The following is an 82210-nucleotide window of genomic DNA, read 5'->3' on the forward strand; positions in this document are numbered from 1 at the left end:
GGTGCTCTCGCTCCCCCCCCGGCGGGGCGGGGGGGGGGGGCGGCGGGGGTATACCCCCGCGGCCGGGGGGCCCCCCTCCGGGCGGGGGCGCCCCCCCCCCGGGGGGGGGGGGGGCCGCTACCCGCCGTGGTGCTCCTGCTGGTCACCGGCATCGGCGCGGTCACCGCGGTGACCGTGAAACTCGGCTGCGTGGCCGCCGCCCGTGACGCGGCGCTCGCCGCCGCCCGCGGTGACGAGGTGTCCGGCGGGGCGGGCGTCGACGTCGCCGGGGACACGGTCACGGCGACGGTGCGGCGCTCCCTCCGGGTGACCGTGCTGACCTGCACCGCGACCGCCGCCCGCGAACCGGGTGCGCCGTGAGCTCGCTGTATGCCCTCGGCGTGGGCCTGGTCTTCGTGGCCGCGGGCACCGTGGTCGCCGTGGACGGCGCGCACCTGGTCGCCCGGGAACAGGCGCGCACGGCCGCGGACCTGGGCGCCCTCGCGGGCGCGGCGGCGGCGATCGAAGGCGCCACGGCGGCATGCGAACGGGCCGGGCGGATCGCGGCCGCCAACGCGGCGACGGTCACCGCCTGCCGCCTCGACGGCCTTGACCTCACCCTCTCCGTGCAGGTGGTCACCGGGGCGGGCGCGGCCGAGGCCACCGCCGTGGCGGGCCCGGTCCGCGAGGTGACCTGACCAGGTGCGCTCCGGAGGCACCGGTGCGCCGGGCCCGATCCGCAAGTCAACGGTGACCCGGGCGCGCGGGCCTGGCACGGCCACCGCCGGCCGGTTACGGGGTCCGTGACGGGTCGTGCGGGTGGAGATCGCTGTTTGGGGACAGAAAGCGAGGTGTGACTGCAGATCATGACCGGAAATAGCGATCACGCGCAGCTCGACGACCTGGCCGCGCGCCAAGCCGGGCTGTTCACCAGGGATGACGCGAAGGCGTGCGGGTTTACCGACGACCAGGTTCGGCGGCGGCTGCGGCGGCGGGACTGGCAGGTGGTGCTCGGTCAGGTGATGACCCGGGCCGGGCGGACGGTCACGCCGTTGCTACGGGACCGGGCCGCGTTGCTGGCCGTGCCCGATGCGGTGCTGACCGGACCGTCCGCGGCCAGGCGCTATGGGCTGGACGTGCCTGGTCTGCGGACCAGTCTCATCATTGCGCCGGAACGACGGGTGCGGCTGCCCGGTGTATCGGTCCGTCGGGAACTGCTGGACCCGGCGGACCTGGTTCTGATCGAGGGAGTCCTGTTGACCGCACCGGAGCGCACCGTCGTCGACTGCGTCCGCGAGTTGAGCCCGGACCAGGCCGACCCGGTGATCGACCGGGCGCTGCAGCGTCGGCTGATCACATTCGACGGTTTCGTCGCCAGGGTGCAGGCGATGGTGGGGCAGCATGGGATACACCGTCTGGTCAGGGCGGTGTCGCGGCATGCGCATGGGGCGCGTTCGGTGGCGGAACGGCTGTTGGTGCAGGGACTGCGGCGGGCGCGGATCGAGGGCTGGCGGGCCAACGTGCTGGTTCATGACGCGGACGGGCTGATCGGGGAAGTCGACTTCGGATTCCTGGAGATCCAGCTGGCTGTGGAGGTCGACGGCCGCGCGTGGCACAGTGCCGGGGACCGGTTCCAGCACGACCGGGAACGGCAGAACCGGCTGGTCCGCGCCGGGTGGACGGTCCTGCGGTTCACCTGGCGTGATCTGGCAGAGGACCTGGACGGCGTTATCCGCCAGATCACGGCCGTCCGCCGCCGACTCGCCCGCCCCACCTCCCCGCTGCGGACCAGACCACGGTGAGAGATCGCTGTTTCCGGTCAGAACCTGCGGTTCAACCGCAGATCTTGACCGGAAACAGCGATCTTCCCCGAGAGCGGCGCAGCGACCCGGGCGGAAACGATTACGCCGAGGTGGGCGCGGGGAGGTGGGTGAGGATGATGTCAAGGACGGTGACGGCGCCGGGCTTGTCGAGCGGGTTGTTGCCGTTGCCGCACTTGGGGGACTGGACGCAGCTCGGGCAGCCGCGTTCGCAGGCGCACTCGGCGACCGCGGTCCGAGTCGCGCCGAGCCATTCAGCGGCCATGCCGTACGCCCGTTCGGCGAAACCCGCCCCGCCGGGGTGGCCGTCGTACACGAAGATGGTCGGCGCGTCGGTGTCGGCGTGCCGGGCCGTCGACAGTCCGCCGATGTCCCATCGGTCGCAGCTCGCGACCAGCGGCAGCAGGCCGATCGCGGCGTGCTCGGCGGCGTGCAGCGAGCCGGGCAGGTCCTCCAGCCCGGCGACCGCCGACTCCGCGAGGGTGGCCCAGACCGCGACGGTGCGCAGGGTACGGGTGGGCAGGTCGAGGGGCCAGGTGCCGAGCACCTCCCCGCTGTCCATCCGCCGCCGCTGGAACGACACGACCTGGCTGGTCACCTCGACCTCGCCGAGGAACAGCCGGACCGGCCCGGCGTCGACGTGCGAGCGGACCTCCAGCACGGTGAGGTCGATGGTGTCGCGGGCGTGCGTGGAGTACGGCGGGTTGTCGGCCTCGACCAGGGCCACCCCATCCGCGAGGTCGAGTTCGCGTACCACGTAGGTGCGGCCCTGATGGGTATAGACGGCCCCGGCATGCAGGTGGTGGTGGGCGGCTCCGGCGTCGGCGGTGCCGATGAGGCGGCCGGTGGCGGCTTCGATGACGGCGATCGGCGGCCCGCCGGTGCCGCGCAGGTCGATCTCGGGGCGCTGCGGGTGGGTCCAGTACCAGCCGGTGGGGCGGCGGCGCAGTGCGCCCGCGGCGACGAGTTCGTCGAGCAGGGCGGCGTCCGCGCCGAACAGCGGCAGGTCGGCCTCGGTGAGGGGCTGCTCGGCGGCGGCCGTGCACAGGTGCGGGGCGAGCACGTACGGGTTGGCGGGGTCGAACACGGTCGCCTCGACGGTCTTGCCGAACAGCGCCTGCGGGTGGTGCACCAGGTAGGTGTCCAGCGGGTCGTCCCGGGCGACGAGCACGCACAACCCGTCGCGCCCGGCCCGGCCCGCGCGGCCCGCGCGCTGCCAGACGGCGGCGCGGGTGCCGGGGTAGCCGGCCAGCAGCACCGCGTCCAGGCCGGTGACGTCGATGCCCAGTTCGAGGGCGTTGGTGGTGGCAAGCCCGGTGAGGGTGCCGTCGGTGAGCTGCTGCTCCAGGGTGCGCCGCTCCTCGCGCAGGTAGCCGCCCCGGTAGGCGGCGACCTGGCGGCCGAGTCCGGGCTGCGCCTCCTCCAGCGCGGCGCGCGCGTTGACGGCGACGACCTCGGCGCCGCGGCGCGACGGGACGAAGGCGAGGGTGCGTACGCCCTGGACGACCGCGTCGGCGAGCAGGTCGGCGGTCTCCCGCAGCGCGGAGCGGCGGACCGGGGCCGCGTCGCCGTTGCTGTCCGCGCCCGGCAGTTCCGGCGGCTCCCACAGGGCGAAGGTCATCGACCCGCGCGGGGCGGCGTCCTCGGTGACCGCCCGCACCGGCCGCCCGATCAGCTTGCTCGCACTACCCGCCGGATCACCCGACGTGGCGGAAGCCAGCAAAAACACCGGCCCCCTCCCACCCCCACCCTCGCGCGCAAGCCGAGGCGCCCCCGGGCGCCCGGCGTTAAGAAGGTGCCCTTCCTCTACGGAATCCGATGTGAAGGTGCCCTTCCTTTCGGTGAGGCGGCGCAGGCGGCGGAGGATGTGGGCGACGTGGGCGCCGAAGACGCCGCGGTAGCTGTGGGATTCGTCGACGATCACGTAGTGGAGGTTGCGCAGCACGCCGGACCAGCGCTGGTGGCCGGGGAGCAGGCTGTGGTGCAGCAGGTCGGGGTTGGTGAGGATGACGTTGGCATGCTGGCGGATCCAGTCGCGCTCCTCGCGCGGGGTGTCGCCGTCGCAGACCGCGGCCCGCAGGCCGGGCAGGTTCAGGCCGGTCAGCGCGCGGTGCTGGTCGGCGGCGAGGGCCTTGGTCGGCGCGAGATAGAGGACGCGGGCCCGGGGCCGGGTGAGCACGGCGGACAGGGCGGGCAGCTGGTAGGCCAGCGACTTGCCGGAGCCGGTGCCGGTCGAGATGACGACGTCGGCGCCGCCCCAGGCCAGCTCGGCGGCCTCGACCTGGTGCTCCCAGGGCGCGGTGATGCCGCCGTCACGTAGGGCGTCGAGCAGTGGCGCGGGGACCCAGGACGGCCACGCGGCGGCGCGCCCGGCCCGCGCGGGCAGCAGCTCGACGTGCGTGACCTGGTCACGTTTGAGCCAGTACGGCAGCAGGTCCACTCCAGCACTCTGCCACCGCGGGGCGGGCGTCGGCCAGCGGTCGTCGTCACCCCGTCCCGAGTGCGCGTTAAGGGCAAAGGGCGCGTAGCCCGGAAACCCGACCAGTGGTTAGATGCATGAGGATCGGATGCACGGAGTGATTCCGGGCAGTGACCGGACGTCGTAGAGGAGGTGCCGATGGAGCTGTCGCTGGCCACGCGTGTCGTCGCCGGGCATACCGTGCTCGAGGTCGGCGGCGAGGTGGACGTCTACACCGCTCCGAAACTCCGCGAACGCATCGCCGAGCTGCTCGACAGCGGGGTGACCGCGGTGGTGGTCGACCTCGCCCGGGTCGACTTCATGGATTCGACCGGCCTCGGCGTGCTGGTCGGCCAGCTGCGCAAGTCGCGAGCGGTGGGAGCCTCCTTCGGCGTGGTGTGCTCGCGGGAGTCGCTCCTCAAGATCTTCCGGATCACCGCGCTGGACCAGGTGCTGCCGCTGTACCCGTCCGTCGACGCGGCCACCGCGAGTTGACCCGCGCGGACATGGCGACCGTCCGGCTTGAATTCACCCCTGAACCCGCGCACGTGCGTACGGCGCGGCTCGTCGGCGTGGCCGTAGCCCGGCGTGCCGGGGTGCCCGACGACCAGCTCGACGAAGTGCGCCTGGCGATCGGCGAGGCGTGCGCGCGGGCGGTGGCCCGGCACCAGCGGGTCGGCCTGCGCGACGTGGTCGCGGTCGCGTTCAGCGACGGCGACCGTTATCTCGTGCAGGTGTGGGATCACGCCGGCGACGAGGAGCAGATCACCGACGAGGAGCAGCTCACCGTCGACGTGAGCGCCAGCCTGTTGCAGGCGATCGTGAAGGATCTGCAGGTCCGTCCGCTGGAGAGCGGGCCCGGCACCGAGGTGCAGATGGCGTGGCCGGTCCGGCGCGCCTCGCGTCTTGGGCGCTGATTCACTCATCTGCGGGCATAGAGTCGCTGAGCGTACCGCACAACCCGGGACGGGCGCAGCAACGAAGATCACCGCGACACAGCAGGTGGCGGGTGTGACCCGGACCACGTGTCCGGTTTACAGTTCACGGGTTGTTTCCAGGCCGTAACCGACGTCACTCGTGACCCTCGGCACGGCTGCCTCACAAGTAGATCGTGATCTTTGGGAGGACAAAGATGTCCGGGTCCATCCTCGCTGCCCCCGGCAGCGAGCTGACCCTTACCGGCGCAAACGTTTCGTACGTGGTCGTCGCGGCTGTGATCGCACTGGTGGCGCTGGGTTTCGCCGCCGTGCTGGTCAGGTCCGTGCTGGCAACCGGTAAGGGCACCGAAAAGATGCAGGAGATCGCCGGCGCCGTCCAGGAGGGCGCGTCGGCATACCTGTTCCGCCAGTTCAAGACGCTCGGCATCTTCGTGGTGCTCGCGGTCATCCTGCTCTTCCTGCTGCCGGTCCACGGCGACGGTGACAACGACACCGCGCTGAAGATCGGCCGTTCCGCGTTCTTCGTGGTGGGCGCGCTGTTCAGCGCCTTCATCGGCGGTGCCGGCATGGCGCTGGCGACCCGCGCCAACCTGCGGGTGGCCGCGGCGGCCCGCGAGGCCGACGGCGGCCGCGAGGCCGCCATGGCGATCGCCTTCCGCACCGGTGGTGTCGTCGGCTTCCTGACCGTCGGCCTCGGCCTGTTCGGCGCGGCGCTGGTGGTCTTCATCTACGGCGTCGACGCCGCGACCGTGCTGGAGGGCTTCGGCTTCGGCGCTGCCCTGCTCGCGATGTTCATGCGGGTCGGCGGCGGCATCTTCACCAAGGCCGCCGACGTCGGCGCGGACCTGGTCGGCAAGGTCGAGCAGGGCATCCCCGAGGACGACCCGCGCAACGCGGCGACCATCGCCGACAACGTGGGCGACAACGTCGGCGACTGCGCCGGCATGGCGGCCGACCTGTTCGAGTCGTACGCGGTGACCCTGGTCGCGGCGCTGATCCTGGGCCGGGCCGCGTTCGGCGTGGAGGGCCTCGTCTTCCCGCTGATCGTGTCCACCATCGGTGTGCTGATCGCGATCGTCGGCGTGTTCCTGACCCGCCTGCGCAAGTCCGACAAGAACGGCCTGCAGGCGATCAACCGCGCCTTCTACATCTCGGCCGCGCTGTCCGCGGTCGCGGTGGCCGGCGCCTCGCTGTACTACCTGCCGAAGACCTTCGGCGAGCTGGGCAAGCCGGAGATCAGCGGCAACCCGCAGACCGTCGCCATCGGCGCGGTCGTCATCGGTATCGTGCTGGCCGCCGCCATCCAGGCGCTGACCGGCTACTTCACCGAGACCGGCCGTCGCCCGGTGCAGGACATCGGCAAGTCGTCGGAGACCGGCCCGGCCACCGTGGTGCTCGCGGGCATCAGCGTCGGCCTGGAGTCGGCCGTCTACTCGGCGCTGCTCATCGGCGGCGCGGTGTACGGCGCGTTCCTGCTGGGCGGTGGCACGCTGGTCGTGTCGCTGTTCGCCATCGCGCTGGCCGGCTGCGGCCTGCTGACCACCGTCGGCGTCATCGTGGCCATGGACACCTTCGGTCCGATCTCCGACAACGCCCAGGGCATCGCGGAGATGTCCGGCGACATCGACGAGCAGGGTGCCCGCACCCTGACCGAGCTCGACGCGGTCGGCAACACCACCAAGGCGATCACCAAGGGCATCGCGATCGCGACGGCCGTGCTGGCCGCGACCGCGCTGTTCGGGTCGTACACCGACACCTTGGGCGTCTCCCTGGCCGAGGCCGGCGAGACCGCGGAGGGCTTCGTCAACGACATGCTCAACGTGGCGAACCCGGCCAACCTGGTCGGTCTGCTGATCGGTGTGTCGGTCGTCTTCCTGTTCTCGGGTCTGGCCATCAACGCGGTGTCGCGTTCGGCCGGCGCGGTGGTGCACGAGGTGCGCCGCCAGTTCCGCGAGCTGCCGGGCATCATGGACGGCACCCAGCGGCCCGAGTACGGCAAGGTCGTCGACATCTGCACCCGCGACGCCCAGCGTGAGCTGATGACCCCGGGCCTGCTCGCGGTCCTCGCCCCGATCGCCGTCGGCTTCGGCCTCGGCGCGGGCGCGCTGGCGGCGTACCTGGCCGGCGCCATCGGCGCGGGCACCCTGATGGCGGTGTTCCTGGCCAACTCCGGTGGCGCGTGGGACAACGCGAAGAAGATGGTCGAGGACGGCGCACACGGCGGCAAGGGCTCGTCGTCGCACGAGGCGACCATCATCGGCGACACGGTCGGCGACCCGTTCAAGGACACCGCCGGTCCGGCCATCAACCCGCTGCTCAAGGTCATGAACCTGGTGTCGCTGCTGATCGCCCCCGCCGTGGTGGCGCTCTGGTACGGCTCCACCGAGAACGCGACCGCGCGCAACCTGATCGCCCTCGGCGCGACCGCGGTGATCGTGGTGGCCGTGGTCATCAGCAAGCGGAAGCCGATCACCGTCGGCGGCGACGACCAGGGAAAAGCTGACGCTGCGCCTACGCAGCGCGAGAAGGTCAACGCCTGACGCACCGCACCACTGCGGCGCCCTCCCCACGGGGAGGGCGCCGCTCCTTTTTGCCCCGCTCCCACAACTCCCCGCAGCGGCGATCTTGCGTGAATGGCCCCGGCGGTGCCCCGTTTGCCCGTGTCGTGGGGTACATCCGTGCAAGATCGCCGCGGGCGGAGGGGTCGGCGCTAGGCTGCACATCATGCGTAGGCCCCGCGCTGGTTTCCTGCCGCTGCTCGTTGTGGTGGCGGCGGTCACGGGTGGGTGTGTGGCGGACGGGCCGCCGCCGCGGGTGTGGGCGGCGTCGGTCTGCTCGGCGCTCAATCCGTGGCGTGAGGAGATCGCGACGCTGACCACCCGGGCACAGCAGCAGACGCCCACCTCGACGACGCCCCAGCAGGCCAAGGAGAACCTGGTCCGCATGCTGGAGGGGGCACGTGACGCCAGTGAGAAGGCGCGCGGCCGCATCGCGGACGCGGGAGTGCCCGAGGTCGAGGGCGGGGATGCGATCGCCGACGGGGTGACCGGGTCGCTGGCGCAGGTGCGCGACGCCTACGGCCGGGCCGGCGAAGCGCTGCGCGCACTGTCCACGGACGACGCATCCGCCTTCTACCAGGGCGTCAGCGCGGTGATGACGAAACTGCAGCAGGAGTACGACGACAGCGCCCTGGACACCAGCGAGCTGCGCTCCACCGAGCTGCAACAGGCGTTCGGCGAGGTGCCGGAGTGTCTCTGAACCGCCAGCTGGCCATGTTCTCCGCCGAGTCGGCCCGCCCCTCGGCGTACGACCTCGCGGGGCTGCTCGTCGGGCCGGGCCAGGTGACCCGGATGGGCGGCACGGCGCGGGTGTCGGTGGTCGTCGACGCGGCCTGGCGGGTGCACGCGCTGGCGGCCGAGTTCACCGTACGAGGGCTGGAGACCAGCTGGGAGCCGGCCGCGATCGAGGGCCACTTCGGGGTGCGCACCGCGTACACCGGCATGCTCGCGCCGCTGGCGGAGGCGTGGCTGCGCGGGTCGGGCAAGCGCCCGCCGGCCGGGTTCGCGCTCGACGGGGCGCGGCTGCGGCTGTGGTTCGCGGCGGCGGGTTCGGTCGACCCGGAGGGCGATGGCGCGGTCCTGCGGCTGGGGGCCAGCGACGAACACTGCGCGGCACCGGCGCTGCGCGCGTTCACCGCGCTGGCCTGCATGGCCGAGCTGGGCCGGGGGCCGGTGCTGCGGATCAGCGGGCGGCGGCGGGTAGCCCGGCTCCGCGAGCTGGTCGGCGAGCGCCCGGCGACGGCCCCGCTGGGCGCGTGGCCCGGCGACCAGGTTGTCGCGGACGAGTCAGGCGACCAGGTGCATTCCGAGGAGCAGGCAGAACCGCGTCCGGTGCGGGTCGCGCGGGCTCCGCGCCTCCGGCCGGTGGTGGCCGGACAGTTGGACACCGGTCAGATCACGCCTACGCCGGCCGGGGTCGAGCCGGATCAGGCCGGGACGACGGGGCCGGTGCGCACCGGCAGCGACTTGACCGGGCCGTAGCGGGCCACCGGCGCGCCGGTGACGTGTGCCCAGTAGCGGTCGCCGTAGGACCAGTGCCACCACTCGGTCGGGTAGTTCACCATGCCGACCGAGGTCAGCGCGTCGCACAGGTAGCGCCGGTTGCGGGCGGCCTCGGCGGAGACGTTCTCGGAGTCGGTGTGGCAGGCCTCGCTGTCGGTGTCGTTGACCTGCGTGCCCATCCACAGCTCCACGCCGTCGGCGGTGCACAGCGTCAGGTCCACCGCGGCGCCGGCGACGTGCGGGGCGACCTCCGGCGGGGAGATGTACCGGCTGGCCCGGCGGTGATACCAGGCCTCGTCGTGGCCGGGCTGGATGACCCGCAGCCGCTGCTTGTGGGAGTCGAAGTACTCCTGCTGCAGGGCCAGCGGGCGGTAGCACTCGACGATCAGCAGCCGCATCCCGGCGGGCAGCAGCGTCTGGGCGGTGACCAGCCGGTCCACCACGCTCAGGCGGACGTGGGCGAAGGCTCCCTCGCCGTCGGCGAGCCGTGGGTCGAGCCTGAGCGCGCCGACCGTACGCAGGTCGATCAGGCACTCGTCGCACTCGGCCACCGGTGTCTCCACGACCGCCGTGTCCGACAGCAGCACCATCTCCGCCATGACAACCCTCCCCGCCCCCGGCCCGCCCCGGTATGCGCCCGAGGGGTCCCCCACCTGCCCGGTCGCGAAGTGAACGCCGGGACGGGTGGCTCGCCCCGTGCCGAGCCACCCGTATCTCCGACAGGAGAAAGACTCGCAGGCCGCGCTGGAACTTTTCTGTAATAGACCGGCGTCAGGCCGGTGGCCGCCTCAGCGGTCGCCGTCGAGCTCTCGGATCTCGCGCGCCCCGTGATCGTGGAAGGTGCGACGGGCCCGCGCGCGGGCGGTCTGCGCGGCGGCCGCGTCGCCGCGGGCCGCCAGCAGGCGGGACCGGTCCAGCTCCAGGCGGGCCTGCCAGACCGGGACGTCCATGGCCTGCCAGATGTCGTGGGCGGCGTCGAAGCAGGCCTCGGCCAGGTCGAGCCGGTGTTCGGCGAGGTGGAGCTGGCCCAGCACGCGCAGCGTCGCGCCCTGGCCCCAGCGGTCGCCCATGGTGTGGCTGACCGACAGCGCCCACTCCAGCCGGGGCAGCGCCTCGCCGTGGTGGCCCTGGCGCATCCGCGCCTTGGCCAGGGCGCGCACCGCGTACGCCTCCATCAGCTCGTCACCGAGGTCGTGGAAGATCGCGGCGGACTCGGCGCAGCGCCGCTCCGCCTGCGCCCACTCGTCCCGGGCCCGGTGGTAGAGCCCGAGCGTGCGCAGGGTGTGCCCCTCGCCGAGGCGGCTGCCGGCCCGCCGGTACGCGGCCAATGACTCGGTCAGGTCGGCCAGCGCCCGCTCGTAGTCGCCCAGCTCCAGCCGCACCGAGCCGGCGATGCGCCGGGAGTAGCCGATGCCGATGTCGTCGTGGGCGTCGTGCAGCAGCGTCGCGGCCTGGTCGAGGAAGTGCACGCCCTCGGCGAAGCGGCCCGGTTCACGGCACGCGATGCCCAGCCCGGCCAGCGCGGCCGCCTGCCCGGGGAGGTCGTTCAGCTCGCGGAACAGGCTCAGCGCGGCCCGGAACTGCCGCCGCGCCTCGGTGTAGTGGTCCTGGTCGTAGCGCAGCTGGCCCAGCTCGGTGAGGATCACCGCCTCGTCGTGCGGCTTGCCCGCGCGCCGGGCCGCGGTCAGCGCGGCCTCGATCACCCGGGTGCGGGCCGCGAACCGGTTCGCACCCATGAAGGCCGACGCGTTGCGGGCCGAGGCGAACTCGCAGACCAGGTCGTACAGGCCGAGCGCGAGCGCCCGCTCCACCCCGGAGGCCAGCGCGGACTGCTCCGCCTCGAACCAGTCCCAGGGGTCGGCGATGACCAGCGCGGTCAGCTCCTCCGATACGTCGTGCGGGCTGAACGGCCGCCGCCACCGGATCTCGGCGGGCGGCGAGTCGACGGCGGTGCGGTGTATCAGCGCCAGCCAGCCGCGCAGCGCCCGCGCCACCGCGTCGGCCAGGTCCTGGGCGGGCTCCTCCAGCGCGGCGCACTCGCGGGCGTACAGCCGGATCAGGTCGTGCAGGCGGTAGCGCAGTCCGCCCATGCGGTCCACCCCGACGAACTCGACCAGCTGCGCGTCGACCAGCTGCTCGACCAGCTCCTCGGCCTCGGCCAGGGAGGTCTCGACCAGCCAGGACACCACCCAGGGCGAGAAGTCGGGCACGCCGAACCAGCCCAGCCGGCGCAGCGTGGCGCGGCAGTCGGGGTCCAGCGCCCGGTAGCTGAGCTCGATGCTGCTGCGTACGCCGACGTCGCCGGCGGACAGGTGGTTGAGCCGGCGGCTCTCGTCGGCGAGCCGGTCGGCCAGCGGCTTGAGCGGCAGCGCCCGCCGGCCGGCCAGCCGGGCGCTGACGATGCGCAGCGCCAGCGGCAGGTTGCCGCAGTACTCGACGATCCGGCGGGCGGCGTCGAGGTCCTCGTCGACCCGCTCGTCCCCGGCGAGCCGCCGCAGCAGCAGCAGGGCCTCGTCGGGCTCCAGCACGCGCAGGTCCGTCAGCGTGGTGCCGGACAGCCCGGCCAGGCGGTCCCGGCTGGTGATGACGACGGCGTTGCCCGGGTGGCCCGGCAGCAGTGGCCGCACCTGCTGCTCCGAGGCGGCGTCGTCGAGCACCAGCAACATGCGGCGCTGTGCCAGCAGCGTGCGGTACAGGTCGGCCCGCTCGCCGAGGCCCTCCGGCAGTTGTGCCTGCTCGACGCCGAGCGCGCGCAGGAACCGGGACAGCACCTCGCCCGGCTCGGCCGGCACGTCGCTCATGCCGCGCAGCTCCGCGTAGAGCTGGCCGTCCGGGAAGTGCTCGGCCAGCCGGTGGGCCGCCGCGGTGGCCAGGGTGGACTTGCCGGTGCCACCCGGACCGGCAATGACCTGCACGGCCGGGGCGCCGCCGGTCGGCAGCAGGGCATGCGCCAGCGCCTCCAGTTCGGCGGCCCGGCCGGTGAAGTCGGCCGGCACCGGCGGCAACTGCGCGGGCACGGGGTGCACCGTGCCCGGTCCGGCCAGCTCCGGTGACTGGGCCGCGACCGCGAGCTGCTCGGTGCCGCCCCGCAGGATCGCGTGGTGCAGCGCGGTGAGTTCCGGGCCGGGCTCCACGCCCAGCTCGGCGATGAGCACGTCGCGGCCCTCGCGGTAGCAGGCCAGCGCTTCGGCCTGGCGGCCCAGCCGGTACAGCACGGTCATCAGTTGGCCGCGCAGCCGCTCGTTGGTCGGCCGGTGCCCGATCAGCACGGTCAGCTCGCCGACCAGGTCGCCCCACAGCCCGGCGGCGATCTCGGCGGCGATGCGCTCCTCGACGGCCGCGGCCCGCAGCTCGTCCAGCCGGGACGCCTGCACGGTCAGCTCCGTGGCGTCCAGGCCGGACAGCGCGGGGCCCTGCCAGAGCGCGTCGGCGCGGCGCAGCAGCGCGGCGGCTCCGGCGTGGTCGCCGGCCGCCGCCGCGGCACGTCCCTGCGCCAGCAATCCGGTGAAGACCTCGACGTCGAGCGTGTCCGGCTCGATCCGGATCACGTAGCCCGGGGCGGCGGTGGTGATGAGGTCGCCGGCACCGTGCCTGGCGAAGGTGCGGCGCAACGTGGAGACGTAGGTCTGGATCAGCGCGCGGGCGGTGTCGGGCGGGTCGTCGGCCCACAGGATGTCGACCAGCCGGCTGGCGGACACCACCCGGCCGTGCTCCAGGAGCAGTGCGGCGAGCAGGGCTTTCGGTTTCGCGCCGCCGAGCGGCACCGCCTCGTCTCCGGCGTCCGCCGAGACGGGTCCGAGCAGCCGGAACTCCACCTCGCACTCCTCCGCCGCGTTACTAGATCGATCCAGCGTACGGCCGGACGGTGGCAGAGGACCACAGCCCGACACGACATCGCAGGTCAGAGGCTAGCGCACCGCCGACATGGCCAATTTGTCCCGGTCCTCCCGCCGGAGCGCCGGGGGCACCGGCCCCACCTGCGGGTTGGCGGAGTTTCGCCATGGCGTAACCCCGCCAACGCCATCTATTCACTACGAAACAACGGGCCGGTAGACCGTTGTCATGTTCTCCCCCTCACAGCCTTCCCGCTTCCGGCGCAGGCGCTGGCAGCTGATCTCGGCGGCCACCGCGGCACCGCTGCTGGCGGCGGGTCTCGCCGTCCTGCAGGCGCCCGCGGTCGCCGCGCCGAGCAAACCCACCACCCCCGCCAAGCCGACGGCGACCCACAAGGTCACGCTGGTCACCGGCGACGTCGTCACGGTCACCACGATGGCCGACGGCAAGCAGATCGCCGATGTGGACCGGCCGGCCAACGCGCTCGGCGGCGTGCGCATGCAGCAGATCAAGGGCGACCTGTACGTCATCCCCGACGAGGCGGTGGCGCTGCTCGGCGCGAACAAGCTCGACCGGCGGCTGTTCAACGTCACCGACCTGATCGAGATGGGCTACGACGACGCGAAGTCGTCGGGCGTGCCGCTGATCGCCACGTACACCGCGGCGCAGACCCGCGCGGCCGGCGAGCCGAAGGCTCCCCGTGGCAGCAAGCTGACCCGCAAGCTCAACGGCATCCGGGGCGCGGCGCTCACCGCCGACAAGAAGCAGGCCCGCTCCTTCTGGAAGACCGTCGTGCCACAGGGCAGCACGACGGCTGGAAGGGGCAACGCGGTCCTCGGCGAGGGTGTGGCCAAGCTGTGGCTCGACGGCCGGGTCGAGGTCAACCTGAAGGAGAGCGTGCCGCTGATCGGCGCGCCCGAGGCCTGGGCCGCCGGATACACGGGCAAGGGTTCGAAGGTCGCGGTGCTCGACACCGGCGTCGACGTCAGCCACCCCGATCTGGCCGGAGTCATCGACGGCACGGCCAGCTTCGTGCCGGGCGAGTCGGCCACCGACGACGTCAACGGTCACGGCACCCACGTCGTCTCTACGATCGTCGGCACCGGCGCAGCCTCCAACGGTGAACTGAAGGGCGTCGCCCCGGACGCTGACATGATCGTCGGCAAGGTGCTCGGCGGCGTCGAGGGCTACGGCCAGGACTCCTGGATCATCGCGGGCATGGAGTGGGCCGTCCAGCAGGGCGCCGACGTCGTCAGCATGAGCCTCGGCGACACCTACCCGACCGACGGCAGCGACCCGATGTCGCAGGCGGTCGACGCGCTGTCCGCGCAGTACGGCGCGCTGTTCGTCATCGCCGCCGGCAACGCGGGCCCGGAGAGCATCTCCACCCCGGGCGCGGCCGCCTCGGCGCTGACCGTGGCCGCCACGGACAAGCAGGACCAGCTCGCGTACTTCTCCAGCACCGGCCCGCTGGCCTACTCCGGCGGCATGAAGCCGGACATCGCCGCGCCGGGCGTGGACATCACCGCGGCCCGCTCGCAGCAGATGACCGACGGTGGCGAGGGCCTCTACCGCACCATCAGCGGCACCTCGATGGCCACCCCGCACGTGGCGGGCGCGGCCGCGATCCTGGCCCAGCAGCACCCCGACTGGACCGGCGCGATGCTCAAGGAACACCTGATGAGCAGCGCGAAGGGCCTGGCCGAGGGGTACTCGCCGTACGAGGTCGGCACCGGCCGCCTCGACGTGGCCGCCGCCGTGAAGACCGGCGTCCGGAGCACCGGCTCGCTGTTCTTCGGCAACTACACCTGGCCGCACGAGGCGAGCGACGTCGCGGTCACCAAGGACCTGACCTTCACCAACACCGGCGCCACCGACGTCACGCTGAACCTGGCGCAGACCAACGCGGGCGGCCCGTTCACCCTGGGTGCGACCTCGGTGACGATCCCGGCGGGCGCGAAGGCGACCGTCCCGGTCACCGGCGACCCGCAGGCCGCCGCCGCGGGCCAGCGCCACGTCGGCTACGTGGTCGGCACCGACGCGAGCACCGGCCAGCCGGTGACCCGCACCTCGGTCGCCCTGATCAAGGAAGACGAGCGCTACGACCTCACCATCAAGCTGATCGGCCGGGACGGCAAGCCGGCCGCCGGCTACGTCGGCATCAACATGGCCGGTGACCAGTGGCCGTACTCGGCGTACATCGAGGGTTCGGTCACCCTGCGCATGCCGAAGGGCGTCTACACCATCGCGTCTTACCTCGACGTCGCCGGTGAGCGCTCGGACCGCAGCGGTCTGGCCGTGCTGGTCGACCCGGAGACGGTGCTCGGCGACGGGCCCGCCGAGGTGGTGCTGGACGCGAGCAAGGCGCGCCTGCTGCAGACCGAGGCGCCGCAGCGCACCGAGGACCGCCAGCGCAAGGTGGACTTCAACGTCCACTTCACCGGCCTGGACTCCTGGTTCGACGTGCGCGGCGCATACCAGGTCCCGCCGATGTACGACGACCTCTACGTGTCGCCGACCGAGCCGATGACCAAGGGCGAGTTCATCTTCACCTCGCGCTGGCGCAAGGGCGAGCCGATGTTCCGCCTGACCGCGTTCGGCGGGCTGTTCGACATCCCGGCCACCACGCAGGCCGGTTCGCTGCTCGGCACCGCCACCGACCACCTGAAGGCCGTGTACGCGGGCAAGGGCTCCGCGGCCGACTTCAAGAAGGTCAACGCCAAGGGCAAGATCGCCGTGGTGGAGCGCAGCGACGAGGTCACCGCGGACGAGCGCGTCGCCAACGCGATCGCCGACGGGGCCAAGGCCGTCGTCTTCATCAGCGACCGCCCCGGCACCTCGATGGAGTACGCGGGCGAGTCCACCGTTCCGGTCGCCTCCGTGCACCGGGACGCGGGGCAGTTGCTGATCAAGATGGCGAAGCTGGGCTGGATCACCTTCACCGCCAAGCGCGTGGAGTACACCCCGTTCGTCTACGACCTGGCCCGCGACTATCCCGGCCAGGTGCCGAACAAGCCGCTGGTCTACAAGCCGAGCCAGCGGGACCTCGCCAAGATCGACGCTCGCTGGTACAACGCCGCGACGCCGGGCGACGCCTCCGGCTACCGGTACGACCTGACGCTCAGCCCGTCGCTCGGCTTCCACGAGCGCGAGTGGCACCCGGGCACCCGCACCGAGTGGGTCACCCCGGGCCAGGTCTGGGTCGAGTCGCACGCGCAGCAGATCGCCACGGAGATGCCGTGGGAGATGGTGTCCGGCGTCAACACGTACGCCAAGGGCAGCACCACCCGCACCGACTGGTTCGCCCCGGCGGCCCGGCCCGGCTTCAGCGACTCGTTCGGCGTGTACAACTCCCGCGCGCAGAACTACCTGACCTGGAACGTGCAGCCGTGGAGCTCGGCCAGCGACACCATGCGGCTGGGCGGCTACCTGCCGTGGGGCGCGACGCCGACCCACCTGCAGGTGTTCCAGGGCGACACGCTGATCCACGACAACGCGTTCAGCGCGGACATGCAGTGGAAGGAGGTGCCGGCGGAGTACCTGCCGTACCGGGCCGTGCTCGACGCGGAGCGGTCCGCCGAGCAGTTCCGGCTGTCCACCCGTACGCACAGCGAGTGGACCTTCATGTCGGGCTTCGTCGACTCGGACTACTTCCAGCCGTTCTCGGTGCTGAACCTGGACTACCTGCTGGAGACCGACCTGCACGGTGACGTGAAGGCCGGCGCCTGGCAGCAGATCCGCCTGCACCCGGTGTCGATGGACCTGGGCACCGTGCCTGGCAAGATCAAGACGGTGACCCTGAACGTCTCCTACGACGACGGCAAGACCTGGCAGAAGGTCAACCTCGTCAAGGGCGCCGACGGCTACTGGACGGGCTCGTTCAAGGCGAACGGCAAGTCCGGCGGCTTCCTGTCGATCCGCGGCAGCGCGGCGACCGACGCCGGGTTCAGCGTGAAGCACGAAGTCATCCGGGCCTACGGCCTGCGATGAGCCCCAGTGTCGGGCCCCGGGGAGGCGACTCCCCGGGGCCCTTCCCGTCACCGGGGTCGCCAGCAGGGTCTATTCAAGATCTGCCGGTATGGCGCATACTCTCCCCGCCGCCGCTGACGGAAAGGGGCAGGTCGCCGATGCTGGGTGTGCTCGGGCTCGACCCTGAGGAGGAGTTCGTCTACCGAGCCCTGCTCGGCCGGCCCAGTGCCACCGCGATGCTGCTGGCCGACCTGCTGGACCGGCCCGAGCCCGTGGTCGATCAGGCGTTGTCGCGCCTGGTGGAGAACGGCCTGGCACTGCGCTCCGGCGGAGAGGCCTTCGTCGCCGCGCCGCCCGCGATGGCGCTGGGCGCGCTGATCACCGAGCGCCGTGACGGGCTGCGCATTGCCGAGCAGGCGCTGGTCACCCTCGCCGAGGAGCACCGGGCGGCGGTCGCCGGGCGCAGCATCAGCGAGCTGATCGAGGTGGTCTCCGGCGTCGACGCCATCCGGCACCGCTTCCAGCAGGTGCAGCAGGCGGCCCGTACGGAGATCCGCAACTTCGTCACCGCGCCCTACATCGCCGTGCCGCCGGGCTCCAACGCGCAGGAGGACGCCGCCGCGGCGCGCGGGGTGCGCTTCCGGGTCGTGCTGGAGCGCTCGGTGCTGGCCCAGCCCGGCATCATCGACGAGGTCGTCGACTCGCTGGAGCGCGGCGTGGAGCTGCGAGTGGCCGACGAGCTGCCGATGAAGCTGATCCTCGCCGACGGCGACCTCGCCCTGGTGCCGGTCACCGCCCCGCACGCGACGGTCCCGGGCGGCGAGCCGGGAGCCGTGCTGCTGCACCGCAGCGGGCTGCTCGCCGCGCTGGAAGCCCTGTTCGAGACGGTATGGCAGCGCGCCTACCCGCTGGAGCTGTCGAGCCTGGGGTCGGACGGGTTACCGTACGTCGAGCTGGACACCGACGGGCCCACCGAGCTGGACCGCCGGATCCTGTCGCTGCTGCTGTCGGGCCTGACGGACCAGGCGGTCGCGACGCAGCTCGACCTGTCGCTGCGCACCCTGCAGCGGCGGCTGCGCCACCTGATGGACCTGGCCGGCGTGGAGACCCGCATGCAGCTGGGTTGGCACGCCGCCCGACACGAATGGGCCTGAGTTGAAGCGACCGCTGCTGATCCTGCTCACCACGGCCCTGCTGGCGACGTCGGCGGCCGGCTGCGGCGACGACGACGACGCGATGGCGCTGCGGCCGGGCGAGGCGCTGACCGAGGACGCGAACCGGCTGGTCCGGCAGCTGATGGAGATCGACTTCAAGGACCGCACCGCACCGGACGGCGCCCCGGTGGCGTGCAGCGTGCGCTCGTTCGGCGCGGCCCCCGAGGGGGCGAGCAATGTCGGGCAGCTCACCACCATCTGGGCGAAGACGGTGTGCGGCGCGCCCGGCCCGGACGGGATGCTCGGCATGTCGATGGTGCCCGTCAAGATCACATTGGGCGGGCGGCCGGAGCTGTTCATGCCGCAGGACGGCTCGCAGCACGCGGCTGACCTGGAGAAACTCTTTCCCGATCTCGGGGTCGACCTGACCGGGGAGTGGTCGGAGTTCCCGGAGATGAGGGCCGAGCTGGAGGCGCGCGCGGCCGGACAGTGAGCGGGAGCACCTCGATCAGATGGTTGCCACCCGGGAATCCCCCTTGTCCGTATTGTGGCGGGGAGTATGGTGTCTGCGGTCACAGGAATGTGCCCGTACGTCGATGGGGTGCGCAACCCCTGGCGCACACTGAGCGTTACCTTGGACATCCGCGGACCGTGTCGCTCCCGCGACGCCCACCGTGACCGACCGCTGCGTAACCTCAGACCGAGCCACCTCAGACCGGCCGCCACCACCCGGCGGCGCCAGCCACCCGGACCACTGCGGAGAAGAAACGTGCCGACAGCTTCCAGGAACCGTCTAGTCATCGTCGAGTCTCCGGCGAAGGCGAAGACGATCTCGGGGTACCTCGGCCCGGGTTACGTCGTCGAGGCGAGCCTCGGGCACATCCGCGACCTGCCTGCCGGCGCCAAGCAGATGCCGGAGAAGTACAAGAAGGAGCCGTGGGCCTACCTCGGCGTCGACGTCGACAACGGCTTCGCCCCGGTATATATCGTCAACCCGGACCGCGCGAAGCACGTCACGCGCCTCAAGGCCCTGATGAAGGACGCCGACGAAGTCCTGCTGGCCACAGATGAGGACCGCGAGGGCGAGGCCATCGCCTGGCACCTGGTCGAGACGCTGAAGCCCAAGGTGCCGGTCAAGCGCATGGTGTTCCACGAGATCACCAAGCCGGCCATCCAGGCCGCCGTGGCCAACCCGCGCGACATCGACCGCGACCTGGTCGACGCGCAGGAGACCCGGCGCATCCTCGACCGCCTCTACGGCTACGACGTGTCCGCGGTGCTGTGGAAGAAGGTTCAGCGCGGCCTGTCCGCCGGCCGAGTGCAGTCGGTCGCGACCCGCATCGTGGTCGAGCGCGAGAAGCAGCGCATGGCCTTCCGCGCCGCCGACTACTGGGACATCACCGCCACCCTCGCCGTCGAGAAGGCGAGCGAGACCGGCCCGCGCACGTTCACCGCGACCCTGATCGCGCTGGATGGCGACCGCATCGCCACCGGCAAGGACTTCGAGCCGACCACCGGGAAGCTGCGCCCCGGCTCGGGCGTCGTGCAGCTCGACGGCGACGGCGCGCGCGGCCTGGCCGCCCGGCTCGACGACCGGCCGTTCACCGTCACCAAGGTCGAGGAGAAGCCGTACCGGCGCAAGCCGTACGCGCCGTTCATCACCTCGACCCTGCAGCAGGAGGCGGCCCGCAAGCTGCGCTTCTCGTCAGCGGCCACGATGCGCACCGCGCAGCGGCTGTACGAGAACGGCTACATCACCTATATGCGTACCGACTCGGTGAACCTCTCCGAGTCCGCCATCGCCGCCGCCCGCACCCAGATCGCCGAGCTGTACGGCTCCGGCGCGGTGCCGCCGCAGCCCCGCCGCTACTCCGGCAAGGTCAAGAACGCCCAGGAGGCGCACGAGGCGATCCGCCCCGCCGGTGACACCTTCCGTACCCCGGGCGCGGTCCGCAACGAGCTGTCCACCGAGGAGTACCGGCTCTACGAGCTGATCTGGCAGCGCACCATCGCCTCGCAGATGTCCGACGCGGTCGGCATGACGGTGAGCGTGCGCATCCGTGCCACGACGGCGCAGAACGAGGAGGCCGACTTCGCGGCCAGCGGCCGGACCATCACCGACCCCGGCTTCCTGCGGGCGTACGTGGAGTCGTCCGACGACGAGTCCGCCGAGGCCGACGACGCCGAGCGCAAGCTGCCGGTGCTGGTCAAGGACCAGAAGCTGACCGAGGAGGGCCTGGAGGCCGTCGGCCACACCACCCAGCCGCCCGCCCGCTACACCGAGGCCTCGCTGGTCAAGGCACTGGAAGAGCTGGGCATCGGCCGCCCGTCGACGTACTCGTCGATCATGCAGACGATCCAGGACCGCGGTTACGTGATCAAGCGGGGCCAGGCGCTGATCCCGACGTTCGTCGCGTTCGCCGTGATCGGGCTGCTGGAGCAGCACTATCCGCGGCTGGTCGACTACGGCTTCACCGCCGCGATGGAGGACCAGCTCGACCAGATCGCCGGCGGCGACGCCACCGCGCTGGAGTTCCTGACCTCCTTCTACTTCGGCTCGCCGACCGCGGCCGAGGGCAGCGTGGCACAGGCCGGTGGCCTGAAGAAGCTGGTCACCGAGCACCTCGGCGCGATCGACGCGCGCAGCATCAACTCGATCAAGCTGTTCACCGACGACCAGGGCCGTGACGTGGTGGTCCGGGTCGGCAAGTTCGGGCCGTACCTGCAGCGCGGCGCGCACGCCGGCAACGGCAAGGGCCCGGTCGCCGACGACGCCGACCCGGACGCCGAGACCGCGTCCGAGGGCGACCGCGTCTCGATCCCGGACGGCGTCGCGCCCGACGAGCTGACCCCGGAGAAGGTCGACGAGCTGTTCCTCGGCGGCGGCGGCGAGCGCAAGCTCGGCGAGCACCCGCAGACCGGCGAGCCGGTCGTGCTCAAGTCCGGCCGGTACGGCCCGTACGTGTCCAGCGGCGAGACCAACTCGTCCCTGCTCAAGACGCAGGCCCCGGACCAGTTGACGCTGGCCGACGCGCTGCGGCTGCTGTCGCTGCCCCGGCTGGTCGGCAAGGACCCCGAGGGCCAGGACATCTTCGCCAAGAACGGGCGGTACGGCCCGTACATCGAGCGTGAGGGCGACTCCCGGTCCCTGGAGAACGAGGAGCAGCTCTTCACGGTCACTCTGGAGCAGGCGCTGGCGCTGCTGGCCGCCCCGAAGCAGCGGGGCCGCCGCGCGGCGCAGCCCCCGCTGCGGGAGATGGGCGTCGACCCGCTCACCGACAAGCCGCTGGTCATCAAGGACGGCCGGTTCGGGCCGTACGTGACCGACGGGGAGTCCAACGCGTCGCTGCGGCGCGGGCAGACCCCGGAGAGCCTGACGATCGAGCAGGCCAGCGAGATGCTGTCGGAGAAGCGGGCCAAGGGTCCGGCTCCGAAGAAAACTCCGGCGAAGAAGGCGCCCGCGAAGAAGGCGACCGCGGCCAAGGCGACGAAGGCCACAAAGGCTGGAGCTGCGAAGAAGGCCACCACGGCCAAGGCCGCGACCGCCAAGAAGGCCGCCACGGGGGCCGCCAAGAGCGTGCCAAAGAAGGCTGCCGCGAAGAAGACAGCAAGCTGACCGCTTACCGACCCTGCCCAGGGTCGTTGACCCTGGGTAGGGTGTCGATGCGAGCGTGGCGACCGGTTCGGTTCCCGGAACGTACGCCGCGGTGAGGAGCGGATCAGTGTCCACACCAGCTGTCAGTGCCGGGCCGTTGCGCCGGGTGCCGGTACAGGGGCGCAGTGTCGCGCGGGTGCAGCGCATGCTCGACGCGTGCGCTGAGTTGATCGACGAAGTCGGCTACGACGGGCTCAGCACGACGCTGCTCGCCGAGCGGGCCGGCGTCGCGATCGGGTCGGTCTACCAGTTCTTCCCGGACAAGCGGGCCATCGTGCAGGCGCTGACCCTGCGCAACGTCGAGGCATACCTGGAGCGGCTGGCCGAGCGGATCCCCGCCGGCGAGCTCGCGCACTGGTGGGACGGCGTCGACGGGGCCATCGAGGAGTACATCGAGCTGCACCGCAGCGTGCCCGGTTTCCGTACGCTGCACTTCGGCGACGTGGTGGACGTGCACCTGATCGACGCGGAGCGCGACAACAACGCGGTGATCGCCGATCACCTGGCGGACCTGCTCATCCGCTTCCACAACGCGCCGGACTCGCGGGAGCTGCGCTTCGCGCTGACCGTCTCGGTCGAGGCCGCCGACGCGTTGATCAAGCTCGCGTTCCGCCGTCACCCGGACGGCGACGCCGCCGTGCTGGCAGAATCGAAGCGGCTGGTACGCGGCTACCTGCAGACCTTCGCTCTCGCATAAGCAGGCGCCGGGCCGTACCACTCCCTCGTTTTTGTGGCAAGTCTTCAGGGTCGAACCAGGGTCGGCCCTTGCCGGGGCAGGACTAGAGTGAAGCCGCAGGACGCCCGGGCGCTATTGCCATGGCCAAGGCACAGCGAGCACGCTGAGGCCAGGACGGGCAGTGACGCGGGGAGGGTACGGCCATCAGCACGCCATCGCAGGGAGCGGACGCCGCGCCGTTCCTGGCCGCCCAGGCGGACCTGACCGGCGGCGCGGAACTGCGCGCGATCCTGCGCATCCGGCCGTTCCGCCGCCTGTGGCTGGTGCTCAGCGTCGCCTCGCTCGGCGACTGGCTGGGCCTGCTGGCCACGGCCACGTTCGCCTCGGCGCAGGTGTCCGGCAACGCCGCGAAGGGCCTGGCCTTCGGCTCGGTCATCGCGGTGCGCCTGCTGCCCGCGCTGGTGCTCGGCCCGCTGGCCGGCGTGATGGCCGACCGGTGGGACCGGCGCTACACGATGGTCATCTGTGACCTGCTGCGATTCGTGTTGTTCGCCACGATCCCGACCGTCGCGCTCTACTCCACCGACGCCAAGATCACGGTCGGCTGGGCGGCCGCCGCGACGTTCCTCATCGAGGCGATCACGCTGATCTGGATCCCGGCCAAGGACGCCGCGGTCCCGAACCTGATCCCGCGCGCCCGTCTCGAAGCCGCCAACCAGCTCACCCTCATCACGACGTACGGCATCACGCCGGTGCTCGCCGCAGCGGTGCTGGCCGGGCTCAACCAGCTCTACCAGTGGCTGGAGCGCTCCGGCGTGGTCGTCGCGGCCTGGGCCGCCCCGTCCAGCCTCGCCCTGTACTTCCTCGCCTTCTCCCGCCTGGCCAGCGCCCTGGTCGTCTTCTACGGCATCCGGGAGATCTCCGGCCACAACGGCGGCGGCAAGCAGGAGACCAGCATGCTGCGCCAGTTCACCGACGGTTGGCGCTTCATCGGCAAGACGCCGATGGTCCGGGGCCTGGTGCTGGGCATCCTGGGCGCGTTCGCGGCCGGCGGCGTGGTCATCGGCACCGGCCAGTTCTTCGCGCTGTCCCTCGGCGGCGGCGACGCCACCTTCGCCATCCTGTTCGCGGCCATCTTCATCGGGCTGGGGCTGGGCATCGCCCTGGGTCCGCGACTGATCGGCGGTCTGTCCCGGCGGCGCTGGTTCTGCCTGAGCATCATGCTGGCGGGCGCGTCCGTGGCGCTGCTCGCCCTGGTCCCGCACCTGTCGCTGGCCGTCGTCGGCGCGCTGCTGGTCGGCTCCGGCGCGGGCATGGCCTTCCTGTCCGGGACCACGCTGCTCGGCGGCGAGGTCGACGACGAGGTGCGCGGCCGCGTCTTCGCCGTGGTGCAGACCGGCACCCGGGTGGTGCTGATGCTGGCCATCTCGCTGTCCGGCGTGCTGGTCGGCCTGGGCGGCTCGCACGACGTGGGCGGCACCGGCGTCCCGATCTCCTCGACCCGGGTGCTGTTGGCCATCGCCGGGGTGCTGGGCATCCTGGCCGGGTTCTGGGCGCTGCGCCAGATGGACGACAAGCCCGGCGTGCCGCTGCTGGCCGACCTGGTCAGCTCGATGCGCGGCCGCCCGCTCGGCATCGCCGAGCCCTCGGCGAAGGCCGGCGTGTTCATCGTCTTCGAGGGCGGCGAGGGCGCGGGCAAGTCGACCCAGATCGCCCAGCTGGCCCAACACCTGCTGGCCGACGGCCGGTCCGTGGTGGTGACCCGCGAGCCCGGGGCGACCGAGATCGGCGCGCGCATCCGCAAGATGGTCCTCGACACCCACACCAGCGCGTCCGGGCCGGTCGGCGCGAGCGCGCTGGCCCCGCGGGCCGAGGCGCTGCTCTACGCCGCCGACCGCGCCCACCACGTGACGGCCGTGGTGCGCCCCGCGCTGCGCCGCGGCGAGATCGTCATCTCCGACCGGTACGTGGACAGCTCACTGGCATACCAGGGGGCCGGGCGCACCCTGCCGGTCGACGAGATCTCCTGGCTGTCCGCCTGGGCCACCGGCGGCCTCAAGCCCGACCTGGTGGTGCTGCTCGACATCGACCCGCAGACCGGGCTGGCCCGGGTCGGCCGGCGCGGCGAGGCCGACCGCCTGGAGCAGGAGTCGATCGACTTCCACGAGCGGGTTCGGCACGGGTTCCTCGACCTGGCCGCCGCCGATCCGGCCCGCTACCTGGTGCTTGACGGCACCCGGGACGAGCAGGAGCTGGCCGCGGAGATCGCGATCCGGGTCGCGAAGCTGCTGCCGCCGCTGCCCGCCTCCGTCGACGGGGCCGGGGGCGGCACCGCCGGCCGGGTTCCCGCGCCGGGTGAGCCGCCCGTCGCCGACGGGACGCCCGCCGAGTTACGGGCTACTCGGGCTTGAGCCGAGGGCGGCGGATGGACCGTGTCAGCGGGTCCCCGTAAGGTCGGTGGAGTGGCGGGAGCAGGCATGAGCGGGCGCGGCGGCAAGTGGCCGCACCTCGCCCACCCCGTCGCCACGGAGTGCGAGAAGCGGTCCGACCACATGGTCGTGGCCAGGGTGAACGGGCAGGTGGCAGCGTGACGGACGTCTTCGACCAGCTCGTCGGCCAGCCCGAGGCTGTCGCGACGCTGCGGGCCGCCGCCCGTGCCGGGGACGCGGTGCTGCGTGGCGAGGCCGTCGGCGCGGGCGCGATGACCCACGCCTGGCTGTTCACCGGCCCACCCGGTTCCGGCCGCTCGGTCGCCGCCCGCTGCTTCGCCGCCGCGCTCCAGTGCACCGACCAGGCCGCCGGACCCGGCTGCGGCCACTGCGCCGGATGCCACACCACGCTCGGCGGCACCCACCCGGACGTGCGCTTCGTGGTGCCCGACGGGCTGAGCATCCCGGTCGCGCTGATGCGTGAGCTGGTGCTGCGCTCGGCGACCACCCCGGCCAACGGCCGCTGGCAGGTGCTGCTCATCGAGGACGCCGACCGGCTCACCGAGGCCGCCGGCAACGCGCTGCTCAAAGCCGTCGAGGAGCCGCCGGACCGGACGATCTTCCTGCTCTGCGCGCCCTCGGACCACCCCGACGACATCTCCGTCACCATCCGGTCGCGCTGCCGGTTGGTGCCACTGCGCCAGCCGGCCGCCGAAGCCGTGAGCACGCTGCTGGTGGAGCGCGACGGCGTCGACCCGCGCACCGCCGCCTGGGTCGCCGCGGCCGCGCAGGGCCATGTCGGGCGGGCACGCAGGCTCGCCGCGGACAGCCAGGCCCGTGACCGGCGGGCTGCGGTGCTGGCCGTGCCACGCCAGCTGACCGGTGTGGGCGCCTGCTTCGACGCCGCGAGTTCGCTGATCGAGGCCGCCGAGGCGGAGGCCGCCGCCGCGGTCGCCGAGACCGACGCCACCGAGCGGGCCGCGCTGGAGATGGCGCTCGGCGCGGGCGGCACCGGCAAGGGCGCCGCGGGCGCGGCACGCGGCATCGCCGGGCAGCTGAAGGACCTGGAGAAGCGGCAGAAGTCGCGGGCGACCCGGGCCCAGCGCGACGCCCTCGACCGCGCCCTGCTGGACCTCGCCGGCTTCTACCGCGACGTGCTCAACGCCCGCTGGGGCGGCCCGGTCTCACCCGTGCACGCGGACACCGCGGCGCTCGCCGAGGCCGCCGCCCAGCGCTGGACCGCCGAGAGCACCCTGCGCCGCCTCGAATCGGTGCTCGCCTGCCGCACCGCCATCGACGCGAACGTCAAACCCCGCATCGCCGTCGAAGCCATGATGCTCGAACTCTGGCGCGGCTGACCCCCCACCGCCCGTCCCGTGCCGCAACTCTTGACGAGTCGCGGCTTCAGGCTGCGCCGGTGAGCCCGACTTTTTAAGAGTTGCGGCAGGTGGGGGGACGAGTGGGGTGGGTTGTCCACAGGCGTTGTCCACAGGGGTGTCGGGGGTGGGGGATTTACCGGTAGCGTTCTGGCGGAATCGATGCCGTCCATTGAGGAGCCGCCGCATGCCCCGGGAGATCGACGACGCCTGGATCGAGGAGGCGATCGCGTCATACCGGCGGATCGAGGAGCGGCAGGCAAGCCTCGCCCGCGCCCTGGCCGAGCTGGAGGTCACCGTGCACGACCCCGACGACTTGGTCGAGGTCGTCGTGGGCGGGGACGGCGCGGTGCGCAAGGTGGTGGTGACCGGTTCGCTCGACGGGCTGACCGGCCCGCAGCTGTCGCGGGCCATCCAGCAGGCGATCTCAGCCGCTCACGACGCGGCGGCGTGGGCCCGGCGCAAGGTGTACGAGGAGACGTTCGGCGACTTCACGGCGCTCGGAGGTGCCCGGTGACGAACGAGCTGGCAGATCGGATCGGCGGGCTCGCCGCCGAGGTGGCCGGGCTCGTCCCGGCGCTGGACCGCACGGCGCTCGCACCGGCGGCGGTCGACGTGCCGGGCCGCCTGTCGCGCCTGGCCGGCCGGGTCGACGACTGGCAGCGTGCGGCGTGGTCCGGGCACGTGGACACCGCCCGCCGCCTCGACCGGGAGCTCACCGAGCTGGCGCACGGTGTGCGGGCCGCCGGCAGCACCTACCGGATGACCGAGCAGGAACAGGGCGGGCTGGTGTGATGGACGCGCTGCGGCGACTGCAGTCGAACACGGCCGGACTGCTGGCCCAGGTCGACGAGAGCCTCGCCCGCTGGGGTGCGCCCGAGCAGCACCCGGTGTGGCCGCTGCTGCGGCGCACGGGCGCGCTGCCCGGTGACGCCGTGGCAGGCTTGGCGGGCTGGTCGCCGGAGCCGTGGCGGCAGCAGGCGGCGGCCCTGCGGGGTCATGTCGAAGCAGTCGAGGCCGTCGGCGACGACCTGGCCCGGCTGCCGTCCTGGGAGGGCCGGGCCGGTGACGCGTTCGCGGCGGCCCGGCAGCGGATCGGCGGGGACACCGTCTCGTGGGCCGCCAGGCTGCGGGCCGACGCGGCATATCACGAGGAACTGGCCGACGCTTTGACCGCGGGCCGGGCGTCGGTCGCCCGTGAGCTGGCCCGGGTTGCCGGCAGCGCGGAAGCGGTCGCCCTGGTCACGGACGTCGACGCGCTGGCAGTGGGCGGAGAACTCATGTTCGGGCCGGTGCCCACCGTCCGGGCCCAGGCGGCCGCGACGATCGCGGCGGCCCTGCTGGCCGGTGTCGACACGCTGCTGACGGAGCTGGACGAGCTGTCGGCGCGCGGCCCTCTGGTCGTGGAGACGAGAGTGGTGGCGGCGGACATCCCGTCCACCGCCACCACGTTGCGCGTCGAGCTGTAGATACGGCGTCAGCCCAGCAGATCTTCCGGCCCGCCCGAGGTGCGGCGGCGGGTCAGCAGGAGCAGGAACCGGCCCGCCACGAACAGCAGGGTGCCGGTGCCCGCGATCAGGGCGATGCTCGTGCCCGTACGCGGCAGGCTGCAGCCGGGACCGCCGCAGCCGTCGTCGTCGTCATCGGTGCCGGAAGCCGGCGAAGGAGTCGCGCCCCCACCGCCGTTGCCCGGTCCGCTCGTGCTCGGCGAGGCCGACGGCCGTGCCGAGGGCCCGGTGGTCGGCGCGGTCCGGGCGGGGGCGGTCGCGGACGCGTTCAGCAGGCCGACACCCAGGTCGAGCACGGTGGCGGGCTTGCTGTTCGGGCGGCTCAGCGCCAGCACCTGGATGCGGATGCTCGCGGCCTGCGCGGTCGCGCCGCGGTCGCTGACCCGCTTCTCCAGCTCGCCGATCGAGATCTTCACGACGGCGAGTTCGCACAGCCCGGCGAGGTTGCCGCCGCTGCCGCTCAGCAGGCCGCCCAGGTCGGGCAGGCCGCCCAGCTCCGGCAGCGCGGGCAGGCCGGTGCCGCCGCCGCCCGAGCCGCCGAGGCCCTTGAGGGTCTGCGTCAGGCTGCCCAGCGGGAGCCCGTCGAGCAGGCCCCCGAGCGGGTTCGCGTCGAGCAGCGGCAGGCCCTCGGCCTTGGCCCGGCGCTGCACGCTGCCCAGATCCAGCGCGCCGAGCAGCCCGCCCGTGGACGGGGCCGGGACCGCGAACTCGATCTCACGGTGTACGCCGGAGAGGGTCTTGGTGCCGATGCCGGGACCCGTGATCTTCAGGACCGGGGCGTCGTAGTCGACCACCGAGGTGGCCGCGCGGCCGGTGGCCAGCACGGTGAGCTTCGGCGGTTCCAGCACCTCGACGTCGATCGCGCCGCCGAGCAGCTCCAGGTCGGCCAGGCCGATCTCGGCCTGCGCGCCCGACGCGATGGTGCGCTCGTCCATCTTCACGGTCGCGGTGCGCGCCTCGCCGGAGGCGTTGTGCGTGGCCTTCACCAGGGCGCCCCGGGCGCCGGGCAGGATCGCGGCGTCGACCAGGGCGGCGTCCGCCTCGCCCGCGGGACCCTCGGTCTTGCCGCAGGCCATGCCCTCGGCCCAGCGCGCGTGCGCGGTGAGGTCGCCGGTGCCGGCCTTGACCAGCCCGAGGTCCACCGACAGCGCCCGGTTCTTCACCCCGGTCGGGTTCGTCGGCGGGGCCTGCTGGTACACCCGCCCGTCCAGCGGCCCGGTGGGCAGCTGCAGGCCGAGCAGCTTCGCGTCGGCGTAGCGGGCCGCGGCGGAGCTGGTGACCCGGCTGGTGGCGGACATGCCGGCGTTGGCGGAGGCGATCGTCAGATCGGCCACCGTGGGCAGCTTGAGGCCGAGCGGGCCGAGGTTCAGCACGCCCACCTTCAACAGGTCGGCACCGGCGCGCGCGGCGTACCCGGTGGGCCGGTCGCACACCCCCGCGGCGGCGGGCGTGGACAGGATCGTCAGCGAGCTGAGCGAGACAAGGGCGACCGTGCTGGCTGCGGCGAGATGGCGGCGCATGCTTCCTCCGGGGCGGACGGGTGCGCGGGGGTGCGCACCTACGTCGTGGCCCAACGAAGGCTTTTGGGCAGGGTTACGGGGGAATCCGAAGACCTATCCACATGAGCTAACGACGAATCAACCGAAAAGGTGCGCAACTAGAACTGTTTCTCCAGCGGTCTTCCGCCGATTCCGGAGCGTCGCGGATCTCCGCAGATGCCCGGAACCGGGCTATCGTGTCCCGATGGGCATGCTCTGCGCGGTCACCTTCAACCGGTACGGGAAGCTGTACTACCTCGACCCCGGTGAGTTCCGGCCGCGGGTCGGCGACAAGGTGCTGGTCGCCACCGACGACGGTCCCGAAGTCGCCGACTGTGTCTGGGCGGCCGAGTGGAGCGAGGAGGACACCACGGGCTTCCCGAAGGTCATCGGCATCGCCGGGCCCGACGACGTGAGCCGTGACGAGCTGATCCGCCAGCGCAAGGCCGAGGCCCGCGTCGCCGCGAACCGGCTCATCCGCGAGCACCAGCTGCCCATGAAGGTCATCGCCGTGGACCACGTGCCCGGTGGCCCGGCCGACGGCGACGACCCCGGCCCCAGCCCGCGCACCACCGTGTACTTCACCGCCCCGCACCGCGTCGACTTCCGCTCGCTGGTCCGCGACCTCGGCGCGACCCTGCGCTGCCGGGTGGAGCTGCGCCAGCTGTCGGCCCGCGACTCGGCGAAGGTGCAGGGCGGCATCGGCTCGTGCGGCCGCGACCTGTGCTGCTCGACGTTCCTGACCGAGTTCGAGCCGGTCAGCATCCGCATGGCCAAGGAGCAGGACCTGCCGCTCAACCCGATGCGCATCTCGGGGGCGTGCGGGCGACTCATGTGTTGTCTTAAATACGAACATCCCATGTACCAGGACTTTCACGGCAACGCCCCGGCCATCGGCGAGCAGGTGAGCACGCCCGAAGGCGAGGGCCGTGTGGTCGGGCACTCGGTGCCGCGCGACGCGGTCGTCATCCGCCTGGCTGCGGACGGCTCCCGCACCGTCTGCCCCAAGGCGTCGGTGTGCGGGAGCCGCAAGGCGTACGAGGACCGATACGCCGTCTGAGCCCGGTGCTCGGAGATCGCACGTGAGACCGGCTCCGGCCTGCTCTCTCGAAAGCTGATGAACGTGCAAGCCGAGATGCTGGGGGCCATGATGACCGGTGGGGAGATCTTCCGCGAGGCGTGGATCGCCGGGGTGCGCAAGCACTTCCCCGGCGAGCCCAAGCCGTCCTACATCACGCCGTGGGAGGACACCCCGGCTTGGGAGCGGGCCAGCGCCGGTGCCGTCTACGAGCAGGTGGCGCTCCTGATCCGCCAGGGCGGCACCGACAAGCTCTCACGCGAGCAGAAGGGCCGTTTCGTGGCCCTGTGCTGGATCGCCCAGATCTACCGGCACATCCCGGACCCCAAGCCCGCATACGTCGCCGACTGGGAGCAGCTGCCCGAGTGGCAGCAGGAGACCGACGCCGACATCTTCGAGCACGTTGCGTCCTCCCTGAACTGAACAGGCCATACGCACGGCTCCCGCACCACCTGCCCGAAGGCGTGCGGGGTGCGGGAGCCGTAGTGCGGGGGTCAGGGCGTGACGCCCAGGATGATCGCGATGGTGCCGATGGTGGCCATGAGCAGGCAGGTGCCGGGGTGCATGCCGATGGAGATCCGGATGTCGTGCTTGCGCCAGACGAGCCAGACCGCTGGGAACAGGAAGACGATCTTCGACAGGACCGTCCACGGTGCCCAGAAGTGGTAGACCGAGAACAGGACCGTGTTGAGCACGGGTGCACCCCAGCGCAGGTGGGCGATGCGGGGCAGCAGGAAGCCGCGGAAGTAGTACTCCTCGATCAGCGGCAGCGTGAAGCCGGTCAGCGGCAGGCAGACAAGCATCGTGACGACCAGCTGCGCGTGGGAGTACCCGTCGATGTAGGTGGTGGCGCTGCCGCCCGCGCCTTCGAACGGGATCCAGGTGAAGAAGTTGTCGAAGACGAAGTTGTCCAGCGGCACGAGCGAGAGCGACACCACCGTCATCCACACGATGAGCCCGGCGATGAGAGCGATGATCTTCCCGCGTGAGATGGGTTTGTCGCGGTAATGCGCCACGGTGCGCAGCGTGTAGCGGCCGGTGCGTTTGCGGCCCAGCCACAATAGGCCGAACATCAGCGGTCCCAGCACGATCACCAGGGCTATCGCCCAGGCCAGGAAGATCGGGTATTTGATCGCCTTGACGAACGGCTCGGCGAGGAACAGGTAGGCGGCGACGACCAGAGCACCTGGCACCAGGTGCAGTGCGGTCGACAGCGCGAGCGAGTGGCGGTCGGCGAGCAGCAGGTCGACCAGACGGTTCGAACGGGTGGCGGTTGGGGCGGCGGGGCGGGTCAGCGTGTTCTCCATGCCGCAAAGGTTCGCGCCGCCTCCTGCCATGGGCCTGTTGCGGCCCTGACACGGCGTGCAGGGGCCTGACAGCCGAACGGCTCCCGCACCGTCTGCCCGAAGGCGTCGGTGCGGGAGCCGTGAGCGGGGTCGCTACGCCGCGTTGCTCGGGTCCTCGGCGTCGGAGGGCAGTACGGCCGGCGGGGCGGCGTGCTGCTTGGCCGGGCCGAGCGTGATGACCTCGTCGACCAGGCGCGGCTTGAGCGGCGTGGCGGGGCGGAACCAGGAGCCTGTCGGCTGCGGCTTCCACTTCTTCGAGATCTTGTCGATGCCGACCACGTAGATGCTCAGCGAGCCGTCGGGGGCGAAGCGCATGCGCAGGAAGCTCTTGAAGTCCTCGATGCCCTGGCCCGCGTACAACTCGTTGACGTTGACCTTGAACGAGGCCGCGATCAGCAGGTATAGCGACACCAGCAGCGCCGCCGCGACGCCGGCCGGGGTCAGGTAGATCACCACCGCCAGGGCCGCCTCCACCGCGGGCTTGTAACCGTCGAACGGCAGCAGCCGCCACAGGAACAGGCCCAGCACGCCCAGCGCGATGTGCGCACAGCCGTGCAAGGCGCCCAGCACCACCGGGGTTATCTTCGCCGCGGCCTCGGTCAGGCCGACCGAGAAGAACACGCACGAGAACATCACCAGCGCCGTCATCATGAAGATCGGCACGGTGAGGATGCGGCCCGCCGCGTTGTTCAGCGCCAGCATCAGCATCGTGTGCATGATGCCGAGCATGGTGGCGAAGCCCGGGTTGCGCCACGGCAGCCGGGCGAACACCCCGCTGCCCAGCCAGCGCGAACGCAGCTTCGTCGGGTACGTCTTCTGCAACTTGTACGGCAGGCCGGTGCTCTGCCGGCGTACCTGCGAGTGCTTGGGCGGCACCGTGATCGCCTCGGGGAGGTGGTTGGTGGCCGCCATGTAGGCCCCGCCGCCGCCGCAGGTGATGAGCTGCTGGCCGCTGTCGGTCTGCGCGTACCGCGCGTAGTGGTGCAGGTCGCCGCTGACCATCAGCGCGACGCTCGCGCCGGTCGGGTCGATCACCGTACGCAGGAAGTAGTCGATGGTGTCGTAGTAGAGCGGGTGCTCCTCGGACTGCACCCAGGCCGGCTGCGGGGTGACCAGGATGATCCGGTCGCCTTCCTCGATGTTGGCGGCGACGCCGCGGAAGTACTCCAGTTGCGGGTCGTCCATGTAGGCCGCGCCCTGCGCGTCCAGTGCCAGCAGCCACCAGCGGTGCGGCAGCTGCAGCGCGAAGTACGAGCGGGTCTGCTTGGTGCGCCAGCCGCCGATGCGGGAACCCTCGCGCCGGGCGAACAGGCGCAGGAACGCGGTGAGGCCGTCGTACCAGTCATGGTTGCCCGGCAGGGCGAACAGCGTCGGCCCGTTCTCGGCGGGCACCTGCGGCAGCGCCGCGCGGAACGGTCCTTCGAAGCGGTCCTCGTACGCCTTGCCGCTGGCCGTCGGGTAGACGGAGTCGCCGCCGAGCACCAGCACCCGGCCGCGGGGCAGCCGCTCGCCGCTCGCCTCGATCTCTTCCTGAGCCATGAGATAGGCGACCGAGTAGGTGGCGTTGAACCCGTCGCCGAGGTCGGCGACGTAGTCCATCCACAGCTCGTCGTCGTTCACGTGCTCGTCGTGGACCTTGGTGGGGAAGGCGTTCTGCAGCTCGCGTTTGTCCAGATAGGCGCCGAACTGTGCGGCGAACGCGACGCGTACGCCCGTGGCGGCGAGCTGCAGTGGGCTCAGCCAGGCCACCGGAGGTTGGGGGGTGAACCCGAGCTCGGCCGGTTCGAGTTTGCTCGGACGGTGCGTCCGGCCCGACACCGGCGTCGGGTCTGAGGGACTGCGCGGAGGGATCACGGTCACAGCAGCGCAGCCTAGTCCGCAGTGGAACGGGTCGCAGCGGCCCGATCGGGCAATCCGCACCGGCTGCCGCCAACCGGACACCCGCCGTGGCCGTCGAGTGGGCGACCAGCAAGAGTTAGGTTAACCTAAGTCCATGATGATCGTTGAGGGGAACGCCCCCACCACGCGCGCTCCGCGCTACCTCAAGCAGGTGCTGACCCACTTCAGCCACAAGATCGAGGTGGAGCTGGCCGAGGACCACGGCACCGCCCGCTTCGAGGCCGGCCGGGCCGAGCTGACCGCCACCGCCGAGGCCCTCGTGGTCCGGATCGAGGCCGAGGACGCCGAGCGGGCCGCCACCGTGCAGCGGGTGATCGTGAGCCACGCCGAGCGCTTCGGTGAGAAGGACGGGCTCAAGTTCGGGCAGTTCACGCCCGTCGCCGCGTGAAGATGTGACCCGCCGCCCTACCCGTTGGCCGTAGGCCCGACTGATCGCGTATAGTGATGCGACGTTGCCGCCTTAGCTCAGTCGGTAGAGCGTGTTACTCGTAATAACAAGGTCAACGGTTCGATTCCGTTAGGCGGCTCTGGCAACGAAACCGCCCCCCACCTGCGTGGGGGGCGGTTTTTGTTACTCGGTTGAGCGCGGCGGACCGTGTTTACGATCTTGTGGTCTCAGTTTCGGTCTCAGTTGACCCCTCGCCGAGGTCGTCCGGTGCGCTCTCCCCGGTCGCCCAGAGCAGCCCGCCGACTTGGTCGGCGATGCCTCGGAGAAGCTCCACCGGCACGTGCTGATAGCGGGTGGCGATGCTCGCCTGAGACCAGCCCATCACGTCCATCACCGCACGCGTGGGGACGTTCAGCACCAGGAGCATCGTCGCTGCGGTGTGGCGGGCATCATGCAGCCGGGCGGGACGGACCTTCGCTGCCTTGAGCAGCTCGCGCCAATCCTTGTAGTCCGCACGGGGATCAGTCGGCTTGCCAGTGGCCTGAGCGAACATCCAGTCACCCTCCTGCCAGAGGTCACAGGCTGCCTGCCGCTCCTTCTCCTGCGCAGCCCGGTGCTCCAGCAAGACGGACAGAAGCGGGCTGAGCAGGCCCATCGTTCGGCGGCCCTTGCGCGACTTCGTGTCAGTGACGACCAGGCCGCCACCGAACCGGCGTGGGCAGTCCGTTCCGCGCGTCTTGCCGCAGGTGCCCTGGCAACCGTGCCGCCAGACCTGCCGCTGGATGGCCCGCCGCACCGTCAGCGTGCCGGCGGACGGGTCGAGGTCTCCCCACTGGAGACCGAGCGCCTCGCCCTGGCGCTGGCCCAGCGCCAAGGCGAGCGCGATAGCTGGGACACTTGGAGCAGCCGCATGTCCTGACGACGTCCGGTGATGTTCTAACGACCGACAACGGTAGATCAGCTGCTACACATCGACGGTAACCTCCTGGCGGACGCTAACAAGCGACTGCGTGACGAGGGAGTGCACGTCCAAGTCGATGTCGCCGAGGTCGATGCTCACGACGGCCGAGTACGGCAGCTCGCGGCCATGGTTAGTGGTCGCGTCCTCCCACCAGCCAGACACGGGATAGACCGCCAGCAAGCGACTGCCCGCCAGGGAAGTAGCCGACACCGTTGCGCGATCGTGCTGCAGGGTTCCACGAGATCGCGCGTCAGTGCCAACGTCCCATGAATATGTGCCCTCGCCGGGGGCTACGCCTTCGTTCCGTACGAGCCTGTTGATTCGGGATCTAAATCCCATGTCGCTCTCGGCTGGCCCTTGAAAGTCCCACCGAAGGCGGCCGCCTGCGTACGCCCGACGTGTCAGGGTTTCGGTAGGTTCTATGAAATAAGAAAGCGTGATTCGAAGGATCACATCGGCACCGCCGAGCGCGTCGAGCACGTCGAAGGGGAGCGGCACCTCGATGAAGTCGGCCTTGCGCACCCGTTCGCCTCGCACTCTTGCCGGGCTCGGCACGAGGCTACCTTCGTAGACCATTACCGGCCGGTTCGAAGCGCTATGAGTGGATCTTGTCATATCTGGAACACCGTAACCGAAGGCGCGCAACAGATCACGCGTTTGAAACTGCTGACGAGCAGCTTCCGGCCACACAGTGTGGTGGGCTAACAGCGCTCGCCATGTTGCAGGCGCGAGGGCCGGTTGTGCCCGCGCGATGCGGGCCAGCGCGTTAGATGCGGCAGCCGCTGCGGGACTTGTTGCCCACGTGCGTTTTAGCGCCAAGCCGCCCGGCCGCGATTTTGCGGTCGTGAGGATGGAGAGCCCTTGAGCGCCAGGCAGGTCGAGGCCCGAGCCGTCTGGCGCTGTGTTCCCCGCCTCCATGACGATGTCCGGCTTGATCGGGAAGTTTCCTCCCTGGCGCGTCCGACTGAACGGGCTCAAGCCGCCGGCAGGTGCCAACGGTGAAGGATAACCCTCAAGCTTGTCTCGCCTGGTGAGCTCAGCGAGGTCCGTGTAGCCGCCAACGGTGATGGCGTTCCACGCCTGCGCCGGTTGATGGTGATGTGGGGGGCCTAAATTTACGTATGGATAGTCATCACGATGAACCAGCGCCTCTGCATTGCCAGCTGCAACCACGAGGAGCCGTCCGTGCCCGTAATTCCATGCCAGCGTATCCACCGCGACGGACCATGCTGTTCGATCCACGCGAAGCCCCTCGTTGTCGTTGTCGGCACCGAGGCTCAAGTTATGGACTGTCGGGCGCCCTTCTGCTAGCTGTTCGGCAAGTTCCACCGATTCCTTGGTGCGCTCAGCCCACATCGGTCCGCGGTCTGGGTCGCCGCCTGCATCTGCCTCGGACTCCTTAAGTCGGATCGACACCAGCCAGCAGTCCGCCACGATTGAACCCGCTGCGACACCGGTCGCGAGGGCAGAAAAAGCGGCCACGCCAGCCATTTCCGTGCCATGCCCGTGACGATCGAGGCCATCGGCGATTGCGGGCACCACGCTATCGGCACCCAGAAGTACAGGCTTGATGTAGGGATGATCGGTGTCCACGCCAGTGTCATGGATGGCGACGACTGCAGCAGCTTCATGGTCGGGTGGATTGACGGCGGCAAGGGGGTCGTCACCGTCTGCGGCCTCGGCGAGTTCAATGTCACGCACGAATGCTGCGCGATTTACTTCGACTACGTCCGGCACGAGCGCTGGAAGAGCTTTCAGCGTTTCGCCCGTGGCCTTTACCAGGTAAATGTCACGCTCGCGACCTCGATAGACCGGTACCGCACGCTCGCTTCCGGACGTCAATGAGGCGAATGCTTTAATGGCAGCGTCGCGTCCCTCCTGTTCGTCAGCGTCGCCTGTTGTGGTCCAAAGTTCGACCCAGAGAGTCTCCGAATCTGGCAATGAGTTATCCAGTCGACCGAGGCTTAGATCTTCAAGCGTGGCAGCCTCGATGATCTCTAGTCGATCTACAAGCGCCTTGAACCTCGGGTTGCCTGCGGCCGTGTTTTCTGTCGCGTAGGAAGTGACCTTCTGGCGCAGCTGCGCCAAATCCTCCTGAACGCGGACAACTGCACGGTTCGGGCTGAGGTTGACGACTTCGGTTCCAGACTGGGAGTGGTTCAACTGCTTGGCAACGTCGGGAGCGTCAATGTCTGGACCTGTAGCGGCGACCAAAAACCCAGGACGATCTGCCAGCGCTGGCTCGCTTCGTCCAGAGATAACACGCTCTGCCGCCGTGATCTGACTCAGAAGCGCTGCAGAGTGAGTAGCCCGGTCCCGCGAAGGGGCTGGAGCTGTTTGCCCCCGCTGCATCGGAGAAAAGGGCTCGGCACTGGGATCTTGCAAACGGAGGAGGGGGAGACCTTCCGCGATCATTCGTTGACCTAACAGACGCCGTTGACTTTCACGAGCCGGCAACGAGCTCAGCCTCAGCTTAGGCGATGACGTCTCCGCCTCAAAGCAACCTCCAGCTCCTTCGGGCTGGGCTCATCTCGGTCCTCAAGAACGCACTGTTTGAGCGCGTCTTCAACTGCGGCGCGAATGTCGGCGAAACTGAGCCCCACTGCGGCTTCCACAAGTGCCGAACTTGGCTTCGTCCGCCACCTCCGTAGGAGCCGCCGCAGTAGCTCGTGCGCCTGGTCCTTGCTCGGCCCCGGGAACTCCACAACATCGTCGAACCGACGAAACAGTGCCTCGTCGAGCGCTGAACCCACGTTAGTTGCAGCAACCAAGATGCTGTCGCTGTGGTCCGCGTCAAGTAGCTGCAGGAATGTGCTCACGACCCGCTTGACTTCACCTACGTCGTTGTCGTCCAGTCGGGTCCGGCCCAAGGCGTCAAATTCATCGAACAAGTACACACCGCGAACGCGGCCAGCTTCCTCAAAGACGTCAGAGAGAGTTGAGGCGGTCTCGCCAAGGTATCGGCTAAAGATCAGCTCAAGGCGCACTCTAATGATCGGCAATCGAACTTCGCCAGCCAGGGCGTGTGCAGCCATAGTCTTACCGCATCCGGGCGGCCCGTGCAGCAGGAGCCGCCTACGCGGCTTGAGCCCGTGTTGGGCCAACCTCTCGGCAGCTCGTTGCTCGATGACATATCGCTGCAGGATGTCCCTGGTATCTTGGCTGACTACTAGATCCTCCAGCGTGACGTCACTGTAAGCGACCGATAGATACTGCTCCAGGCTTCGTGGAGCGCGGGCGAGAGGCGTAGGGCGCTGACGGTCATCGGTTGGCTGGGTTTCGCTTTCCGTGCGCAGCTCGCGCAGTCGTTGTGCAAGACGCACATGCCCAGCGCGAGACTCTGAAGCGATTACCTGGTTCAGCAGATTGCTGAACCGGCGATCATCGCCGGAGTAGTGCGCACGAACCAGCTCCGCCAGCAGCTCTGCGTTGGCCATGGTTCCTCCCCTCTGCTCCGGCACCGGCCCTTGCTTCCATCCGCTTGTAGCAGCCTAAGGCACTAAATCGGACATTATGGTCAGGTTGCCATGCTCGCGTCTAGTCCAGAAGCCTGCATGATCGACGGAAATCAATCTGACCTGGACCTCCGTTCAGGTGAGAGTGCTTCTTGTTCTCTTGTCACCGTAGGGCTTTGGCCTGACATTTTGCCGTACCGGGTGGGCAATTCTGGGCCAAGTGCTCTGTCAAGTTTCTGAGACGATCGTCGATTGCCGATCTAGTTGATCACTAAAGGAAGGCGGCACTTTCGGTCTCAGCTCTGGTCTCATTCCCCCGCGTTCGTGGTTGTACGCCACAGTTCCCCTGATCGATTAGCCTACGAACCGACAGGTACTGATGAGCGCTGGACGATCATGCGCGAGCCTCGTAATAACAAGGTCGACGGTTCGATTCCGTCAGGCGGCTCGGTGACGAAAGCCCCAGGTCAGATGTGCTGGCCTGGGGCTTTCTGCTGTCGACGACCACCAGATCGGGCCATGAAGAAGGCGTCTCGGGCAGGTTGGGGCCTCAGCCTTGCCGTCTTCAGCGGCTGGGTGACGGGGAGGCGGCGGCAGCCGGGATGCCGTACAGCGCCTGCATGATGGCCATGGCCATCTGGTTGGCCGGCTGCTTGCCGTCCGCCCCCGCGAACAGCGAGGTCAGGACGATGACGGTGTCCTTGCGTACGGGGTCGTGCGCCATGAAGGAGTTGTAGCCGGGGATCTGGCCGTCGTGGCCGTACAGCGGACCGAAGCGGACGATCGCCAGCCCGTAGCCGACCTCGATCGGGCCCGGCGCGCCGATGGGCAGGATGCTGTCCATCCGCGTCTGCTGCGTCTTCGCGTCGAGCAGTCCGCCGCCGACCATGGCGGTGACGTACTTGGTCAGGTCGGCGGCCGTGGAGATCGCGCCGCCCGCCGCCCAGGCCCACGACGGGTTGCTGACCGTGACGTCCTTCGGCAGCAGGGTGCCGTTCGCGGCGGCGGCCTGCTCGGCGGCGGGCAGCGCCGGGTCGGTGAGCGTGCTGACGTTCGTGCCGAACATGTAGCCCTGCGGGTGGGGAGCGGGCAGGCCGTTGTCGTTGTCCGGGGGCAGTGACGTCTGGCCGAGGCTGAGCGGGCCGAAGAGGCGCTGCTGGAACTCCTCCTGGAGGGTGTGGCCGGTGAGCTGCTCGATGATGAGCCCGGCCAGGATCAGGTTGGTGTTCGAGTAGTGGAACGCGGTGCCCGGGGCGAAGTACGGCGGCTTGGCGAAGGCGATGGCGAGCAGTTCCTCCGGCTTCCACACCCGGGTCGGATCGTTGTCGAGCTGGGCGTTGAACTGCTCGTCCTCGGAGTAGTTGTAGAGCCCGCTGCGCATGTCCAGCAGCTGGGTGATCGTGATGTTGTCGCCGTTGGGGACCTCCGGCCGGTACTTCGACACCGGGTCGGCGAGGGCGATCTTGCCTTCCTGGACCAGTTGCAGGAGCACCGTGCCGGTCATGGTCTTGGTGTTCGAGCCGATCCGGAAGTGGTCGTCCACGGTCACGGGGCCGCCGCCCTCGACGGTGCGGGTGCCGTACGCCTTGGTCCAGTCGCCCTTCTCCGGAGATGTGATCATGACGACCGCGCCGGGGACGCGCATGTCCTTCATGATGGCCTGAAGCCGGGCGTCGAGCGCCGTCGCGTAGGCGGGGGCGGCCGGGGCGGGTGACCGCCAGGTCGCGGGTCGCTCGACGACGTTGCCGCAGCCCGCGACGGTCGCGGCCGCGACCAGCGACAGGCCCATTCCGATGACGCCTGACCGTCGCATCCCAGGTACCCCCGCGCCTGTCTGGTTCACGCCGAATGCCCCTTACCTACCCATCGAGTACACCAGATGACAGTTCGGTACGTGAGCTTTCCTCGGGATGGCAGCCCTGGGCGATGGGAAGGGCACCTTCTACATCGCAAAGCGATAAGAAGGTGCCCTTCCTTTGGTCCTCAGCGGCAGTGCCACTGGACGGGGACACTGGTCTCGCCTTCGAAGGAGTCGCCGGCGATCCTGCCGTCGTCGGCGACGGAGCTTGCTCTCGTCCTGCCCCCGGCGACGATCGGCGGCAGGACGAGCGCGACGCCATCGACGAGCACCTCGCCCCTCGGGATCCCGGTGACGACCCAGCCGGAGGCGTTCACGCCGGTGCCGAGGTCGCGGGTGAGCTCCGTCGCCTCGCCGGTGCGCAGGTTCCACAGCATCACCGTCGGACCCTTCTGCCCCTCGCGCCAGGCGCCCCCGGTCACCCAGTCGCCGCGCGCGGCGGTCGCGTTGGTGGTCGTTCCGGCAGGGCCGGTGAGCTTCCGGCCGTTGCCCTTCTGGTCCCACACGTACGCGTCGCGGCCGCTCCCGTTCTCGCCGACGCCGCCGATGATCCGGCCGTCGTCGGTGATGCCGCGCACGCCGGCGTGCTTGGGCAGGGGGAGGATCACCGGGTTGGTCGTGCCGGCCCGCCACATCGCGACGACCGTGCGGGAGTCGTCGTCATAAGCGTTCTGCGGCTTCGCGTTGATCACCATGTCGCCCGCCGCGTTGATGAACGGGTGTGGGAAGAGCCAGGTCTTGCCGACCGGCGCGCGCAGCATGGTGACCTTGCCGTTCTGGTACCGGTAGGCGCGGGAGGCGCTGCCGCCGGACATGCCGACGACCACCCCGTGCTCGTTGATCGCGTCGATGCTCGCCGACGTCGGGTCGATCGGCAGGACCTTCGGCTTGCCGTCGGTCCACAGGATCGGGATGAAGTTCTGGCCGACGACCGCGTGACCGCCGATGTAGCGCCCGGTCGGGTCGGCGGTGCTGACCTCGACTCTGCGGAAATTCGGCAGGGTCTTCCAGGTCTGGTACTCCGGGGGCATGGCCAGCGCGGTGACCGTGCACACCGGCGGGCCGGCCGGGCTGGGTGAGGGCGCGACGCTCGCGGATGCCGACGCGGTCACGCTGGTGGCCGGGCCGGGCTGCCCGGTCGGGCCGAGGGCCAGCGGGGCGACGCCGAGCACGGTCAGCGCGACCGCGAGCGTGCCGCCAACTCCGGCCAGCCTGCGGTGGCGTGTCCTGCGCCGGCCCACGTGCAGCACCCGGGCCACGTCGACCCCGGTGGGCGGCACGTCCGTCGCGTTCAGCAGCGCCCGGAACTCTTCTTCCTCGTACATGGTCAGCGACCTCCTCGACCGTGGGCTTCGGCCGGCTCGGGCGCGGCCATGATGGTGCGCAGCGTGGCCAGCCCGCGCGAGGACTGGCTCTTCACGTTGCCGGTGGAACAGCCGAGCGCCTGCGCCGTCGCCTCGACCGACAGGTCGCTGAAGTAGCGGAGCACGAGGATGGCGCGCTGGCCCCGGGGCAGCTGCTGCAGCGCGGCGATGACCGAACTGCGCTCCTCGTAGCCGTCGTCGGGGGTGTACGGCCGCTCCGGCACGGTGTCCCGCAGGAACACCCGGGACCAGCGGGATCGCTTCAGGTCGAGGAAGCGCCGCGTCATGATCCGGTACACGTACCCGTCGAGGTTGTCGACCGACCTGGCCTGCCGCCACCTCCCGTACAGCGAGAGCAGCGTCGCCTGGACGACGTCGTCGGCCGTGTGGGTGTCGCCGCACAGGAAGAACGCGGTGCGATGCAACCGGACCAGGCGCGCCGAGACGTACTCGGCGAAGTCGCCGTCGGATTCTTGCGACATCCGTCTACCTCCAAACTTCTGTCGCCCTCACATCGGCGGCCGCGGACCGAAAGGTTGCATGGCCGACAGGAAAAGCGACGGCCCCGGATCAGCTGATCCGGGGCCTCGAAGCGCAGGCGTGCGTCACAGGGGCGGGACGAAGTCCCAGAACGCCCCGTGGCGGTGGTAGGTGTGGTCGCAGCGGATGCAGGTGGCGGTCTCCAGCGTCCAGTTCAGCCGGGTCATGCAGACCGGGCAGACCACGCGCCGGGCCAGGCCCGCCAGCTCCGGCGGCAGGTCCGCGGTGTGCCCGCCCGGCCGGTCGTACGCGGGCTGGGCCGGGTCGTGCCGCCGGGCGACGACGAACTGGCTCGGCCCCCACCAGCCCTTGCCCCAGGTCTGCGCGACCACCTCCATGCCGTGCACGAACGGGCGGGCCAGCCGGTTCGCGCGCGGGGCGACCTTCTCCCACTGCCGGAAGTTGTTCACGCTCGCGCCCAGCGAGGTGCGCCAGCCGAGGTCGCCGAGCCGCTCGCGGACCGCGCCGAGCCGGAAGTTCCAGAACTGCTCCTCGACGCCCATGGCCACCGGGTCCGGGCTGCGCACCTCGCGCAGCTGCCCGCAGCGCAGCCCGCGGGCCAGGCCCAGCACATGGTGCTTGATCGGCACGTCGACCAGCCAGCGGCTGCCCACGGTGCGGCTCATCTCGGTCAGGCCGCGGTCGACGTCGGACAGGTGGTGCAGCACCCGGACCACCATGCCCGCGTCGAAGGCGAAGTCCCGGAACGGGATGCGGTAGAGGTCGGCGCGGACCAGGTGCAGTCGGCCGGCGGCGACCTCGGCGGCGTGCCGCTCGCCCGCGTTGCGCAGGTTGGTCGCCGAATAGTCCATGATCACCGCGTGTGCGGCCCGGGGCAGGTAGTGCCCCGAGTTGCGGCCGAACGCGCCGCCGAAGTCGGCGAACCAGGCGGGTCGGCCCAGCTTGGGCACCAGCCGCCGGAGCACCCGCTGCTCGGCCCACAGCTCGTAGTCCCGGCCCGACCAGTACTCGCGGTAGTCGTAGCCGTTGGCGTCGTAGTCGATGACGTCGATGGGTGTGGTCTGCATGCGAACGCCCCGTCCCGCTTAGCGAATTGCCCAATCAGGAGGCTAATCGACAAGCGGTCCAAAAATGCCTGAAAAGGCAGAAACCTTCCGCGGGCTGAATCGTTCACGCCGGAGTCGGGGCTTCGGCCGGCCGGAGCGCGGCGAGTTCGGCGGCGCGGGCGGCCTCCTCGGCCTGTTTGCGGGCCAGGCCCTCGCGGCCGTCGTACCGCAGGAAGGCGGGCAGGGCGGCGGCCAGTGCGCCGGTGCCGGCCACGCAGAGCACCCCGCCCCAGACGACCGCGCCGCTGTAGCCCCACCAGCGGGCGCTGAGCCCGGCGCGGGTCTGCCCCAGCATCGGGCCGGTCAGGTAGGACAGCATCTCGATGCCGGCCAGCCGGCCGCGCAGGTGGTCGGGGATGGTCTGGTTCCAGATCACACCCCGGAACAGCCCGGAGATCATGTCCGAGGCGCCCGCGACGACCAAGCCGAGCAGCGCCAGCCACAGCGAGCCGGCCAGGCCGAACAGCACGATGCCCAGGCCCCACGCGCCCGCCGCGACCAGCACCGCCAGGCCGTGCCGGTGCACCCGGGCGGTCCAGCCGGAGGTGATCGTGACCAGCAGGGAGCCGGTGGCCAGCGCGGCGTAGAAGAGGCCGAGCACCGACGCGCCGCCGTACTTGTCGGCGACCCACGGGTAGAGGGCGACCGGGAACGCGAAGAACATCGCGTTGATGTCGACCAGGTAGGTGCCAATCAGTTCGGGGCGGCTGCGGGCATACCGGACGCCCTCGACGACGGAGCGCAGCGACGGGCGCTCGGCGGCCTCCGGCGGGGCGACCGCACGCACCAGGCCGAAGCAGATCAGCGAGATCGCGAAGGTGGCCAGGTCGAACCCGAACACCCAGGCCACATCAAGGTTGGCGATCATGAGACCGGCCAGCGTCGGGCCCGCGATCTGGGCGACCTGCCAGCGCAGCGAGTTGAGCGCGCCGACCGACGCCATCTCCTCGGCGGGGGCCAGCCGCGGCATCATCGCGTCCATCGCCGGGCGGTGGATGCCGTCGACCGCGGCGGCCAGGCCGGCGATGACGAACAACACCCAGACCTGGGGGCTGCCGACCAGCGCGTTGAGCAGCAGCAGGCCGGTCAGGACGGCCAGGCCCGCCTCGGCCCAGAAGACGAGCTTGCGGCGGTCCACGTAGTCGGCCAGCGCGCCGCCCACGAACGCCATGAACAGCAGTGGGACCAGTTCCACCACGCCCAGCAGGCCGACGATCAGCGGGTCGCCGGTCATCTGCTTGAGCTGGAACGGGATGGTCACGTACGTGATCATCGAACCGAAGCTGCTGACCCCGGCCGCCGTGTACACCAGCCGGAAGTCGCGCCGGCGCAGCGGCGTCAGGTCCAGCGCGAAGCGCCTCTTGCTCGTCACGTGCGCCGATACTGCCTGCCGAGCCGCGTCACCGGCAAGCGGGTATCCGGCTCAGTCGGAGTAGATCTGGCCGGTCTCCTCGAACCGGGCCAGGTGGTCCAGCGTCCAGCGCACCGCGCCCGAGGTCGGCTCGGGCAGGTCGTCCGGGGCGAACCAGCCCGCGTCGGCGGCCTCGTCCGGGTCGGGGGTCAGCTCGCCGGAGATCTCGGTCAGCAGGTACGACCCGGAGACGTGCTGGTAGGTGTCGCCGAAGATGTTCGTGAAGGTGTACTGCGGCCCGGACAGGAAGGCGAACAGCGTCGCCTGGCCGGCCTTGAGCCCGGTCTCCTCGAACGTCTCCCGGATCGCGCAGTCGCGCATCGACTCGCCCAGTTCCATCGCCCCGGCGGGGAAGGCCCAGTACCCGTTGTCGGTGCGCTTGATCAGCAGGATCCGGCCCTGCTCGTCCCGGATGACACCGCGCGCCCCCAGAAAGAAGAGCGTCGCGTCGCCCATGGCCGCGCGCATCCTGCCGTGGTACGAGTTCACCCAGCCGTCGTCAGAACCCATGCGAGCCAGCCTAGATCCCCCGGACTACCGGCGGTACAGGGCGTGTAGTGGGCATACTTCCCATATGAGGGCGATCTGGAAAGGCGCCGTCTCGTTCGGCCTGGTCTCCATCTCGGTGAAGCTCTACTCCGCGACGGAGGAGAAGGACATCCGCTTCCACCAGGTGCACCGCGCCGACGGCGGACGGATCAAATATCAGCGTGTCTGCTCACTCGACGGCGAGCAGGTCAGCTATGACCAGATCGCCAAGGGGTACGACGTGGGCGGCGGCGAGATCGTGGTGCTCACCGACGACGACTTCAAGAACCTGCCGCTGACCAGTTCGCGGGCCATCGAGGTGCTGGAGTTCGTGCCCAACGAGCAGATCGACCCGATCCTCTACGACAAGGCCTACTACCTGGAACCCGACGGCGCGGCCGGGGTGAAGCCGTACCTGCTGCTGCGCGAGGCCCTGGAGAACGTGGACCGGGTCGCGGTGGTGAAGGTGGCCCTGCGCCAGCGGGAGACCCTGGCGACGGTACGGGTGCACGAGGGCGTGCTGGTGCTCAACACCATGCTGTGGCCGGACGAGGTGCGCGAGGCCGCGTTCGACTTCCTCGACGACGAGGTGAAGCTGCGCCCGCAGGAGGTCAAGATGGCCGCCTCGCTGGTCGACTCGATGTCGGGCGACTTCCACCCGGAGGAGTTCACCGACTCCTACCGCGAGGCGCTGCAGCAGGTCATCGACGTGAAGATCGGCAAGAAGGACACCGTGGTGCAGCCGACCACCGAGGAGCCGATCGCGCCCACGATCGACCTGATGGCGGCGCTGCGTCAGTCCGTGGAACGGGCCCGCGCGGCCCGCGGTGGAGCGGCGGAGCAGGCGGAGAAGCGCACCGGCCACGCCACCGTCACGCCGATCAAGAAGGCCGCCAAGGCCGAGCCGGAGCACGCCGAACCCGCGCCGAAGAAGGCCGCAGCCCGCAAGGCGGCGCCCGCGAAGGCCGCCGCGTCCGCGAAGGCGGGATCCGGGGACGACGGCGCGAAGAAGTCGACCACGAAGAAGGCGGCGGTCAAGAAGACGCCGGCGAAGAAGGCCAAGGCAGCTTGATCCGGGTTCCGCCCGGCCGAGCGGCCATCGCGCCGATGCTGGCGACGGCCGGCCCGCTGCCGAGCGGGCCGCTGTGGGCGTACGAGGTGAAGTGGGACGGTTACCGGGCCGTCTACGCGGGCGGGCGGTTCCTCGGCCGGTCCGGGCGGCAGCTGGCCGGACCCGCACTGCCGCTGTTTCCCGAGGTGCTGGACGGCGAGCTGGTCGCGTTCGACGCGGCCGGACTGCCCAGCTTTCACGCCATGCAGCAGGGCGTCGCCCCCGTGTACGTCGCCTTCGACGTGATCCGCCCCGAACTGACCTACGACCAGCGTCGCGAGGTGCTGGACGCGCTCGGCCTGCCGGCGGCCACCCCCGCAGCGACCGTGTCGCCAAGCTTCGACGACGGTTCGGCGACGGTGGCGGCCGCCCGCGAACTCGGCCTGGAAGGGGTCATGGCCAAGCGCCGCGCCTCGCGTTACCAGCCCGGAGTCCGCTCACCCGACTGGATCAAGTGGAAGTTCGTGCACACCGGCGACTTCGTGATCGGCGGCTGGCGTGAGGGAGCCCGTCCGCTCGGAGCGCTGCTCATCGGCACGCCGCTGCCCGACGGCACCCTGCGCTACCGGGGCCGGGTCGGTGGTGGCCTGACCGTACGCACCGAACGGGCGCTGCTGCCGGTGCTGCGGGAACTGGTCCGGCCCGGCTCGCCGTTCACCGGCCCGGCCGAGCCGGCGACCTGGGTGGAGCCGCTGCTGGTGGTCGAGGTCCGCTACAGCGAGATCACCCCCGACGGCCGCCTGCGTTTCCCGATCTTCCTGCGGCTGCGCCCGGACAAGCTGCCCGGCGACTGCCTCGGGGAGGACTGCGGATGAAGGTCAGCGTCGACTCCCGCGAGCTGAGCCTGTCCAACCTGGACAAGCCGCTCTATCCCGACGGCACCACCAAGGCCGAGGTGATCGACTACTACCACCGGATCGCCCCCGTGATGCTGCCGCACCTGGCCGACCGCGCGCTGACCCGCATCCGCTTCCCCGACGGCGCGGACCGGCCGGGCTTCTTCGAGAAGAACGCCCCGCCCAAGAAGCCCGCCTGGGTGCCCGTCTCCCCGGACGGCCTGATCATCTGCCAGGAACCGGCGACCCTGGTCTGGCTGGCCAACCTCGCCGCCCTGGAACTGCACACCCACCAGTGGAAAGTCGGCGCCCCCGGCCCCGACCGCGTGGTCTTCGACCTCGACCCCGGCCCGCCCGCGGGCCTGGACGAGTGCCGCGTCGTCGCCCTGGCCCTGCGCGACCGCCTGGCCGTCGACGGCCGTGCGGCCTACCCGAAGACGTCCGGTCGCAAAGGCATGCAGGTCACCAGCACTTTCGCGGGCAGCTTCGACGATGTCATGACCTACGCCCGGGACATCGCCGCCGAGTTCGCCGCCGCCGCCAAAGACATGGTCACCGACCAGATGGCCAAGGAGCTGCGACCGGGCAAGGTCTTCATCGACTGGAGCCAGAACAACCAGGCCAAGACGACGGTATGCGTGTACTCCCTGCGCGCCGGCCCCACGCCCACCGTCTCGGCCCCCCTGACCTGGGACGAGGTCGCCCACGCCGACTTCACCGCAGCCTCCTTCGGCCCTGCCGAGGTCCTCGACCGCGTCTCCCGTCTCGGCGACCTCCACGCCGCCCTGGCCTCCGCACCCGACTGACCGGCGGCCCCACCGCGCTCATCCGGTTGCGGCCCGCCGAGTTCACCGTGCCCGCTAGGGCAGGTCGCCGGACTGCCTGCCCGTGGGTTCGGCTGCACGGCCCGCTGCCTAGCCGCACCGCACGCCCGCCCCAGGGCCGGTCCACCCGAGGGCGGTCTCGCCCAGAGGCGGGGGATCCTTCCCGTCGCCAATCGGTGCGGGCGCTTCCCCATCGGCCGCAGGAAGAGGGGTGACTTCCCGCCGCTACATCTATTTTGATGTGGCCACATCAAATAGATGTAGCCGCATCGCGGAGACCCTTCTGCTGCCGGGTTATCCACAGGTGCTGCGGTCTATAAGCCGGCTTGTCCACAGCCCCTTTCGGCTTGGGCGTTCGGTGACGAGGATGAGGTTGTGGACGAGGCGGTGGACGTGCGGCAGGAGACGCTGGCCGGCCAGCTCGGCTGGTTGCTGCAGGACCGGCGGCAGCGGCGCGGATGGAGCCAGCACCAGCTCGCCGAACGCGCGGCGATCTCGCAGCAGCAGATCTCCCGATTCGAGCGCGGAGCGCTCGGGGTCACGGCTGGGCTGGCCGACCGCCTCTTCGCGGAACTCGGCTTGCGGCTGCGGGTGGATGTCGAGGCGGCGGAAGGTCCGCTGGACGAGATGATCGACCGGGTGCGGGCCGAGCTGGCCGAGCGGCAGCGCATGGTGCTCGCCGACTTCCGATTGCTGACGGTGCTGAGCAAACCGGGCTTCGCCTACGTGATCGACGGGACGGCGGCGGCGCTGCTGCAGGGCGTGCCGGTCGCGGCGAGGCGGATCGACCTGCTGGTGGCCGAGGCCGAGCTGGACCTGCTGGCGGAGTGGGTCTACGTGGTGCCGGGGCTGCGGCGACGGAACGAGCGGCATCGGGACTTCTCGCGGTACGACATCGATCCGCGGGACGCCGGGCCGTTGTGGTGGGGCACGGCACTGGTCGAGCTGAAGGTGCGGCTGGTGGCGGAGCTGCCGCGGCCGGTGCTCGTCACCGTGGCGGAGGCCGATGGGGACGAGCACCGGGTGGCGGTGCGGGCGTTGCCGGCCGTCGAGGCCGACTTCGCCGAGGTGGCGCGGGTGCTCAGCCGCCTGCGGGCCCGCTGAGCACGTCGTCGGCGTCGACGATGGTGTACGCGTAACCCTGCTCGGCGAGGAAGCGCTGGCGGTGCGCGGCGTACTCGGTGTCGATGGTGTCGCGGGAGACGACCGTGTAGAAATGCGCCTGGCGGCCGTCGCCCTTGGGGCGCAGCACCCGGCCCAGGCGCTGGGCCTCCTCCTGGCGCGAGCCGAACGTGCCCGACACCTGCACCGCCACCGCCGCCTCGGGCAGGTCGATGGAGAAGTTGCCGACCTTGGACAGGATCAGCGTGCGCAGCGAGCCGGCCCGGAACGCGTCGAACAGCCGCTCGCGCTCCTTGTTCGTGGTGCCGCCGTGCACGATCGGGGTGGGCACGCCCTGCTCGTCCAGGTAGCGGCCGATCTCATGCAGCTGCTCCAGGTAGGCCCCGATCACCAGGACCTGCTCGTCGGCGTGCCGCTGGATCAGCGCCTCGATCACCGGCAGCTTGGCCTTCGCGGTGGCCGCGAACTTGTACTTCTCCTCCGGCTCGATCGCGGCGTAGGCCAGCCGGTCGGCGTCGGGCAGGGTGACCCGGATCTCCGTGCAGTCGGCGGGTGCGATCCAGCCCTGGGCCTCGATGTCCTTCCACGGCGCGTCGTACCGCTTGGGGCCGATCAGGCTGAACACGTCGCCTTCCTTGCCGTCCTCGCGGACCAGGGTGGCGGTCAGGCCGAGCCGACGGCGGGCCTGCAGGTCGGCGGTGAACCGGAACATCGGCGCGGGCAGCAGGTGCACCTCGTCGTAGACGATCAGACCCCAGTCGCGCGCGTCGAATACGTTGAGGTGCGGGAACGTGCCGTTACGGCGGGTCGTGAGCACCTGGTAGGTGGCGATGGTGACCGGCCGGATCTCCTTGCGCTCGCCGGAGTACTCGCCGATCTCGTCCTCGGTCAGGGTGGTGCGGGCCAGCAGCTCGCGCTTCCACTGCCGGCCGGCGACCGTGTTGGTGACCAGGATCAGCGTGGTCGCGCTCACGTCGGCCATCGCGGCCGCGCCGACCAGGGTCTTGCCCGCGCCGCAGGGCAGCACGACGACGCCCGAGCCGCCGGCCTGGAAGTGCTCCACCGCCTCGCGCTGGTATGAGCGCAGCTGCCAGCCGTCCTGGCGCAGGGCGATCGGGTGGGCCTCGCCGTCGACGTAACCGGCCAGGTCCTCGGCGGGCCAGCCGAGCTTGAGCAGCACCTGCTTGAGGTGGCCGCGCTCGGACCCGTGCACGGCGATGGTGTCGGGGTCGAGCTGCGCGCCGAGCATCCCGGCGACCTTCTTCGACTTGGCCACCTCGACCAGCACCGCGCGGTCCAGCCCGCGCAGCACCAGCCCGTGCGCGGGGTCGTTGAGCAGCTGCAGCCTGCCGTACCGGTCCATGGTCTCGGCGACGTCGACCAGCAGCGAGTGCGGCACCGGGTAGCGGGAGAAGCGCAGCAGCGCGTCCACCACGCCCTCGGCGTCGTGCCCGGCCGCGCGGGCGTTCCACAACCCCAGCGGCGTCAGCCGGTACGTGTGCATGTGCTCCGGCGAGCGCTCCAGCTCCGCGAACGGGGCGATGGCCATCCGGCAGGCGGACGCGTCAGGGTGGTCGACTTCGAGCAGCAGGGTCTTGTCGGACTGGACGATCAGCGGGCCGTTCGTCATGCTCACCTCGCGCTGGGGATGGAAGGTCAACGTTCCAGTCTCCCACGGTCTGGCCGAACGGCTGGCAACCGTTCGTGCAGCGTGAGCGTCTATCATCCCGACACCGGCGGACATCGAAACCTGGGGAGGCCTGGTGCGCCGTTTTCTCGTAGGCCTGTTAGCTGTCACGACACTGGCCCTGGCGGCCGGTTGCGATCCGAAGGACCCGAACGCGGGCGGCAAGCCCGACTTCGTGGCCGCGCCGACAGACCAGCCCGTCCCGGCACCCGCTTCGAGCGCCCCGGAGCCGAGCGTGGCGCCGTCGCCCAGCGTGGTGCCGTCGCCGACGAAGAAGCCGACGACCAGCCCGACACCGGCCGGCTGCCCGCAGGGGGAGTACCAGAAGGTCGTCGAGCAGGCGCTGGCCACGCTCGGTGCGTACGGCAAAGTGACCGTGGACGGCAAGCAGTCCGCCGCCGACTGCGCCGCGATCAAGAAGTTCCAGAAGCGCTTCGACATCCGCCCCGTCAACGGCAAGGCCGGGCCGCTGACCCGCAGCGTGTCGCAGCGGCTGGTCAACTCGAAGCCGAGCAGGTGCAACGCGGGTAACGCCCTCACCGCCTGCATCGACCTGACCAACCAGACCACGTGGATCATGAGCGGTGGAAAGGTGATCTACGGTCCGACGGTGACCCGTACCGGCATGGCGGGCTACACCACGCCCACCGGTTCGTACACGATCCACGACCGGCAGACGAAGAACTGGTCGACCGACTGGGACGTGTGGCTGCCGCTGTGGCAGCGGATCGTGGAGGGAAAGGGCTTCCACACCACCACGACCTATATCCACAACAGCAGCATCGGCTCGCACGGTTGTGTCAACCTGCTGCCCGTCGACTCGCAGAAGTACTGGAACACGCTCAAGAGCGGTACCGCGGTCAAGATCTTCGGGCGCCGTCCGGGTACCTGATAGATGCTCCTCCGTACGGTTGGTGAGGGTCAGTCGTTCGGATTAAAACGAGACTAAGCCGCAACCGCTGACCGTCCGGGATGCGTAATCCGATTGCCGTGCGCGTTCGGGGCGCCAAACGGGGGCGAGCGCAACGTCAGATGGGCCGTGGCGGTTAGGGGCAGCCACGGCCCATCACCCTTTTCGGGTCAGCGCAGGGTCACCTGCGGCTGCGGTAGGTCGCCCCGGCCACCGACAGCACCAGCAGCAGGAAGATGCCGCTGCCGATCGATTCCCCGGCCGCGTCCACCACGTTGCGGCGCAGGCCCAGCCAGGCGTAGAAGAACCAGGCCACCAGCCCGCCGCCGACCGCACCAGCGATCATGAGGAGGTTGCGCGATGGCCCCCGCGCCGAGGGTCGGGCCGGTTCGATCTGCTCGGCCGCCGTCTCCTGGTCAGTCGTCATCGTTTCCCATCCCTTCCCGGTTCCAGCGTGCCATCCGGTGCCCGATTGCGGCTGAAATGCCAGGCATTAGAGGGATAGGGAGACGTCAGTCAGCCGGTGCCGCCGCGGTGATCCGGTGCAGGGCGAAGGTGTGCAGGGTCTCCGTGCGGTCGTCCTCGGCACGCAGGTAACCCGCTCCGATGGAGACCGGGCGGACCAGCCGGGAGGCGTTGGCGCCGTGCGCGTCCACGTACCCCACCCAGACCTTGGCCTTGTCGCGGACCGCCTGCTGGAGCACCGCCAGTGCGTGGCTGTGCGCCTGCACCGCGGTCAGGCTGGACATCGGCTGCCCGGCCGCGGCCCGCACCTCGGCGGGCGCGCGGCGGGCGGCGCGGGCGCGGGCGTCCCCACGGCGGATCTCCTCGACGATGCCGAGCAGCCGCGGCGCGGTGAGCCCGGGGGCGTCGAGGGCGTCGGGCGACGGCTCCAGTGCGGGGCGGGCCGCCGCACGGCGCACCTTCGGCCGGGTCAGCACCGCCGCGCCGGTGGCGTCCTCGGGGACCGGTGAGTACCCGGCGTCGCGCATCGCGGTCAGCAGCCGGGCCGAGCTGAACGGGGTCACCAGCACCGTCGGCGCTAGCCGCCGCAGTTGCAGCCCGCTCAACCGCCGGTCGGCCAGCGCCGCCGAGATCAGCCCTTCGTCGTCGCTGCGCAGGTAACTCGTGGCGGTGCCCGTACGCAGCCCGCCGTGGGTGCGCGACACGTCGTCCACGAGGTAGGTCAGCGCCTGCGGCACCGGGGTCCGGGAGCGGCGCGCGAACAGCGTGTGCAGGTCCGGCCCGGCGTACCCGGCGTCCAGCGCGCGGCGCAGGCTCGCCGCGGTGACCCGGTAGACGCTGGCCCCGCCGCCCGACTCGTGCTCGGCGACCAGGTCCAGTTCGGCGGCGAGCGCCGGCTCCGGCGGCCCCGGCACCACCACGGTCAGGTCGGCCTGGATCAGCACGTGGTCCACCGGCGGTGGCAGCAGCTTCGCCAGCGCGACCGCCACCGGAGTCTCCTCCGGGGGCAGCTCGCCCTCCGGCCGCCGCCCCAGCGGGTCGTCGTCGCTCCCGGCCGCGGCCGCCTGCTCCACCAGCACCCGGCCGTAGCCGGTGAGCGCGCCCAGGGCGGTGACGCCCAGGTCGGCGGCCTCGGCCAACGCCTCGCGGTGCAGGTCCTCCCGGCCGCGCAGCCGTCGCGGGGCCTGCCAGCGCAACCATTCCAGCAGCTCGTCGGCGTCCGGCCCGGTCCCGGGCAGCAGCTCGCCGAGCGCCGTCAGCACCGCCCGCCGGACCGCGGGCGTACCGGCCCGCTCCAACTGCGGCGACAGCACGGTCAGCGGCTTGTCCTTCAGGTCACGCTGCCCGGCCAGCCCCGGCTGCCGCGGCATGGCCAGCCACGCCCCGGCCAGCAGCGTCCAGCGCTGGGCCAGCGGGGCCACCCGCCACTGGTCGTACCCGGCCGCGGGCAGGAACGCCACCTCCGAACCGAGCTCCAGCTCGCCGATCAGCCCGGCGGCGGCGGCGGTCTCCAGCAGCAGCCCGGCCAGCGGCTCGGTGATCCCGGCCGCCTTGGCCAGGCGGCGCAGCGGCAGCACCCCGATGCCCCCGGCGCGCAGCACCGCGGCGGGCTCGTCGCTCAGCGCCTCCAGCAGATCCTCGGTATGCCGCACCACGGTCATCGCCTGGCCCGCACCGGCCCGGTCCACCGTGGTCGTCGCACGCGGCGCGGCGCTGATGGTGGGCGGCAGCGGATGCAGCGGGCCCAGCGGACCCGCGTCGCGGCGCAGCAGCAGGCCCAGCTCGCGGGGCAGCTCGACGGAGCCCTCCGCGGTCTCCACCAGTAGATGGTGTTCGAGCAGCCAGGCCACCGGCTCGGTGCGATTGGTGGTGGTGCCCACCGGAGGGCCCTCGGCCAGCCGGTCCAGCACCGCGCGGGCGGCGGGCGGCGCGGCCAGCAGCGTGCGGCGCAGCCGCGCCGGGTCGGTGACCAGCGCGACGACCGCGCCTTTCAGATCGGCGGCGGTGTCCAGTTCGACCGCGGGACGGCCAAGACCGGCCAGGTACGGCGAGCACACCTCGTCGACGGTGGGCACCAGCCGCAGCGTGTCCGGGTCGCCGGGGCTCGCCGGGTACAGCAGGAACCGGGCGCGCAGCCGTTCGATCGCCTCGGCCACCCGGGCCGGTTCCGGCCCCCCGGTCGGGGCGCAGGCCATCGCCACGATCGCCGCGGCCGAGGTGGTGCCGTCCGATGGGGACCGGGTGAACCGGGCCGCGTCGAGCACCTCCAGCGTGAACCGGTCGAGCGTGTCGAGCGTGCGCGCCACCGACACCCGGGTCTGGGCCCGCGCGGCCAGCACCGTCAGGTCGGTGGGCACGGGGGTGATCAGGTCGGGGCGCAGGCGGAGCAGCGCGCCGAGGCCGTCGTCGGACAGCGCGCGAAGGTGGTCGGACAGCTCGGTGCTCATCGTGCCTCCACGCTATCCGGTCCGCGGTGCGCGCGCGGCAGTCGGAAGGACGGGACGGTCACGCGGAACCGGGGATTCCAGTTGGGCCCCCGGATCACGATCGCTAGCCTTGTCAGCGGGCCACCGACGGCGTGGTCCCTCAGACGTGCCGGGCGCCGGGCGCCCGCGGGGAAAGAAGCAGGTGTGCGGTAGTGCCTACGGGTCGCGTGAAGTGGTACGACACGGAGAAGGGCTTCGGCTTCCTGACCCGTGACGAGGGTGGCGACGTCTTCGTGCACAAGGCCGCGCTGCCCAACGGCGTGGACGAGCTCAAGCCCGGCCAGAAGGTCGAGTTCGGGGTCGCCGCGGGCCGCAAAGGCGACCAGGCGTTGCAGGTCAAGCTGATCGACGCGCCGCCCTCGCTGCAGGAGCTGCGCCGCCGTCCCGCCGACGAGCTGAACAACATGATCGAGGACATGATCAAGGTGCTGGAGTCCAAGGTCCTCCCGGACCTCAAGCGTGGCCGCTTCCCCGAGAAGAAGACCGCCCAGGCCCTCGCCCACGCCCTCCACACCATCGCCCGCGACCTGGAAGTCTGACCTACCTCCACAAGATCAGCCGACTTGCCTGGCACATGGGCGTTCCGGGGTTCCGGATTCGCCCGGGTGCCAGGCAAGTTCGTAGCTCAAGGAGTTACAGGTCGACCGAGGGGACCAGGCCGGCTGCGGCGGCGCGGTGTAGCAGGGCACGGGCGGCGGCGTGGCCGTCGGGGCCGAGGTCCTCGGTGAAATCGTTGACGTACAGCTTGATGTGCTGGTCGACGACGTCGGGCTCCATCTCCTGGGCGTGCGCGAGCACGTATGCGCGGCTGGCTTCGGGGTCGGCCCAGGCGGCCCGGACGGAGGTCCGGATCCAGTCCGCGGCTGCCGCGGCGTCGACGGCGCCCCGCTTGGCGAGGATCGCGCCGAGCGGGATGGGCAGGCCGGTGTCGGTCTCCCACCACTCGCCGAGGTCGACCAGGCTCGTCAGCCCGTACCGCTGATAGGTGAAGCGGGCCTCGTGGATCACCAGGCCGGCGTCGTACCGCCCGGCTGCGACCCCGGGCATGATCTCGTGGAACGGCACCACCTCGATGCGCCCCGGAATCTGTCCGGTCTGCTCCGCCCACAGCCGGAACAGCAGGTAGGCCGTGGTGCGGTCACCGGGGACGGCCACGGTCGCGCCGGTGATGTCGGCGCGGCCCGCAGTCAGCAGCAGCGGCCCGCAGCCGCGTCCCAGCGCCCCGCCACAGGGCAGCAGCTCGTAGGTGTCCAGCAGCCACGGCAGCGCCGCGTAGCTGACCTTGACCAGGTCGAAGCGCCCGTCGAGGGCGGCCGTGTTGGTGACGTCCACGTCGGCGAAGGTCACGTCCAGCTCCGGTGCGCCGGGCACCAGGCCGTGCACCAGTGCGTGGAAGACGAAGGTGTCGTTCGGACACGGCGAGAAGGCGATCTTCATGAGCGGCGCGCCTTCCGGTGCCGGTCGTGCACGATCATGGTGGCGAGGCCGGGCAGGCCCCACAGCACACCGGCGACGCAGATCCACAGCCAGCTGGAGTGACCGTTGGCCGACAGCCAGTCGCGGAAGAACAACAACACGATCCCGACCAGCGCGAACGCGGCCATGCCGCCGAGAGCGAAGGGGACGGTCGGGGGGTCCAGCGGTTTGGGTGGTTCCAAGGGCACGACAACAGCGTACGCGCTGGCAGGATAGGCACCATGCCCCTGCTGCGCGCGCTCCAGACGTTCGCGGACGTCGTGGTCCGGACCATCCGGGTGCTCATCGCCACGGTGAGCAGATCGGTCGTCGGCATCCGCTGGCTCACCCGCACCGCCCTGCGGATCCGGGTCCAGGGTTCGGGCGGCGTCACCGGCGTCGCCCGCCTGTACGACCTGCACGCCGTGGTGGTGGCCGCCGACCTGTCGCTGCTCGTCGGCCTGGTCTGGGCGGTCGCTGCGCCCGGCCGGCTGGAGCTGGCGCTCGCGCTCGGGGTGGGCGCGCTGGTCGCCGTGCCCGCCGGGCTGCTGGTCTCGGGCGCACCCGTGACCGGGCGGGCGCTGATCGGCCTGTCACTGGTGGGCCGCGCCGTCGCGACGCTGCTCGCCGCGCAGTGGCAGCCCGGCTGGATCCTGCTGGCGGCGCTGGTCGCACTGATCCTGCCGCAGTGGGTGGTGCACCTGGTCCTGCTGCGCCGGCTGCTGCCGGCGGGCGCGCACGTGTTCGGTGCACTGTGGGGCGCCGTGCGGTACGCCTCCATCGCAGGCCTGGTCGCGGGGGTGACCGGCCTGGTCATCGGGGCTTTCGTCGCGGGCTGGCCGCTGTGGGTCGCCGCGCTCTGCCTCTCCGTCGGCGCGCTGCTGGCGCTGCGCCTGCCCGCACCGGGCGCTCCGGTCCCCGAACCGGCGAAGCCCGCGCCGTCGACGCCGCCGACCAAGCGGCTGCCGCAGCAGGAGCAGCGCACCATCCCGGAGGGCTTCCACGTGTACCGTCCGTCGTCGCTGGACCCGTCCGACGAGGGGAAGAAGAAGTGACGCTGCTGGTCGTGACGGCGGTCGCCGCCGAGGCCGAGGCGCTGGCCCGCGGCCTGACGCCGGGCGCGGACGTGACCGTGGCCCCGGTCGGGGTCGGCCCGGCCGCGGCCGCCGCGGGCACGGCGCGGCTGCTGGCACTGGCCGGGGACCGCTACCGGGCGGTGGTGTCGGCGGGCATCGGCGGCGGCATCGGCCTCGACCCTGGTGCCACCGTCCTGGCCACCCGCTGCGTGGCCGCCGACCTGGGCGCGGACTCCCCGCAGGGCTTCCTGAGCCTGGACGAGCTGGGTTTCGGCAGCGCCACGGCCGACGTCGACCCCGCGCTGCTGGCCGCGCTGCGCGAGGCGCTGCCGGACGCGGTAACCGGCGAGGTGCTGACCGTATCGACCGTCACCGGCACCGCCGAGGGCACCGCCGAGCTGCTGCGCCGGCACCCGACCGCGGTCGCCGAGGCGATGGAGGGCTACGGCGTGGCCTGCGCCGCCCAGGGCGCGAACCTGCCCTTCGCCGAACTCCGCACCATCTCCAACGTGGTGGGCCCCCGCGACCGCGCCGCCTGGCGCATCGGCGACGCCTTCGCCGCTCTCACGATCGCCGGGGCGGCCCTGGCCGCGCTGGGCTGACCCCTACTCGACCTCTTCGACGACGCCGTCGTCGTAGATGGTGGGCGGGGCGGGGATGACGGTCTCGTCGATGAGGACCTCGCTGTGGCCGCCGCAGCCGTGGTCCAGGGAGACGATGCGGCCGTCGTCGGGGGCGTACACGTTGGCGCAGGCGCCGAACATGCGGCCCAGCGAGCCGCCCAGTTTCACGTAGAACGCGCAGGACACGCAGCGCGCGGTGCGCGGTGCGGCGAGCGAGATCGGGGCGTCGGGGCCGTTCTCGCCGTCGTACCAGCGCTGGGCGGCCTCCTCGCGGCCCAGCGGGGACAGCACGCGCGGGCGGCCCAGGCCGAGCTCCCAGGCGACCTCGTCGACCTCGGGGTCGCCGCCGAGCAGGTAGCCGGGGGTAAGCCGGTCGTCGTCCTCGGGGGTGGGCAGCAGGTCGCCGACGCCCAGGTCACCGGGGTGCAGCCGCTCGTGCCAGGGCACCCAGCCGGGGGCGAGCAGCGCGTCGCCGCCGGGCAGCAGCACCGTCTCGCAGACGGTGACGTGCTTGCTGCGCGGGGCGCGGGTCACCGTGACGGCCCACTGCCAGCCGCGGTAACCGGGCAGGTCGCAGGCGAAGTAGTGGGTGACCACGCGGTCGCCCTCGGCGACCACGTTCAGATGTTCGCCGATGTGCCCGGGTTCCTCGGTGATCGCGGCACGGGCGACGTCGACCGCCTCGGCGCAGGCTTGATCGACTTTCGGGGCGCGGGTGGCGGTCCTGGTCACATTCCCCATTCTTCCTCATCGCTGATTCGGAGTTTCGCTGACCCGGCAGCCCTGGCCGAGGGCCCGCCGGGCCGGTCGCCACGGGACGATCTCCGTGGCTCGGTACACAATCGGCCTTCGATCTGGAACGATGCGCCCCATGAGCACAGCTGGTCCTGGTGTGGTCGGAGCCTTCGACCGCTACTTCGAGATCTCCGCCCGCGGGTCGACGATGTCCCGCGAAGTGCGTGGTGGCCTGGCCACTTTCTTCACGATGGCCTACATCGTGGTGCTGAACCCGCTCATCCTCGGCGGGGGCAAGGACATCGACGGAGTGTCCCTGCCACTGGCGGCGGTGGCGGCGGCGACCGCGCTGATGGCGGGCCTGCTGACGATTCTGATGGGTGTCGTCGGCCGGTTCCCCCTGGCGCTGGCGGCGGGTCTCGGCGTCAACGCCCTCGTGGCGTACGAGATCGCGCCCCTGATGACCTGGGCCGACGCGATGGGTCTGGTGGTCATCGAAGGTGTGATCATCGCGATCCTGGTGCTGACGAACCTGCGGGTGGCGGTCTTCCACAGCGTGCCGATGCAGCTGAAGACGGCGATCGGCGTCGGCATCGGCCTGTTCCTGACCATCATCGGCTTCGTCGACGCCGGCTTCGTACGCTCGACCGGCCAGGGTTCGCCGCCGATCGGGCTGGGCATCGGCGGCAAGATCGTGACCTGGCCGGGCCTGGTCTTCGTGATCGGCCTGCTGGTGACAATCGTGCTGGTGGCGCGCAAGGTCAAGGGTGCGATCCTGATCGGCATCATCGGCACGACCGTGCTGGCGATCATCGTCGAGGCGATCGCGAAGGTGGGCCCCGCGGGCGGCCCCACCGGCACCCCGGCCGGCTGGGCCCTGAACGTGCCGGTCGTCCCGGACAAGTGGGTCGGCAAGCCCGACCTGTCCCTGCTCGGCAACTTCAACGTGCTGGGCGGCTGGCGCAGCGCGGGCATCGTGGTCTGCGCGATGTTCGTCTTCACCCTGCTGCTGACCGACTTCTTCGACACGATGGGCACCATGGTCGCCGTCGCCCAGGAGGGCGGCATGCTGACCGAGGACGGCATGGTCCCGCGTACCAAGGAGATCCTGCTGGTCGACTCGATCGCGGCCGCGGCGGGCGGCGCGGCGAGCACGTCGAGCAACACCTCGTACATCGAGAGCGCGGCGGGTGTCGCCGAGGGCGCGCGGACCGGTTTCGCCAACCTCGTCACCGGTGGCCTGTTCCTGCTGGCGATGTTCCTGGCCCCGCTGGTGACCGTCGTGCCGTTCGAGGCGGCCTCGGTGGCGCTGGTGGTCGTCGGCTTCCTGATGATGACCGCGGTGCGCAACATCGACTGGACCGACTACGAGATCGGCATCCCGGCGTTCCTCACCATCGTGATCATGCCGTTCACGTACTCGATCTCGAACGGCATCGGCGCCGGCGTCATCACGTATGTCCTGATCAAGGCCAGTAAGGGCAAGCTGCGCGACGTGCACCTGCTGCTGTGGATCGTGGCGCTGCTGTTCGTGGTGTATTTCGCCGTGGGTGCGCTGGAGAAGCTGGTTTTCTGAGAGCGTGACCGCTCTCACCTCGGTAAAGGGATATCGTTAGCCAGGCTTATTAGCTAAGCTAATAAGCGTGACGGAGCAGGTGGTGATGGTGACGCAAGCTTCTCCCGAGGAGCTGACCGAGCGGCTCCGCGACGCCATCACCCGGCTCAACCGTCGGCTGCGCCAGGAGCGCCCCGTCGGCGATCTCACCGTTACCCAGCTGTCCGCCCTCACCAGCCTGCGGATCGGCGGCGCGCTCACCCCGCGCGAGCTGTCCGAGGCCGAGCGGGTGCAACCGCCCACGATGACCAAGATCGTGGCGAAGCTGGAGGAACGCGGTCTGATCAGCCGGACGCCGCACCCCACCGACGGGCGGCAGGTTCTGCTGTCGCCCAGCGACCGGGGGCTCGCGGTGCTGGAGGACTACCAGCGGGTGCGCGACGAATGGCTGGCCGGCAAGCTGGCGGGGTTCACCGCCCAGGAACGCGACACGGTGTCCCGTGCCGCGGCACTGCTGGAGCGGCTCGCGCGCGACTGATCGCAGGGGCGCCTGCGATCAGGGCAAGCGGAGGCCTGATCCGTCCGATCCGACCGGGACACCCCGGCCGGTGAGCGGCGACAAGGCTATCCGAGGAGGCGCACTCCGCGTGCGGGCAAGACTGAGCACCACCTTCCGTTCCCTGACGGTTCGCAACTACCGGCTCTTCGCGGGCGGTCAGCTGGTCAAGCTGATCGGCGTGTGGATGATGTACGTCGCCCAGGACTGGCTGGTCCTGGAGCTGAGCAACGACTCCCCGACCGCGCTGGGCCTGGTCACCGCACTGCAGTTCGTCCCCGTCATGCTGCTCACCCTGTACGCGGGCACGCTCGCCGACCGCTTCGACAAGCGCACCCTGCTGATGGTCTCCAACGGGGCCTGGGCCGTGCTCGCCATCGCGCAGGCCGTGCTCATCGCCACCGGGGTCATCCAGCTGTGGCACATCATGGTGTTCGCGGGCCTGCTCGGCGTGGCCCAGGCCATCGAGACGCCGGTGCGCCAGGCGTTCGTCTCGGAGCTCGTCGGCAAGCCGCTGCTGCCCAACGCCCTGTCGCTGTCCGCCGCCACGTTCCAGACCGCCCGCATCACCGGCCCGGCGCTGGCCGGTGTCGCCATCGCCTGGCTCGGCACCGGCCCGGTGTTCCTGGTCAGCACCGTGATGGCGGTGGCTCCGGTGCTCATGCAGGCCCGGATGCGCCCCGCCGAGCTGCACCGCCCCGAGTTGCTGCCGCGCGACGAGCGCGCCGAGGCCAAGGTCGCCGACGGGCTGCGTTACGTGCGCACCCGGCACGACCTGCTGCTGCCGATGGTGATGATGCTGGTCATCGCGATGTTCGGGTACAACTTCCAGCTCACCCTGGCCCTGCTGGCCAAGACCGTGTTCGCCACCGGCGCGGCCACCTTCGGCCTGTTCAACACGGCGCTGGCGGTCGGCTCGCTGGCCGGTGCGCTGGCGGGCACCGCCCGCAAGGGCAGGCCGTCGGTGTACCTGCTGCTCGCCGCCGCGGTCGCGTTCGGCCTGCTGGCCATCGCGGTCGGCGTCGCGCCGACCAAGTGGCTGGTCCTACTGCTGCTGGTGCCGACCGGGTTCAGCACCGTGTTCCTGGCCCAGGCCGCGAACCAGCGGGTGCAGCTCGGCGTCGACGGGGCGTTCCGGGGCCGGGTGATGGCGCTGTACGTGCTGATCTTCCTGGGCACCGCGCCCATCGGGTCGATGGTCATCAGCTGGATCGCGGAGACCTTCGGCGCGGCTGCCGGCATCTGGCTCGGCGGCGCGGTCTCGCTGGTCGCAGCGCTGGGCGCACTGGTGTGGCAGCTGCGGCACGCCGGGGACCGGCTGTCCTTCCAGGCCCGGCCCACGCCCCGGGTGCGCGTCGTGCACGCGGAGAGTGTCGCCGCCGCGTGATGGAATGCGGTCCATGGACCGCGCACCGCGACCCGGTAGCGTCCCACCCGCGCGGCGCGCCACCGGCCGCCCCAAGATCGCTGTTTCGGGTCAGAACCTCTGGTGAGGCCACAGGTTCTGACCGGAAACAGCGATCATGCCGCCCCTAACCCCCCACCGGAGACCGGCTTGAAGCACGCTTCCTGGCTCAGGCGCGTCGGCGTGGCGGTGGTCGACCTGCTGGTCGCCGCCGTGTTCGTCGTTCTCGCCTACGTGATCGACGGGCCCGAGGTCGTCGCGCCGTCGCTCGACCCGCGGACCGGGCAGGTCGTGCCCGGCGCGCCGAGCGGAGGCGGCGTCGTCTACTGGACGGTGCTGCTGACAGGACTCGCAGTCGTCGGATACAACCGGTGGATCCAGGCGGGGGACACCGGCTTCAGCTGGGGCCGTCGGGTGCTGGGAGTCAAGCTCGTCGGCGACGGCACCGGCACACCGGTCGGCGCGAGGCGAGCGTTCCTGCGCGATGTGGCCCACCTCGTCGACGCGCTCATCTGCTACCTGGGCTTCCTGTTCCCGCTGTGGGACGCCAAGCGGCAGACTCTGGCGGACAAGCTCGCCCGCACGGTCGTGGTCGAAGCCTGATCGCGCGAGCGCAGATTATTCCGGCCGCGCGGCCGATGATCGGTGACGTCAATCAACTGGCGAGGAAAGGGCAGGTAGGCATAGTGTCGTTCAATGTGGCGACCGACAGCGCTCTTCCGCTCACTCTCGGAGTGATCGCGCTGGTCGGTATGCCCGGCGCCATCGCCGCCGTGATCTGCGCGGATGACGTCGTCGCCCAGGTGCGCAGCCGGGCTGAGCAGGTCCGGGAGTCCTGGCACGAGCAGCGCACCCTCGACCGCCTGGAGCGCGCGTTCGCCCCGGCCCCGCCCGCCGGCCCGCCGTGGGTCGCCGCGGCCCGGGTCGCCACGGACGCCATCGGCTCCGCCCGGGAGAGCATGGTCCAGTTCGCCGCCGAGCGCCTCAGCGCCGTCGGCCTCGCCCCCGCCTGGCTGCCTCAGCCCGCGTCGGACGGGCCGCCGCTGGTGCCGTTCGAGGAGATCGTCGACCGGCTGCGCGAGCTGCCCCGCGACGACGTCGGCTACGACCAGGCGCTGCGCGACGTTTGCCAGTGCCTCGGCATCGACGAGCACCTGACCGAGGTGGACGGCCTCGACCTGCAGATCGAACGGGTACGCGTCGAGGGCGCGCTCATCGCCGCAGGAGTCGTGTTCGCGGAGGCCTGATGCGCCTGTTCGTCGCCGTCTTCCCGCCGACAGAGGCGGTCGGCCACCTGGCCGCCGTGGTGGACTCTCTCGCTGTCAGCAGGGCCCATGCACGGGTCACACCCACCGAGCGGTGGCACCTGACACTGGCGTTCCTCGGCGAGGTGCCCGATGAGTCGGCCGGAGCCGCCACGCTGGCCCTGTCCGCCGTGGACGGTCCCGTCGGCGAGCTGCGGATCCGGGGCGGCGGAAAGTTCGGCCACGGGCGGTCCACGGTGCTCTGGGCGGGCATCGAGGGCGACGTCGACGGCCTAACCCGGGTGGGCCGGGCGGTACGCCGCGAGCTGCGGGCGCGCCGCCTGCACCCCGACGACAAACGTTTTGCCCCGCACCTGACCATCGCCCGCCCCGGCGACCGGATCGGCCACCCCGAACTCGCCGGCGACCTGGCGACTCTGCACGACTACACCGGTCCGACCTGGCCGGTCACCGAACTCGTGCTGGTGCGCAGCCTGCTCGGCCCGCACCCGTCCTACACACCGCTGGCCCACCACCCGCTCTGAGCCCAACCGCCGCATGCCGTCGACTCCCCGCCGGGCGCGAGCGGCCAGGTGCGCGACGGTTCCGCCCCCGTCCCCGCCCGGTGCGCGTGGCGGGGACGGCGGGCGGCCGGGTTCACCAGGCCCAGGCCTCGGGGCCGGGGCCGCCCTTGCCGATCGGCGGGAACAGCTCGTCGAGGCGGGCCAGCGTGTCCTCGTCCAGGGTGACGGTGAGTGCGCCGAGGGTCTTGTCGAGCTGCTCGGCGGTGCGCGGGCCGATGATCGGGGCCGTCACGCCGGGGCGGGACAGCAGCCAGGCCAGCGCGACGTCGGCGGGGTCGGCGTCGAGGGACTCGCAGAGCTTCTCGTACGCCTCGATGGTGCCGCGGTGCTCGGCCAGCGTGTCGTTCGCCCGGCCCTCGCCGGACCGCCCCGCCGTGCCGTCCTTGATCTTGCGGATCGCCCCGCTCAGCAGCCCGCCGTGCAGCGGCGACCACGGGATGATGCCGACCCCGTACTGCTGCGCGGCCGGGATCACCTCCAGCTCGACGTGGCGCGTCATGAGGTTGTAGATGCACTGCTCGGCGACCAGGCCGAGGAAGTGGCGGCTGCGGGCGGCCTCCTGCGCGGCGGCGATGTGCCAGCCGGCGAAGTTCGACGAGCCGACATAGAGCACCTTGCCCTGGGCGACGAGGGTCTCCATCGCCTGCCAGATCTCCTCCCACGGCGTCTTACGGTCCACGTGGTGCATCTGGTACAGGTCGATGTAGTCGGTCTGCAGGCGGCGCAGCGACGCGTCGGCGGCCTTGACGATGTGCCGGGCGGACAGGCCCTGCTCGTTGGGCCACTCGCCCATCTTCCCGTAGACCTTCGTGGCGAGCACGACCTTGTCGCGGCGGCCCCCGCCCTGCGCGAACCAGCGGCCGATGATGTGCTCGGTGATGCCCTCGCCGATCTTCCAGCCGTACACGTCGGCGGTGTCGAAGAAGTTGATGCCGTGGTCGAGGGCGCGGTCCATGATGGCGTGACTGTCCGGTTCGGACGTCTGGGGACCGAAGTTCATGGTCCCGAGGCACAGCCTGCTGACGGTCAGGCCGGTGCGGCCGACAGTGGTGAACTCCATGAGTCCGACCCTATCCCCGCCGGAACGGTGCCCGGCGGGGCGAAAGGGACGGTTTCAGCTCTCCCGGGCCGCCGGGGCGCCGCCGAACAGCACGTCGTCCCAGCTCGGCAGGCGCTTGCGCGGCTTGTCGCCGGGGCCGGCCGCGGCCGTGGTGTCGGTGGGCTGCCGACGCGGGCGCAGCACGGCCAGCGACGGCACGGCCGGCACCTCCTTGGGCGCGTCGGCGTCTTCGTCGAAAGCGCTGCTGTCGCGGCCGCCGGCCAGCACGGCGCTGGCCGGGCGCTGGCGCGGCGCGTCCGAGGGCACGTCGAGCCCGCGGCCGGGGCCGCTGCCCAGGGGCCGGTCCATCGCGGCGACCAGCGCGTCGCGACCGGCCCGGATCGGGTCGCGGCCGGGGCGGCGCGCGGTGTCGGCCGCGCTGGGCAGGCCGTGGCCGCTGCGGCTGGGCTGCGGCGTCTGGCCCGCGGTCGGGTCCTGGCCCAGGATCTGGGTGGGACGCTCGGCGCACAGGTACTGCGCCATGTCGTCGTGCGGCGACACCGACTGCCGGTTGCGGTCGAGTTCCCAGATCGCCTGCGCGGTTGCCTTGCCGGACGGCCAGGTCGCCACGACGCGCCAGGTGCCGTCGTCGCGGCGGTACGCATCCCAGGAGATCTTCTCCGTGTCGATGCCGTGCTGAGCCAGCCGGCCGTCGACGACGTCGGCGAGGGTCGCGCCCTTGTCCGAGCTCTTCAGCCGGGTGCGCCGCGCGTGCTGGGCGAGCATGGCCCGCTCCTGCAGCACCGGGCCGGCGTAGCGCAGCACGCGGTCCACCGGCACGCCCGCGATGCGGGCCACGTCCTCGGCGCTCTCGCCGGAGCGGATGCGCGACTGGATGTCCCGCGGGGACAGCACGGTGGCCGCGTCGAAGGGCGACGCGGTGATGGTCATGGTGTGCGCGCCGGAGCCGCGGTCGGGGTGCGTCGCCGAGGCGACGCGATCGTCGATGGGCAGCGCGAGCAGACGACCGACCTCGTCCGCGAGCACGAGTGCCTGGCCGTCTTCGGAGAGAGCGACGAACCGTACGGGTCGCATCGTCAGCCTCCGTCCCCTGTGCCGGTCCATGCCGTGGCTGCCGGGGGGAGTTCCCGGCCACGGTATGACGTTCCCAAGAGAACACCGTACGCGGTGAAGGCACACCCGCGCACCCGCCACGCCGAGTCTGACGACACGCTCACATTCGCGTGCGGACATATTCGGAGGTCCACCGTGGCCGGTGGGCGGCGTTCAGTTCCTGCGTACGGCCGCCAGCGAGGTGGCCAGACCGCGCTTGAGCCGCGCGCCGAGCGGACGCTCCACATAGCGGTGGATCAGCCAGGACACGCCGAGCATCAGTGCGACGATCCCGGCCAGCAGCAGCCAATGCGGCACCCGGTCGCGCAGCGCCACGATCAGCGTCTGCCCGATGGCCTGGTGGATCAGGTACAGCGGGTAGGTCAGCGCGCCCGCGAGCGTCAGCCAGCGCCACCCGACCCGCTGGAACGCGCCGAGCGCGACCGCCGCCAGCAGGGCGAAGCAGCCGGTGACCAGGGCCGCCACGCTCCACCAGCTCTGCTGGAAGTGCTCCAGCGGCGGGTAGCCCTGCAGCCGGTACAGCGCGATCAGCCAGTTGACGCCGACCAGGCCCCACAGCAGCAGGTTCGAGCCGAACCGGTGGATCAGGAACAGCGCCACGCCCGCGACGAAGTACGGCGCGAACTGCGGCACGATCATGTTGTTGATCCAGCCTTGGTTCCAGGTGGTGGAGAAGACCGCGACCAGTGTCCACACGCTGCAGAAGTAGACGACGCGGCGGCAGGTCACGCCCAGCCAGACCACGATCGCGAAGAGCAGGTAGAAACGCAGCTCCGCACCGAGCGACCAGTACGACCAGTCCTGGTCGGTGACGCCCAGCCCGCTCTGCAGCATGGTCAGGTTGACCAGCGACTCGGGTGCGGGCAGCGGCCCGCGCAGCGTCGGCCAGGCGGCGAGCACGGCGGTGGTCAGCACGACGCCGACCCAGTACGCGGGGAACAGCCGGACGGCCCGGGACGCGGCGAACTCGCCCAGGCTGCGGCCCCAGCTGCTCAGGCAGATGACGAAACCGCTGATGAGGAAGAACAGGTTGACGCCGAGCCAGCCGAAGGAGGCGACGGCGGCCAGCGGGCCGAACAGCGAGCCGGGGTCGACGCCCCACGGTCCGCGTACCAGATGATGGGCGACCACCAGCAGCGCCGCGGCCAGCCGCAGCCCATCCAGGACCAGCAGCCGGGTCGGCGCGGGCCGCGCGGCGGGCGCGCCGTCGGGGCGCGCGGTCGGGGCGTCCGCGGGCGGCGCCACCGGCCGGCCGGCCGTCGGGGCGTGCGCCGGCACGGACCGCGGCGGCGTGTCCAGCGGGGTGGCCTTCATGACTTTCAGAACACGGGGACCCCCCGCTCGGGTTGAGACGTCGGTCGTCTTCTTGCCGATCGGTTCCGTCTGCGTCGACACCAGTGGGACCCCTTGCGCTGGTCGGGTGGGCTCGCTCTGAAGGCGGTTGCCCAGCCGTGCCGCTGGCTACACCCGGCGGAAGGGGCGAGCCTATCCAAGACACCTGGTTATCCGGGCAAATGCCGCAGACATTCACCGGTACGCGGACAAAAATGCGGCGGAGCCCTTCGGGCCCCGCCGCATCAGCTGCGTGAAACGGTCTACAGCTGCTCGATCACGTAGTCGATGCTCGCGGTCAGCGCCTGCACGTCCGACGGGTCGATGGCCGGGTAGAGCGCCACACGCAGCTGGTTGCGGCCCAGCTTGCGGTAGGGCTCGGTGTCGACCACGCCGTTGGCGCGCAGGGTCTTGGCGATCGCGGCCGCGTCGACGCCCTCGTTGAAGTCGATCGTGGCGACCACGTTGGAGCGCAGCCCCGGGTCGGTCACGAACGGCGTCGCCACCGGCGACTTCTCGGCCCAGCGGTACAGGATCTCGGCGCTCTCGGCGGTGCGCTGCGCCGCCCAGGACAGGCCGCCCTGCGCGTTCATCCAGTCCGTCTGCTCGGCGGCCAGGAAGATGGTGGCCAGCGCCGGGGTGTTCAGGGTCTGCTCCAGCCGCGAGTTCTCGATCGCGGTGACCAGGTCCAGGAACGCGGGGATGTACCGGCCGCCGGCCTTGATCTGTTCGGCGCGCGCGATGGCGGCCGGGGACAGGATGGCGATCCACAGGCCGCCGTCCGAGGCGAAGCACTTCTGCGGCGCGAAGTAGTAGACGTCGCTCTGGGTAAGGTCCACGTCCAGGCCGCCCGCCGCCGAGGTGGCGTCGTGCAGGATCAGCGCGCCCGGGTCGGCCCCGGCCACCCGCTGCACCGGCACCGCGACACCGGTCGACGTCTCGTTCTGCGGGATGCCGTACGCGTCCACGCCCTCCTCGGCGACCAGGAACGCCGCGCTGCCCGGCTCACCCTTGTGCACCGTCGGCGCGCCCAGGAACGGGGCGTCCTTGACGGCCTTGGCGAACTTCGCGCCGAACTCGCCGAACGTGGCGAACTGCGCCCGGTCCTTGATCAGGGAGAACGCGGCGACCTCCCAGAAGGCGGTGGTGCCACCGTTGCCGATGATCACCTCGTAGCCCTCGGGCAGGCCGAAGAAGTCGGCCAGGCCCTGCCGGAAGCGGGCGACCTGGTTCTTCACCGTCTTCTGCCGGTGCGAGGTGCCGAGGAAGGAACTGGAAACCGCGCTGAGCGCCTCCACCGCCTGGGGCCGTACCTTGGACGGGCCGCAGCAGAACCGGCCGTCGACAGGCAGGAGCTCGGCAGGGATGGTGATCGGCGTCTCGGCCATGACATCAGTCCTTCAGGCGTGTCAGATCGTGCGAGAAAGCATCGGCGACGCTGCCAATGCCGCATTCTCCCACGTCAACGACCCACCCCAGGGCTCCGTCCCACCCTTTCCCCCGTGACGGTCCTCACGCACGAAGGGCGCCCGCTGTGCGGACGCCCTTCGTGAACAAGACGGGTCAGTGGTGGCTGATGGCGTTCCAGCCTTCGACTTCCTGGGCCTTGCGGGTGCCGGGGCCGACGTACGTCGCCGACGGGCGGACCAGGCGGCCCAGCTTCTTCTGCTCCAGGATGTGCGCGGACCAGCCGGCCACCCGGGCGCAGGTGAACATCGAGGTGAACATGTGCGCGGGCACCTCGGCGAAGTCGAGCACGACGGCCGACCAGAACTCGACGTTGGTCTCCAGGACCCGGTCGGGGCGGCGGGCGCGCAGCTCGGCCAGCGCCGCCTTCTCCAGCGCCTCGGCCACCTCGTAGCGGGCCGCGCCCAGCTCCTTGGCGGTGCGGCGGAGCACGCGGGCACGCGGGTCCTCGGCCCGGTAGACCCGGTGGCCGAAGCCCATCAGCCGCTCGCCGCGGTCCAGCACGCCCTTGACGTAGCCCTCGGCGTCGCCGGAGCGCTCCACGCCCTCGATCATGTGCAGCACCCGCGAGGGCGCGCCGCCGTGCAGCGGGCCCGACAGCGCGCCGATGCCGGAGGAGATGCAGGCCGCGGCGTCGGCGCCGGTGGAGGCGACGACCCGGGTGGTGAACGTGGAGGCGTTCATGCCGTGCTCGGCGGCGGAGATGAAGTACGCGTCGACGGCCTTGACGTGCCGCGGGTCGGGCTCGCCGCGCCAGCGCTTCATGAAGCGCTCGACGATCGTCTGCGCCTTGTCGATCTCCTTCTGCGGCACGGCCGGCAGGCCCAGGCCGCGGGCCGACTGCGCCACGAACGACAGCGCGGTCACCGACACCCGGGCGAGGTCCTCGCGGGCCTGCTCGTCGGAGATGTCGAGCAGCTGGCCCAGGCCCCAGTACGGGGCGAGCATGGCGACCGCGGACTGCACGTCGACGCGGATGTCGCCGGAGTGCACGGGCACCGGGAACGGCTCGGCGGGCGGCAGGCCCGGCCCGAACTTGCCGTCCACCAGCAGCGCCCATACGTTGCCGAAGGAGACCTGGCCGATCAGGTCCTCGATGTCGACGCCCCGGTAGCGAAGCGAACCGCCCTCCTTGTCAGGCTCGGCGATCTCGGTCTCGAAGGCGATCACGCCCTCCAGGCCCGGCTTGAAGTCGGACATGTCGTTCTCCCGGTTCATCGACCTGAGGTTAGGTTCAGTTCGAGCAACATCTTGCCCCGCGGGTAACCGTTTGGCGACCCGCCCCGCACGCGCGGGAAACGTCTTCTTCGGCCGACGGCGGTTATGTCAACGGGATTTCCACCGGCGGCGAGCTGGCACGACATGATTTCCACTGCTGATACGCAGTGCGACAGGATGACTACGTGACTTGGAGCACATCTTGACCACCGGCCCCTCCGCCGCCCCGCACGATCTGGCGCGCATGCGCCGCGAGTACGAGCCCGCAGGCCCGCACCGCCCGGCCGTGCGCGAGGAACCCCTCGTCGAGGAGCACCTCGCCGCGGACTGGCCGACCCAGTTCGGCCGGTGGTTCGCCGAGGCGGTCGCCGCGCAGCTGCCCGAGCCGAACGCGATGATCGTGGCCACGGCCGACCCGGACGGGCGGCCCAGCAGCCGCACCGTGCTGCTCAAGGGCTACGACGAGCGCGGTTTCGTGTTCTTCACCAACTACGGGTCGCGCAAGGGGCGGGAGGCGCTGGCCAACCCGTACGCCAGCCTGCTCTTCCCCTGGTTCGCGATGGGCCGCCAGGTGGTGGTCTGCGGCCGGATCACCCCGGTGGACCGGCACGTCAGCGAGGAGTACTTCCGGGTCCGGCCGCGCGGGGCGCAGCTCGGCGCGTGGGCCAGCGCGCAGTCGTCGGTGCTGCCCGACCGGCAGGCGCTGGACGACGCGTACTCCGCCGCGGAGCAGTCGTTCCCGGCCGAGGCCGAGGTGCCGCTGCCCGAGCACTGGGGCGGCCTGCGGGTGGAGCCGGAGACCGTCGAGTTCTGGCAGGGCAGGCGCAGCCGGCTGCATGATCGGCTCCGTTTCCGCAGGGACACGGCCAGCGGCGCGGACAGGTGGATCGTGGAGCGCCTCGCGCCCTAGAAAGCCATGTAGGGTGCGGGATCGTGACCAACTTTGCGCCGTCCGGCACCCAATGGACGATCAGCCACGGTGACCAGACCGCTACCGTCGTCGAGGTCGGCGGCGGTCTGCGCAGCTACTCGGTGGGCGGGGCGGAGATCCTCGACGGGTACGCCGAGTCCGAGCTCTGCCCGGCGGGCGCCGGCCAGCTGCTGATGCCCTGGCCGAACCGGATCCGCGACGGCCACTACCGCCACGGCGGTCAGGCGCTGCAGCTGCCGCTGAGCGAGCCGAGCCTGCACAACGCCATCCACGGCCTGGTCCGCTGGCTGTCCTGGCACCCGGTGCGGCAGGAGGACGGCCTGCTCGTGGTCGAGTGCGTGCTGGAGCCGCAGCTCGGCTACCCGTGGCGGCTGGCGCTGCGGGTCGAGTACCGGCTGGACGAGCGCGGGCTGACCGTGACGCACCATGTCGCGAACCGCTCGGCCGACACCGCGCCGTTCGGCGTCGGCACCCACCCCTACCTGCGTATCCCCGGCCTGCCGGTGGACGAGCTGACGCTCACCGTGCCCGCCCGGACCCGGCTGCTGGTCGACGGCCGCATGCTGCCCATCGGCGCGGCCAAGGTGGCGGGCGGCGAGTTCGACTTCACCGAGCCGCGGCGCATCGGCGCGCTGGAGCTGGACACCGCGTTCGGCGACCTGGTGCGCGACGACGAGGGCGGCTCGACAGTCACCATCAGCGTCCCGGACGGGCGCGCGGTGCACGTCTGGGCGGACCGCAACTTCCACTGGTGGCAGCTGTTCACCGCGCACACGCTGACCGGCGAGCGGCACCGCCGCGCGGTCGCGATCGAGCCGATGACCTGCCCGCCGGACGCGATGCGCTCGGGCCGGGACCTGATCGAGCTGGCCCCCGACGCGACCTGGCAGGGCACCTGGGGGATCCGCGCCGACCTCGGGGCCTGAGCGTGGAGTTCGCCGACGTCGTACGCCGGCGCCGGATGGTGCGCCGGTACGACGCGGACCGGCCGGTGCCAGCGCAGGCCGTGCACCGGCTGCTGAGCCACGCCGTCCGGGCCCCCTCGGCCGGCTTCGCCCAGGGCTGGGCGTTCCTGGTGCTGGAGACGGCGGACGAGCGCGAGCGCTTCTGGGCGGCGACGTCGCCGCAGCCCGGCGCGCGGACACGCTGGCTGGTGAACATGCGCACCGCGCCGCTGATCATCGTGCCGCTGTCGAACAAGTCGGCGTACCTGGACCGGTACGCCGAGGAGGACAAGGGCTGGACGGATCGCGACGAGGCCCGCTGGCTGGTGCCGTACTGGCACGTCGACACCGGCATGGCCACGCTGTTGATGCTGCTCACCGCGGTGGACGAGGGCCTGGACGGGTGCTTCTTCGGCATCCCCCCGCAGCGGCTCGACGCGTTCCGGGAGGCGTTCGCGGTGCCGGCGGAGTACACCCCGATCGGGGCGGTCAGCGTGGGCTACCGGGCGGCCGATCACCGCTCGGCGTCACTCGCCCGGGGGCGCAGGTCACTCGACGAGGTGGTCCACCGCGGGACCTGGGGATCGACCATCGAAGAGGCGCAGGCGTCGCCGGGTGCGCGCAACGTCGCCGACGGCGGTTAGGCTGAGCGCACTCGGTTTCCGGAGGGAGGGCAGGGCGCGTGATTTTCAAGGCGGTGCGCGACGGGCAGCCGTACCCGGAGCACGGGTACACCCTCAAGCAGTGGGCCGAGATCCCGCCGCGGCCGGTGTCGCTGAACCAGCTCATCACGATCAAGCTGGAGATGGCACTGGACCGGGTCCTGGCGGAGGACTCGACGTTCTACGGGGACCTGTTCCCGCACGTCGTGCAGTGGAAGGGCGAGCTGTACCTGGAGGACGGGCTGCACCGGGCGCTGCGCGCGGCGCTCCAGCAGCGCCATCAGATCCACGTCCGAGTGCTCGTGCTGAGCTGAGTTGCCGTTAAGGTGGCCCGGTGACGACTCCGGTGCTCCCCCTCGATCTGCTCGACCTGGACTCGCTGCTCACCGACGAGGAGCTGCAGATCCGCGCCGTGGTGCGGCGCCTGGTCGACGACAAGGTGCGCCCGCACGTGGCCGGCTGGTACGAGACCGGCCACGTCCCGGTGCGCGAGCTGGCCCGCGACTTCGGCGCGCTCGGCCTGCTCGGCATGCACCTGGCGGGCTACGGCTGTGCCGGGTCGTCCGCGGTCGCGTACGGGCTGGCCTGTCTGGAGCTGGAGGCGGCCGACTCGGGGGTGCGCTCGCTGGTGAGCGTGCAGGGCTCGCTGGCCATGTTCGCGATCTGGAAGTACGGCTCCGAGGAGCAGAAGCAGCGCTGGCTGCCTGGTATGGCCTCCGGTGAGCTGATCGGGTGTTTCGGGCTGACCGAGCCCGACCACGGCTCCGACCCGGCGAACATGTCCACCCGGGCCCGCCGTGACGGCGACGGCTGGGTGCTGCACGGTGGCAAGATGTGGATCACCAATGCGCCGGTGGCGGACGTGGCGGTGATCTGGGCCCGCACTGACGAGGGCGTACGCGGCTTCGCGGTGCCGATGGACACGCCCGGGGTGACCGCCAAGGAGATCACCGGCAAGCTCTCGCTGCGCGCCAGCGCCACCGGCGAGATCGTGCTCGACGAGGTGCGCCTGCCCGCCGACGCGATCCTGCCCGCGGCGGCCGGCCTGAAGGCCCCGCTGAGCTGCCTCACCGAGGCCCGCTACGGCATCGTCTGGGGTGCGCTGGGCGCGGCCCGCGACTGCCTGCACACCGCGATCGAGTACGCGGGCACCCGCACCCAGTTCGGCAAGCCGATCGCGGCCTTCCAGCTCACCCAGGCCAAGCTCGCCGACATGGCCCTCGAACTGCAGAAGGGCTTCCTGCTGGCGCTGCACCTGGGCCGCACGGCAGACCGGGGCGGGCTGCGCCCGGAGATGGTCAGCGCGGGCAAGCTCAACAACGTGCGCGAGGCCATCGCGATCGCCCGGCAGTGCCGCACCATCCTCGGCGCCAACGGCGTGTCCGGGGAGTACCCGGTGCTCCGCCACGCCAACAACCTGGAGAGCGTGCTGACCTACGAGGGCACCTCGGAGATCCACCAGCTGGTGCTCGGCCAGCGGCTCACCGGCATCGCCGCCTTCGCCTGACCCTTTCCCGATATCGCGTATCGGTCCGACCGCAGAGGGTGCTTGTTGTCGTGGTCGGGTAATACCGTGGTGTCCGTACACCCCAGCGGTCAGACAGGAGACGTCACATGGGCGCCGCCGACGAGCCGACGCAGAACCTGCCGGAGTTCAAGCCCGGCCGGTCCCGGCCGACCGAACCGCTGCCCCGGCAGCGGCCCGACGACGAGGACCACGAGCCGGTCGCGCCGCCGCGCCGGTCGGGATTCGCCCGCGCGCTGCTGAGCCTGGTGGTCGTGCTCGGCCTGCTGGCCGGCGGCTACTTCGGGCTCACCGCGGCCGGATTGATCCCGAAGTGGAGCAACCCGTTCGCCGAGCGCACGACCGACAACACGCAGCCGCCGCTGCTGCTGTCGATCAAGGACTTGAGCCGGTTCGTGGCCGCCGAGGGCAACTTCGAGGTCATCGTCGACCTCAAGCAGGACCGCAAGTTCATCCCCGACTGGCTGCTCAACCAGCGCACCCTGTTCGTGGCCGCGGGCACGGTCGAGGCGTACGTCGACTTCGCCAACGTCTCCGATGACAAGATCGTCGTCTCGCCGGACCGCAAGTCGGTGACGATCACGCTGCCGCCGCCGACGGTGGCCGAGCCGAAGCTCGACCTGGACCGCAGCTACGTCTTCGCCGAGGAGCGGGGCCTGATCAACCGGCTCGGCGAGTTCTTCGACGGCGACCCCAACCGCCAGCAGGAGACCCTGCTGAAGGCGGAGCAGGAGCTGGCCAACGCGGCGAAGAAGAGCACGCTGCAGCAGCGGGCCGAGGAGAACACCCGCAAGATGCTGGAGAGCATGATGCGCTCGCTGGGGTTCACCACGGTCACGGTGATCTTCGACGGGGCGTGATGTCAGGCCCGCGAGCCGGGTGCGCCCTTCGGGCCCAGCATGCGGTTCACCAGGTTCGCGGTGGCGCGCTGGATCCGGGAGTCGCGGTAGCCCCGGCGGTTGAGCGCGAGCGGCCAGTTGAAGGTGCCCGCGCAGAACACCACCGCGCCTGAGGCGGCCTCGTACACGCTGGTGTTCTGCACGGCGGGCTTGCCCTTAGTGGTCGTGTACGGCGAGGCGGACAGCAGGGTCTGTACGCCGTCGGCGAACGGGAAGCGGGCGTCGCGGCCGTCCGCCTCGCCACCCACCAGCCTGCGCAGCGACATCCCGTCCCGGACGCCGGTGCCCTCCCACATCCAGTGGTCGGCCTGCTGCACGATCAGCGGCGCGGATTTCGCGACGACGCCGTTGTACTGCACACCGAGCAGCCGCTGCTCCGCGTCCTCCGGGCCGAGGGAGCGCCAGGTGACGGTCGCCCGCCGCGTCGGCGTGCTCGGATCCTCCTGCGAGCTCTTGTAACACGTGATGGTCCGGTTCGGCCGGCCGTCGCCGGGCTCGTAGCGGATGTTCCAATAGATGTTGTTGGCGGCGAGGAAGGCCAGGCTGGTTCCGCCCGCCACCGCGGTCTCGGTGACCGCTCGCATCTGCGCCGACCAGTACTCGTCGTGCCCAGGGAAGATCAGCCCCGCGTGCCGGAGCGGATCGACCCGCCCGAGATGCAGGTCCACGCTCGTGGCGTACGTCACGTCGTAGCCGCTGCGCTCGGCCCACTGGATCAGGTCGTAGTCGGTGTCGAACAGGTAGGGCAGCCCGGAGCCGCTGTAGGGCCGGTCGAAGGAGACCTTGCGGGACCGCTCCTCGTTGCCGAGCACGCCGTCGAGCCGGTAGCCCTGGTAGAGGTTGCGCCCGAGGCGGCCGTCGCGCGGCCAGGGGTTGTAGGCCTGATACGTGGAGAACGGCAGCACGACGCAGAGGTTGCCGCTACGGCGTTCGTCGCGCACGACGAAGACGGTGTGGCTGCGGTGGTTCGAGGCGGTGGTGAACACCGCCACGTACATGCCGGACACCCATTCGGCCGGCACCTTCAGGGTCCACGCCGCAGGCCAGTCGCAGGTGATGATGTTGGTCTTGACCGCGCGTTCCGCCTCCGGCTGCGGCCTGCCGTTCAGGATCGGGCTGCTCACCATGTGCCGGGCCCCGGCGCCGTCGTAGTGGCCCAGCCGGAACACCTCGATCCGGTACGGCTCGGCGTCGGCCACGTGCACGTGGAAGTCGACCGACTCGCCGTGGCCGACGCTGGTCTCCGAGGCGTAGGCCGCGATCTGCTGCTGCACGTCGTCGGCGCTGCGGAAACCGGGGTCGTCGGCGAGCCAGCGCTTGCCCACGGGGCGGCTGTTCTCGGCGGGGATCGGGTTGGCGGTGCGCGGCGGCTCGGTGCGGGTCGGGGCGGGCTTGGGGACCGGGGGCGCGATCACGGGTTCGCCGGTGCGCTGCTGCGGCAACCCGGCGCCGTTGGGCTTGCCGGGGCTTTCGCTGCAGCCGGCCAGCACACCGGCGGCACCCGCGGCCAGCCCGATGGCGGCACGACGCGAGACAGAAGGCATGACGAAACTCCCCCGGGGCGACGTCACCGGCACCGTGCTCGATGACCGTCCGCTCGGGTGGAGATGTTCGCCGATCATTTCGTCGGGCGGGGGTGCCGAGGGGGAGGTCAAGGGGGGCGCGGAACCGGTTTGCGCGAAGAGTACTCGGCTGACGGCCCGCCCGGTAGTAGAGCTACTGTTGACCGTCCGTTCCAGCGTCGGAAGGCACCTCCGTGATCAGCGTGTTCGACCTCTTCAAGATCGGAATCGGGCCCTCCAGCTCGCACACGGTCGGGCCGATGCGCGCGGCGAACCGGTTCGCGACCGGGCTGAAGGCGGACGGGCTGCTCAGCGGCGTCGCCATGGTGCGCGCCGAGCTCTTCGGCTCGCTGGGCGCGACCGGGCACGGGCACGGCAGCGACAAGGCGGTGCTGCTCGGGCTCGCCGGAGACGACCCGGAGACGGTCGACACCGCCACCGCCGACGCCCGGTTCCGCGAGATCAAGGCCGCGGGCCGGGTCCGGCTGCTCGACATCGAGGACGCGAGTTTCGAGCTGACCCTGCACCGCCGCCGCTCGCTGCCGTATCACCCGAACGGCATGACGTTCGCCGCGTTCGACACGGCGGGGACGTGCGTGCGCGAGCGCACCTACTACTCGGTCGGCGGCGGTTTCGTGGTCGACGAGAACGCGGCCGGGGCAGACCGGATCAAGGTGGACGACACGCCGGTCCGCTTCCCGTTCCGGACGGGCGTCGAGCTGCTGCAGCTGGCCAAGGACACGGGCCTGCGCATCAGCGACATCGTGCTGGCCAACGAGCTGTCCTGGCGCTCGGAGGCCGACGTGCGGACGGGGCTGCTGCGCATCTGGCAGGTCATGCAGGACTGCGTGGAGACCGGCTGCACCGTCGAGGGCACCCTGCCCGGCGGGCTGAAGGTGCGCCGGCGCGCCGCCGAGCTGCACCAGACCCTGTCGAAGGAGCACTTCACCACGGACCCGCTGCGGGTCATGGACTGGATCACGCTGTTCGCGCTCGCCGTGAACGAGGAGAACGCCGCGGGCGGCCGGGTGGTCACCGCCCCGACCAACGGCGCGGCCGGCATCGTGCCCGCGGTGCTGCACTACTACGCGCGGTTCGTGCCGGGCGCGAACGACGACGGCGTGATCCGCTTCCTGCTGACCGCCGCCGCGATCGGCGTGCTGTTCAAGGAGAACGCGTCCATCTCCGGGGCCGAGGTCGGCTGCCAGGGCGAGGTCGGCTCGGCCTGCTCGATGGCGGCGGCCGGGCTGGCCGAGGTGCTCGGCGGCACGCCGGAGCAGGTGGAGAACGCGGCGGAGATCGCGATGGAGCACAACCTGGGGCTCACCTGCGACCCGGTGGGCGGCCTGGTGCAGATCCCGTGCATCGAGCGCAACGCGGTGGCCAGCGTCAAGGCGATCACCGCGGCCCGGATGGCGATGCGCGGCGACGGCAACCACTTCGTCTCCCTGGACAAGGTGATCAAGACGATGCGGGAGACCGGCGCCGACATGAAGATCAAGTACAAGGAGACCGCGCGCGGCGGCCTCGCCGTCAACGTGATCGAGTGCTGAGGAAGCCGCATTCACCCGTCTGAGTGCGGCCCGCGTTGTTAGCGTTGACGCGATACCGGACGCGGGCCCGCGCCGGCCCTGCCGCACGGGGGGCGATGCCGACGTGACGCTGCTCAGCCTGATCCTGCCCGCCTACAAGGTGCAGGGTTACCTGCGCGAGTGCCTCGATTCGATCCTGGACCAGGGCTTCGGCGACCTGGAGGTGATCGCGGTCGACGACCGGTCGCCCGACCACTGCGGCGAGATCCTCGACGAGTACGCGGCCCGGGACCCCCGGGTGAAGGTGCTGCACCTGGCGCAGAACGTCGGGCTGGGCGAGGCGCGCAACGCCGGGCTGGCGCGGGCGACCGGCGAGTACGTCTGGTTCGTCGACACCGACGACACGCTCACCCCGGGCTCGCTGGAGAAGGTCGCGCAGGCGCTGCGTGAGCAGGCTCCGGACGTGCTGATCGTGGACTTCGAGCGCACGTACCCGATCGGCCGGCCGCGCCGCAGCAGGCTGCGCCGGACACTCGCCGCCGCCGTCGGGCCCAACGGGGCCGACCTGCAGGCCCGCCCGGGGCTGATCAAGAGCATCCACACCGTGTGGAACAAGATCGTCCGGCGGGACCTGCTGGCCAAGCTCGACCTGCGGTTCGCCCCCGGCTGGTACGAGGACGTCTCCTGGACCTACCCGCTGCTGGTCGGCGCGGAGCGGATCCACACGCTGGAGGAGGTCTGCTACGCCTACCGCCAGCGCCGCCAGGGCGCGATCACCCGCACCGTGAACCCCCGGCACCTGGAGGTCTTCACCCACTGGGAGCGGGCCTGGGAGCTGATCGACCGGCAGGGCGGCCGGGCCGACCCGGTGCGGCCGGTGCTGTTCGCGCGCATGATCTGGCACCTGATGCAGACCGTCGGCAACGCGGACCGGCTGCCGCCGAACCTGCGCAAGCACTCGTTCCTGCGCACCGCCGACATGTTCGCCCGCTACCTGCCCCCGGGCGGCTTCGCGCCGCCGCGCGGCGCGGACGGGCTGCGCTACCGCCTGGTCTCGCGGCGCGCCTGGCGCTCCTATGCGGCACTGCAGGTGGTGCGGCGCACCCAGCGCAGGGTGCAGGAGACCCTCGCCGGGCTGCGGGAGCGCCCGGAGCGCGGCGGCCTGGGCCTGCTCGCCCACGCCTACTACCGGCTGCAGCTGCGGCTGCCGCTCGACCCGAACCTGGCCGGATACGCGGCGTACTGGTACCGCGAGGTCTCCTGCAACCCGGCAGCGGTCGAGCAGGCGGCCCGCGGCCTCGCCCCGCACGTGCGCGGGGTGTGGGTGGTCGGCCGGGACGCGACCGGTGCGGTCCCCCCGGGCACTGCGCACGTCGTCGAGGGCTCGTGGCCGTACTACCGGCTGCTCGCCCGGGCGAAGTACCTGGTCAACAACGTCAACTTCCCGGACTTCGTCCGCAAGCGGCCGGGGCAGGTGCACCTGCAGACGCACCACGGCACCCCGGTCAAGGCGATGGGCCTGGACGGCCAGCACCATCCGGCGGGCGCGCAGCACAACTTCGCGGCCCTGCTGCGCCGGTGCGACCGCTGGGACTTCAGCGTCAGCGCGAACGCGCACAGCACCGAGGTCTGGGAGCGGGCGTATCCGTGCGCCTTCGAGGCGCTGGAGACCGGCTACCCCCGCAACGACCGGCTGGCCCTGGCCGGCGCGGCCGAGTCCGCGGCCGCGCGGGCGGCGCTCGGCATCCCGGCCGACGAGACGGTCGTGCTGTACCTGCCCACGTCCCGCCCGGAGCCGGGACGGCTGCCGGCGTTCGACGCGCCCGCACTGGCCGCGGCGCTGGGCCCGCACGGCCGGGTGCTGATCCGCGGCCGGCACGTGGCCGCCGCGTCCGGTTCGAGCGACCAGGTGCAGGACGTGTCCGGTCATCCCGCGGTGGAAGACCTCTACCTCGCCGCGGACATCATGGTCACCGACTACTCGTCGGCGATGTTCGACTTCGCGGTGCTGGACCGGCCGATGGTGCTCTACGCGCCCGACTGGGCGCAGTACCGGGCGGCCCGGGGCACCGAACTCGACGTGCTCGCCCACGCCCCGGGGCCGGTCGTCCGCAGCCTGCCGGAACTGCTGTCGCTGCTGCGCGACGGCCGCGCACGCGAGCAGAGCGAACGCCGCAGGGCGTTCCGCGAGCGCTTCTGCGCCTGGGACGACGGGCACGCCGCCGAGCGGGTGGTACGCCGGGTCTTCCTCGGCGAGCAGGTCACCCCGCCACGGGTCCCCGACGCTGCGCGGGCACGTTCGGTAACCATCTAACTGCTTTCAGCGATTGCGTCGTCGCCCGGGTGACGGGCACGCCGCACCGGGGTGACACCGCCTTTCCCGGATCTGGATCGTGGATCGCTCCGGACCTCGCCAAACGCACCATCCGAAAAAGACACGGTGTGTTCGCGGACGATTCCGCAGCGTCGTGAAGTGCGCGGTGGGCAAGGTAATACGTCCGTGACCGCCTGAACATGGAACGTTTACCCGATAGGAAGACGGGTTATTTTTCGAGAGTGTGTCCAGATTCGGGGCCGGATCGAGGGCTGTGGGAGGAGACGGTGACAACCGTCGCGCTCAAAGACGTCACCAAGGTTTTTCCAGATGGGACCGTAGCGGTCGACAACGTCAGCCTGGACGTGGCCGACGGGGAGTTCATGGTGCTGCTCGGCCCGTCGGGCTGCGGCAAGTCGACCGTGCTGCGCATGGTCGCCGGGCTTGAGGACCCCAGCAGCGGCGCCATCATGCTCGACGGCCAGCTGGCCAACCAGCTCCCGCCGCGCGACCGGCGCATCGCCATGGTCTTCCAGGACTTCGCGCTGTACCCGCACATGACCGTGGGCGAGAACATCGGCTTCCCGCTGCGGCTGTCCGGCATCGAGCCGGAGCCGCGGGCGGAGCGGGTCGCCGACGTGGCCAGCGCCCTGGGCATCGGGGACGTGCTCGGCCGCAAGCCGAGCCAGCTGTCCGGCGGCCAGCGCCAGCGGGTGGCCATGGGCCGTGCCATCGTGCGCCGCCCCGGCCTCTTCCTCATGGACGAGCCGCTGTCCAACCTCGACAGCGGCCTGCGTGCCGAACTGCGCGCCGAGATCTCCGGCCTGGTCCGCGAGCTGGGCGTGAGCACCGTGTACGTGACGCACGACCAGGCCGAGGCGCTGACCATGGCCGACCGGGTCGCCATCATGCGCAAGGGCGTGCTGCAGGACGTGGGCACCCCGACGCAGGTGTACGGCAAGCCGGCCACCCTCTATGTGGCGGCCTTCCTGGGCAGCCCGCGCATGAACCTGCTGGAGGCGTCGGTCTACGTGCACCTGGACCGCTACGTCCAGCTCAACCTGGGCGAGCAGTCGCTGTACCTGAAGTGGGACGACATCCGCGCCCGCGCCGTGTCGCACTTCCACGGCGAGCGCATCGTCATCGGCGTACGGGCCGAGGCCCTCACGCCGGTCGCCCCGGACACCCCGGGCGACGTGCTGCAGGGCCGCATCCGCTACCTGGAGCACCACGGTCACGAGTCGCTGGCCTTCGTGGACATCGGCGCCACCGCGGTCGTGGTCGACGAGATCGGCCGGTCCGCGGCCGAGGCCGAGGAGCACGGCTCCCGGCTGCGCCGCTTCGGCCACGTCATCAACCGGATGAAGGGCCGCTCCAACGGCGCGGCGACATCGGTGGTCGAGCGGCCGTCCCACCGCGAGCGGGAGAGCGTTCTCTCCGACCCGGGCCGCCACCACCGGCGGGCTGCCGAGCTGGCGGTGCGGCTCGCGCCGTACCCGCAGATCGCCTCGGGCCACCCGTTGTCCATCGCCGTGCGCATGGACGCGCTGCACTTCTTCGACGAGCGCGGTGACCGGATCGACGTCGGCTGGCGCTGACGGGTCACCCCGTTCCCGCGGCTTCAAGATCGCCGTTTCGGGTCGGAAACACGGTTTTGAAGGGCGGTATAAGGCCGCAAATAGGAGGA

General features: G+C 71.2%; 71 protein-coding genes and 1 tRNA gene. 45 read left to right on the forward strand and 27 right to left on the reverse strand.

Annotation, left to right across the window (positions count from 1 at the left end):
• Positions 1 to 126: 126 nt before the first annotated feature.
• From AB0B66_RS34620 to AB0B66_RS34630, 3 genes are all read left to right on the forward strand, one after another.
• Positions 127 to 360, forward strand: a complete 234-nt coding sequence (locus tag AB0B66_RS34620; RefSeq protein ID WP_360537995.1) for a hypothetical protein — start codon at positions 127 to 129, stop codon at positions 358 to 360.
• Positions 357 to 677, forward strand: coding sequence for an Rv3654c family TadE-like protein (locus AB0B66_RS34625; RefSeq protein WP_360537997.1), 321 nt, complete (start codon positions 357 to 359; stop codon positions 675 to 677). The genes AB0B66_RS34620 and AB0B66_RS34625 overlap by 4 nt, the downstream gene beginning before the upstream one ends.
• A 168-nt stretch (positions 678 to 845) precedes the next feature.
• A complete protein-coding gene (locus AB0B66_RS34630) occupies positions 846 to 1781 on the forward strand; it encodes a DUF559 domain-containing protein (protein ID WP_360537999.1) in 936 nt (311 codons plus the stop codon).
• Positions 1782 to 1881: 100 nt separating this feature from the next.
• On the opposite strand, the gene AB0B66_RS34635 is transcribed toward AB0B66_RS34630, so the two are convergent.
• Positions 1882 to 4239: a DEAD/DEAH box helicase gene (locus AB0B66_RS34635; protein WP_360538001.1), complete on the reverse strand. Its 2358-nt coding sequence runs from the start codon at positions 4237 to 4239 to the stop codon at positions 1882 to 1884.
• Between the two features lie 177 nt (positions 4240 to 4416).
• On the opposite strand from AB0B66_RS34635, the gene AB0B66_RS34640 reads away from it, so the two are divergent.
• The 5 genes from AB0B66_RS34640 to AB0B66_RS34660 all read left to right on the forward strand — a co-directional run bounded on the left by AB0B66_RS34640 (position 4417) and on the right by AB0B66_RS34660 (position 9235).
• Positions 4417 to 4752, forward strand: a complete 336-nt coding sequence (locus AB0B66_RS34640; protein ID WP_360538003.1) for an STAS domain-containing protein — start codon at positions 4417 to 4419, stop codon at positions 4750 to 4752.
• An 11-nt stretch (positions 4753 to 4763) separates the two neighbouring features.
• Complete coding sequence (locus AB0B66_RS34645) at positions 4764 to 5174, forward strand: ATP-binding protein (RefSeq protein WP_203697672.1); 411 nt, start codon at positions 4764 to 4766, stop codon at positions 5172 to 5174.
• A 215-nt stretch (positions 5175 to 5389) separates the two neighbouring features.
• Complete coding sequence (locus AB0B66_RS34650; RefSeq protein WP_360538006.1) at positions 5390 to 7735, forward strand: sodium-translocating pyrophosphatase; 2346 nt, start codon at positions 5390 to 5392, stop codon at positions 7733 to 7735.
• A gap of 184 nt (positions 7736 to 7919) precedes the next feature.
• Complete coding sequence (locus AB0B66_RS34655) at positions 7920 to 8453, forward strand: hypothetical protein (protein WP_360538008.1); 534 nt, start codon at positions 7920 to 7922, stop codon at positions 8451 to 8453.
• Entirely contained in the window at positions 8444 to 9235 is a 792-nt protein-coding gene (locus AB0B66_RS34660; protein WP_360538010.1) for a hypothetical protein, read from the forward strand. Before AB0B66_RS34655 ends, AB0B66_RS34660 begins: the two co-directional genes overlap by 10 nt.
• Here the strand turns inward: AB0B66_RS34660 and AB0B66_RS34665 are convergent.
• Together AB0B66_RS34665 and AB0B66_RS34670 are read right to left on the reverse strand one after the other, a co-directional pair.
• A complete protein-coding gene (locus tag AB0B66_RS34665) occupies positions 9181 to 9855 on the reverse strand; it encodes a M15 family metallopeptidase (protein ID WP_360538012.1) in 675 nt (224 codons plus the stop codon). The genes AB0B66_RS34660 and AB0B66_RS34665 overlap by 55 nt on opposite strands.
• A gap of 189 nt (positions 9856 to 10044) precedes the next feature.
• Positions 10045 to 13071, reverse strand: coding sequence for a BTAD domain-containing putative transcriptional regulator (locus AB0B66_RS34670; RefSeq protein WP_360538014.1), 3027 nt, complete (start codon positions 13069 to 13071; stop codon positions 10045 to 10047).
• Between the two features lie 247 nt (positions 13072 to 13318).
• Here AB0B66_RS34670 and AB0B66_RS34675 point away from each other — a divergent pair, with 247 nt between their 5' ends.
• From AB0B66_RS34675 to AB0B66_RS34720, 10 genes are all read left to right on the forward strand, one after another.
• A complete protein-coding gene (locus AB0B66_RS34675) occupies positions 13319 to 17080 on the forward strand; it encodes a S8 family serine peptidase (protein ID WP_360538016.1) in 3762 nt (1253 codons plus the stop codon).
• Between the two features lie 137 nt (positions 17081 to 17217).
• Positions 17218 to 18213 carry a helix-turn-helix domain-containing protein gene (locus AB0B66_RS34680; RefSeq protein WP_360538018.1) on the forward strand — a complete coding sequence of 332 codons (996 nt, stop codon included), beginning with the start codon at positions 17218 to 17220 and terminating at the stop codon, positions 18211 to 18213.
• 1 nt (position 18214) lies between these two features.
• A complete protein-coding gene (locus tag AB0B66_RS34685; protein WP_360538020.1) occupies positions 18215 to 18706 on the forward strand; it encodes a hypothetical protein in 492 nt (163 codons plus the stop codon).
• 276 nt (positions 18707 to 18982) lie between these two features.
• Complete coding sequence (topA, locus tag AB0B66_RS34690) at positions 18983 to 21829, forward strand: type I DNA topoisomerase (RefSeq protein WP_360538022.1); 2847 nt, start codon at positions 18983 to 18985, stop codon at positions 21827 to 21829.
• 106 nt (positions 21830 to 21935) lie between these two features.
• Positions 21936 to 22565: a TetR/AcrR family transcriptional regulator gene (locus AB0B66_RS34695; RefSeq protein WP_360538024.1), complete on the forward strand. Its 630-nt coding sequence runs from the start codon at positions 21936 to 21938 to the stop codon at positions 22563 to 22565.
• Positions 22566 to 22867: 302 nt separating this feature from the next.
• Complete coding sequence (tmk, locus tag AB0B66_RS34700; protein WP_360538026.1) at positions 22868 to 24955, forward strand: dTMP kinase; 2088 nt, start codon at positions 22868 to 22870, stop codon at positions 24953 to 24955.
• 176 nt (positions 24956 to 25131) lie between these two features.
• Positions 25132 to 26331, forward strand: coding sequence for a DNA polymerase III subunit delta' (locus tag AB0B66_RS34705; protein WP_360538028.1), 1200 nt, complete (start codon positions 25132 to 25134; stop codon positions 26329 to 26331).
• Positions 26332 to 26536: 205 nt separating this feature from the next.
• Positions 26537 to 26866, forward strand: coding sequence for a YbaB/EbfC family nucleoid-associated protein (locus tag AB0B66_RS34710; protein ID WP_360538030.1), 330 nt, complete (start codon positions 26537 to 26539; stop codon positions 26864 to 26866).
• Positions 26863 to 27144: a hypothetical protein gene (locus tag AB0B66_RS34715; protein ID WP_360538032.1), complete on the forward strand. Its 282-nt coding sequence runs from the start codon at positions 26863 to 26865 to the stop codon at positions 27142 to 27144. Before AB0B66_RS34710 ends, AB0B66_RS34715 begins: the two co-directional genes overlap by 4 nt.
• Positions 27144 to 27818, forward strand: coding sequence for a hypothetical protein (locus AB0B66_RS34720; RefSeq protein ID WP_360538034.1), 675 nt, complete (start codon positions 27144 to 27146; stop codon positions 27816 to 27818). The genes AB0B66_RS34715 and AB0B66_RS34720 overlap by 1 nt, the downstream gene beginning before the upstream one ends.
• Positions 27819 to 27826: 8 nt before the next feature.
• On the opposite strand, the gene AB0B66_RS34725 is transcribed toward AB0B66_RS34720, so the two are convergent.
• Positions 27827 to 29377 (reverse strand): hypothetical protein, encoded by a 1551-nt coding sequence (locus tag AB0B66_RS34725; RefSeq protein ID WP_360538036.1) that lies wholly within the window; start codon positions 29375 to 29377, stop codon positions 27827 to 27829.
• Between the two features lie 223 nt (positions 29378 to 29600).
• On the opposite strand from AB0B66_RS34725, the gene ricT reads away from it, so the two are divergent.
• Together ricT and AB0B66_RS34735 are read left to right on the forward strand one after the other, a co-directional pair.
• Positions 29601 to 30455 carry a regulatory iron-sulfur-containing complex subunit RicT gene (gene ricT / locus AB0B66_RS34730; RefSeq protein WP_360538038.1) on the forward strand — a complete coding sequence of 285 codons (855 nt, stop codon included), beginning with the start codon at positions 29601 to 29603 and terminating at the stop codon, positions 30453 to 30455.
• Positions 30456 to 30512: 57 nt separating this feature from the next.
• Positions 30513 to 30896, forward strand: coding sequence for a hypothetical protein (locus AB0B66_RS34735; RefSeq protein WP_360538040.1), 384 nt, complete (start codon positions 30513 to 30515; stop codon positions 30894 to 30896).
• 71 nt (positions 30897 to 30967) lie between these two features.
• Here the strand turns inward: AB0B66_RS34735 and AB0B66_RS34740 are convergent, their stop codons facing one another.
• Positions 30968 to 31780, reverse strand: a complete 813-nt coding sequence (locus tag AB0B66_RS34740; RefSeq protein WP_360538042.1) for a CPBP family intramembrane glutamic endopeptidase — start codon at positions 31778 to 31780, stop codon at positions 30968 to 30970.
• Between the two features lie 132 nt (positions 31781 to 31912).
• Positions 31913 to 33679 carry a metallophosphoesterase gene (locus tag AB0B66_RS34745; RefSeq protein WP_360538044.1) on the reverse strand — a complete coding sequence of 589 codons (1767 nt, stop codon included), beginning with the start codon at positions 33677 to 33679 and terminating at the stop codon, positions 31913 to 31915.
• A gap of 133 nt (positions 33680 to 33812) precedes the next feature.
• Here AB0B66_RS34745 and AB0B66_RS34750 point away from each other — a divergent pair, with 133 nt between their 5' ends.
• Complete coding sequence (locus AB0B66_RS34750; protein WP_360538046.1) at positions 33813 to 34106, forward strand: DUF2218 domain-containing protein; 294 nt, start codon at positions 33813 to 33815, stop codon at positions 34104 to 34106.
• A gap of 66 nt (positions 34107 to 34172) precedes the next feature.
• Positions 34173 to 34245: transfer RNA gene (locus AB0B66_RS34755), tRNA-Thr, on the forward strand.
• Between the two features lie 72 nt (positions 34246 to 34317).
• On the opposite strand, the gene AB0B66_RS34760 is transcribed toward AB0B66_RS34755, so the two are convergent.
• The 9 genes from AB0B66_RS34760 to AB0B66_RS34800 all read right to left on the reverse strand — a co-directional run bounded on the left by AB0B66_RS34760 (position 34318) and on the right by AB0B66_RS34800 (position 45272).
• Positions 34318 to 35067 carry a site-specific integrase gene (locus tag AB0B66_RS34760; RefSeq protein ID WP_360538117.1) on the reverse strand — a complete coding sequence of 250 codons (750 nt, stop codon included), beginning with the start codon at positions 35065 to 35067 and terminating at the stop codon, positions 34318 to 34320.
• A gap of 3 nt (positions 35068 to 35070) precedes the next feature.
• Positions 35071 to 37230, reverse strand: coding sequence for a S8 family peptidase (locus AB0B66_RS34765; protein ID WP_360538048.1), 2160 nt, complete (start codon positions 37228 to 37230; stop codon positions 35071 to 35073).
• A gap of 305 nt (positions 37231 to 37535) precedes the next feature.
• Positions 37536 to 38504 (reverse strand): ATP-binding protein, encoded by a 969-nt coding sequence (locus AB0B66_RS34770; RefSeq protein ID WP_360538050.1) that lies wholly within the window; start codon positions 38502 to 38504, stop codon positions 37536 to 37538.
• Positions 38505 to 39087: 583 nt separating this feature from the next.
• On the reverse strand, positions 39088 to 40335 hold the full coding sequence (locus AB0B66_RS34775) for a serine hydrolase domain-containing protein (protein WP_360538052.1): 1248 nt from the start codon (positions 40333 to 40335) through the stop codon (positions 39088 to 39090).
• Between the two features lie 170 nt (positions 40336 to 40505).
• Positions 40506 to 41705, reverse strand: a complete 1200-nt coding sequence (locus AB0B66_RS34780; RefSeq protein WP_360538054.1) for a hypothetical protein — start codon at positions 41703 to 41705, stop codon at positions 40506 to 40508.
• Positions 41706 to 41707: 2 nt separating this feature from the next.
• Complete coding sequence (locus AB0B66_RS34785) at positions 41708 to 42226, reverse strand: SigE family RNA polymerase sigma factor (RefSeq protein WP_360538056.1); 519 nt, start codon at positions 42224 to 42226, stop codon at positions 41708 to 41710.
• Between the two features lie 123 nt (positions 42227 to 42349).
• Positions 42350 to 43312 (reverse strand): class I SAM-dependent methyltransferase, encoded by a 963-nt coding sequence (locus AB0B66_RS34790; RefSeq protein WP_360538058.1) that lies wholly within the window; start codon positions 43310 to 43312, stop codon positions 42350 to 42352.
• A 103-nt stretch (positions 43313 to 43415) separates the two neighbouring features.
• A complete protein-coding gene (locus tag AB0B66_RS34795; RefSeq protein WP_360538060.1) occupies positions 43416 to 44723 on the reverse strand; it encodes an MFS transporter in 1308 nt (435 codons plus the stop codon).
• A gap of 51 nt (positions 44724 to 44774) precedes the next feature.
• Positions 44775 to 45272, reverse strand: coding sequence for an NUDIX domain-containing protein (locus AB0B66_RS34800; protein WP_360538062.1), 498 nt, complete (start codon positions 45270 to 45272; stop codon positions 44775 to 44777).
• Positions 45273 to 45336: 64 nt separating this feature from the next.
• On the opposite strand from AB0B66_RS34800, the gene AB0B66_RS34805 reads away from it, so the two are divergent.
• From AB0B66_RS34805 to AB0B66_RS34820, 4 genes are all read left to right on the forward strand, one after another.
• Positions 45337 to 46362 (forward strand): Ku protein, encoded by a 1026-nt coding sequence (locus tag AB0B66_RS34805; protein WP_360538064.1) that lies wholly within the window; start codon positions 45337 to 45339, stop codon positions 46360 to 46362.
• 35 nt (positions 46363 to 46397) lie between these two features.
• Complete coding sequence (locus AB0B66_RS34810) at positions 46398 to 47216, forward strand: DNA ligase (protein WP_360538119.1); 819 nt, start codon at positions 46398 to 46400, stop codon at positions 47214 to 47216.
• Positions 47213 to 48043 (forward strand): non-homologous end-joining DNA ligase, encoded by an 831-nt coding sequence (gene ligD, locus AB0B66_RS34815; RefSeq protein WP_360538066.1) that lies wholly within the window; start codon positions 47213 to 47215, stop codon positions 48041 to 48043. Before AB0B66_RS34810 ends, ligD begins: the two co-directional genes overlap by 4 nt.
• Positions 48044 to 48436: 393 nt before the next feature.
• Complete coding sequence (locus AB0B66_RS34820) at positions 48437 to 49165, forward strand: helix-turn-helix transcriptional regulator (protein WP_360538068.1); 729 nt, start codon at positions 48437 to 48439, stop codon at positions 49163 to 49165.
• Here AB0B66_RS34820 and AB0B66_RS34825 read toward each other — a convergent pair.
• The gene (locus AB0B66_RS34825; RefSeq protein ID WP_360538121.1) at positions 49143 to 50813 is read right to left on the reverse strand and encodes a DNA repair helicase XPB; all 1671 of its coding nucleotides are present in this window, start codon (positions 50811 to 50813) and stop codon (positions 49143 to 49145) included. The two genes, AB0B66_RS34820 and AB0B66_RS34825, sit on opposite strands and share 23 nt — an antisense overlap.
• 133 nt (positions 50814 to 50946) lie before the next feature.
• Here AB0B66_RS34825 and AB0B66_RS34830 point away from each other — a divergent pair, with 133 nt between their 5' ends.
• Positions 50947 to 51762, forward strand: coding sequence for a L,D-transpeptidase family protein (locus AB0B66_RS34830; RefSeq protein ID WP_360538070.1), 816 nt, complete (start codon positions 50947 to 50949; stop codon positions 51760 to 51762).
• Positions 51763 to 51961: 199 nt separating this feature from the next.
• Here AB0B66_RS34830 and AB0B66_RS34835 read toward each other — a convergent pair whose 3' ends face one another.
• Positions 51962 to 52207: a hypothetical protein gene (locus AB0B66_RS34835; protein ID WP_360538072.1), complete on the reverse strand. Its 246-nt coding sequence runs from the start codon at positions 52205 to 52207 to the stop codon at positions 51962 to 51964.
• An 85-nt stretch (positions 52208 to 52292) separates the two neighbouring features.
• Positions 52293 to 54692: a helicase-associated domain-containing protein gene (locus tag AB0B66_RS34840; RefSeq protein ID WP_360538074.1), complete on the reverse strand. Its 2400-nt coding sequence runs from the start codon at positions 54690 to 54692 to the stop codon at positions 52293 to 52295.
• 191 nt (positions 54693 to 54883) lie between these two features.
• Here AB0B66_RS34840 and AB0B66_RS34845 point away from each other — a divergent pair, with 191 nt between their 5' ends.
• Entirely contained in the window at positions 54884 to 55270 is a 387-nt protein-coding gene (locus tag AB0B66_RS34845) for a cold-shock protein (RefSeq protein WP_360538076.1), read from the forward strand.
• A gap of 94 nt (positions 55271 to 55364) precedes the next feature.
• Here AB0B66_RS34845 and AB0B66_RS34850 read toward each other — a convergent pair whose 3' ends face one another.
• Together AB0B66_RS34850 and AB0B66_RS34855 are read right to left on the reverse strand one after the other, a co-directional pair.
• Complete coding sequence (locus tag AB0B66_RS34850) at positions 55365 to 56168, reverse strand: 1,4-dihydroxy-6-naphthoate synthase (RefSeq protein ID WP_360538078.1); 804 nt, start codon at positions 56166 to 56168, stop codon at positions 55365 to 55367.
• On the reverse strand, positions 56165 to 56335 hold the full coding sequence (locus AB0B66_RS34855) for a DUF2530 domain-containing protein (RefSeq protein WP_360538123.1): 171 nt from the start codon (positions 56333 to 56335) through the stop codon (positions 56165 to 56167). Before AB0B66_RS34855 ends, AB0B66_RS34850 begins: the two co-directional genes overlap by 4 nt.
• 93 nt (positions 56336 to 56428) lie before the next feature.
• On the opposite strand from AB0B66_RS34855, the gene AB0B66_RS34860 reads away from it, so the two are divergent.
• Complete coding sequence (locus AB0B66_RS34860) at positions 56429 to 57241, forward strand: hypothetical protein (protein ID WP_360538080.1); 813 nt, start codon at positions 56429 to 56431, stop codon at positions 57239 to 57241.
• A complete protein-coding gene (locus AB0B66_RS34865) occupies positions 57238 to 57864 on the forward strand; it encodes a futalosine hydrolase (RefSeq protein ID WP_360538082.1) in 627 nt (208 codons plus the stop codon). The genes AB0B66_RS34860 and AB0B66_RS34865 overlap by 4 nt, the downstream gene beginning before the upstream one ends.
• Positions 57865 to 57867: 3 nt before the next feature.
• Here AB0B66_RS34865 and AB0B66_RS34870 read toward each other — a convergent pair whose 3' ends face one another.
• Positions 57868 to 58626, reverse strand: a complete 759-nt coding sequence (locus AB0B66_RS34870) for a DUF3027 domain-containing protein (RefSeq protein ID WP_360538084.1) — start codon at positions 58624 to 58626, stop codon at positions 57868 to 57870.
• A gap of 130 nt (positions 58627 to 58756) precedes the next feature.
• On the opposite strand from AB0B66_RS34870, the gene AB0B66_RS34875 reads away from it, so the two are divergent.
• From AB0B66_RS34875 to thpR, 6 genes are all read left to right on the forward strand, one after another.
• Positions 58757 to 60196 (forward strand): NCS2 family permease, encoded by a 1440-nt coding sequence (locus AB0B66_RS34875; RefSeq protein WP_360538086.1) that lies wholly within the window; start codon positions 58757 to 58759, stop codon positions 60194 to 60196.
• 85 nt (positions 60197 to 60281) lie between these two features.
• A complete protein-coding gene (locus AB0B66_RS34880) occupies positions 60282 to 60713 on the forward strand; it encodes a MarR family transcriptional regulator (protein ID WP_360538125.1) in 432 nt (143 codons plus the stop codon).
• A gap of 109 nt (positions 60714 to 60822) precedes the next feature.
• Positions 60823 to 62118, forward strand: a complete 1296-nt coding sequence (locus AB0B66_RS34885) for an MFS transporter (RefSeq protein ID WP_360538088.1) — start codon at positions 60823 to 60825, stop codon at positions 62116 to 62118.
• Positions 62119 to 62286: 168 nt separating this feature from the next.
• Positions 62287 to 62739: an RDD family protein gene (locus tag AB0B66_RS34890; protein ID WP_360538090.1), complete on the forward strand. Its 453-nt coding sequence runs from the start codon at positions 62287 to 62289 to the stop codon at positions 62737 to 62739.
• A 95-nt stretch (positions 62740 to 62834) separates the two neighbouring features.
• Positions 62835 to 63383, forward strand: coding sequence for a hypothetical protein (locus AB0B66_RS34895; protein WP_360538092.1), 549 nt, complete (start codon positions 62835 to 62837; stop codon positions 63381 to 63383).
• A complete protein-coding gene (thpR, locus tag AB0B66_RS34900; RefSeq protein ID WP_360538094.1) occupies positions 63383 to 63925 on the forward strand; it encodes an RNA 2',3'-cyclic phosphodiesterase in 543 nt (180 codons plus the stop codon). Before AB0B66_RS34895 ends, thpR begins: the two co-directional genes overlap by 1 nt.
• 112 nt (positions 63926 to 64037) lie before the next feature.
• Here thpR and AB0B66_RS34905 read toward each other — a convergent pair whose 3' ends face one another.
• The 5 genes from AB0B66_RS34905 to AB0B66_RS34925 form a co-directional block, all read right to left on the reverse strand.
• Entirely contained in the window at positions 64038 to 65024 is a 987-nt protein-coding gene (locus tag AB0B66_RS34905) for an aldo/keto reductase (protein WP_360538096.1), read from the reverse strand.
• 54 nt (positions 65025 to 65078) lie between these two features.
• On the reverse strand, positions 65079 to 66098 hold the full coding sequence (gene sepH, locus AB0B66_RS34910; RefSeq protein ID WP_360538098.1) for a septation protein SepH: 1020 nt from the start codon (positions 66096 to 66098) through the stop codon (positions 65079 to 65081).
• Positions 66099 to 66290: 192 nt separating this feature from the next.
• Complete coding sequence (locus tag AB0B66_RS34915; protein WP_360538100.1) at positions 66291 to 67451, reverse strand: acyltransferase; 1161 nt, start codon at positions 67449 to 67451, stop codon at positions 66291 to 66293.
• A 281-nt stretch (positions 67452 to 67732) separates the two neighbouring features.
• Positions 67733 to 68857, reverse strand: a complete 1125-nt coding sequence (serC, locus tag AB0B66_RS34920) for a phosphoserine transaminase (RefSeq protein WP_360538102.1) — start codon at positions 68855 to 68857, stop codon at positions 67733 to 67735.
• Positions 68858 to 69032: 175 nt separating this feature from the next.
• Positions 69033 to 70136 (reverse strand): citrate synthase 2, encoded by a 1104-nt coding sequence (locus AB0B66_RS34925; protein ID WP_360538127.1) that lies wholly within the window; start codon positions 70134 to 70136, stop codon positions 69033 to 69035.
• A 262-nt stretch (positions 70137 to 70398) separates the two neighbouring features.
• Here AB0B66_RS34925 and pdxH point away from each other — a divergent pair, with 262 nt between their 5' ends.
• The 6 genes from pdxH to AB0B66_RS34955 all read left to right on the forward strand — a co-directional run bounded on the left by pdxH (position 70399) and on the right by AB0B66_RS34955 (position 75076).
• Positions 70399 to 71064, forward strand: a complete 666-nt coding sequence (gene pdxH / locus AB0B66_RS34930; RefSeq protein ID WP_360538129.1) for a pyridoxamine 5'-phosphate oxidase — start codon at positions 70399 to 70401, stop codon at positions 71062 to 71064.
• A 23-nt stretch (positions 71065 to 71087) separates the two neighbouring features.
• Positions 71088 to 72011, forward strand: coding sequence for an aldose 1-epimerase family protein (locus tag AB0B66_RS34935; protein WP_360538104.1), 924 nt, complete (start codon positions 71088 to 71090; stop codon positions 72009 to 72011).
• A gap of 2 nt (positions 72012 to 72013) precedes the next feature.
• Positions 72014 to 72673, forward strand: coding sequence for a nitroreductase family protein (locus AB0B66_RS34940; RefSeq protein WP_360538106.1), 660 nt, complete (start codon positions 72014 to 72016; stop codon positions 72671 to 72673).
• A gap of 38 nt (positions 72674 to 72711) precedes the next feature.
• On the forward strand, positions 72712 to 73005 hold the full coding sequence (locus AB0B66_RS34945; RefSeq protein WP_203695662.1) for a type II toxin-antitoxin system VapB family antitoxin: 294 nt from the start codon (positions 72712 to 72714) through the stop codon (positions 73003 to 73005).
• Positions 73006 to 73037: 32 nt separating this feature from the next.
• Positions 73038 to 74198, forward strand: a complete 1161-nt coding sequence (locus AB0B66_RS34950; RefSeq protein ID WP_360538131.1) for an acyl-CoA dehydrogenase family protein — start codon at positions 73038 to 73040, stop codon at positions 74196 to 74198.
• A gap of 107 nt (positions 74199 to 74305) precedes the next feature.
• The gene (locus AB0B66_RS34955) at positions 74306 to 75076 is read left to right on the forward strand and encodes a DUF4230 domain-containing protein (protein WP_360538108.1); all 771 of its coding nucleotides are present in this window, start codon (positions 74306 to 74308) and stop codon (positions 75074 to 75076) included.
• A gap of 2 nt (positions 75077 to 75078) precedes the next feature.
• On the opposite strand, the gene AB0B66_RS34960 is transcribed toward AB0B66_RS34955, so the two are convergent.
• A complete protein-coding gene (locus tag AB0B66_RS34960; RefSeq protein WP_360538110.1) occupies positions 75079 to 76659 on the reverse strand; it encodes a N,N-dimethylformamidase beta subunit family domain-containing protein in 1581 nt (526 codons plus the stop codon).
• Positions 76660 to 76871: 212 nt separating this feature from the next.
• Here AB0B66_RS34960 and AB0B66_RS34965 point away from each other — a divergent pair, with 212 nt between their 5' ends.
• The 3 genes from AB0B66_RS34965 (at position 76872) to AB0B66_RS34975 (ending at position 82121) form a co-directional block, all read left to right on the forward strand.
• Positions 76872 to 78230: an L-serine ammonia-lyase gene (locus AB0B66_RS34965; protein WP_360538112.1), complete on the forward strand. Its 1359-nt coding sequence runs from the start codon at positions 76872 to 76874 to the stop codon at positions 78228 to 78230.
• 103 nt (positions 78231 to 78333) lie between these two features.
• Positions 78334 to 80523: a bifunctional glycosyltransferase family 2 protein/CDP-glycerol:glycerophosphate glycerophosphotransferase gene (locus tag AB0B66_RS34970; protein ID WP_360538114.1), complete on the forward strand. Its 2190-nt coding sequence runs from the start codon at positions 78334 to 78336 to the stop codon at positions 80521 to 80523.
• 287 nt (positions 80524 to 80810) lie between these two features.
• Positions 80811 to 82121: an ABC transporter ATP-binding protein gene (locus tag AB0B66_RS34975; protein WP_203695653.1), complete on the forward strand. Its 1311-nt coding sequence runs from the start codon at positions 80811 to 80813 to the stop codon at positions 82119 to 82121.
• Positions 82122 to 82210 lie beyond the last annotated feature (89 nt).

The sequence above is a fragment of the Catellatospora sp. NPDC049111 genome, assembly GCF_040648615.1.
GTDB classification, from domain to species: Bacteria; Actinomycetota; Actinomycetes; order Mycobacteriales; family Micromonosporaceae; genus Catellatospora; species Catellatospora aurea.

Bases quoted from the DNA above. Each gene is read 5' to 3' on its own strand.
- AB0B66_RS34630 (WP_360537999.1), top strand. From the start codon at position 846: ATGACCGGAAATAGCGATCACGCGCAGCTCGACGACCTGGCCGCGCGC.
- AB0B66_RS34675 (WP_360538016.1), top strand. From the start codon at position 13,319: ATGTTCTCCCCCTCACAGCCTTCCCGCTTCCGGCGCAGGCGCTGGCAG.
- AB0B66_RS34650 (WP_360538006.1), top strand. From the start codon at position 5,390: ATGTCCGGGTCCATCCTCGCTGCCCCCGGCAGCGAGCTGACCCTTACC.
- AB0B66_RS34850 (WP_360538078.1), bottom strand. From the start codon at position 56,168: ATGAAGATCGCCTTCTCGCCGTGTCCGAACGACACCTTCGTCTTCCAC.
- AB0B66_RS34680 (WP_360538018.1), top strand. From the start codon at position 17,218: ATGCTGGGTGTGCTCGGGCTCGACCCTGAGGAGGAGTTCGTCTACCGA.
- AB0B66_RS34925 (WP_360538127.1), bottom strand. From the start codon at position 70,136: ATGTCCGACTTCAAGCCGGGCCTGGAGGGCGTGATCGCCTTCGAGACC.
- AB0B66_RS34870 (WP_360538084.1), bottom strand. From the start codon at position 58,626: ATGGGGAATGTGACCAGGACCGCCACCCGCGCCCCGAAAGTCGATCAA.
- AB0B66_RS34710 (WP_360538030.1), top strand. From the start codon at position 26,537: ATGCCCCGGGAGATCGACGACGCCTGGATCGAGGAGGCGATCGCGTCA.
- AB0B66_RS34780 (WP_360538054.1), bottom strand. From the start codon at position 41,705: ATGTACGAGGAAGAAGAGTTCCGGGCGCTGCTGAACGCGACGGACGTG.
- AB0B66_RS34835 (WP_360538072.1), bottom strand. From the start codon at position 52,207: ATGACGACTGACCAGGAGACGGCGGCCGAGCAGATCGAACCGGCCCGA.
- sepH (WP_360538098.1), bottom strand. From the start codon at position 66,098: ATGCGACCCGTACGGTTCGTCGCTCTCTCCGAAGACGGCCAGGCACTC.
- AB0B66_RS34825 (WP_360538121.1), bottom strand. From the start codon at position 50,813: ATGACGAACGGCCCGCTGATCGTCCAGTCCGACAAGACCCTGCTGCTC.
- AB0B66_RS34855 (WP_360538123.1), bottom strand. From the start codon at position 56,335: ATGGCCGCGTTCGCGCTGGTCGGGATCGTGTTGTTGTTCTTCCGCGAC.
- AB0B66_RS34735 (WP_360538040.1), top strand. From the start codon at position 30,513: ATGAACGTGCAAGCCGAGATGCTGGGGGCCATGATGACCGGTGGGGAG.
- AB0B66_RS34750 (WP_360538046.1), top strand. From the start codon at position 33,813: ATGATGATCGTTGAGGGGAACGCCCCCACCACGCGCGCTCCGCGCTAC.
- serC (WP_360538102.1), bottom strand. From the start codon at position 68,857: ATGGCCGAGACGCCGATCACCATCCCTGCCGAGCTCCTGCCTGTCGAC.
- AB0B66_RS34770 (WP_360538050.1), bottom strand. From the start codon at position 38,504: ATGGCCAACGCAGAGCTGCTGGCGGAGCTGGTTCGTGCGCACTACTCC.
- AB0B66_RS34655 (WP_360538008.1), top strand. From the start codon at position 7,920: ATGCGTAGGCCCCGCGCTGGTTTCCTGCCGCTGCTCGTTGTGGTGGCG.
- AB0B66_RS34775 (WP_360538052.1), bottom strand. From the start codon at position 40,335: ATGCGACGGTCAGGCGTCATCGGAATGGGCCTGTCGCTGGTCGCGGCC.
- ligD (WP_360538066.1), top strand. From the start codon at position 47,213: ATGAAGGTCAGCGTCGACTCCCGCGAGCTGAGCCTGTCCAACCTGGAC.
- AB0B66_RS34645 (WP_203697672.1), top strand. From the start codon at position 4,764: ATGGCGACCGTCCGGCTTGAATTCACCCCTGAACCCGCGCACGTGCGT.
- AB0B66_RS34905 (WP_360538096.1), bottom strand. From the start codon at position 65,024: ATGGAGTTCACCACTGTCGGCCGCACCGGCCTGACCGTCAGCAGGCTG.
- AB0B66_RS34805 (WP_360538064.1), top strand. From the start codon at position 45,337: ATGAGGGCGATCTGGAAAGGCGCCGTCTCGTTCGGCCTGGTCTCCATC.
- ricT (WP_360538038.1), top strand. From the start codon at position 29,601: ATGGGCATGCTCTGCGCGGTCACCTTCAACCGGTACGGGAAGCTGTAC.
- thpR (WP_360538094.1), top strand. From the start codon at position 63,383: ATGCGCCTGTTCGTCGCCGTCTTCCCGCCGACAGAGGCGGTCGGCCAC.
- pdxH (WP_360538129.1), top strand. From the start codon at position 70,399: ATGCGCCGCGAGTACGAGCCCGCAGGCCCGCACCGCCCGGCCGTGCGC.
- AB0B66_RS34665 (WP_360538012.1), bottom strand. From the start codon at position 9,855: ATGGCGGAGATGGTGCTGCTGTCGGACACGGCGGTCGTGGAGACACCG.
- AB0B66_RS34960 (WP_360538110.1), bottom strand. From the start codon at position 76,659: ATGCCTTCTGTCTCGCGTCGTGCCGCCATCGGGCTGGCCGCGGGTGCC.
- AB0B66_RS34785 (WP_360538056.1), bottom strand. From the start codon at position 42,226: ATGTCGCAAGAATCCGACGGCGACTTCGCCGAGTACGTCTCGGCGCGC.
- AB0B66_RS34740 (WP_360538042.1), bottom strand. From the start codon at position 31,780: ATGGAGAACACGCTGACCCGCCCCGCCGCCCCAACCGCCACCCGTTCG.
- AB0B66_RS34955 (WP_360538108.1), top strand. From the start codon at position 74,306: ATGGGCGCCGCCGACGAGCCGACGCAGAACCTGCCGGAGTTCAAGCCC.
- AB0B66_RS34915 (WP_360538100.1), bottom strand. From the start codon at position 67,451: ATGAAGGCCACCCCGCTGGACACGCCGCCGCGGTCCGTGCCGGCGCAC.
- AB0B66_RS34640 (WP_360538003.1), top strand. From the start codon at position 4,417: ATGGAGCTGTCGCTGGCCACGCGTGTCGTCGCCGGGCATACCGTGCTC.
- AB0B66_RS34800 (WP_360538062.1), bottom strand. From the start codon at position 45,272: ATGGGTTCTGACGACGGCTGGGTGAACTCGTACCACGGCAGGATGCGC.
- AB0B66_RS34875 (WP_360538086.1), top strand. From the start codon at position 58,757: ATGAGCACAGCTGGTCCTGGTGTGGTCGGAGCCTTCGACCGCTACTTC.
- AB0B66_RS34790 (WP_360538058.1), bottom strand. From the start codon at position 43,312: ATGCAGACCACACCCATCGACGTCATCGACTACGACGCCAACGGCTAC.
- AB0B66_RS34880 (WP_360538125.1), top strand. From the start codon at position 60,282: ATGGTGACGCAAGCTTCTCCCGAGGAGCTGACCGAGCGGCTCCGCGAC.
- AB0B66_RS34860 (WP_360538080.1), top strand. From the start codon at position 56,429: ATGCCCCTGCTGCGCGCGCTCCAGACGTTCGCGGACGTCGTGGTCCGG.
- AB0B66_RS34725 (WP_360538036.1), bottom strand. From the start codon at position 29,377: ATGCGCCGCCATCTCGCCGCAGCCAGCACGGTCGCCCTTGTCTCGCTC.
- AB0B66_RS34720 (WP_360538034.1), top strand. From the start codon at position 27,144: ATGGACGCGCTGCGGCGACTGCAGTCGAACACGGCCGGACTGCTGGCC.
- AB0B66_RS34810 (WP_360538119.1), top strand. From the start codon at position 46,398: ATGCTGGCGACGGCCGGCCCGCTGCCGAGCGGGCCGCTGTGGGCGTAC.
- AB0B66_RS34840 (WP_360538074.1), bottom strand. From the start codon at position 54,692: ATGAGCACCGAGCTGTCCGACCACCTTCGCGCGCTGTCCGACGACGGC.